This is a genomic window from Sphaerisporangium cinnabarinum, from assembly GCF_055567015.1.
In genome coordinates this window covers 1-114,520 of the sequence record NZ_JBVHRG010000008.1, presented here as the reverse complement: position 1 = coordinate 114,520, position 114,520 = coordinate 1, and the positions used below count along the sequence as shown (strand labels likewise).

The window sequence follows — 114,520 nt, the reverse complement described above, 5'->3', positions numbered from 1 at the left end:
GCCGAGCGCCCGGGGGTCGAGCGGGACGAGCGCGACGTCGGACGTGCGCGACGTCGCGAAGGGCAGGTCGCCCACGATGCCGACGCCGACGGCGGGTCCGTCGTCGGCGCCGCGGGCCCGTGCGTCCGCGGCCGACGCGGCGGGCCAGCCGTGCGCCTCGGCGAGCGCCCGGAGCACGCCGACGCCGACGAGGTTGTTGGTGGCGAGGATCGCGTCCGGCGGGTCGGACCGGGCGAGCAGGTCGACGGCCGCCCCGTGGCCGCCGTCGACGCGGAAGTTCGCGTGCACGAGCAGCCCGTCGGGGGAGAGCCCTGCCTCGGCGAGCGCCTCGCGCCACCCCTCCGCGCGCTCGACCGCCGTGCTCGTGCCGCGCGGCCCGGTGACGCACGCGACCCGGCGGAAGCCGCGGTCGACGAGCTCCACGGCGGCGCGGCGCCCGAGCGCGACGTTGTCGAACACGACCTGGTCCACGTCCTGGCCCACCCGGCGGTCGATCACGACGACGGCCCGACGGCGGGCGCGCAGGGCGGCGGTCTCGGGCGCGTCGGTGGCCGGGGCCAGGACGACGCCCGCCATGTTCTCGCGCTCGGCGACCGCGAGGTAGCGCTCCTCCTTGGCGGGGTCGTCGTCGGTGTTGCACAGGACGACGGAGTAGCCCGCCTGCTGCGCGACGTCCTCGACGCCGCGCGCGACGGCCGTGAAGAACGGGTTCTCGACGTCCGGCAGGACGAGCGCGACGACGTCGCTCGACCGGCGCCGCAAGGACCGCGCCGTGCGGTCCGGGGCGTAGCCGAGGTCCTCGACCGCCGCGCGGACGGCGGCCGCGAGCTCCGGCCGGACGGTCTTGCCGTTGAGGACCCGGGAGACGGTGGCCGTGGACACGCCGGCGTGCCGGGCGACGTCGACGATGCGGGTCATGCCCGCGAGCGTAGCCCGGCGCCCGGGTCCCTCCCGCGCGCCTGCGGCACAATGGTCCGGTCATGGGGCCGGCCGCCGGCCCCGTCGGGTGTGGGGACGAAGGGGCGAGGGTGTCGGTCGACACGGTGCGTGCGGGGTCGCTGGGGGATCGTCTCGCCCACGTCCTGAGGGTCGCCATCGTCCGGGGGGAGCTGGCGCCGGGGGAGCGGCTCGTCGAGGAGGGCGTGGCGCGGCAGTACGACGTGTCGCGCGGGCCCGTCCGCGACGCGCTGCGGGTCCTCGCGGCCGAGCACCTCGTCGAGTCCGAGCGCCGGGGGTATGTCGTGCGCGGCGTGGGTGCCGACGACGTCGACGAGCTGTACGACGTGCGCAGCGCCCTCGAGGCGGTCGCCGTGCGCGCGGCGGCGGAGCACGCCGACGAGGTCGACTGGTCCGCGAGCGAGGCGGCTCTCGCCGGGATGCGCGAGGCGGCGGACGCCGGCGACTGGTACACGTACGCCGCCCACGACCTCGCGTTCCACTCCACGCTGTACGCCGCCGTGCCGAACCGCCGCCTGCGCACGCTGTGGGAGCAGATCGAGCCCACGTTCGCGGTCATGCTCCAGGAGACGAACAAGCAGGACGTCGACCTGCACCCGTCGTGCGCCGACCACGAGCGGCTGCTCGACGCGATCCGGACGCCGCGCCTCGACGAGGCGCTGGCCTACCTCGACGAGCACCTCGCCGGCTCGCGCCGCCGCATGAAGGACGCGCTGCAGCAGCCGCGCCGCTGAGCCCGCTCCCGCACGCCCCGGTCTGCCTCGGCAGGCCGGGGCGTCGTCGTGTCGCGGGAGCGTCTTCTCGTTGACGGTTGACTGTTAACAGTAAACGGTGCCATGCTGACGGCGGCGCGAAGCAGCGCCCGCGCAGCGACGCGAGAGACCGAAGGAGACGTGCCATGACCACGGCACCGGAGATCATCACCCCGCCCGTCACGACCTACGACGCGTCGGGTGCGCTCGACCTCGGGGCGCTGCGCGTGCTGCTCGCCCACGTGGAGCCGGAGGTCGACGGGGTGTTCGCCGTGGGGACGACGGGTGAGTTCCCGGCCCTCGACGCCGCCGAGCGCGCCGCGCTCGTGCGGACCGCCGCCGACGTGCTCGGCCCGGACCGGACGATCGCGCACGTCGGTGCCGCCTCCGTGCACGAGGCGCTCGGCCACCTGCGCGCGGCCGAGGACGCCGGCGTCCGGCGCTTCGCCGCCATCACGCCCTACTACCTCACGGCGAGCGACGAGGGCGTCGTGCGCTACTACGCCACGCTGCGAGCCGCGACGGACGGCGAGCTCTACGCCTACGTCTTCCCGGACGTCGCGTGCTCGGACGTCTCGCCCGAGCTCCTCGCCGTGCTCGCCGAGCTCGGTCTCGACGGCGTCAAGACGTCCGGTGCCGCCTCGGCCCGGGTCGACGCGTACCGTTCCGCAGCACCGCGGCTCGCGCTCTGGTCGGGGAACGACGCCGACCTCCCGCACGTCGTCGCGGCCGGCGGGCGCGGGACCGTGTCCGGCGTCTCCGGCGTCGCGCCGCGCGCGTTCGCGGACCTGCGGGCGGCGCTCGCCGCGGACGACGCGGCCGCCGTCGTGCGGGCGCAGGCGGTCGTCCAGCGGCTCGTCGCCGCGCTCGGGCCCAGCATCGCCCGCCTCAAGTACGGCCTCGACGTCCAGGGGCTGCCCGGCGGGACGACGCGCATGCCGGTCGACCCGCCGTCCGACGCCGTGAAGGCGGAGATCCGCGCGGCCCTCGCCGCGGCCGGGCAGGAGCTCGCGGCCGCCTGACGCACGCTCCGACCGCTCGACCCGCGGCACCCCGGACGGGTGCCGCGGGAGGGGCCCGGGCCCTCGCCGCTGAGACCCGGAGCCCCCACACTGAGATCAGCGGAACCCCGCACCGAAGGAACAACGATGTCCGTCACCGCACCCGCGGCCCCGCTCACGAGCAGGCGGTACGCCTGGAAGGTCACGCTCTCGAGCTTCGTCGGCAACACGCTCGAGTACTACGACTTCCTCGTCTACGGCACCGCTGCCGCGATCGTCTTCCCCGCCGTGTTCTTCCCGTCCGAGAGCTCGTTCGTCGCCACGCTGTCGTCCCTCGGCACGTTCGCCGTCGGGTTCCTGGCCCGCCCGCTGGGCGGCATGTTCTTCGGCCGACGCGGCGACAAGCAGGGGCGCAAGTCCACGCTCGTCCTCACGCTCGCGATCATGGGGGCCGGGACCCTGCTCATCGGCTTCCTCCCGTCCTACGACTCGATCGGCCTCCTCGCGCCGGCCCTGCTCGTCGTGCTGCGGCTCGTCCAGGGCTTCGCCGTCGGCGGCGAGTGGGGCGGGTCGATGATCATCGTGCTCGAGTCCACCAACCCGCGGCACCGCGGCTTCTACACGTCGTGGCCGAACACCGGCGGCTTCTCCGCGCAGATCCTCATCACCCTCGTGTTCGCCTGGGTGTACACGCTCGACGACGCGCAGCTCCAGTCGTGGGGCTGGCGCGTGCCGTTCTGGCTCTCCGCCGTCGTGCTCGCCGTCGGCCTGTGGATGCGCCGCTCGCTCGAGGAGACGCCGGTCTTCACCGAAGCCGTCGCCGGGCTCGAGAAGGAGGGCCGCAACCGCTCGCTCACCGTCGAGAACCTCGAGGCCAGCCAGGCCGCCATCCGTGAGCGCCAGGAGCGCGACGTCGCCGCGGCCGCCGAGCCCGCGTCGCAGGCGCCCACGCGCGGGCCGCTCGCGAGCGTCTTCCTCGAGGACTGGCGCAACCTGCTGCGCATCGTCGGCCTGCGCTTCGCCGAGGCCCTGCCGTACTTCCTGCTCACGGTCTTCGTGCTCAGCTACGGCCCGCAGCACCTCGGGATCGAGAAGGAGAGCCTCAACACCGCGATCCTCATCATGGCGGTCCTCGCGTTCCCCGCCCACGGGATCTTCTCCTGGATCTCCGACAAGATCGGTCGCCGGCCGGTCTACTTCTTCGGGGCCCTCGTCGTGTTCGTCATGGCCTTCCCGTTCTTCGGGCTGCTCAACACGGGCAGCTTCGTGCTCATCGTGCTCGGGTACGTCCTGATGCTGAACCTCGGGCACAACGCCATCAACTCCATCCAGCCGGCCTTCTTCGCCGAGCTCTTCCCGGCGGACCGCCGCTACTCCGGCGCGGCCACCGGGCGCGAGATCGCGTCGATCGTCGCGGGCGGCCTGACGCCGTTCATCGCGACCGCGCTCGCGGGCGAGGACGGGTCGCGCTGGCAGCTCGTCGCGCTGTACGTCATGGTCGGCGCGCTCATCACGATGCTCACCGTGTGGAAGACGCCGGAGACCTTCCGCCGTGACCTCAACGTCGTCGGCGAGACCGTCCGGTGACGACGTCCGTGGAGCGCCTGCTCGTGTCGGGCGACGGCGAGGCGTGGGCCCAGTGCCACGCGTCCACCGTCGCCCGCACGGGCGGTCGCACGCTCGTGGCCTGGTTCGCCGGCACCCGGGAGGGCACGCCGGACAACGCGATCTGGCTCGTCGCCGAGGAGGACGGCGTCTGGGGCGAGCCCCAGGTCGTGCTCGGCGAGGACGACGACGTCGCGTGGTGGAACCCCGTGCTCGCCGTCGCTCCTGACGGGCGGCTCTGGCTCTTCGCCCACCGGGGCGAGCGGATCTCGCGCTGGGTGACCTGGTACTGCACGTCCACGGACCACGGCCGGACGTGGACGGCACCGCGCGAGCTCGTCCCCGGGGACACGAGCGGGGGCCGGGGGCCGGTGAAGAACCCGCCCGTCGTCACGCCGCGCGGCGCGTGGCTCGCCCCGTCCTCGGTCGAGAGCGGGGGAGCCGACCCCGCCTGGGGGGCGCGGTTCGACCGCTCCGAGGACGCCGGGGCGAGCTGGACGCTCGCGGACGTCCCGATCGACCGGTCGCGGCTGCGCGGCGCCGGGGTCATCCAGCCGGCGCTCTGGTCGGGGCGGTCGGGTCTCGTCGCGGTCTGCCGGTCGAGCGAGGGCCTCGTCTACCGGACGACGTCCGCCGACGACGGCCGCACGTGGGCTGCCGCCGCGGCCACGCGCCTGCCGAACAACAACTCGGGTCTCACGGCCGTCCGGCTGCCCAGCGGGCGGGTCGCCCTCGTGCACAACCCGGTCGGCGAGGAGTGGGGCGCGCGGTGCCCGCTGAGCGTCTCGGTCTCGGACGACGACGGGCTGACCTGGCACCGGGTGCTGGACCTCGAGGACGGGACCGAGGCGCCCGCCACGCTCCCGGGCGTCCCCGTGCCCGCGCTGCGGGAGGTCGGCCCGCCGAGCGGGTTCGCCGCCGGCGACACGGGGATCGTCACGGACGGACGCGGCGAGTACTCCTACCCGTCGGCGACGACCGACGGTGCGACGCTGCTCGTCGCCTACACCTGGCAGCGCCGGGGCATCGTCCTCGCGCGCGTGCCGCTGCGGCTCGTGGACCGGCCGGTCGCCGACGCGGTCACCGGCGCGACCGACCGGGCCGGGTCGTCGTGAGGATCGCGCGGATCCGCACCGCGCACGGCCCGCGGGCCGCCGTGCTCGACGGCGACGCCTGGGACGTGCTCGTCGCGGACGTCCCCGAGCCCGCGACGGGTCGCGACGGCCGCCCGGCGCTGCCCGCGTCGAGCGGCGTGCGGGTCCGTGCCGACGACCCCGGCCTCGACGGCGCCCTGCTCGCGCCGTGCCGCCCGCGCGTGGTCGTCGGGATGGCGCACAACAGCGGGCCCGAGGGTCGGGCGCTGCCCCCGCAGGCGTTCCTCAAGTCGGCGCGGACCGTCGTCGGGCCGGGGGCGGTCGTCCGGCACGACCGCGCGCTGGGGCGCCTGGTGGCGGAGGCGGAGGCCGCGGTCGTCGTGGGCCGTCCGTGCCACCGCCTGCGGCCCGACGACGTCCCCGGCGCGATCCTCGGCTGCACCGTCGCCGACGACCTCACGGCAGACGACCAGGTGCCGCTCGACGCGATGATGACGCGCGCGAAGAACGGCACCGGGTTCACGCCGCTCGGCCCGTGGATCGACACCGCCGCCACGCTCGACGACGCCGCGCTCGTCGTCGCGGTGGACGGGGTGGAGCGGGCGCGGTCCACGACCGCGGGGCTCTCCTACGACGTCGTCGACCAGCTCGTGTTCCTCACGCGCCACCTCGAGCTCGGGCCGGGCGACGTCGTGCTCACGGGCGCGCACCGGTCCGCCGTGCCCGTCGAGGGCGGGGTGGAGGTCGCGCTCCAGGTCGGCGGGGTCGGCACGCTGCGCCACCGCGTCGCCTGAGCCGCCGGAGGCACGCGGCGGGCGGGGCGCGGCGGCGCCGTCAGGCGACCGTGCCGTCGACGTAGGACCAGCGGTCGTCCTCCCGGGCGAACCGGCTGACCTCGTGGAGCCGGCCGCGGTCGGCCGGGTCGGTGCGCGAGCGGTGGTGCGCGACGAACTCCACGACCCCGGTCGTGTCGAACGGGCCGCCCGCCTCGGTGCGCACGACGTCGAGGCGGCGCCACTCGACGTCGTCGTCGAGGTCGAGGTCGGCGGGCCGGGTGGAGGGGTGCCAGGTCGCGCGCAGGTATTCGGCGTCGCCGACGGCGAACGCGCTGTAGCGCGAGCGCATGAGCGCCTCGGCGGTCGGTGCGTGCGGGCCCGGGGCGGCGCCGTCCGGGCCGGGGCGCAGCCCGGCGTGGTACCGGCCGCAGCACGACCCGTAGGTGTCGCCGGAGAGGCACGGGCAGCGTGCGTCGTCGTCGAGGGGGTTCCCGGTCATGCGGCCGCATCCTACGGGGGACGTGCGGGCGCGGGCCGCGCACGACGGCGCCCGCCCACCGACCGGTGAGCGGGCGCCGTCGCGCGTGCGTCAGTCCTGCGGGTCCCAGGGGCCCCAGCGGTCGCCGGGCGCCTGGTTCCGCGTCCACCACTTCGCGGTGTACGTCGTGCCCTCGTAGGTCACGCTGTCGCCCTTGACGTAGACGCGGCTCGGCTTCCACGCGCCGACCCCGGCGGAGTCGACCCCGGCGATCTCCTCCCACGGGCCCCACGCGTCGGCACCGGGCGTCTGGCCCTTCGTCCACCACTGCGCGCGCCACACGGCGCCGCCGTAGGTGACCGTGGTGCCGCCCGCGTACGCGGTGCCCTTCGACCAGGCCGGCGGCTCGGTGTACGTCGGCTGGGCCTGCGGGTTGAACTCGTCCGTCACGACCGACCTCGCGGCGTTCGTCACCGGGTCGTCGAGCAGCAGGACGTCGAGGCCCTGCTGGATGTCGTTCGAGATGATCGCGCCGTTGTACCAGTAGGCCGACCACGAGCCGCCGAGGATCAGCCGCTCCGCGGACAGCGGGCCGCGGTCGAACCACGCGATCTCGACGGGGTTCGCCGAGTCCGTGAAGTCCCACACCGAGATGCCGCCCTGGTACCAGGCCTGGACCATGATGTCGCGACCCGGGACGGGGATGAGCGAGCCGTTGTGCGCGACGCAGTTCTCCGTCGCGGCCTGCTCGCGCTCGATCTTGTAGTAGCTCTTGAACACGAGCTCGCCGCCCACGATGTCGTAGATGGCGTCCGCGCCCTTCTCGGGCCCGACGGTCGGGTTGCACGTCGGCGCCCCGCCCCCGCCGAGCTCGTCCGTGAAGACGACCTTGGTGCCGGCGTTGTTGAACGTCGCCGAGTGCCAGAACGCGAAGTTCGTCGTGTCCCGGACGACCTCGGTCACCACCGGGTGCGCGCGGTCGGAGATGTCGAGCAGGATGCCGTCGCCCATGCACGCGCCCGCCGCGAGGTCCTTCGACGGGTAGGTCGTGATGTCGTGGCAGCCCGACGTCGTGCTCGAGCCGTTCCCGCCCGGGTTGCCGCCGTCCGGGAAGAGGACGGGCGTCGAGACGAGCTCCGCCGCGGCGGGGTCGTCGAGCGGGATCTGCACGACGGAGATGAGGTCGTGCGGCGGCTGGCAGTCGGGGAACGCCGCGTTCGGGCTGTACGACGAGACGTAGACGAACAGCTCCTCGCCGTCCTGCGACGGCGCGAGCGAGTGCGTGTGGGAGCCGCACTGCGTCTCGACCGACGCCACGTACTGCGGCGAGGTCGGCTCGGAGATGTCGAAGACCTTGATGCCCTCCCACGAGTCCTTGACCGTGGCGCTCTGGGCGACGTTCTCGCACGAGTCGTTGCTGCGCGAGGAGTCGGTGCTGAGGACGAGCAGGTCGCCGTAGACCGAGATGTCGTTCTGGGACCCGGGGCAGACGACCTGCGCGACCTGCTGCGGGGCGGTCGGGTTCGCGACGTCGTACACGGTGAAGCCGCCGTAGTTCCCGGCGAACGCGTACCGGCCCTGGAACGCGAGGTCGGTGCTGTACTGGCCCTCGGGCGTGAAGTCGCCGTTCTTCGGGATGTTGGCGACGTGCGTGAGGTTGGGGCTGCCGGCCGTCTCCCCGGGTGCCAGGACGTCGGTGGCCTGGGCGAGGGGGGCGAGGCGCTGTGCGGGGAGGTCTGCGAGCGAGGCGGCGGCCTGGTCGGTGAGTGCCGCCACCGCCTCGGGGGAGCCGTCGGACGGCTCCGCGGCGGCGGTCGTGGCGACCGCGAGGGTCGAGACGGCGAGGGTCGCCGCCAGGGACGAGGCGAGCAGGACCCGGCTCCGGTGCCGGTGCGTCTGCCGGTGCGTTCTTCGATGCACGAGGGAAACACCTCCTTGGTAGGGTGCTGCAAATTCTGGCGGGCGAGTGTGATCTGGACCACTCAAACCGGGCAGTTCGCGGCGAACTTTTACACGGAGGGAACAGGGCAGGTGCAGATTTTTCCCAGCCGTAACACAGCGCCCCGCACCGTCGCGCGTGCCCTGACCTGCGGCGTCGCCGCGACCGGCCTGGCGCTCGGTGCCGCGCTCGGTCTGGCCGCGTGCACGCCCGACCCGCAGCCGACGTCGACGCCGTCGAGCGTCGTCGTGCAGCCCGGGCGGCCGGGGGAGGACGCGACGACCGTCGCCCCCGACGACTACGCGGGGGCGCCCGACGAGGGCTCGTGGAACCAGGCGGACGCCGCGTTCGTCACGGGCATGATCGAGCACCACCTCCAGGCGCTCGAGATCGCCGCGCTCGCACCCGACCGCGCCGGGTCCGACGCCGTCCGGTCGTTCGCGGAGCGGGTCACCGCCGCGCAGGGCCCCGAGGTGCACGCGCTCGCGTCGTGGCTGCAGGCCCGCGGCCTCGCCGTGCCCGAGGGCGCGCAGGACGCGGGCGGGACCGGCCCGCGCGCGCCCGACGGTGCGGGCCACGACCACGGCGACGGTACCGCCGGGATGCTCTCGGACGAGCAGCTCGCGGCGCTCGAGGCCGCGAGCGGGCCGGAGTTCGACCGCCTGTTCCTCGAGGGGATGATCCAGCACCACGAGGGCGCGCTCGCGATGGTCGACGTCGTGCTCGTCGAGGGGGAGGACCTCTTCGCGAACGAGATGGCGGCCGAGACGGCGGCCGGCCAGGGCGGCGAGATCGACCGCATGCGGGACCTCCTCGCGCAGCTCTGACCCGTCCGGCCCGGCACGCGGCACCACGCACGACGGCGGCCCGCCCCGGGGTGGGACGGGCCGCCGTCGGGCGTGCGGGACGGGTCAGCAGGAGAGGTTGTTGCCCGTCGTCGTGCCGAGGATCTGGGCGAACCGCTGGAACGCGGCGATGCGCGACTGCACCTGCGCCGGGTTCCCGCCGTTGCACTCCATCGTGCCGTTGATCGAGCGGATGGACTCGCCGAAGCCGGCGCCCGACACGATCGCCTGGTGCCCGGACATCGAGCCCGCGCCCGACTGCGTGTTCCAGAACCACAGACCGGTCTTCCACGCGACGGCGGAGCTCTGCTCGACGAGGTACGGGTTGTTGAGCAGGTCGATGCCGAGCGCGTCGCCCGCGGCCTTGTAGTTGTAGTTCCAGCTCAGCTGGATCGGGCCCTTGCCGTAGTAGGCGGACTGGCCCGCCGGGCAGCCGTACGGCTTCGAGGTGTCGCAGTAGTGCGGGTAGTTCGCGGTGTTGATCTCCTTGACGTACACGAGGCCGCCGGTCTCGTGGTTGACGTTGGCGAGGAACGCCGCGGCCTCGCGCTTGGCGACCTCGGTGCCGCCCGTCGTCGCGAAGCCCGGGTAGGCGGACAGCGCGTCGACGAGGCCCTGGTACGTGTAGAACGGGTTCCGGTGGGGGAACATCTGGTTGAACTGCGCCTCGGAGACGACGAACCCGGTCGGGTTGCCCGGGTTCCCGGGGTTGCCGGGGTTCGTGCCGCCGCCGCAGGCGCCCTGGCTGCGCCAGACGCCCCACTCGCCGGTGGTGCCGGGCGTGTCGCCCTGGGTCCACCAGCCGGCCTTCCAGTTCTGGCCGCCGTGGGAGACGACCGCGCCGCCCGTGTAGACGGCGCTCGCGCTCCAGGGGGCCGCGCACGTCGCGGCCTGCGCCTGCTGCGCCGGGCCCGCGACGGACCACGAGAGCGCTCCCGCGAGCGCGAGGACGAGGCTGAGGAGCAGGGCGAGAGGGCGGGAGATCGGCCGGGCGGCGGCCGTCGTGGGCGCCGCGGGGGAGGACGACGCCGGGGCTCGCGTGTGCATCGGTGCACCTTTCGTCGGTGGTCGGGTCGGTTCGAGCCTGACCGGGGCCCCGCGTCGTGGACAACCCCCCTACGCGGAACCCCGTACCCGTGGGAGCCCGAGGTAGAGCCCCGGTCTGCCGAGGTAGAGCCGAGGTCGGGACCGCGGCTCTACCTCGCGGGACCGGGGCTCTACCTCGCGGGACCGGGGCTCTACCTCGTGGTGGGGGACGAGCGTCGCGGGGGCGGCGGGGTTGACGTCCGGGCGGGGCGGGTGCAAGAGTGTCCGCCAACCCGGAAACGTTTCCAGGACTGTCGAGGTCGTCAGCCTGGAAACGTTTCCAGAACGACGGTCCTTCGACGACGAGGTGGACGACAGTGACGTCATCACGCGCCACGCTGATCCAGGTGGCACAACGGGCCGGGGTCTCCCTGGCCTCGACCTCCCGTGCGCTGCACGGGACGGGCGCGAGCCCTGCGATGGTCGAGCGCGTGCGCGCCGCGGCCACCGAGCTGGGCTACAGCCCGGACGCCATCGGGCGCTCGCTGCGCCTCAAGAAGACGTTCCAGGTGGCGTTCGCCGTCGCGGACATCGGCAACCCCGTCTACGTCGAGATGATGACGGCGATCCACGAGGTCCTCGCCCCGCACGGCTACCGCGTCGTCGTCATGACGACGGGGGACACCACGCGGTCCACCGTCGAGCTCGTGCGCAGCCTGTCGAGCGGCTTCGTCGACGCCATGATCCTCAGCCCGCTGCGCACCGACGACGAGCTCGTCGAGGAGATCCGCGAGGCGCCCGTGCCCGTCGTCGTCATCGGCCGCACCCTGGCCGACCGCGGCATCGACTCCGTGTCCACGGACTCCGCGGGCGGGATCGGCGAGGCGGTGCGGCACCTGCTCGGCCTCGGCCGCCGCCGGATCGCGTTCCTCAACGGGCCCCTCGACACGACCCCCGGTGAGGCGCGCCAGCGCGGCTTCGACGCCGCGACGCGCGCCGCCGACTTCGACGCCGAGCAGGTCGAGGTCGCGCCCGCCCTGGACTTCACCGTCGCCGCGGGCCTCGCGACGACGCGCGCGCTGCTCGACGCCACGGACGGCGACGCCCGGCCGGACGCGATCGTCGCGGCCAACGACCTCCTCGCCATCGGCGCCATCCGGGCCGTGCGCGAGCGCGGCCTGTCGGTCCCCGAGGACGTCGCGGTGACCGGCATGGACGACACGGAGATCGGCCGCGTGTTCCAGCCCAGCCTGACGAGCGTCTCGCTCGGCTCGACGGAGCGTGGGCGCGTCGCCGCGCAGCTCGTCGTGGACCTCGTCGACGGCGACGCGGAGCCCGGCCGGCACACCGCCGTCGGGCCGCGGCTCGTCGTGCGCGAGTCGACCGCACCCGGGGGTGGTTCCCGGTGAGCGCACCGACCCTCGCGGGCGACCCCCGCCGCGCGGCCCTCCGCCCCGACCGCGGCCCGGTGCGCCGGACCGGTGGCATGGCCCGCGCCAAGCGGCGCGAGGCGATCGCGCTCGTCATGCCGTCGCTCCTGCCGATCCTCGTGCTCAGCGTCGCGCCGCTCGTCATGGGCGTCGCGCTCGCGTTCACCGACGCGCGGCTCGTGCGCCAGCCGGACTACCAGTTCGTGGGCGTCGACAACTTCGTGCGCCTCGCGGACAACTCGTTCTTCTGGGACTCGTTCCGGATCGGCATGATCTGGGCCGTCTCGGTGACGCTGCTCCAGCTCGTCGCGGCCATGGGCCTCGCGCTCCTGCTCAACTCGGGGCTCCGGCTCCAGGGGCTGACGCGGGTCCTCGCACTCATCCCGTGGGCCATGCCGCCGGTCGTCGTGGCGATCATGTGGCAGATGATCTACTCGCCCAACGCGGGCCCGCTCAACGCGTTCCTCGGCGCGCTGGGCCTGCCGGACGACATCAACTGGCTCGCGGACTTCTCGACCGCGCTGCCCGCGGTGATCGTCGTCGGGGTGTGGGTCGGCATGCCGCAGACCACCGTGACGCTGCTCGCCGGGCTCCAGCAGATCCCGGACGAGCTCCACGAGGCCGCGGCCATGGACGGCGCGGGCGCGTGGCGCCGCTTCACCGCGGTGACGCTCCCGAGCCTGCGCCCGATCATCACCTCGATCACGTCGCTGAACTTCATCTGGAACTTCAACTCGTTCTCGCTGGTCTACGTGCTCACCGAGGGCGGCCCGGGCGGCCGGACCATGCTCCCGATGCTCTTCACGTACCTCGAGGCGTTCAAGAACCGGAACATCGGCTACGCCGCCGCGATGGGCGTCGTGCTCGTCGTCGTGGTCGTCCTCCTGCTCGCGATCTACCTGCGGTCGCAGTTCCGCTCCGAGAAGGAGAGCTGACCCGTGCGCGCACTCGTCCGCCCCGCCCAGTACGCGGCCCTGGGGTTCTACATCCTGTTCCTCGGCTTCCCGCTGCTCTGGCTGATCTCGGCCTCGCTCAAGTCCTCGGGCGAGCTCAACTCGCTCACCGTGAGCCTGATCCCGCAGGACTGGCACTGGGAGAACTACTCCCAGGCGCTGGCCCGCCAGGGCCTCGTCCGCTCGGCGTGGAACAGCGCGATCGTCGCGGTCGTCTCGACGCTGCTCGTCATCGTCATCGCGCTGCCGGCGTCGTACGTGCTCGCCCGGCTGCGGGGCAAGATCCGCGCGGCGGGCGTCGGCTGGATCCTCGTGAGCCAGGTGTTCCCGGTGATCCTCATCATCCTGCCGCTGTTCCTCATCCTGCGGACCATCGGGCTCACGGACTCGCTCGTCGGCCTGACGCTCGTCCACACCACGTACACGCTGCCGTTCGCGCTGTGGATGATGCAGGGCTACGTCAGCGCCATCCCGGTGGACCTCGAGGAGGCGGGCTCCATGGACGGCGCGAGCCGGCTCACGGTCCTGCGCACCATCGTCTTCCCGCTGCTCATGCCCGGCATCGTCGCGACCGCGATGTTCAGCTTCGTCTCCTCGTGGAACGAGTTCTTCTTCGCGCTCGTGCTGCTCCAGTCGCCCGAGAACTACACGCTGCCCATCACGCTGAAGATGTTCATCGGCGGCGAGGGCAAGGTGGCGCTCGGCCCCCTCGCCGCGGGCTCCGTGCTCGCGGCCATCCCCAGCATCGTCTTCTTCTCGATCATGCAGAAGAAGCTCACCGGCGGCCTGCTCTCCGGCGCGGTGAAGGGCTGACCGTGACCCCTTCGACCGGTCTCGCCCCCAGGCTCTCTCGACCCCACCCCCACCCGAAAGGTAGAACCATGAAGACTCGTGGTGCGTCCATCGCCGCATGCCTCACGATCACGACCCTGCTCGTCGCGTCCTGCTCCAGCGGGGGCGGCAGCGGGGACGACGGCACCGACGGCGGCACGGTGACGCTGAAGTTCCAGTCGCTGTCCGACCAGCCCGCCGCGATCGAGGCGACCGAGAAGATCGTCGCCGACTGGAACGACGCGAACCCCGACGTCCAGGTCGAGATCGTGCCCGCCGGCTGGGACGGCATCTACGACAAGCTCATCACCCAGTTCAACGGCGGCGCCGCGCCGGACATCATCCACTACGAGGCCGCGAGCATCGTGCCGTTCGCGGTCGACGGGTACCTCGCGGACCTCTCGGAGTACATGTCCGACGAGCGCCGCGAGGACATCCCCGAGGGCATCCTCGACGCGGTGACGGTCGACGACCAGGTCATCGCGTACCCGACCGAGCTGCAGTCGTACATGGTCTTCGCCAACAAGACGATGCTCGACGCGGCCGGCGTCGAGATCCCCACGGGCGAGACGATGACGTGGGACGAGCTGCGCCAGATCGCGCAGGCCACGACGAAGGACGGCGCGTACGGGCTCGGGTGGGGGCTCGCGAGCCCGACGGCCGCGTTCATGGCGATGGCCCCCGGCTTCGGCGGCGAGTACTTCGAGGGCACCGGCGCGGACGCGAGCATCACCGTCGGCGAGGGCGAGATGGCCCTGCCGGAGCTCGTCGACACGATGGCGCACACCGACAACACGGTGCTGCCGGTGACCCTCACGCAGTCCGGGTCGGAGACGCTCGCGTCGTTCTACGCGGGCGACGTCGCGATGACGATCCAGGGCTCGTTCCAGGCCGCGAACATCGCGAACGACGCGCCCGAGGGCTTCGACTGGGTCGTGCTGCCCCCGCTCGAGGGCCCCGACGGCGCCGAGCAGGCCGCGAACCCGCAGACGCTCTCGGTCAACATCGACTCCGAGCACGTCGAGGAGTCCGCGGAGTTCATCGAGTTCTTCACGCAGACGGAGAACCTCGCCGCGCTGAACGAGGCGGACGCGCTCATCCCCGCGACGACGTCGGCCCAGGAGGCCATGGCGGAGTCGCTCGGCGACGAGAACGGCTGGTCGACGATCCTCTCCTCCGGCCAGTACCTCACCTCGGCGCCCTACCTGTTCGTCGACGCGTACGCGCAGTGGAAGGACACCGTCGCGACGCCCGCGTACCAGAAGTTCCTCGCCCAGGAGATCGACGCCGACCAGCTCGCGACCGAGCTCGAGTCGGGCTGGGCCGAGATCACCAAGTAGCACTCTCGGTCGCTCGCCGCGGCTCCGCGACACCGGGTCGCGGCGAGCACCGAGCAGCAGCGGCCGGGCGGCCGCGCACGCGACCGCCCGGCCGGGAACCGCGACCCGCACGGGTCGCACCGGCGCGACGCGCCGAGACGGATCGACAGGGAGTGGATCGTGACCTGGCTGGACGACCGAGCGGTGGCAGTGATCACCGGAGCGGCGGTGGGGGACGCGCTGGGAGGCGCCACGGAGGGCTGGACGCCCGAGCAGATCGAGGAGCGCCACGGCGGCCGCGTGACGGGGATCGTGGAGCCCTGGTACCCGAACTGGCAGGACGCGCGTCCGATCGCGCCCTACCACAAGGGCGACGGGCACATCACCGACGACACCCTCATGACGCGCGCGCTCGTGGAGGTGTACGCGAAGCGCCGCGAGCACCTCGACGCGTACGCGATGGCCGAGGACCTCGTGCCCCTCATGATCGGCGAGCCGCGCTGGATCCCCGAGCTCGAGTCCACGGCCCTCCTGCTCCAGCGCGTGTTCCTCGCGGAGAAGTGGATCGTCGCGCGCCTGCACTACGGGCACGTCGACCCGCGCGAGGCCGGCGTCGGGAACGTCGTCAACTGCGGTGCCGCGATGTACGTCGCGCCCGTCGGCCTCGCGAACGCGGGCGACCCGCGCGGCGCGTACGCCGAGGCGATCGACCTCACCGGGGCGCACCAGTCGAGCTACGGCCGCGAGGCCGCGGGCGTGTTCGCGGCCATGGTCGCCGCGTCCGTCGCGCCGGGGGCCACGGTCGACGACGTCGTGCACGCCGCGCTCGACGTCGCGCACGACGGCACGGCCGCCGCGCTCCAGGCCGTCGTCGAGGCGTTCGACGGCTGGACGACGGCGCCCACCACGGACGAGGAGGAGCGCGCCCTCGCGCGGCTGATCCGCGACACGGTCGCGCCGTTCGACTCCGTCGGCCCCGCGTACCGGCAGATGTCGATGGACGCGCGACGCCCGTCGCGCACCAAGTCCATCGAGGAGCTGCCCGCGGCGCTCGGCTTCGTGCTCGGGCACCGCGGCGACTTCCGTGGCGCGGTCCTCGGCGCCGTGAACTACGGGCGCGACGCCGACTCGATCGCCGTGATGGCCGGTGCGGTGTGCGCGGGCCTCGGCGGGACCGCCGTCGTGCCGGACGAGTGGCTCGACGCGATCGAGGAGGCGAGCCGCATGGACGTCCGGGAGACCGGGCGGCTCATGGCGTCCGCCGCGCAGGACATCCTGCGGGCCGACCGCGAGCGCGCGACCGCCCGCCTGCGCGCGCTCGCCGAGCTCGGCAGCGCGCCCGTCGACGGCGCGGCCCTCGCCGCGCAGGCGGGTGAGCGGGCGTGAGGCTGACCTGGGCCCAGCCCGAGGACCTGCTCGCGCACGAGCTCGTCCAGGCCGCGGCGGAGGGCAAGGACCCCGCGGCGCTCGCGGACGTGCGCGAGCGCTGGACCGCTGCGGGCGGCGACCCCGTCCCCGCGGTGAGCGGGGCCGGCCCGGTCCCCGCGACCCCGGAGCTGCGCGCGCTCGCACGCGACCTGCTCGTGGAGCTCGACGCGCTGCCCGCGGCGCCCGCGCCGCACGAGCCCGACGACTGGGACGCGATCCTCGCCACGCTCCCGGCGGCGCCCGGCCTGCCCACCCGCCCGGGCGCCGTCGGGTCCTCCGGCGGCATCGCGGCCGGTGCGTCGACCGGGACCGCCGCCGCCGACGCCGCGTACGCGGACCGCGTGCTCGGCGCGTGGACCGGGCGCGCGGCGGGCTGCCTGCTCGGCAAGCCCGTGGAGAAGATCCCGCGCGCCGGGATCGAGGAGATCCTGCGCGCCACGGGCCGGTGGCCCCTCGACCGCTGGTTCACCGCCGTCGGGCTGCCCGACGACGTCGCCGCGCGCTGGCCGTGGAACCGGCGCAGCGCCCCGACGTCGCTCGAGGAGAACATCGACGGGATGCCCGAGGACGACGACCTCAACTACCCGATCCTCGCGCTCGCCCTGCTGGAGCGGCACGGTCGCGGCTTCACGACGGACGACGTCGCGCAGCTCTGGCTCGACGCGCTGCCCGCGGGCCGGGTGTTCACGGCCGAGCGCGCCGCGTACCGCAACATCCTCGACGCGCGGCCGGTGCCGGAGACGGCGACGCACCACAACCCGTTCCGGGAGTGGATCGGCGCGCTCATCCGCACGGACGTGCTCGGCTGGGTCTCGCCCGGCGACGTGCGCGAGGCCGCGCGCCTCGCGTGGACGGACGCGCGCCTGAGCCACACGCGCAACGGCGTGTACGGGGCGATGTGGGCGGCCGCGCTCGCGTCGGCGGCGATGGTCTGCGAGACGGTGGACGAGGTGCTCGACGCCGCGGACGCCGTCGTGCCGCCGGGCAGCCGTCTGGCCGCCGCGATCCGGCTCGGCCGCGACGCGGGCCGCGACGGCGACGCGTCCGAGGCGGGCGTGCGCGCCGGGCTCGACACGATCCACGCCGCGTACGGCGACCTGCACTGGGTGCACGTGCTCGACAACGCCGCGGTGATCGCCTACGCGCTCACCGCGGGGCGCGGCGCGGACGGCCGCGGCGACTTCGGCGCGAGCGTCGCGATCGCCGTCACCGCGGGCTGGGACACCGACTCCGCGGGGGCGACGGTCGGCGGCGTGGTGGGTGCGCTGCAGGGCGTCGACGGCATCGGTCAGCGGTGGACACGTCCGCTCGACGGCCACATCGCGACCTCGCTGCCCGGCGGCGAGCAGAGGATCGTGGACCTCGCGGCGCGGACGGTCGCGCTCGCGACGGTCCCGGTCGTGGTGGCCGGGGGAGCCGTGCAGGGTCCCACGGAGGAGGCACAGGCATGAGCAGGACGGCGGACGGGGAGCAGGGCGCCACGGTCCCGGGCGGGTCGGGACGGGTCGTGGTCGTCGGGTCGGCGAACGTCGACCTCGTCGTCGACGTGCCGCGCCACCCCGGCGGCGGCGAGACCATCCTCGGCGGCGAGCTGCGGCGCAACCCCGGCGGCAAGGGCGCGAACCAGGCGGTCGGCGCGGCGCGTGCGGGCGGTGCCGGCACGACGTTCGTCGGCGCGCTCGGGCACGACGACGCGGCCGACCTGCTGCTCGCGTCGCTCGACCGCGGCGGGGTGCGGACCGACCTCGTCGAGCGCGTGGACGCCGCGACGGGCACCGCGCTCATCACCGTCTCGCCCGACGGCGAGAACGCGATCGTCGTCGCGCCCGGCGCGAACTCGCACGTGACCGTCGGCGCGGCACAGGCGGAGCGGATCGCCGCGGCGGACGTCGTGCTCGCGCAGCTCGAGATCCCGCTCGACGTCGTGCGCGCCGCCGCCGCGGCACGCCGCCCCGGCGCGCTGCTGGTCCTCAACGCGGCGCCGTCGCGCGACCTGCCCGACGACGTCTGGGCCGCGCTCGACGTGCTCGTCGTCAACGAGCACGAGGCGGCGGACCTGGCGGGCGCCGCCGGCGACGCCGACCCGAGCGCGCTCGCGGGGCTGCTGCTGGAGCGCGTCCCGGCCGTCGTCGTGACGCTCGGCGGAGCGGGCAGCCTCGTGGCGGAGCGCCGCCCGGCCGGGCCCCTGCTCACGACCGTCCCCGCGATCGCCGTCGAGGCGGTCGACACGACCGGCGCGGGCGACACGTTCTGCGGCGTCCTCGCCGCGGCGCTCGCGCGCGGCGCGGGACTGCCCGACGCCGCGCGGCTGGCCGCCGCCGCGGGTGCGCTCGCGGTGACCCGCCCCGGGGCGCAGGACGCCGTGCCCGACGCGGCGGACGTCGTCGCGCTCGCCGAGCGCGCCGAGAACCCCGCCCGACCGACCTGAGCCCGTCCGCAGCACGTCCGACCGCGGGCCCGGCCCGCCGAGGAAAGGCACCATGACCTACACGTTCGACCCGCTCGTCCCGCGTCCGATCGACCTGCCGACCGAGGTCGCCCTCGACGGGCCGCTCACGCCCGAGCAGTCCCTCGCGCTCGACGAGGCGAAGATCTTCGTCGGCCCGGCCGACCCCGCCGACCGCCCCGCCTGGCGCGAGCGTCTCGCCGCCTGGCGCGACGACGCGCGCCGCCGCCACGGGTACACGGGCGCCGCGTACGACCGCCCGGACGCCGCGTGGGCCGCGGGGTGCTCGACGGTCGCGCAGGTCTGGCTGTGGGACGAGCTGCTGTACTCGTTCGAGGAGCACCGGTTCACGCCGGAGCGGTTCCTCGCCGACGCGCGCGAACGGTTCGGCGGCCTCGACGCCGTCGTGCTGTGGCACGCGTACCCCGTCATCGGGATCGACGACCGCAACCAGTGGGACTTCTACCGCGACGTCCCGGGGATCGTCGACCTCGTGCGGACGTTCCACGACGCGGGCCTGCACGTGTTCGTCGACTACAACCCGTGGGACGTCGGCACGCGTCGCGGCGACGACGACCTCACCGAGCTCGCGGCCGTCGTGCGCGACCTCGGCGCCGACGGCGTCTTCCTCGACACGCTGAAGAAGGCCGAGCCGGAGCTCGTGGCGCGGCTCGAGGCCGCGCGCCCGGGGATCGTCCTGGAGGGCGAGTCCAAGCTCCCGGTCGAGCGCATCGAGGACCACTCGTCGTCGTGGGCGCAGTTCTTCGCCGACTCGCCCGTGCCCGGCGTGCTGCGCGCGCACTGGTACGAGCGGCGGCACATGCAGCACCACGTGCGCCGCTGGCACCGCGACCACTCGGAGGAGCTCCAGTCCGCGTGGCTCAACGGCGTGGGCGTCATGGTGTGGGAGGTCGTGTTCGGCGTGTGGGTCGGCTGGTCGGCGCGCGACGCGGCGACGGTGACGCGCCTGGTCACGGTCCAGCGCGCCGCGCGGCCGCTGCTGCTGGACGGCGAGTGGACGCCGCTGGCCGAGCTCGCTCCCGAGGCGGAGGAGGCCGGTGTCTACGCGTCGCGCTGGGAGCTCGACGGCGTGACCCTGTGGACGCTGGTCCACCGCGGCGAGACGGACCACGACGGCCCGCTGCTCCCGGACGGCACGCCCGGGCGCGTGCCCGGCCGCGGCATCGCCGCGGTGCTGCACGTGGCCGACGGCGCGCCCGAGCCCGCGTGGCTGCCGCACCTGCGCGACGTCGTCGCCACGCTCGACGAGACCGCGCCGCACGACCCCGACGCGCGGTTCCCGCACCGGCTCGCACGGCGTCTCGCACCCGCTGCCGAGACCGTCGCGGCGCCCGGGGCGGGCGTGGTGCCCGGGGCGGGCGCCGTCGTCGTCCCCGCGGGGCCGTACGTGCTGACCGTCCGGTACCGCGCGCGCGAGACCGGGATGTACCAGGGCGCGCCGTACGTGGACGAGTGGAAGCCGCTCCCGCCGCGTCTGCACGACGCGCGGACCCTCCAGCGCGACGGCGAGCTCGCCGCCCCGGTGGCGGTGGGCCGCGACGTGACGAACGCGGAGTTCGCGGAGTTCCTCGCGGCCACGGGGTACGTGCCCGCCGTCGCGCACCGCTTCCTCGCGCACTGGGTCGACGGGCGTCCCGCGCCCGGCACGGAGGACGAGCCCGTGACCTTCGTCGACCTCGACGACGCGCGCGCGTACTGCGCGTGGCGCGGCGGGCGCCTGCCCTCCGAGGACGAGTGGCAGCTTGCGGCCGAGCAGCCCGGCTGGACGCGCGGCGAGCCCGCCGTGTGGAGCTGGACGGGCTCCGAGCACTCCGACGGCCGGACCCGGTTCGTCATGCTCAAGGGCGGCAGCGACCACCGCGCCGAGGGCTCCGACTGGTACGTCGAGGGCGGGCGCCACGCCCCCGACTACGCGGTCAAGCTCCTCGTCCCCGGCCTGGGGCTCGCGCGCGGCGCGACCGTCGGGTTCCGCTGCGCGTGGGACCTCGCCGACGACGCGACGGAGGTGACGGCATGACGGACGCACCGCGCGTCTCGCGCGACCCCGCCGCCGGCGCGCTCGCGGGCCTGCGCGTCGTCGACGCGTCGACGCTGTTCGCCGGGCCCATGGCGGCGATGCACCTCGGCGACCTGGGCGCCGACGTCGTCAAGGTCGAGCACCCCACGAAGCCCGACCCGTCGCGGACGCACGGCGCCGCGAAGGACGGCGTGAACCTGTGGTGGAAGACGCTCGGGCGCAACAAGCGCACCGTCACCGCGAACCTCGGGAGCGACGGCGGCCGTGAGGTGTTCCTCGCGCTCGTCGCCGACGCGGACGTCGTCATCGAGAACTTCCGGCCCGGCACGCTCGAGCGCTGGGGCCTCGGCTACGACGAGCTGTCCGCGCGCAACCCGCGGCTCGTGCTCGCGCGCGTGAGCGGGTTCGGGCAGGTCGGGCCGTACCGCACCCGCCCCGGGTTCGGCACGCTCGCCGAGGCGATGAGCGGGTTCGCCGCGATGACCGGCGAGCCCGACGGCCCGCCGACCCTCCCGCCGTTCGGGCTCGCCGACGGCGTCGCGTCGCTCGCGACCGCGTTCGCCGTCATGGTCGCGCTGTCGACGCGCGAGCGCACCGGGCACGGGCAGGTCGTCGACACGGCGATCATCGAGCCCATCCTCGCGATGCTCGGGCCGCAGATCACGCGCTGGGACCAGCTCCGCACCGTGCAGCCGCGCACCGGCAACCGGTCCGCGAACAACGCGCCGCGGAACACCTACCGCACGCGCGACGGGCAGTGGGTCGCCGTGTCGACGTCGGCGCAGTCCATCGCCGAGCGCGTCATGCGCCTCGTCGGACGCCCCGAGATCGTCGACGAGCCGTGGTTCGCGAGCGGCGTCGAGCGCGCGCAGCACGCCGACCTGCTCGACGAGGCCGTCGGCGGCTGGATCGCGCAGCGCACGCGCGACGAGGTCGTCGCCGCGTTCGAGGAGGCGCAGGCCGCCGTCGCGCCGATCTACGACGCCCACGACATCGTCGACGACCCGCAGTTCCGCGCGCTCGGCACGATCCACGAGATCGAGGACCCCGAGCTCGGGCCGATGCTCATGCAGGGCCCGCTGTTCCGGATGTCCGAGAACGACGGCGTCATCCGCTTCACCGGCCGCGCGCACGGCGCCGACACCGACGCGGTGCTCGGCGAGCTCGGGTTCTCGCCCGAGCGCGTCGCAGAGCTCCGGGCCGAGGGGGCGGTGTGACGGGGCGGGGCGACTGGCCGGGCGCCGCGCCTCCCCTGACGCTGCTGTACGTCCCCGCGGACCGGCCCGACCGGGTCGCGAAGGCGCTCGGGTCCGCGGCCGACGTCGTGCTCGTGGACCTCGAGGACGCCGTCGCCCCGGCGCGCAAGGACGAGGCGCGGGCGCACGCCGTCGCGCTGCTCGACGACGCGGCGGCCGCGCGCGGGGCCCAGGTGCGGATCAACCACCCCGCGACGCCGTGGCACGCCGACGACGTCGCAGCCCTCGCGGGCCTGCCGCTCGCCGTCGGGGCGCGCGCGCCCAAGGTCGAGTCCGCCGACGAGGTGCGCGCGCTCGCCGCGGCGCTGCCCGGGCGCGCGCTGCACCTGCTGGTCGAGTCGGCGCTCGGCGTCGAGCGCGCGTTCGAGCTCGCGGCGGCGTCGCCGCAGGTCGCGTCGCTCGGGCTCGGCGAGGCCGACCTCCGCTCCGACCTGCGGGTCGACGACGAGGCCGGGCTCGCGTGGGCGCGCGGCCGGGTCGTCGTCGCGGCCCGGGCGGCGGGGCTGCCGTCGCCCGCGATGTCCGCGTTCACGCACGTGCGCGACCTCGAGGGGCTCGCGGCGTCGTGCCGCGCCGGGCGGTCGCTCGGGTTCTGCGGGCGCACCGCGATCCACCCCGCGCAGCTCGACACGATCCGCGACGCGTTCCTCCCGACCCCGGACGAGGTGGACCGGGCGCGCGAGGTCGTCGAGCGCGTCGGCGACGCGGCGGCGTCGGGCACGGGCGTCGTGGCGCTCGCGGACGGCACGTTCCTCGACGTCGCGATGGTCGAGCGCGCGCGCACCGTGCTGGCGCTGGCGGACCGCCGCCCGCCCGGCTAACGCGGCCGAGGCGCGCGCCGCGCCGCGCCCGGCTAGCGAGAACGACCCTCCTCCCGGTCGAGCACGACGTTGCTGTCGTCATCGGCCCGGTCACGACAGCAACGTCGTGCTCGGCGGGACGAGGGAAGGGGGAGGGGGCAGTCATCACCGGATCTCGACGAGGAGACACCATGGACGCAGCACGACGGCCCCACCGGCGGCCCGGGACGACGGCCGCGCTGGCCGCGCTGGCGGTGAGCGCGACGATCGGCGGGGCGGCGCTCGCGCTGCCCGCGACCGCCGCGGAGCAGGGCACGGTCGAGTCGGGACGGGTCGCGGACTCCGCGGCCGGCCCGATCGACTACACGGTCTACCTGCCGGCCGGCTACGACGACGCCGCGCAGGAGTACCCGACGCTCTACCTGCTGCACGGCCGCGGCGACACGCAGGCCGCGTGGCAGCAGGTCACGGGCGACCTCGACGAGTTCATCGGGGCGGGGGAGATCCAGCCGATGGTCGTCGTCATGCCCGACGCGCCGTGGAACGACCGCGGCTCCTGGTACACGGACTCGCTGTACACCGGGGACGCGACGGGAACCGGCGCCGGCACCGCCGTCGAGACGGCGTTCACGCGCGACCTCGTCGCGCACGTCGACGCGACCTACCGCACGGTCGAGGACCGCGAGGCGCGCGCCGTCGGCGGCTACTCCATGGGGGGCGCGGGTGCGCTGCGGTTCACGCTCGCCCACCAGGACACGTTCTCCGCGGGCATCGTGCTGAGCCCCGCCGTGTACGTGCCGCAGCCGCCCGCGGACTCGTCGGCCCGCGACCACGGCGGCTACGGCGTCGGGACCGCGCCGTTCGACGCCGACCGGTACACCGCGCTGTCCTACCCGGCGGCGCTCGCGGCGCTCGACCCGGCGCTCCCGGTGCACCTGTTCGTCGCCGTCGGCGACGACGAGTGGGCCAACCCCGATCCCGCCGAGGCCACGCACGACATCGACTTCGAGTCCGCGCGCCTCTACAACCAGGCGCGCCGCGCCCCGGGCGTGACGGCCGAGCTGCGCGTGCTCGACGGCGGCCACGACTGGGACGTCTGGCGGCCCGCGTTCCGCGAGGGGGTCGTCGACGTCTCGGCGCGCCTGCGCACCACGCCCGCCGTGCCGTGGGACGCCGAGCTCCTCGGCTCCGCGGGCGACGACCGCGCGGGCGGGGTCGCGGCCCTGCCCGACGGGGGCACCGCCGTCGCACTGAACCTCGCCGGCGCGTGGGACGGGTACGAGCCCGCGGGCGGGCTCGACACGGTCGTCGTGCGACGCGACGCCGACGGCGCCGAGGTCTGGCGGCACGCGGTCGCGACGGCCGCGGACGACCGCGCGTACGGCGTCGTGCCGGGCGCGGACGGCGGCGTGCTCGTCGCCGGGTACACGAAGGGGGACCTCGACGGCGCCCACGCGGGCACGACGCGCGACGACGGGTTCGTCGCGGCCGTCACCGCCGACGGCGAGCGCGCGTGGACGCTGCAGACCGGCGACCCCGGCGCGGCCGACCGTTTCTACGCCGTCGCACCCGACGGCTCGGGCGGCGCCTACGTCGCCGGGTACACGAGCGGCGCCGTCGGCGACGCGCCGAGCGCCGGGGACAAGGACGCGCTGGTCGGGCGGGTCTCCGCGGCGGGCGAGCTGCTGTGGCTGCGCCAGGTGGGCGGGCCCGGCGAGGACAAGGCGCTCGCGGTCGCGGCCTCGCCCGACGGCGCGGTGTACGTGGGCGGGGTGTCGGGCGGCGGGATGCCCGGGGCCGAGCGCGCGGGCGCGAACGACGGCTGGGTCGCGCGCTACGCCGCGGACGGCGAGCGGGAGTGGCTGCGCGCCGTCGCGACGAGCGAGAACGACCAGGTCAACGGTCTCGTGGCGCGCTCGGACGGGTCGGTCGTCGCGGTCGGGCACACGCGCGGGGCGCTCGGCGAGGACGGCAACCTCGGGGACAACGACGTCGTCGTGCGCGCCCTCGACGTCGCGGGCGAGGTCCTGTGGACGACGCAGGTCGGGACGTCGACCGACGACCGCGGCGTGACGGGCGTGCTCGGCGCCGACGACGCGGTGCTCGTCGTCGGCACGACGTACGGCGCGCTCGGTACGGCGGTCGGCGGGGTCGACGTCGTGACGTTCCCCGTCGCGGCCGACGGCACCCCGGGCGAGGCGACGCAGACCGGGTCGCGCGAGCGCGACGGCGCGGACGAGTGGGACGACGCGAACCTGTTCGCGGCCCCCGAACCCGCCGCGGACGGTCGCGACGGCGCCGCGCTGCTCACCGGGCTCACGTACGGCGCCCCCGCGGGCACGACGAACGCGGGCGCCGCCGACGTGTTCGTCGCCCGGACGCCGTGGGAGGCCGTCGTGCCCGACGCCGGGGCCGCGGGCCCCGCGCTCGACGTCACCGCCGAGGCACGGTGCCTCGCGGGCAAGGCCTACGTCGCGGTGCGCGCGACGAGCACCGGGGACGCGCCCGTCGACGTCGAGCTCGCGACGCCGTACGGCACGCACGTCGTCCCGGACGTCGCGCCTGGCGCGTCGGCCTACCGGTCGTTCGCCGTCCGCGCCACGACCGTCCCCGCAGGCGAGGCGACCGCGACCGCGGACGGCCGCACCGCCGTCGTCCCGTACGCCGCGCTCACCTGCCCCTGACCGCTGCGGTCGACCGAGCACGACCCTGCACGCGGCCGAACACGACGTCACTGTCGTCATCAGCCTGATGACGACAGCGACGTCGTGTTCGGCGCGGGGCTCGCTGGCGGTCAGCAGGTGAGGTGGTCGCCCGTCGTGGTGCCGACGATCTCCACGTAGTGGCGGAAGAGGCGGACGCGGTTGTTCATCTGGCGGGGGTTGCCGCCCTCGCACTCGAGCGGGCCGTTGATGGAGCGGATGGTCTCGGCGAAGCCGTGCTCGCCGACGATCGCGTCGTGGCACGTCATCGAGGCCGTGCCGGGCTGGGTGTTCCAGTACCAGAGCGCGGTCTGCCACGCGACGGTCGGGTCCTGCTCGACGAGCCACGGGTCGGCGAGGAGGTCGATCCCCAGCGCCTCCCCGGCCGCCCGGTAGTTGAAGTTCCAGCTCAGCTGGAGCGGGCCGCGGCCGTAGTAGGCGTCCTGCCCGGCGGGGCACCCGTACGGTTGCGCCGGGTCGCAGTAGTGCGGGTAGTTCGCGGTGCTGACCTCGACGACGTGCTCCAGCCCGTGCGTCTCGTGGCTCACCTGTGCGAGGAACGCCGCGGCCTCGCGCCGGGCCACGCGATCGCCGCCCGACGTCGCGAACGCGGGGTACGCGACCGTCGCCGCGACGAGCCCGGCGTACGTGTAGAACGGGTTCCGCTCCGGGAACATCGCGTCGAACTGCTGCTCGGTCACCACGAACGTCGTCGGTGCGGCGGTGGTCGTCGGGTCGGTCACGGGATCCCCCTCGTCGGCGGCGGCCGCGACGCCGCGGCCGCGCCCACCCTACGGGATTCGTGAGGAGGCCTGCGTAACCGTGGGGAGGTGCACCGGACAGAGCCACCGGCCCCCCGGCCGAGACGCCCACCGAGACGCCCGGGACGCCACCGAGCACGGGGACGGCGACCGGACCGGTGCGGATCCGGTCGCCGTCCCCGTGCTCGGCGGGGTGGGGTTGGGGGTCAGGAGGTCAGCGGCATGCCGTCTCCGGGTAGGCGGCGGTCGCCTCCGTCTGCACGGCCCGCCCGTCGACGTCCTTCGTCGCGACGAGCGTGATCTCGCCCGCGTCGAGCGTCTTCGCCTTCACCGCGAGCGTCTTCTCGGCCGACTCCCCGGCGGGGACCGCCGAGAACGTGTGCTCGCCCGCGGGGGTCTGCACGTGGACGTCGATCGGGACCGTGTCCTCGTTCGTCACGGACGCCGTCAGCCAGAGCTGCTTGCCCGCGGCCTTGCACGACGGCGTCGCGGTGCCGGAGAAGCGGACCGTCGTCGAGCCCGGCTCGGCGCCGACCGTGGCCGCCGTCGCGGACTGGTCGAACGACGCGTTGCCGAACGTCGTGAACCAGCCCTGGGCGGTCGCGAGGTCGTCGGTGAAGGCGCGCGACAGGAGCAGCAGGAGCCGCGCCTTGACGGCCGTCAGGTCGCCGCCGGCGATGATGCCGTTGCCGCCCCCGTACGACGACCCCGACCCGGTGCGCGTCGTCGAGACGAACCAGACGCCCTTGTCGCGGACCGCGGCGGTGCGGGCCTGGCCCATGGCGGACGAGATGCCGCCGGCGCCCGTCCCCGCGGTGACGATGCCCTGCACGCCCGCGTTCGCGAACGCCGTCACGGCCTCGCCGCCGGCCTGCTGGTAGGACATGAGGATCTCGACCCGGGGGAGCTTCTTCGGGTCGACCTTCGCGAGGTCGAACGGCGTGAACCACTCCTCGGTGTCGCACGCGAGGACACGCGCCGGGGCGCGACCGAGCGTCACGTTGTCGCCGTCGATCCAGCCGAGCACGCCGTACTCGCGCGTCTGGAACGTGTCGGTGCGGTACGAGTTCGACTTCGTGACCTCGCGGGCCGCCTGGATCTCGTCGTTGAGCATGAGCACCGTGCCGAAGCAGAACGTCTGCTGGGACGCGGCGACCTTGATCGCGTTGTAGAGGTTCGCAGGCGCGTCCGTGCCGAACACGAGGCTCGAGTCCGGCCCGGCGCCCGACCCCCACGGGCGCATCGAGCCGGACGTGACGACGGGCTTGCGCGACCGCACGGTGAGGTCGAGCCAGTACGCGAACTCCTCCTGCGTGTCGGTGCCCGTCGTGACGACGACGGCGTCGGCGGTCTTCAGCTGCTTCTCCACCTCGAGCGTGAGCGCGTGGAACTGCTCCATCGAGTAGCCGGACGAGCCGGCGTTGCCGAACTGGACGGCGGTGACGTCGGCGACCGCGTCGAGCTCGGGCCGCAGCGTGTTCAGCATGTCCTCCATGCGGTACGTGCCGGCGCGATAGCTCGTGAACGTGTCGCGGCCGGTCGCCTTGCCGGCCATCGTGCCGCCGGTCGCGACGACGACGACCTTCGGCTTCTCCGCCGCGGCGGTCGCCGTCGCGGTCGCGTACTGCGCGGACGTGATGCCGAGCGGGTTGGCCGGTGCGGTCCCGGCCGCGAGCACCGGTGCCGCGGCACCCTCGGCGCGCGCGGCGGCGGCCGACGCCCGGGAGTCGGCGACGGTGTACGCGACCGTCGCGGCGAGGGCGGCGCACGCGAGCACGAGCGCGACGACGGCCGCGACGGCGCGGCCGGACAGGGTCAGGGTGAACGTTCTCAACAGGGGGCCTTCCGTCGGGGGAACATCTGGCCCGCCCGACGCTAGGGACTCTGTGTTGCCTGGGGATTGCCTGGGCGTAAGAAGTACGGACGTGCCGGATCCCGGCGGAGCGGTTGACCGACCGCCGCCGCGGGTCCAGCCTGGCGGGAGGGCCGGCGTCGGTCCGGCCCGGTCAGGAGCGGTCATGGACGATCGCGACGCCGCCCTCCTGCGGGCGCACGAGCACGCCGCCGCGTGGCTCGACTCCCTCGCGACGCGCCCGGTCCCGCCCCGGGCGGGCGTCGCGGACGTCGTCGCCGCGCTCGGCACCGACCTGCCCGACGGCCCGAGCACGGCCGCCGACGTCGTCGACCTGCTCGCCACGGCGTGCGGACCGGGCCTCACCGCGATGCCGTCGGGCCGCTTCTACGGCATGGTCATCGGCGGCAGCCACCCGGCGGCGCTCGCGGCCGACTGGCTCACGAGCGCGTGGGACCAGAACTCCGCGCTGCGCACCGTGACCCCGGCCCACACGGCCGTCGAGGACGTGACGAGCGCGTGGCTGCTCGAGCTGCTCGGCCTGCCCGCGTCGGGTGCGGTCGGGTTCGTCACCGGCGCCACGACCGCGAACTTCACGGCGCTCGCCGCCGCGCGCGGCGAGGTGCTGCGCCGCGTGGAGTGGGACGTGCGGCGCGACGGCCTCACGGGTGCGCCGCGCGTGCGCGTGCTCGTCGGGGCGCAGCGGCACGAGTCGGTCGACCTCGCGCTGTCCTACCTCGGGCTCGGGGCGCCCGAGGTCGTCGCCGCGGACGACCAGGGCCGCGTCTCGGTGGCCGCGCTCGAGGAGGCGCTGGCCGACCCCGCCTCCACCTCGCGAGACCGGGGCTCTACCTCGCGGGACGGGGGTTCTACCTCGCCGCCCACGATCGTCGTGCTGCAGGCGGGCAACGTGCACTCCGGGGCGTTCGACCCGTTCGGCCCGGCGGTCGAGGCCGCGCACCGGCACGGCGCGTGGGTGCACGTCGACGGCGCGTTCGGGCTCTTCGCCGCCGCGTCGCCGTCGTACCGCCACCTCGTCGCGGGGTACGAGGGCGCGGACTCGTGGGCGACCGACGCGCACAAGACGCTCAACGTCCCGTACGACTGCGGCCTCGCGATCGTCGCGGACCCGGTGCCGCTGCGCGCCGCGATGGGCATGCACGGCGACTACCTCATCCAGAGCGCGGCGGGCGACCCCCTGGACAAGGTGCCCGAGCTCTCGCGGCGCGGTCGCGCGTTTCCCGTCTGGGCCGTGCTGCGGGCGCTCGGCCGCTCGGGCGTGGCGGACCTCGTGGACGGGTTCTGCCGCCACGCGGCGACGTTCGCCGACGCGGTGCGGGCGCTCGACGGCGAGGTCCTGCACGACGTCGTGTTCACCCAGGTGTGCGCGGCGTTCGGTGACGACGCGCGCACGCAGGACGTCGTGCGGCGCGTGCTCGACGACGGGACGGCGTGGATGTCCGGCTCGCGCTGGCACGACCGCGCCGTGCTGCGCGTCTCCGTAAGCTCCTGGGCGACGACGGACGCCGACGTCGCGGTGAGCGTCGACGCGCTCGGCCGGGCGGTCGCCGCGGCCCGCGCCTGACGACCGGCCCCGGGCGTCGGTGCGACGCCCGGGGCCGGCGGTGCGTCAGCGCCCGCGGTGCCGGCCGAGGTCGATGCGCACGAGGTGGCCGTCGGGCGGCGTCGTCTCGTCCGCCGGGAGGGCGTTCGTCGTCGCGAGGAGGCCCTTGCCGTCCCACTCCAGGCCCGCGGGGAGCGGGACCTCGACGAGGGTGCTGGGTCCGCGCTTGCCGACCTGCGAGATCTTGCCGCCGAACAGCTCGGCGACGTAGACCGTGCCGTCGCCGGACACGGCGAGGTTGGTCGCGCCGAGGAACCCGGAGGAGAGCTGGCGCACCGAGCCGCGCCACGGGTCCACCGTGTAGACCGCCCCGCGCGCACCGAGGCTCGCGTCCTCGGGCCCGCCGGGGAGCGTCGTCACGTAGAGCACGCCGCGCGGCCCCACCTCGACGTCCGTGGGGACGGGCTCGAACCAGTACGTCTGCCCGACGACGCACGCGGGCCACCCGAGGCCCGCCGCCGCCTCGGCGGTGACGACCGCGGGCTGCGCGGGCAGCACGGCCACGGTCCGTACCCGGCCGCGGTCGCTCACCGACAGGATCGCGTTGGCGCCCGCGTCGGCGACGTACGTGGTGCCGTGGGACGACGTCGTCGCATAGGGGTGGGAGTCCGCGATCCCCGTGTACCGGGGCGGGACGGGCGACGCGGGGACCTGGGCGACGCACGCCGGGTCGGTGTCGCGCAGGCCGTACGTCACGCCGCCGTCGGGGTTGTTCGCCTGCTCGTACGCGAAGGTGTCCGCGAGCACGACCGGCGCGCCCGTCGGGTTGCCCCGCCGGTCGGTGCGCAGCGTCGACACCTCCGACGCGACCGGTCCCTCCTCGCCGAGCTGTGTCTCGGTGAACGTGATCCGGCGGCCGTCGTAGGAGACGCCGCCCACCTCGCCGCCGTCGGGCGACGCGTAGAGGACGGTCGGGGTGCCGTCGCGGCCGACAGCCGTGAGCAGCCCGGGGAAGTTCTGGGTGACGTAGGTGGTGCCGCGCGGTCCGACCGCGAGGCTGAGCGGCGTGACGAGGCCGGTCGCGACGTCGGTCACGGTCGGCGGGCGCGGCGACGGCTTGCCGCCGTGCGCGACGGCGGGCCCCGCGACGAGCACGAGGGCGGCCGTCGCGGCGGCGACGGCGGTGGGCAGGGCGGTGCGGAGTCTTCTCATGGGTGCTCCTGGTCCGGCGGTCCCGCGGGTGCGAGGGGAGCCGGCGCGCGCTGCTGTCGGCGCGGGCGTCGCCCCGGGGACGAGGGTGAGGTGGTCGTCGGGCCGGACGACGTGGCGCGCCGGGGGCGTGCCGTGCGACCGGCGAGGCGCCGGCCGGGAGTCTGCTGTGCGTCGGCGGTGAGCACAGACCTCCGAGTGTGCACCTGCGGGCGGCGCGGGTCCACCTTCGTCGCCCCGGGCGACGAGCACCCGGGGCGACGGCGAGACCGGTGGGTCAGCCGCGGACCGCCAGGTCCACCCACACGAGCCGGTGGTCGCTGCTCGGGAACGGGAAGACGCCCGTGAGCCGCGAGAGCGGGTCCGCCTGGACCGGCCAGAACACGCCCGCGTCCCGGACGCGCAGGTCGCGCGACGGGAGCACGTAGTCCGCGCGCAGGTTCCCGGGGGCGGTGTCGGCGAAGTCGGCGGTGTCGAGCGCCGGGTCGCCCCGGTGGGTCGCGTTCGCCCCGCCCTGGAGCGCGGCGGCCTCCACGGCACCGGCGGACCGGGGCGCGGGGTCCTGGACGCGCCGGTGGTCCAGCAGCTGGTCGATCGCGGCGTCCACGGAGTCGCCGTCGAGCGGGTCGGCGTTCTGGTCGCCGAGGACGACGAAGCTCGCGCCCGGACGCAGCCCGCCGCGTCGGCCCGCGTCGTCGTACACGTACCGCGACGCCGTGCCGGGCGTCACGTAGTCCGCCCAGAACCGGATCTCGTCGTGGTTGCGTCGGCCGTTGCGGTCCTCGGGGCCGTCGAACGTCGGGGGCGTGGGGTGCGACGCGAGGACGTGGACCGTCTCGCGGCCCACCCGGACCGGGACGTCCCAGTGCGACTTGCTCGACAGGCGCACGACCTCGAGCTCCTCGGGCGTGAACCAGTCCGCGGGCGCGGGCGTCGCGGGGTCGTCCGGGAGGAGCGCTCCCGGCATGTCCTTCCACAGGAAGTGCTGGAACGTGCGGACGCCGCGCGTGTCGATCGGGTACCGCGACAGCACGACCATGCCGTACTGCCCCTCGAACGCGCCGAAGCCGAACGCGTCGTCGCCTCCGCCGACCGTGCCGTCGTCGTTCAGGTCGAACCCGCTGGGCACGCCCGTGTTCGACGGCGCGACGTAGGCGTGGCGGTACTCGATCGGCTCGGCGCCGCCCTGAGGGACCTCGAGGTAGTTCTCGCGGAACAGGTCGACCGCGCGCTCGTCGGGCACGTAGTCGAACTCGTTGAGCAGCACGACGTCGGGCCGCGTGCGCTGGAGCACCTCGGCGATCGTCGCGGCCTGCGGGTCGTCGGGGGTCGAGAGGTCGGCCTCGAGCTCGCCCGCGGCGGCGCGGTTGAGGCTCGCGTTGTACGTCGCGACGCGGAGCGTCCCGCGGTCGTGGCCGTGGCGGTCGCCGTGCGCGACGGCGGGCGCGGCGACGGCGCCCGCGGACGCCACCGCGAGGGCCGCGGCGGCCGCGAGGGCGGGGACGAGCGCGGGGCGCGCCGGGCGTGGTCGGGTGCGGGGCGCGGTCGGGGTGGACGGTCTCGTGGACACGGTGGCTCCTCGTCGTCGGGGATGGTGGTCGTCGAGAGGTTCCCCGCCACCGTACGCAGGGGTGCCCACGCCCGGTAGGTCGGCGAGGTGTCGCGCGGGCGAACACCCGGGGTCGCGGGCGGGGTGCCGATGTGGGTGCCCGGTGGGACCGTGAGACATGGACACCTCGCCGTCCCGACCCGTCCGCACCTACCCGCACGGCGTGCCCTGCTGGGTGGACACCGAGCAGCCCGACGTCGACGCCGCCCTCGCCTTCTACGGCGCCCTCTTCGGGTGGGAGTTCGAGGACCGGCTCCCGCCCGGCGCGGGGGAGCGGTACGTCGTCGCGTCGCTCGACGGGCAGGACGTCGCGGCCGTCGCGACGGGCCGGGGCGAGCCCGGCTGGATCACCTACGTCGCGGTCGACGACGTGGACGCCTCCGCGCGCGGCGTCCCGGACCTCGGGGGCGAAATCCTCGACGGCCCGACGACGGTCGGCCCGCCGGGGCGCACGGCGACCGTCCGCGACCCGCAGGGCGCGACGTTCCGGCTGTGGCAGCCGGGCACGCGGCTCGGTGCGCAGCGCGCGAACGAGCCGGGCACGTGGAACTTCAGCGTGCTGCGCACGCCCGACGTCGCGCGGGCCCTGCACTTCTACGGCCCGCTGCTCGGCTGGGAGGTGAGCCCGGACCTCGGAGCCGGGATGGCGCGCGTCGAGGGCTACGGCGACCACCTCGCGCGGACCGTCAACCCGGAGATCGACGCGAACCAGGCGGGTGCGCCACCCGGCTTCCGGGACGTCGTGGCGGGCGTCCTGGAGGAGCCCGGCCCCGCACGCCACACCGTGACGTTCGCCGTCGCGGACCGGGACGCCGCGGCCGCGGCGGCCGAGCGGGCCGGTGCGGTGGTGCTGTCCTCGGCCGACACGGGGTGGACGCGCGAGGCGGAGATCCGTGACCCGCAGGGTGCGGTGCTCACGCTCTCGCAGTTCACGCCGCCCGAGGGCTTCTGACGGGACGGTGCCCGCCGGGTCGCGGCGCGTGCGGCATCATGACGCCGTGAACGTCGTCACGCGCAGCCCGCACGCCCAGGTCGTCGACCGTCTCCGCGCCGCGGACCTCGAGTACGGGCGCGTCGGCCCGACGGACGACCGCGGCTGGACCTTCGCCGAGGTCGACACCGAGAACGGCACGGCGACCGACGCGGCGGACGCCCCGACGTCGGCCGCGGAGGCTCTCGCGCAGGTCGACGCGCTCGTGCCGGTCCCGTGGGTCGTGCAGCTCGACGCGGGCTCGGACCTGCTGCCCGAGGGCGTGAGCGCGATCCTCGCTGCCCGTGCCGACGCCGTCGCACCGCCGGTCGTCGTCACGTGGGCCCCCGCGCAGCCCGGCTCGAGCACCGACCACACGATGCGCCTCGACGGCGACCCGGGTGCGGTGCTCGCGGCCGTCGGCGCGCTCGTCGGGCTGCGGGACGCGACGACCGCCGCGGACCGCCTGCGCGCGCTCGAGCACCCCGACGACCTTCTCGAGGCGTTCGCCGCGGTCGCCGACCTGCCTGCGACGGACTCGGCGGCGCCCGACGCCGTCGTGCAGCTCGTCCGCGCGGACGCCGCGTTCGTCCGCGCTGCCGTGCGCCGGGCGGGGACGACGTGGGTGCGCGCGACCGACGAGCGCACGGTCGTGTGGACGGCCGCGCGCCCCGAGGCACCGACGCCGGGCGTGTCGGACGACGAGGCGCAGGAGGCGTTCCGCTCGGCCCTCTCGGGCGAGTTCCGTGCACGGTCCACGATCGAGCGCGGCCTGCGCAGCGGAGAGGTCGTCGTCAGCCTGGAACGGACCGGCGGCGGCGTCGCCTGGACGCTCAGCACGCCGGGGCGCCCGTGGGTCTTCGGGAGCTGGAACGACACCTGGACGGACCTCTCGACGTCCGGCCCCGAGGGCGCGTACGAGGCCCTGGTCGAGGCGTTCGGCGCGCCGCGCGACCCGGGCCGGCTGCGCGCGCTGCTCGCCGCGTCGACCTGGCCCGGCGACCCGGTCGCCGAGCTCGCCTACCTCCTCGGGCTGCCCGCCGCGCTCGTCGAGGCCGTCGAGGACCCGGCACGGTTCCGGCACGGCGCCGAGCGCGTCCAGCCCCTCGGCCCGACGGCGCCGCTCACTGCGGCCGAGAAGGCCGCCCTCGTCGCCCGGGCGCCCCGGCGCGGCGCGGGGAGCGCGGCGTGGGACGTCGTCCTGCTGGTGCTGGGTCTCGCGCTGCTCGGCCTGGGGGCGGCGATCCTCGCGACGGACGGCGCCGTCGTCGGGTCGGACGGGCCGCCCGGGTGGGACGTCGTCCCGTGGGTCCTGGGCGGGGCCCTGGCCCTCACCGGCTGGGCGCGGATCGGGTCCGCCCGCGGGGAGCGGCGGCGCTTCCTCGCCGACGCGTGAGCGACCCGTCCCCGGTCGGCTCCGACCGGGGACGGGTCACGCGGGGCCGCTCGGTGGAGCGGCCCCGCGCGTGACGGCCCGTCAGCGGCCGTCGAGGTGGTCGACCTCCGCGAGCAGGCGCTCGCGCGTGGCCGTGTCGCGCACGAACTTCTCCACGACCTTCCGCACCGACGCCCACCGCCCGGCCTCGACGGCGTCGAGCGCCTTCGTCAGCTGGCCGGGCGGGAGGTCGAGCGCCGCGAGGCGCGAGCGCAGGCCCTCCGGCGTGACGGTCACGACGACGGTCGTCTCCGCGGTCGCCTCGCCGCCCGCGCCCCGGGCGGTCGCGGCCACCGTGTGCTCGCCGAGCGCGAGGTCCGCGGCCGGGACGACCGCCCCGTTGTCCACGGGCTCGCCGTCGAGCGTCACGACGACCTCGTCCGCGTCGGTCGTGCTCGCCGCGACGACGAGCGTGCCGCCCCGCTCGACCTCGGTGCCCTCCGCGGGGCTGACGATCGTGACCGTCGGCGCGCCGGGCGCGGGCGCCTCCTGCTCGCGCGCCTGCTTCCACCCGACGAAGGCCCCCGCGCGGTCGGTGATGATGCCGTCGACCCCGATCTCGGTGAGCCGCGCCCAGTCGGCGGCGGAGTTCACCGTGTACGGCATGACGGCGACGCCCGCCGCGTTGAGGTCGGCGACGACGCCCGGTCGCGCGAGCAGCGCGCTCGCCGACGGGTTGTACATGACTGCCCCGAGGTCCTGCGCCACGGCGACCGGGTCGGCGTCGAGCGCGCCGCGGAGCAGCCCGCGCGGGATCTGCGGGGCGTGCTCGCGCGCGGCGCGCAGCGCGTCGACGTCGAACGACTGGAGCACCACGCGGTCCTCGAGCCCGGCCTCGACGACCATGTCGACGACCCGCTCGACCTCCGCGGACGTCTCGGGCCCCTTGATCTCCAGGAGCAGGGTCGACGAGCCGGTCTCCAGCAGGTCGAGCAGCTGCGCGAACGACGGCAGCCGCTGCCCGGCGAACGCGGGGGAGAACCAGGACCCGGCGTCGAGCGCGGTGACCTGCTCGCCTGCCAGGACGGCCACGTCGCCCGTGCCGTCGGTCGTGCGGTCGACCGTCTGGTCGTGCAGCACGACGGGGACGCCGTCGGCCGTGGTGTGCACGTCGACCTCGACGTACTCGGCCCCCGTGCGCATCCCGGCCGCGACGGCCGCGAGCGTGTTCTCGGGTGCCACGGACGAGTAGCCGCGGTGCGCGACGGTGACGGGCAGCTCGCCGTCGCCGCCCACGGAGGACGCGGGCTCGATCTCCGTGACGGTCACGTCGTCGACGCTCACGGTCGCCCCGGCGGTGACGAAGCCGAGCGCGCCGTCGCGCGACCGGTCGATCCGCCCCTCCAGCACGGTCCGCCCGTCGAGCGCGTACGTGACGGCCGCGCCCTGCACCTCGACGGACAGGTGCACGTCGCGCCCGGTCGCGGCGTCGGCCGACGCGGAGCCGGTATACGGGACGTTCCACGCGTCCGCGGCGGTGCGCTGGGCGATCTCGACGCCGTTGGACGCGGTCGTCGTGCTGCGCAGCACGGCCTGCCACCACGGGGTCGTGCCGTCGGGAGCGACGTCGAGGATCGCGCCCGCCCAGCGCGACGCGTTGTCGACGCTCTCGAACCGGAGCGTCGCGTCGAGCCGGTAGTTCTCGGCGGAGCGGCCGAACACGATCCGCGCGGGCGACGAGCCGTCGGGCGCGTCGCCGACGAGGCGGCCGTCGCGCACCTGCCAGTCGCCGAGCACGGGCGTCCAGCCCTCGGGGAGGTCGTCGCCGTCGAACGACTCGGCGAGCAGCACGTCGCCGGGTGCGGCGGCGGCCGGGGCCGCGAACGGCACGGTCGCGGTCGTGGCGGTGGCGGCGACGAGTGTCGTCGCGAGCAGGGTCCCCGCCAGTGCGGCGGCGGTACCGCGCACGGCGCGGCGTCGGGTGGTCGTCATCGGGTCCTCCGAGCGTCGGGTCGGTTGCCCCGGCGACCCTAGGAACGCGGCGTTGCGTTCCGGTGGACGCCGGGCGACGCCCCGGGGACGGTCAGGTGTCGGGACGCCGCCGCCCCCACGGCATCCCCTCGAGCCTCACCCGCCCGGCCCCGTCCCGCCCGTCAGGAGCCGTGCGACGTCGGCCCCCGCCGCCCGCCGTCGACCACGGGGTTGATCCCTGCCGAGCACGGGGTTGGCGGCGTGTTCCGCCGGAGAACGACCACAACCCCGTGTTCGGCGGAGGTCTCTCCGCCGGGGGGATCGGGCGGGGCGGCGGTCAGGCGGGGAGGAGGGGGGTGGTGCGCGCCGGGGCGGGGCGGGCGGCGACGTGGCCGTGGCCGGCGACGTCGACCCCGGCCGCGAGGAGGCGGGGGACGCCGTCGGTCACCTCGACGGTCGAGACGGACGCGTTGGGCAGCGCGACGAGGCCGGAGGGCGAGAGCGTCGCGAGCCAGGCGCCGAGCGTCAGGCCGTGCCCGACGACGAGCACGTGCCGGTCACGCGTCGCGCCCGGGCGGGAGGCGTCGTCGTGCGCGGCCACGACGCGCGTGAACACCGCGCGCACGCGCGCCATGAAGTCCCGGCCCGGCTCCCCGCCGCCGACGCCCGGGTGGGTGCCCGCGAGCATGCGCGGCACGAGCTCGGCCCACGGCTCGACGGCGTCGAGGTGCGACTCCGGCCGCCGCTCGTAGGAGCCGAACGACAGCTCGCGCAGGTCGGGGTCGACCGTGAGCGGGAGGTCGGGGTGGTGCCGCAGGATCTCCATCGCGGTGAGGACCGCGCGGCCCTGCGGCGAGGAGTAGGCGGCCGCGAAGTCGTGCCGCGCGAGGTGCTGCGCCGTGACGCGCACGCCCGCGCGTCCCGTGCGGGTGAGGGGGGAGTCGCACGCCCCCTGCAGGTGGCGTCGTGCGTTGAGGTAGGTCTGCCCGTGGCGTACGAGCGTGATCGTCAGGGTCATCGTCGCTGTGCCCTCTCCGGTTCGTCCCGGTCTGCTGGTCACGGTCGACGCTAGGGGGCCCGGGTGTCGGGACGACGACCGCCGGGTGACGCCGGGGTGGCGGGTGCCGGAACGCCGTCCCTCAGGAGCGTGCGGTGACCTCGTCGGGGTGCCGGGCGTCGTCGGGCGCGGGAGCGTCGACGGCGTCGGGCGCCTCCGCCTGCTCGGGCGCGGGCTCCCCGGGGGCGGACCCCTCGGGCGCGACCGGCGCGGGCCACGGCTCGTCCGCGGTGGCCGCCTCCGCGAGCGGTCGCGTGCCCGCGTGCCGGTGCACGACCACCGCGAGCGGCGCGACGAGGACCCCGCACACCATCCCCCAGGCGAGTCCCGACTCGAGCACGGGGAGGGTGCGGCCGGCGTCGGGCAGCACGCCGCCCGCGGCGAGCGTGGAGGCGACGACGGGCACCGCCGCGGCGAGGGCCGCGCCCCCGGCGCACGCGAGCCACACCGCGAGCAGCAGCGCCGCGCGGCCCTCGACGGGTGGCAGCCGCCGCGCGGCGAGCGCCGTGAGCAGGCCGACCGCGAGCCCGACGCCGACGGGCAGCAGCAGGTGCACGGGGTCGGCGAGGAGCGCCGCGCGGTCGACGGAGATCCGGGCGGAGGGCAGCAGCACGACGTCGCGGGCGACACCCCACGGGGACTGGGGGTCCGCCGCGCCGGGGAGCGTCGTGCGCCCGACGCCCGCGGCAGCCCACAGCACGCCCGTCGCGGTGCCGGCGGCGAGCGCGGCGGGCCACGCGCGGACCCGGGTCGGCGTCCGGGTGTGGCGCGTGCCGGCGGGGTCGTCGTGGCGGTCGGTGAGGGCGCGCGCGACGGCGACCGTCACGGCCACGAGCGGCCCGTTGACGAACCCCCACCACCCGCCGAGCGCGGTCGCGACGAACCGGGTGACGGTGTCCGCGCGCCAGGCCAGCGTGACGCCCGCGAACCACGCCGCCGTCGCGGCGAGCGCGGAGGCGAGCACGGCCGCGCCCCACACGGCGAGGAACGCCGCCCCGCGGCCCTCGCCCGCGGGCAGGCGCCGCAGCACGAGGTGCGTGCCGAGCGCGACGAGCCCGCCCGCGAGGGCGGCCGTGAGCACGGTGCTGCCCGAGACCTGCTGACCGCCCGTGACGACGCCGGTCGGGTGGGGCAGGACCGTCCGCACGAGCCCGGCGGGCAGGGTGTGCCCCGCCCCGGCGAGCCAGTCCGCGGCACGGCCGGTGACGACCCAGAGCACCGCGGTGAGCGTCCCCGCGGCGACGACGGCGGGCACGGTCCTCGATGACGGCATCCTGTGAGGGTAGTGGCAACGCGGGGCCGCGAGGACCGCTCAGTTCCGGTCCCGGGCGTCGTCTCTACGCACGGGACCTGCCGCGACGCGCGGCGGGACGACGACACGGAGGACGCCATGAGCGAGACCACGACCCGCACCACGAGCCAGACCCTGGACGTGCCGGGAGCCGTCCTGGCCTACGACGTCCGGACCCCCGCGACGACGAGCGACCTGCCGCCGCTCGTCGTCATGGGCTCGCCCATGGCGGCGTCCGGGTTCGGGCAGCTCGTGGACCTCCTCGACGACCGGGTGGTCGTCACGTACGACCCGCGCGGCACCGAGCGCAGCACGCTCGCCGCCGACGGCGAGGTGTCGGTCGAGCGGCACGCGGACGACCTGCACGAGATCGTGGCCGCGCTCGGCCTCGGCCCGGTGGACGTGTTCGGGTCGAGCGGGGGCGGCGTCGTCGGGCTCTCGTGGATCGAGCGGCACCCGGGCGACGTGCGGACGTTCGTCGCGCACGAGCCGCCGATCACGCCGCTGCTGGAGGACGCCGAGACCGCGACGGCGGTGCAGGCGGACGTCGTGGAGACGTACCGGCGCGAGGGCTTCGGGCCCGCGATGGCGAAGTTCGTCGCGCTCGTCAACCACGTGGGGCCGCTGCCCGCGGACTACCTCGACCGCCCGGCGCCCGACCCGGCGATGTTCGGCTTCCCGACGGAGGACCACGGGTCGCGCGACGACCTGCTCCTCGGCCGGAACCTGGCCACCATGCCGTCGTGGGCGCCCGACGGCGACGCCCTGCGCGCGGCGGCGACCCGCATCGTCCCCGCCGTGAGCGCCCAGGGCGAGGGCACGCTCGCGTGGCGCGGCGGTGCCGCCCTCGCCGCCCTCCTGGGCGTCGAGCCGGTGACGTTCCCGGGCGACCACGGCGGCTTCGTGGTCAACGAGTGGTCGCCCGCGAACGACCCGGCCGCGTTCGCGACGACCCTGCGCGAGGCGCTCGCGGGCTGACGGCGCGTCCCGGACGCGCCCCCGCGTCTCAGCGGAGGGCGGCGAGGGCGAGGCAGCCCAGGCCGAGGACGACGTCGAAGTACAGGCACGCCTCCGCCATCGGCCGGGGGACGACCTCGCCGCGCCGGTGGTGGACGACGTCCCACGCGGCGTGGCCGGCCAGGGTCAGCCCTGCCACGACGAGACCGATGCCCGGGTCGACGGCGAGCGCCACCACAGCGAGGGACCCGTAGCCGAGGAGTGCGGCCGCCTGGGGGAGCGTCGGTCGTGCTGCGCCGCGCGCGACGCCGATCCCGAGCAGCACGAGCGCGGTGAGCCCGATGCCGGCCCACCAGGGGATGCCCGCCACCTCGCTCGCGACCACGACGAGCGAGGCGCCGAGGACGCTCACCCAGGCGACCCAGGGGCGTCCGAGCGCTGCTGCGGCCACGTAGCAGAGCGCGGCCGCGCTCACGCCGATCGCCAGGGTGGTGCGGTCGGCCACGCCGATCGCGAGCAGCAGGACGGCGACGCCGAGGCCGAGCGCGGCGGGCCAGCGGGCCACGACGGCCCGGGCGGCGCTCGTCCCGCTGCTCGTCCCCGTGCTCGTCCCCGTGCTCGTCTGGGTGCTCGTTTGGGTGCTCGTCCCCCGCGTGGTTCCGGAGCGCGGTCCGGTGGTCTGCCGGGCGGTGCGTGGAGTGCTCATGACGTCCTCGTCTCTCGTGGCGGTCGCGGTCGGGCGACCGCGCTCTCCTGGGAGGACCAGCCTCACCCTGGGCCGCGGTACTCCCCGGGGGTATCGTGGACGGTGTCTGGATCCGTGGACCGGACGTCGGGAACCCGGGGGTGACGGCTCATGGCGGAGCGGTTGGTGGCGGTCGTCGGCTACGCCGGCGCGGAGCTCCTGGACATCGCGTGCGTGACCTCGACGCTCGTCCTCGCGAACCGTGTGGGCGCTGCGCCGCCCTACCGGGTGGTGCTGCTGACCCCGGGCGGGCGACCCGTCGCGTGCGACTCGGGCCTCACGCTCGCGAGCCACGGCTCCCTCCAGCGGTGGGTCGAGCCGGTCGACACGGTCGTCGTGACCGGAGGGCTCGGCCACGAGGAGGCCGGTGCCGACCCGCTCGTCGTCGCGCACGTGCGCCGGGTGGCCGCCCTGAGCCGCAGGGTCGCGTCGGTCTGCACGGGCGCGACCGTCCTCGCGGCGACGGGTCTCCTCGACGGGCGTCGTGCCACCACGCACTGGCGCTACGCCGACCGGCTCGCGCAGGAGTACCCCGCCGTCCGCGTCGACCCGGCGCCCATCTACGTGCGCGACGACAACGTCTACACGTCGGCGGGCGTGACGAGCGCGCTCGACCTCACGCTCGCGCTGGTCGAGGAGGACAACGGTCCGGAGCTCGCCCGCAGGGTGGCCCGCGCGCTCGTGACGTACCTCCAGCGTCCGGGGAACCAGGCCCAGATGAGCGTCTTCACGGCGGCCCCTCAGGTGCGGGACGCATGCGTCCGGGCCGTGGTCGACCTCGTCGCCGCGCGGCTCGACGGAGACCTCTCGCTCCCCGCCCTCGCCGCCCACGCGGGCGTGAGCCAGCGGCAGCTCACGCGCCTGTTCGTCCGGCACCTCGGCCGCACGCCGGCGCGGTACGTCCGGCGAGCCCGGACCGAGGCGGCGGCCCATCTGCTCGCGTCGACCGACCACCCGGTCACCACCGTCGCCCGCGAGTGCGGCCTGAGGTCCGCGGAGGCGCTGCGGCAGGCGTTCGCCGCGGAGTACGGCCTCGCGCCCTCGCAGTACCGGGCCGCGCACCGGCGTGCCGGGCGCCTCGCCCCGCCAGGCGGGACCGGTCCGGGAGCCGCCGGGCTCCGCGGCGCGCAGGAGCGGCTGCCGACGTAGCGGACCTCCGCGCACGGCCCACCGGGCCCGTCGCGGGGACGTCCACCTACGAGGCGGCGAAGAGCGGGGCGCGGCCCGGCGGCTGCGCCGGCGGCGGGTCCTGGATGCCGGCGAGCAGCGGTCGCTCGAGGACCCGGTGCTCGGGCGTGAGCTCGAAGGGCTCGTCGTCGTGCACGACCCGCAGCCGCTCGCCGGACTCGAGGCGGTACGTGACGCCGTCGGCCCGGACCTCGACGCGCGCCCGGGCGTCCCCGTGGTGGACGGCGAGCGCGAGCCGCGTGAGCCGCGCCGGGAGGCGGGGCGCGAGGCGGAGCCCGTCGTCGTCGTGCCGCAGCCCCACGATCCCCGTGACGACGGCCGTCCAGGCGCCCGCGAGCGACGCGACGTGCAGCCCGCCGTCGGTCGACGCGCGCAGGTCGCACAGGTCGAGGAGCGCGCACTCGCGCGCGTAGTCGTACGCGAGCTCGACGTACCCGATCTCCGCGGCGACGACCGCCTGCACGGGCGCGGACAGGGACGAGTCGCGGACGGTGAGCGGCTCGTAGTAGTCGAAGTCGCGGCGGCGCTGCTCGGGCGTGAACTCCTCGGGTGCGGCGTGCAGGGCGAGCACGAGGTCGGCCTGCTTGACGACCTGCCGCCGGTACAGCTCGACGTAGTGCACGTGGTCGTCGAGCGGGAACCGCGCGGTGCCGCGCGACTCGAAGTCCCAGTGGGCGTGGCGCGTGAAGTCCTGCGACTGCTCCGTCACGCCGAGCTCCGCGTTGTACGGGACGACCATCCGGTCGGCCGCGCGCCGCCACCCCGCGCGCTCGTCGGCGGTGACGTCCAGCCGCGCCGCCTGCTCCGGGAACCGCTCGCACAGCTCGTCCGCCGCGCGCAGGTTCTTGCGGGCCATGAGGTTGGTGTACGTGTTGTTGTCGACGACGGCGGTGTACTCGTCGGGCCCGGTCACGCCGTCGATGCGGAAGCCGGCGGCGGTGTGGTGGCCCCGCCCGGCCCACAGCCGCGCCGTCTGCACCGCGAGGTCGACGGCGACGTCCCGGGCGAGCTCGTCGTCGTGCGTGGCGGCGACGTGCCGGACGGCGGCGAGCGCGACGGCCGAGGCGACGTGGAACGCGGCGGTGCCCGCGGGCCAGTAGCCCGACGACTCGCGTCCGCTGATGGTGCGCCACGGGAACGCGGCGCCGGGCAGGCCCAGCTCGGCGGCCCGCTCGCACGCGTGGGGGAGGGTGGCGTGCCGCCAGCGCAGGTGCGCGGCCGCGGCGTCGGGCAGCACGTGGTCCAGGACGGGGAGCACGAAGGTGTCCGAGTCCCAGAAGGCGTGGCCCGCGTAGCCGGTGCCCGTGAGGCCCTTGGCGCGCACGCCCACGCCCTCGACGCGCGCCGACGCCTGGACCACCTGGAACAGGGCGTGCCGCAGCGCCTGCTGCATCTCGTCGTCCCCGTCGAGCTCGACGTCGCCCCGCTCCCAGACCACGGCGAGGGCGTCGGCCTGCTCGCGCTCGAGCGCGTCCCAGCCCGCGTCGACGGCCGCGGCGAGCACGGAGTGCGCGTGCGCGGGGAGCGCGTCGGCGTCGGCGCCGCCCGCGTAGGCGGCGAGGACGACGACCTCCAGCCACTCGTCGGTGCGCAGGTCGACGGTGAGGACGGCGGCGCCGCCGCGGTGGTGCCAGCGCGGGCGGACGCCGTCCGCCGCGTCGACGAGGTGCGCGGTCTCGACGGCGACGCCGCGCTCCGAGCGCACGGTGCGCTGCCGCACGGACGACCCCTCGGCGTCGTGCCGGCACGAGACGGTGACCAGCCCGGGCGCCTCGCGGCCGGGGTCCTGCCCGCCGTGGGCGCAGCCGGGCACCGGGCGCAGGGTGACGGTGACGTCGCCGTGCGCGTGCACGCGCCAGCGCGACGCGACGACCTCGCGCCGGGTGAGCGGGACGAGCCGCTCGTTGTGCAGGGTGACGCTCCCGCCCGACGGCGCGGTCCAGCGCAGCTCGCGCCGCAGCACGCCCCGGCGCAGGTCGAGCACGCGCTCGTGCGCCTCGACCGTCCCGTCGGGACCGGCGGGGTCGTCGGTCCGGACGTCGACCGGCTCGCCGTCGACGGACCAGCCGACCCGCCACGCGTCGACGACCGGCACGAGGCGCTCCTCGACCTCGGGGTAGGCGTACGCGCGTTCCGCGTACGTCTGCTCGAACTCCTCGTGCACGGAGGCGACGAGGGTCGAGGGGTCGTCGTCGGGGTCCGCCTCGTCGAGCGTGCCGCGGACGCCGACGTACCCGTTGGCGAGGGACAGGAGGGACGCGGCCGTGGCCGGGTCGTCGACGTCGAGGGCCGACTCCCGGACGGACCACGCGGGGAGGTCGCGAGTCACGCGGTCACTCCACCACGACCGGCCGACGCACACCCGTCCGGGACGGGTCGGAGGCCCGTCGAGAGCCGCTCCGGGGACAAGTGTCGATCGGCCGGGGACTTTTGCTTGTTGTCGACACAACTTTCGCCTACCTGTTGACATCCATGCACTGACTGCGGTGTCATGAACCTCGTTGCCCCTGGAACCCACCAGGGGGCCGGACGTCGGCGCAGGGGAGCCCGTCGTCCGGACCGACAGCCGAGCGGTACGCACCGACGCGCACCCCGGCGGGGGCCATGGCGGCCCCGGACCTCGCCCCACGGCCGGTCTCCCACCGACCCGGGTCGAGCCCCGCACGACCGAGCACCCTCTCGACCCTCTGCGACCGCGGGACACCCCCGCACCACCCAGTCCTGCTGCCCAGAGTCCCCCCGCACCACCTCGGGGAACCTCCGCGCGCCCGAGCGCGCCGGCACGCGGGGCGGCGACCGCCGTCCCGCCGGTCCGGCGCGCCGCGGACCGCCCGGACGACCCCGTACGCCCGGAAGGAGTCCCCCATGCCCGACCCGACGACCGAGACGGCGCCGAGGCCGCTCTCGAGGCGGGCCCTGCTCGCCGGGGCCGGCGTCGTCGCTGCCAGCCCCGCCGCCGCGCTCCTGCTCGGAGCCGGCGGCAGCGTCGCCGCGGCGCCCCCCGCCGCCGCCGCGACGACCGTCACCGCAGCCACCGGCGTCCGCAAGATCACCATGTACGCCGAGCGGATCTCCGACACCCTCGTCGGGTACGGGCTCGAGCGCGGCAAGGCGACCGTCCCCGGGCCCATCCTCGAGATGTGGGAGGGCGAGACCCTCGAGATCACGCTCGTCAACACGACGGACAAGCGCCTGTCCATCCACCCGCACGGCGTCAACTACGACGTCAACAGCGACGGCAGCACGTTCAACAACTCGTTCAACGAGCCGGGCGAGACGCGGACGTACACGTGGTCGACCGTGAAGATGGCGCGCGACCGCGGCATCTGGATGCCCGGCAGCGCGGGCTACTGGCACTACCACGACCACGCGTGGGGCGAGCACGGCACGCAGGGCCTCGCGGCGGGCCTCTACGGCGCGCTCGTCGTGCGCCGGGTCGGCGACGTGCTGCCGCAGAAGCAGTTCACGATGGTCTTCAACGACATGACCATCAACAACAAGGTCGCGCCGGACACGCCGATGTTCGAGGCGAAGCTCGGCGAGCGCGTCGAGTTCATCTGCATCGGCCACGGCAACCAGCTCCACACCTTCCACCTCCACGCGCACCGCTGGGCGAACAACCGCACCGGCCTGCTCGCGGACCAGTACGACCCGAGCCAGGTCGTCGACAACCGGGACCTCAACCCGGGCGACGCGTTCGGGTTCCAGGTCGTCGCCGGGCTCGGCGTCGGCCCCGGTGCGTGGATGTACCACTGCCACGTCCAGTTCCACTCCGACGGCGGCATGGCGGGGATCTTCCTCGTGCGCAACGCCGACGGGTCGATGCCGCCGGGCGCGCAGGAGTCGATCGACCGGTTCCAGGGGCACGGCAGCCACACCACGTCGGCCCCGTCCGGGGCCGCGCCGTCCGGCACCGCCGCGACGACGAGCGCCCCGGCCACCGCCCCCGGCGGTCCGGCCGGCGGTGGCTCCGGCCCGGCCGTCGTCGACCTCACGGGCCACGCCGGCCACTGACCGCGTGGCGGTGAGGCGGGACGGGCCGCCGGCCCGTCCCGCACCAGCAGGACCGCTTCCGGTCCGTCCGGGGGCGTCGCACCGATGACGAAGGAGTTGGAGAGTGCTTTCCAGACGATCGACACCCCCCACGAGGGGGCGCTCCCGACCGGGGGCACTACGGGCCCTGACCGTCGGCCTGACGGGCGTCGCGCTCGTCGCGAGCGCCGCCGTCCTCCCGGCGGCGGCCCAGACCGGCGCCACCGCACCCACCACCGCGGTCAGCGCGGGCGGGTCGCTCGCGGCGGGGTCCGTCGCCGCCGCGCCGGCCGCCGCGGCCGCGCCCGTGCGCGTGCTCGTGTTCCACGGCGCGCCCGACGAGCAAACCGACCCCGTCGTCGAGGCGACGGCGGCGCTCACCGAGCTCGGGGCCGCCAACGGCTTCGAGGTCGAGGCGACGTCCGACCCGGAGATGATCAGCGCGGCGACGCTCGGCGAGTACCGCGGCGTCGTCATGCTCTCCGCGGAGGGCATCGAGCTGAGCGGCGAGCAGGAGGCCGCGCTCCAGGCGTACATCAACGGCGGCGGCGGCTTCCTCGGCGTGCGCGACGCTGCACGCTCGCAGGAGGCCTCGAAGTGGTTCGAGGGTCTCGTCGGCGCCCGGATCAAGGGCGCGACGATGACGGCGGAGAAGGTCGCCGAGGCGACCGGCACCGGCCGCAGCCCGGCCGCCGAGACGCCGGCCAAGGCCGTCGACGGCGACCCCGGCACCAAGTGGCTGACGTTCGCCCGCACGGGCCAGCTCACGCTGCGCATGGAGCAGCCCGTCGCGGTGGTGAAGTACGGCATCACGTCGGCGAACGACTCCGCGGGCCGCGACCCGAAGAACTGGAAGCTCCAGGGCTCGACCGACGGGCAGACGTGGGTCGACCTCGACACGCGCACCGACGAGGACTTCCCGCAGCGCTTCCAGCCGCGCACGTTCGACGTCGCGAACGAGACCGCGTACGGCTGGTACCGGCTGGACGTCACCGCGAACTCCGGCGACGCCGAGATCCAGCTCGCGGAGCTCTCGATCTTCGGCCCCGACTCCGTCGAGCAGCCCGACCCGGAGATCCCGCTCGAGGAGCGCACGGTCGACCTGGTCGACCGCCAGCACCCCGCGACGGCGGACCTCCCGCTCACGTGGGACCGCGAGGACCGGTGGCTCGACTGGGCCGACGACCCGACCGGTGACGTGCACACGGTCGCGACGCTCGAGCCCGGCCCCGACGCCGGCCCGACGACGAACCCGTTCCAGCCCGTCTCGTGGTGCCGCGACTACGACGGCGGCCGGTCGTTCTTCACCGGCATGGGCGGCACGCCCGAGAGCTGGGCGGACGCGACGTTCCGCGAGCACCTGCTCGGTGCGCTCCAGTGGACGACGGGCGTGGTGCGCGGCGACTGCCAGGCGACCATCGCGTCGAACTACAAGGCGGAGCGCCTCTCCCAGGTGAACACGGCCGGCACGCTCGACCAGAACGGCGAGCAGCACGGCCTGACGATCGCCCCCGACGGCACGGTCTTCTACATCGGCCGCGGCGCCTGCGCGACCGGCCCGATCGTCCCGTGGAGCGACCCGAACGTGGGCCTCGGCTGCGGCACGATCCACCAGTGGGACCCGGAGACGGGTGAGGCGAAGCTGCTCACGACGCTCGACGTCATGGGCAACCGCGGCAGCGGCGACGAGCTCGTGAAGAACGAGGAGGGGCTGCTCGGCATCGTGCCCGACCCCGACTTCGCGACCAACAACTGGCTCTACGTGTACTGGATGCCGCACGAGAACATCGACCGCGAGCGTCGCGTCGGCTACCGGACCGTCTCGCGGTTCACCTACGACCCCGAGACCCCGACGATCGACCAGAGCACGCGGGTCGACCTGCTCGAGTGGGAGACGCAGATCCACAGCTGCTGCCACGCGGGTGGCGGCATGGCGTTCGACAGCGAGGGCAACCTCTACGTCGGCTCGGGCGACAACAACTCGTCCGGCGGGTCGAACGGGTACTCCGGCAACAACTGGACGCAGGAGTACGCGGGGATCAGCTTCCAGGACGCGCGCCGCACGTCGGGCAACACGAACGACCTCAACGGGAAGATCCTGCGGATCCACCCCGAGGACGACGGCACGTACACGATCCCGGACGACAACCTGTTCCCGGTGGGCGAGTACCCCGCGGACAAGACGCGCCCGGAGATCTACGTCATGGGCGTGCGCAACATCTCGCGCCTCCAGATCGACCCGGACACCGACTGGCTGACCGCGGCCTGGGTGGGCCCGGACGCCGGCAGCCCGAGCCCCGAGCTCGGCCCGGCGAAGTACGAGACCGCGACGATCATCACGTCCGCGGGCAACCAGGGCTGGCCCTACTGCATGGGCAACAAGCAGCCGTACCGTGACCGGAGCAACGAGGACGCGAGCGTCCTCACCGGCTGGTACGACTGCGACAACCCGAAGAACACGTCGCCGCGCAACACGGGCCTCGTGGACCTCCCGCCGGTGCGGGACAACATGATCTGGTACTCGCCCTCGGGCGGCGGACCGGTCTTCCCGGACCGCGGCAACGGCATCCCGACGTACGAGGACGACGAGGCGACCTACACCATCCCGTGGCTGCGGGGCGGCGGCCAGGCCGTCATGTCCGGTCCGACCTACCGCCAGTCGCAGGTCGACCCCGAGTCCGACGTCGCGTGGCCGTCGTACTGGGAGGGCAAGTGGTTCATCGGTGACCAGTCGAACTCGAACAACCGCGTCGCGGTGACGGTCGACCCGGACGCCGTCGAGGAGCAGGGCGCCCCGGCGTTCATGGAGGACCTGCGCCAGATCATCCCGGGCGGCCGCGGTGACGGGCTGCTCCAGAGCTGGATGGACGCGAAGTTCGGTCCGGACGGCGCGCTGTACCTGGTCGACTACGCGGGCGGCTTCTTCAGCCTCGACCCGAACCAGAAGCTCATGCGGATCACGTACCAGGGCGGGGCCCCGACCCCGGCCCCGGCCGCGTCCGCGACGAGCATCCAGGGCGACCCGCTCACGGTGCAGTTCACGGGTGCGCGGTCCGGCGGCGTCTCCTACCTGTGGGAGTTCGGCGACGGCAAGACCTCGCGCCAGGCCAACCCGAAGCACAAGTACCCCCGCATCGGGACCTACGAGGCCAAGCTCACCGTCACGTACGCGGACGGCTCGACGGCCACCGTCACGACCGACGGCTCGCCGTCGTGCACCCTGCCCGACGAGCGCGAGACCGTGTTCTTCGGCGACGTCGACTCCACGGTCGAGAACCTCGACCTCGGCGCCTGCACGATGAACGACCTGTTCCAGGACGAGAAGGAGTGGCGCACCCACGCCCGGTTCCTGGCGCACGTCGAGTCGGTCGCGAAGAGCCTGTACGACGACAGCCGGATCGACGAGCGCGAGCGTGCTCGCCTCGTCGACGCCGCGGCGCGGTCGCAGATCGGCGTGGACCCGGGCGGGTACCGCACGATCTTCGACGGCACGCAGGAGTCGCTGTACGACTGGTTCCAGGCCCCGAGCGGCAAGTTCACGCTCGAGCCGGGCGGTTCGCTGAAGTCGAGCGGCGGTCTCGGGATGCTCTGGTACGCGGGCGAGGAGCTCGGGGACTTCTCCGTGAAGCTCCTGTACCGCGACGTCTCCGCGGGTGACCACCACGCCAACACGGGCGTGTTCACCCGGTTCCCGAACCCGAACGACCCGGGCGACGTGCCGTGCGCGGCCAACCAGTCGCCCGCGTGGGTCGCGATCTCGTGCGGTCACGAGATCCAGATCTACGACGGCCCGACGGGCGAGCCGCAGAAGACCGGCTCGGTCTACAACTTCGACCCGCTCGGCCTGAACACCGGCGGCGAGAAGCCGAAGGGCGAGTGGAACGAGTACGAGATCCGGGTGGTCGGCCAGCAGTACACGATCATCCGCAACGGCGTCGTCATCAACGAGTGGGAGAACACGCCGGGACAGCAGTCGTCCCGCGCCGGTGACCCGCCGACCGACCTGCGCCAGTTCGACAGCGGGTTCATCGGGCTCCAGAACCACGGGAACGCGGACCTCATCGAGTTCCGCGACATCCGGGTCGCGGACCTGTAGCACCGCCGGGCGGGGGCGGCCGGTCAGGCCGTCCCCGCCCGTACCCCGCAGTCCGACAGCACCCCAGAACTCCCAGAACCTTCCCCGAGACACCCCCCGAGGAGTGCACCCTCATGGAACGACGTACCAGTCCCGGTGGCGTCCGCCGCCGCGGCGCGCGGCGGTTCCTCGCCGCCACGGTCGCCGGGCTCACCGCGACGACGGTCCTCACCGTCGCCCCGGCGTCCGCGTCCCCCGCAGGGACGGCAGCGCCGTCGTCCGTCTTCTCCGTCGCCGACGCCACCGTCGCCGCGGAGCAGGTCCTCACGTGGACCGCGGACAACAGCGTGACCGACTACAAGGCCTTCCCGGCCACGGCCGAGGCGGGTCCCGCCACGATCGTGTTCGAGAACAGCATGGCGACCGGCAGCACGTTCGGCATGAGCCACACGCTCACGTTCGACACGTCGTCGCCCGGCTACAACCACGACGTGAACCTCAACATCCTCGCGAGCCCGTTCGACGCGAACGGCGGGCGGCACGAGGCGCAGGTCACCTTCACCCCGGGCAAGTACCGCTACTTCTGCGCCATCCCCGGGCACGGCGAGATGTGGGGCGAGCTCGTCGTCACCGACGGCGGCACCGGCGGCGAGGACACCACGGCCCCGTCCGTGACCGCGCTCGTCACCGGCGAGCAGGACGGCGACGGCGCCTACGTGGGCGGCGCGACCGTGACGCTCGACGCGACCGACGACGACTCCGGCGTGGCCGGGGTCGAGTACGACCTCGACGGCGCGGGCTGGCAGGCCTACACGGAGCCGTTCGTCGTCGACGCCGTCGGCGCGCACACGCTCCAGTTCCGCGCGACCGACGCCGCGGGCAACACGTCCGAGGCGCAGACCGCGAGCTTCACCGTCGTCGAGGGCGACGTCGAGGAGGACACGACCGCCCCGGTCGTCGAGCCCATGGTCATGGGGCAGCAGGACGAGGACGGCGCCTACGTCGGCACCGCCGCGTTCATGCTCCACGCCACGGACGAGGGCTCGGGCGTCGCGTCCGTCGAGTACCAGGTCGACGGCGGCGCATGGCTCCCGTACACGACCACGGTGCCGTTCACCGAGGTCGGCGAGCACACCGTGTCCTTCCGGGCGACCGACGTCGCGGGCAACGTGTCCGAGGTCGGCTCCGTGACGTTCACCGTCGTCGCCGGCGGCGGCGAGGACGACACGACCGCCCCGACCGTCACCGCCGAGGTCACCGGCACGCAGGACGGCAACGGCGCGTTCGTCGGGTCCGCCACCGCGACGCTGACCGCGACGGACGACGCGTCCGGCGTGGAGAGCGTCGAGTACGACCTCGACGGCGCCGGCTGGCAGCCGTACACCGAGCCGGTCGTCGTCGACGAGCCCGGCGAGCACACGCTCGTCTACCGGGCCACCGACGTCGCGGGCAACGTCTCCGAGGAGACCGTCACCGAGTTCGTCGTGGTGGCGGAGGCCGAGGAGGACACGACGGCCCCGATCGTCGCGACCGAGCTCAGCGGCCAGCAGGACGAGGACGGCGCCTACGTCGGCTCCGCGTCCGTGCTGCTCACCGCCACGGACGACGGCTCGGGCGTCGCGTCCGTCGAGTACGACCTCGACGGCGCGGGCTGGACCGAGTACACCGAGGCCGTCGTCGTCGACGAGCCCGGCCGCCACACGCTCGCCTACCGCGCGACCGACGTCGCGGGGAACGTCAGCGAGCCGGCGACCGTCACGTTCGACGTCGTCGCGGGCCAGGGCGGCGACACCGTCGCCCCGACCGTCGACCACCGCGTCATGGGCGGCGACAAGAACGAGGCCGGCGAGTACCTCGACAACGTGTTCGTGCGCCTCCTCGCGAAGGACGCCGACTCCGGCGTCGCGTCGGTCGAGTACCAGCTCGACGGCGGCGAGTGGACCCCGTACGCCAAGCAGATCTCCGTGCGGACCCCCGGGTCGCACACGGTGACCTACCGCGCGACGGACGTCGCGGGCAACGTGTCCGCCCCGAAGACGGTCACGTTCGTCATCGCGGGCGGCGAGGAGCCCGGCGGCGACACCGACGGCCCCGTCGTCACGGCGGGCGTCAGCGGCAGCCGCACGCGCGACGGCGACTTCGTCGCGAGCGCGCGCGTCACGCTCACGGCGGTCGACGAGGAGTCCGGCGTGGACCGCATCGAGTTCCAGGCCAACGACGGCGCGTGGCAGCGCTACGCGGCCCCGGTCGCGTTCGCGGCCGACGGCCAGCACGTCGTCCGCTACCGCGCGGTCGACGGCGTCGGGAACGTCACGAGCGGCGAGGTGACCTTCACGGTCCTCAAGCTCGTGCGCGACCGCTGCGTCGGCTCGGACATCCGCCCGACGGTGATCATCGACGGCCACGACAGCACGGTGCAGAACTACGACGACGGCACCGGCTGCACGGTCAACGACCACGTCGCCGAGAACGACGAGTACGCGACGCACCGCGAGTTCGTCGACCACGTGAGCCTCGTGACCGAGGACCTCGTCCTCGACGGCGTCCTCGACGACGCCGAGCGCGACCTCGTCATCACGGCGGCCCAGCTGTCCGACATCGGTCGCCGCTGACAGCACCCGTCCCACCAGCAGTCCGACCGGCGAAGGCCCGGACCCGCTCCCTCCAGGAGCGGGCCCGGGCCGTCGTCGTCCCCGGCCCACCCTGGGTCCGAGAGACACCCCCGGTGCGCCGAGCACGACGTTGCTGTCGCCTGGGGCGGTATCCCGACGGGAGAGTCGTTCTCGACCGCGCGCAGGGTCGTGCTCGGCCTGCCCCGCCGGGAGGGGACGCCGGGGAGGGGCGTGCCTCGCCGTCGGGCTGTGGGCAGGGCGGCCGGGCTGCCCGACGCCGCGCGGTCCGGTCAGGCCGGCGGCTCGCCGTACACCGGGCGGACGAAGGCCAGGACGATCCCGAGCCCGCCGCGCTGGGCGAGGCGCGCGCGGTCCTCCGGGTGGTCGAGCAGGTGCCGCAGGACGCGCGCGACCGCCTCGGCGTCCGTCACGACGACGGGATCGGGGTCCGGTCCGTGCGCGGGCCGACCCTGGAGCAGGTCCTCGCCCTCCGCGTGGCGCGCCCGTGCGCCGTCGTGCAGCTCGACCCGGAGCGACGGGCGCCCCTCGCCCCGGACGACGTGGACGCGCGCGACGTCGTCCCACCGCACGACGACCCGGACCACCTCCGCGCGGCCCACCGGCAGCTCGACCTCGTGCGGCCGCAGCACGACCGCGTGCTTCGACGGCCCGCGCACGTACGCCAGCAGCCCGCCGCCGAAGGCGAGGGCGACGATCCCGATCAGGGCCGCCGCGAACCCTTCGCCGTTCCGCAGGAGCCACACCGCGAACGCCACCGCGCCGCCGCACAGCGCGAGCAGGATCAGCAGCACCGCGAGGTAGTCGGCGACGGGCGTCAGGCGCTCGCGACCGCGCACGCCGCCGCGCACCGCGGTCCACACCATGCTCGGCCGGTACGGCTGCCGGGGTCGGCGGCTGCTGCTCACGGAGGACAGTCTGCCGGGTGCTCGGGTCGGCGCCGAGCACGACGTTGCTGTCGTTCTCGCGGCGAGACCGCCAGCAGACTCGTGCTCGGCGGCTTGGGAGTTCGGCGGCTCGGCGGCTTGGGCGGGTGGTCGAGCCGGTCGGTTCAGGAGCCGCCGAGGAGCATCCGCTTGGCGGCGGTGAACTCGTCGTCGGTGAGGGAGCCCGCGGCGTGCAGGCTCGCGAGCTCGGCGAGCGCCGCGGTGACGCCGTGCTGCACGGTAACTTCGGGGGTGCCCGCGCCGCGGGTCAGGCGGGTCGTCGTGTACGTGGTGGTCGTCGAGGACGACGAGCGCGTGGGCGAGCCCCACGCCGGGGCGTCCGTGTCGGTCGTCGGGTCGTCGGCGACCGGTGCGTCGGCGACGGTCGCGCCCGCGGCCCGGGCGGCGTCGTGCAGGGCGCGCGTGCGGTCGCGGCGGGCCTGCACCACGACCCGCTCCCCGGGCAGGCGCCAGACGACCACGGGGTCGCCGGGCTGCGGGACCTCCGACGGGAGCAGGTTCGTGACCGGGGCGAGGCGCGTGACCGTCGTCGTCAGCGCCCCGTGCCGCACGCGCACGGCGCAGTGCGCGACGCCGCCCGACTCCGTCCGGTCCGTGACCGACGCCGTCACGACCCCGGCCTCGCGCGTCGCGGCCAGGCGGTCGCGGTGGTACTGCGCGTAGAGCGGGGCGTCGTCGCGCGACCGGCGCAGCGACCGCGCGTAGCCCGCCCAGATCGGGCCGAGGAAGACCCACGGGAAGATCGTCCACACGACGTTCCAGAACCACGGGAAGAAGCCGTCGTGGTCCCACGCGTTGACCGTCACGAGCCAGACGAACCCGCCCGACAGCAGCGCGAGCAGCACCCCGTTGCGGACCTTCGTCCCGACGCCCGACGGCGGCTCCATGAGCCCCTCGGGCGTGCGCGGCAGGTCGTCGACGGACTCGTCGTTGCCCACCAGCCGCAGGATGGCCTTCGGGTCGGCGGTCTTGCGCGCCAGCGCGGCGGACGGCGGCAGGGGCGGTTCGTCATGAGGGGCGGACGGCGCCCCCGTGGTGTGGTCAGACATCACCCCGATCCTACGATCGCCCCGCCCCACCCTCCTCCAGCCGAGCATGGGGTTAGTGACCGTCTGGGGTCGTTCGTGGTCGGCAACCCCATGTTCGGCGGTCGCTTATCCCACGTTCGAGTCATCGGTTGGTCGTCACCGTCGTGCCTGCGGCGCGGGTCGCGGCGAGCAGTGAACGGAGGCCGAACGCCTGGACCGGGCCTAGCGCTCCCGTCCCGCGGGTCTCACCGGCCGCGGCCCGGGTCGCGCCCCACGCGAGGTAGCGGGCCGTGAGGTCGTAGGCGTCGGGGCCGTCGAGTCGCGCCCGGCGCAGCACGTCGCCCTCGGCGTCGCGCGCCACCGCGAGCACGTGCGTGCGCGACGCCGCGCGGGCCGCCTCGTCCGGACCGCCGCTCGACCCGCTGCGCGAGCGGGCGAGGCGCCGCAGGCCGTCGCCCAGCCCGGGGACGCGCAGCGCGGCCGTCGCGACCGCCGTCGCCACCGGCGCGAGCCGCGCCGCGGGGCCGGACACGCCCAGCGCCACCTCGACGTCGCGCAGCCCCGCCGCGAAGCCGGGGAGCGTGAACGGCTCGGTACCGCCCGCGGTGACACCCCGCACGCGCCGTCCGGGGCCGACATCGAACGTGACGACGCGCGCCGCGACGCGCTCGGTCCGGAGGTCGCCGTCGCGCCACGCGTACGACGGCTCGAGCGCCGTCTCCAGCGCGCTCACGCGCGTGCCGCCGCTCACGCCGCCGCCGGTGGGGAAGTAGCCGATCTCCAGGCGCGCCGCGTCGGCACCCTCGTCCTGGAGCGCGAGCGCCCCCGCGAGGTTGCCGGGCACCCAGTCGTGGCCGAACGCCGTGAGCAGCGCCGCACCCGTGCGCCGGGCGCGCGGGCCGAGCTCGTCGAACACGCGTCGGATGAACGCCGGCTCGCCCGTCGAGTCGAGGTACACCGCGCCCGCGTCGATCGCGGCCTCGACCGCCGGACCACCGTGCCGCCCGAACGGCCCGACCGTCGAGACCAGCACGTCGCCCGGCCCGACCAGCGCACGCACGGTGCGCGCGTCGTCGACGTCCGCGACCGCGGTCTCGAGCGGCGTTCGCACCCAGGTGCCCGACGGCGGGCTCCCGGCCTCGGGCGAGTCCGTGGGCTCGGCGCGGTGGCGGGGCGCTGCGGATGGTGCCGTTGCGGACGGTGCCGCCGCGGTCCGTGCCGTCGCGGCGAGGTCCGCGGCGAGCGCGTCCAGGCGGTCCTGGGACCGACCCGCGAGCACGGGCCGGGCGCCGCGGGCCACGAGCTCGTGCGCGACGAGCGTGCCCGTGTAGCCCGTCGCGCCGAGGAGCACGATGCGGCCCGTCGCCGGGGGAGGGGTCGGGGCGTCGGCCATGGGGTCTCCTTTCGCCGGAACCAGGGATCCCGCGAGACTACGGAGCAGTGCCGGGGCTCGCGCGTCGGCGGGGTCGCGGCCGCTGCCTGCCGTGCTCACCCGCGGCCCGCGTGGTGTCCTGGCGGTATGGACCGACAGCCCGACGATTCCCGGCGCGAGGACGGGTCGCCCGACGACGGCGGACGGCGCGACGGGCCCCGGCCTGGGCTCGTCGGGGTGCTGTGGTGTGTCGTCGTCATCGTGGCGGTGCTGGTGATCGGCGTCGCGATGGGACTGCTCGACGGCCGCTGACCGTACCGGCCCGCATCGCCCCCACAGCGCGCCCTCGGCGGGTTGCCGCGCGCTGGGTGAAAGGCGGCGCAGGGGTGGCACGCGTTCAGGTATCAGCTGCACCCCGCTCCGCGCTGACGTCGAGATCGACCTCAACTTCTATGACTTCGATATCGACGTCGTTTGGACTGACTTCACTATCGACGTCATCGGAGGCGGTATGGCGGTCCGCATCGAGATCACGAGTCCCGAGCTGCTCGGCTTCGCCTTGCAGCAGGGCCGGCTGCTGCGCGGGACGAGCCAGCGGCAGCTGGCCGACCAGCTCGGCATCGGGCAGAAGTGGGTCTGGGAGATGGAGAACGGCAAGCCCGGACTTCTCACGGAGCGCCTCTTCGCCATGCTCGACGCGACGGGCGTCCGGTTGTGGGCGGAGATCGACGAACCGATCGGCGACGACCTCTCCGGGGCAGGCGGGGACGACGTGGAGAAGCTCGATGGCTGACCTCCGCGTCGAGCTGTACGGCCGGCTCGTCGGTCATCTGGTGGGGACGAGCTCGCGCACGTTCGACTTCAGGACGGACCGCTTCGCCGAGCTCCTCCCGGAAGAGGCGGCGTCCTCAGCGACCTCGCCGCGCGAGCGCGGGTCAGGGAGACCGACGTCGCGACCGCCGAGGAGAAGCTCCTAGTCGACGGCGTGCAGTACGAGCCGATCCCCGCCGACCGGTCCGACGATGAGCGGTGGTACTCCCACGAGTTCTTCACCGATGATGACCTCGCCGGCTACGTTGGCGAAGGCAGGAACGTCATCGTCGACGAGCTCGGGGAGCCGAAGAGATTCGCCAAGTCGGTCTTCGAGTCACTTGTTACGGACTCGGACGTCGAGCGGGCGTTTGCGAACCAGCTCGAGAAGCAGAGTGAGGTCAAGCTCTTCGTCAAGCTGCCGTCGCGATTCCAGGTCGCCACCCCTCTCGGCAACGACAACACCGACTGGGCCGCCGTCCTCGAGCGGCAGGGCGAGGAGTCGCTACACGCCAAGACGGCGGTGAGGTGTATTTTTCAGTTCTGGCGGGAGGAATGAGGGTCGTGCGCTGCTGCGCTATGCGGTTTCGAAGCGCTCGAAGCGCCAGGCGAGCAGCTCTCGGTCAGGACGCTCCGAATAGCGACGCGGCACGCTGAGCTGTCGCCCGTGCATCTCCTGCAGCCCATGTTTGAGCATGGGACCGTCAATCTCTCGGAGGAGCTCGAGCGCGATCCGGACCTCGCCGTCAGGCGTGACGCCCAGCATGTTCTGGTCGTACGCGGCGTGATGGATCTTGCAGAGGGCGAGTCCGTTGTTCACGGTCGGCAGTCCATGTTTCTCGCTGTCCGGGACGATGTGCGCCGCGTCGAGCAGCGCCCCGTGCTTGAGCTCGCAGATCGCGCACCGGGTCTCGTAGGCGACGAGGACGCGGGTGCGGAACGCCGGCTGGTGCAGTCGCTGCTTGGCGAGCCGGAGCGCGTACTCGCGCTGCGGCGTCGTGAGATGGGCCGGGTCCGGGATGAACCGGAAGGCCTCGTCGAGAGCGATGAGGAACTGGCTGTTCTCCGGCTCGTCGTCCACGACGTACACCGGGGCGACCGGGGTGTAGATGTTCGGGACTTCCTTGCGGAACAGGATGAGCGGCATCCCGCTCGTCATCGCCTCGCGCAGCTTGCGGTTGTCGCCGCTCCACGGGTCACCGGCGCGGTACGCGTAGTGGAGGAGGCCGTCCTCGGACTCGGTGTCGTCGTACGGTCCGCTCGCCGAGCTGACGATCGACAGCGTCGAGGAGAAGCTCTGCGGGTTGCGGATGCCGCGCGAGTAGTCGATGACCGGGAGCTTGCGGCCGTCGATGTGGAAGTCGAGCAGCTCGTCCCGGTGGAGGAATCCGCCGTTCGCCTCGGCCCGGTCGTGCACCCACTGGATGATGCGTGTGCGCAGCGCGGCTTCGACGGCAGAGTCCATGCCGGCAGCTCACCAGGCGGCCCGCAAACGGGCAAGTGTCCGTCGGGTGAAGTTCGCCGAGAGTGCCCGTTTCGTCTGACGGGTTCGACAGCTCCCGCCAGCGGCTACGCGCTGTTGCCAGCCGACTGCGACACCAGCACCGCGAGCTGCACGCGGTTCGTGACGCCGAGCTTCGCGCTCGCCGCGGAGAGGTGGGTCTTGACCGTCGCTTCGCTCACGTACAGCCGCTGCGCGATCTCGGGGTTGGACAGGCCCTGCGCCACGAGTCGCGCGACGTCGAGCTCGCGCTCGGTGAGGGTCGCGACCTGCTGTGCGGCCTCCCTGCGTCCCGCCGCGCCGGGCGCGGCGGTGACCTGCGCCATGACGACGCGCGCCGCGCGGGGCGACAGCGCGCCGTCGCCGGCTGCGACGGCGCGGACGGCGGAGGCGATCTCGTCGGGTGACGCGTCCTTGGCGAGGAACCCGGACGCCCCGGCGTGGACGGCGTCGAGGATGCTGGACTCGGTGTCGAACGACGTCATGGCGATGACGCCGGGCGGGTCGGGGAGCATCCTCACGGCGCGTGTCGCCGTCACGCCGTCGACGCGGGGCATGCGCAGGTCCAGGAGCACGACGTCGGGGTGGTGCGCCTGGACGGCCGTCACGACCTGGTCGCCGTCGGCGGCCTCGGCGACGACCTCGATGTCGTCGGGCCGCAGGATGGTCCGGAGCAGCCGTCGGACCATCGGGTCGTCGTCGACCACGAGCACCTTGATCACGCCCCGACCCTAGCGGCGCGCGCCCACGGCGCGTCCGCCGCGACCGCCGCACCGCCCGTCGCCGCGACCGCCGTCAGGCCCGCGCGCCGTCCTGGTGGCGCACCCACGTCTCGCGGACCTCGGTGAGGTGGTCGAGCATCGCGGCGCGGGCGCCGTCGGCGCGGTGCGCGTCGAGGTTGTCGACGATCGCGCGGTGCGCGCGCGTGACGACGTCGATGCGGCGCGGGTCGTAGGAGAACGTGGCGATGCGCGTCTCCATGAGCCCTTCGCCGAGCACGTCGTAGAGCATGACGAAGAAGTCGTTGCCGGTCGCGACGGCGAGGCCGCGGTGGAAGGCGTAGTCGTTCTTGGACGCGGCGACGATGTCGTCGGCGTGCCCGGGGAGCTGGTCGACGAGGTCGGCGAGGCCGGTGAGCGCGGCGTCGTCGATGCGCTCGGCGGCGATGCCGGCGACGGCGACCTCGAGCGTCGCGCGGACCTCGTGGAGCTGGAGGTAGGGCACGTTGGGGCCGTGGTGGAGGAACATCTGGAGCATCTGGCCGACGTCGTCGATGCTGGTGCGCCCGACGCTCAGGCCGGAGCCGGGCGTGGCGGTGACGATGCCCTTGGCGGTGAGGGCGCGGACCGCCTCGCGCACGACGGTGCGGGAGACGCCGTAGGACTCGCAGAGCTCGCGCTCGGAGGGCAGCCGGTCGCCGGGCTGGAGCTCGCGCGCGAGGATGTCGTCGCGGATCGCGTCGGCGACCTGGTCGGACAGTCGGCGCTGTCGCACGATGCCGCTCGTCGGCAGCGTCGCATCGGGCTCGGGCACCGTTCCTCCTCGGGGTGACGACCGCGCCATTCTGCCTCACGGGGGCCACGACCTGCCCGGACGCGGTCCCTGCTCGCGGTCGTGAGACGGGGTTGGCTCAACTGGTATGACAGGATACAGTCACTCAACCTGCTGAGCCGAGCGTCCGACGTCGGGCACCGGTGCCGGCAGGTCTCCCCTCACCCGCACGCAGAGCAACGCGGCTTCCCAGTCGCGGGGAAAGAGCTGTTCCACGATGCGCGCCATCAGATTCGAGACGTCCGGGACCGCCCACGTGGTCGACATCCCGCGCCCGGTCCCCGGCCCCGGCGAGGTCCTGCTCGCCGTCACCTCCACGGGGGTGTGCGGCTCCGACCTGGCCGCCCTCCGAGGCACCCACCCGTTCCGCGTCCCGCCGCTGATCTCCGGCCACGAGGCCGGTGGCCGCGTCGCCGAGGTCGGCCCGGACGTCGCCGACGTGGTCGTCGGCGACCGCGTCGTCGTCGACCCGCAGCGCCCGTGCGGCACGTGCGACCTGTGCACGACGGGCGGCTACCACCTGTGCGCGAGGAAGCAGATGCTCGGCGTCGCCGAGTGGGACGGCTCGTTCGCCGAGCACGTCGTCGTGCCCGCGTACACGCTGGTCCCCGCGCCCGACGGCGTCGCGGACGAGCACCTCGCTCTCGCCGAGCCGGTCGCGGTCGCGGCCCACGCCGTCGCGCAGCTGGGGGAGCGGCGCCGCGAGCGCGCGCTCGTGCTGGGCGGCGGCACGATCGGCGCGCTCGTCGCGCGCGTGCTCGCCGACGGCGGCAGCACGGTGGTCGACGTCGTCGAGCCGCGCGAGCACGTCCACGAGGTGCTGCGCGCGGTCGGTGCGACGGGCGTCCACCTGCCCGACGCCGCGCTCGAGCCCGGCTCGTACGACGCCGTCTTCGTCGCCGCGGGCGTGCCCGCGCTCGTCGAGCGCGCGTTCGAGGCCGTCGCGCCCGGCGGTGCGATCGTCCAGGTCGCGGTGTTCAACCAGCCCGTGCCGGTCCCGGTGGGGCAGCTCCAGGTGCGCGAGATCGCCCTGCTCGGCACGGCCATGTACACGAAGGACGACTTCCGCACCGCGCTCGACGTCCTTGCGCGCCACCCGGAGCTCGCGGACGTGCTCGTGTCCCGCACGACCTCCCTGGAGGAGGGCGCCGCGATCACGACGACCATGGCCGCCGAGGGGCCGGGCGACATCGTCAAGCTGGTGATGGTCCCGTGAGCGCGGCCCGCGCCGTCCGCGGCGTCCTGTCCGGCGCCGAGCGCGCGCTGTTCGTCGTCTCGGGCGTCGCGATCACGCTCGTGAGCGCCGTCCTCGTGCTCCAGGTCTTCATGCGGTACGTGCTCAACAGCCCGACCGTGTGGTCCGAGGAGTTCGCGACGCTCGCGTTCGTCTGGTGCGTCATGACGGCGATCCCCGTCGCGGTGCGCCGCAGCGAGCACATCGCGGTGACGCTGCTCCTCGACCGCCTGCGCGGGAAGGTTCGCCGCGCGTTCGTCGCGCTCGGCTACGCGCTCTCCGCGGGCCTGTTCGGCCTCGTCGCCGTCTACGCGGCGATGATGCTCCCGACGGGCGCGCGCCAGCTCATGACCGGCCTGACCATCGCGACGGGCACGGACATCACGCTGCTCGCCATGTACGTCGTCGTGCCGATCGGCATGGGCTTCTCCTGCGTCTACGCGGTCGAGAAGCTCGTCGAGGCGCTGCGCGGCGACTTCGACACCCCCGACGACGCCGTGGAGGCGAACATCGCCGAGGCGGAGCAGCTCGTCGCGCCCACCTCCCAGGACAAGGACGTCTGACCCATGCCCCTCATCCTCGGAGGGCTCCTCCTCCTCATCCTCGTCATCGGCGCCCCGGTGGGCGTCGCCGTCGGCCTCGCGTCGTTCGCGAGCCTCGCCGCCGAGGGCGTGCCGCCCGAGGTCGGCGCCCAGCGGTTCGTCGCCGGGATGCGCTCCTTCCCGCTCCTCGCGATCCCGCTCTTCGTGCTCGCCGGCTCGCTCATGAACGCGGGTGGCGTGACCCAGCGCCTCATCGACTTCGCCTACGCGATCGTCGGCCGGATCCGCGGCGGGCTCTCGGCCGTCAACGTGCTCACGAACATCACGTTCGGCGGCATGTCCGGCTCGGCGGTCGCGGACGCGTCGTCGGTCGGCCGCCTCCTCATCCCCCAGATGCTGCGCCGCGGCTACGCGCCCGGCGACGCGGCGTCGGTCACCGCGACGGCGTCGATCGTCGCGCTCGTGCTCCCGCCGAGCATCACGATGATCATCTACGGCGTCGCCGCCGAGGTCTCGATCAGCGCGCTGTTCTTCCACGGCCTCTACATCGGCCTCGGGTTCGGCCTCGTGTACCTGGTCACGGGCTGGCTCGTCGCCCGCAAGAAGGGCTACCCGGCCGAGCGGGGCGTGGGTGCGCGCGAGCTCGTGCGCACCGCCGCCAAGGCGCTCCCGGCCCTGCTCATCCCCGTCGTCGTGCTGGGCGGCATCCGGCTCGGCGTCTTCACCGCGACGGAGGGCGGCGCGGTCGCGGTCCTCATCGCCGTGATCCTCGGGGTCGTCGTCTACCGCGAGCTGTCCTGGCAGCGGGTCGTCAAGGCGATGCGCGAGACGACGATGCTCGTCGCCGCGATCATGCTCATCATCGCCATGGCACAGGCCTACTCGTGGGCGCTCGTGACCGGCGGCACGCCGCAGATCGTCGCCGACGCCGTGCTCGGGCTCACGGACAACGTGCTGCTCATCCTCTTCGTCGCCAACGTGATCCTGCTGCTCATCGGCACGGTCGTCGAGGGCAACGCGGCGATCATCATCTTCACGCCGATCCTCCTGCCGATCGTCACGGCCGCGGGCGTCGACCCGGTCCACTTCGGGCTCATCGTCGTCATCAACCTCGCGATCGGGCTCATCACGCCGCCCGTCGGGATCAACCTGCTCATCACGAGCCGGATCGCCGGGATCTCGGCGGAACGGGCGCTGCGCGACATGCTCCCGTGGCTCGGCGTCTCGGTCGCCCTGCTGTTCCTCGTCACGTACGTCCCCGTCCTCACCGGCATGTACTAGCCGGCGCGACGGTCGACACCCGCCACCGGCACCAGCACCCCGGCGGGCGAGGGCGTCCCGCGCCCTCGCCCGCCCCGCACACGAAGGAGCTTCCCGTGGGGAAGAGAACCACCGCGCCGCACCGTCGCGTCGCCGCCCTGGTCGTCGCGAGCGCGCTCGCCCTCGGCGGCTGCACGGCCACGACGACCGGCCCCGAGCCCGACCTGCTGCTCCGCCTCGGCCACTCGTACGGCGCCGGGAGCCTGCAGGACCGCGCCGCCAACCGGCTGTCCGAGCAGGTCGCCGACGCCTCCGACGGCCGCGTGACGATCGAGGTCTACCCCGCCTCCCAGCTCGGGAGCTGGGAGGACATGCAGGAGGGTCTGGAGTTCGGGGCCGTGGACATCGTCGTCGAGTCCGTCGGCTCGCTCGAGCGCTACACGGACCTCGCCGCGATCGAGGGCGTGCCGTTCCTCTACGAGGACGAGGACCAGTTCCTCGAGGTCTGGGACGGCCCGCTCGGCGACGAGATCATCGAGGCCATCCGGGAGGACTCCGGGTTCCTGCTGCTCGGCCAGATGTACCGCGGCGGCCGCGTGCTCAACACGCAGCGTCCCGTCACCGAGCTCGCCGACGCGCGCGGCCTCAAGCTGCGCGTCCCGACCCAGCAGACCTACCTCGACACGTGGCACGCGCTCGGCGCGAGCCCCATGCCGCTCGCGCTCAGCGAGGTGTTCCCCGCGATCGAGCAGGGCGCGGTCGAGGGCCAGGAGAACCCGATCGACGTCGTGCGCTTCAACTCGTTCTACGAGGTCGCGCCGCACGTCACGCTCACCGAGCACGTGTTCGGCAACTTCCACTTCCAGGTCTGGGCCGACGCCTACGAGGGCTGGCCCGACGACCTCCGCGCGATCGTCGACGCCGAGATCGACGACGTCTCCTCCTGGTACCGCGAGACGTCGATCGCCGAGCGGCAGGAGAACGTCGACTTCCTGGTCGAGCGCGGCGTCGAGCTGCACGAGATCGACCGCGCCGAGTGGGCCGAGGCCTCGTCCGAGGTGCTCGACCACGTCGACCCCCAGGTCGTGGAGTGGGCCGAGCGCATCCGCTCGGGCGACGCGTGACGCCGTACCGCGGCCCCGAGCCGCCCCGGCGCGTCGACCGTGCCGCCCGCGACGACCGACGACCCGACCGACGACCCGGCCGACGACCCGACCGACCAGAGGAGACACCGATGCGCGGCGCGATCGCCGACGACTTCACCGGGGCCACCGACCTCGCCGGCAACTGGAGGGCCCGCGGTCTGCGGACCGCCGTCGTGCTGGGCGTCCCGGGGCCGGACGAGCTCGCGGACCTCGCCGACCACGACGCCGTCGTGGTCGCGCTGAAGATCCGCTCCGCGCCTGCCCCCCAGGCGGTGGAGCAGGCGCGCGCGGCCTACCGCGCGCTCGCCGCGCTCGGCGTCACGCAGGTCTACGACAAGTACTGCTCGACGTTCGACTCCACGCCCGAGGGCAACATCGGGCCCGTCGCGGACGCGCTCATGGAGGAGACCGGCGCGCGCAGCGCCGTCGTCGTCCCGGGCTTCCCCGACGCGGGCCGCACCGTCTTCCGCGGCCACCTGTTCGTGGGGGACGACCCGCTCGACCGCAGCCCCATGAAGGACCACCCGCTCAACCCCATGTGGGACTCGCGCGTCGCGAACCTGCTCGCGGCGCAGACCGCGCACCCGGTCGCCGAGGTGCCGGTCGGCGTCGTGCGGGCCGGCGAGCAGGCGCTGCGGGGCGCGATCGTCGCGGCCGAGGCGGGCGGCGCGCGGTACGTCGTCGTCGACAGCATCGACAACGACGACCTCGCGGTCGTCGCCCGCGCGACGTCCGACGCCCCGCTCGTCACGGGCGGCTCCGGGCTGGCCCTCGGCCTCGACCCGACGGGCGCGACGCTCGGCGACATCACCGCCGTCCCGGGCCGACGCGCGGTGCTCGCGGGCAGCGCGTCGCGCGCCACCCAGGCGCAGGTCCGGGGGGCCATGCCGCACCTGCCGCACCAGAAGGTCGACGTCGCGGCGGCGCTCGCGGACCCGGACGCGGAGGTCGAGCGCCTCCTCGCCTGGGCGCGCGAGCGCTGGGCCGAGCAGCCCGACCGACCGGTGCTCGTGTACTCCGTGGGCGAGCCGGACGACGTCGCGCGCGGGCGTGCGGTGACCGCCGACGCGTCGGCCGTGGTCGAGCGGCTGTTCTCCGCGCTCGCGCCACGCCTCGCGGAGGCGGGCGCGACGCAGCTCGTCGTGGCGGGCGGCGAGACGTCGGGCAGCGTCGTCCAGGGGCTCGGGGTGCACGTGCTCGAGGTCGGGCAGCTCCTGAGCCCGGGTGTGTCCTGGCTGCGCGGTCGCCGCCGCGGGGCTGACGACGTCAACCTCGTCCTCAAGTCGGGCAACTTCGGCACCGAGGACCTGTTCGTCACCGCGTGGGAGGAGCTCGCATGAGCGACCTGGTCGAGGAGCTGCTCGCCGCCGGGCGCGGTCTCTCCGCGAGCGGGATGTCGCCCGGGACGTCGGGCAACGTGTCCGTGCGCGTCGGCGACGAGGTGCGCATGAGCGCGAGCGGCACGTCCCTCGCGACCCTCACCGCCGAGCAGATGGCCCGCACGACGCTCGACGGCACCCCCGTCACCGAGGGCGACGGCCCGACGCCGCGGCCCACCAAGGAGTGGCCGCTGCACCTCGCGATGTACGCGCGCGACCCGGAGTACCGCTGCGTCGTGCACCTCCACTCGCCGAGCGCCGTCGCGGCGTCGTGCCTCGCTCCGTGGCGCGAGCACACGGCGTTCGCGCCGGTCACGCCGTACGTCGTCATGCGCGTGGGCAACGTGCCGCTCGTGCGGTACGCCGCGCCGGGCGACCCGGCGCAGGCCGAGCGCGTGCGGGGGAGCGCGCTGCGCTTCCACGGCGCCCTGCTCCAGAACCACGGGTCGATCGCGGCCGGGCGCACGGTCGCGGAGGCCGTCGACCGGGCGATCGAGATCGAGGAGGCGGCGCGCGTCCGGCTGCTGCTGGGGGACCGGCTCGACACGCGGCACCTCACCGACGACGAGGTGCGCGAGCTCGTCGAGGCGTACGGGCAGCCCTGGGGCTGACGTCCGGGCGAGGATGGTCCGGTGCCGACCGACCCGCCGTACGCGCGCCCGACCGCCGACGACCTCGCCGCCGCGCGCGGCCGTGAGATCGAGGACTGGCTGCGGCCTGACCTCGACGTGCTGTTCTGCGGGATCAATCCCGGGCTGTACTCGGCGGCGGTCGGGCTGCCCTTCGCGAACCCGGGGACGCGGTTCTGGAAGGCGATGCACGAGGCGGGCTTCACCGACCGGGTGCTCGGGCCGTGGGAGCGCGACGCGTTCCTCGACGCCGGGCTCGGCATGACGAACGTCGTGCGGCGGGCGACCGCGCGGGCGGACGAGCTGTCGCCGGAGGAGATCGTGGCGGGCGGGCGCCGTCTGGTAGAGACGGCGGAGACGTACCGGCCGCGGTGGGTCGCGGTCCTCGGTCTCGGCGCGTACCGCACGGCGTTCGCGGAGCGCCGTGCCGCGGCGGGGCCGCAGGAGCGGCGCCTCGGTCCGGCGCGGGTGTGGCTGCTCCCGAACCCGAGCGGCCTCAACGCTCACGACACGGTCGCGACGCTCGGCGCGGCGTACGCGGAGCTGCGTGTCGCTGCGGGGCTGCCGGACCGCCGTCGGGCGTGAGCACCGCCTCCTGCGTGCCACCGGCCCGCGAGGACTTTGTTGACTCTTGCGAGAAGTTGTTGACTTGTGTGAAGCCGCCCGGGAGACTCGAATCCCCGAGGTCGACGCCGTCCCGGGTTCTTGCCCCCTCACCGTCGAGGAGACACCCCATGAAGCTCTCCCTGTCCCGGGCGCGCACGCGTGCCACCGCTGTCACGGGTGCGCTGGTCGCGCTCGGGCTGGTGGTCTCGGGCGCCGCCGCCGCGACTGCCGCCCCGTCAGCGGCGACCGCCGCACCCACTGCAGCCTCCGCCGCCGTCGCCCCGACGATCTCCCCGGTCGTCGACGCCAACTTCCCCGACCCGGACATCCTGCTCGTCGACGGCGTCTACCACGCCTACGCGACGAACGACCAGGGCCGGAACGTGCAGCACCGCACCTCGACGGACCTGGTCACGTGGAGCGCCCCGAACGACGTCGCCCCCGACCTGGGCGCCTGGGTCAGCGAGGCGTGCACCTTCTCGCCGGGCGGCGCCACCGACCGCTGCGTCTGGGCGCCCGAGGTCGCCGCGGTCGAGGGCGGGTACGCTCTCTACTACACGGCGCGTGACGCGACGTCGCCGCGCCAGTGCATCGGCCTCTCGCTCTCCGACTCGCCCGAGGGGCCGTTCGAGCCCGTCGGCGCCGACCCGTTCGTCTGCCCCAACGGCGAGGACGGCACCGAGGACCTCGGAGGCGCGATCGACGCCGGGACGTTCGTCGACGGCGACCAGCTCTACCTGCTGTGGAAGGCCGACGGGAACTGCTGCACCGGCAAGACGGCGATCATCTTCGCCCAGCCGCTGTCGCCCGACGGCACCACCCTCACCGGGCCGGCCACCGAGCTGATCCGCGTCGACACGGCGTACGAGGGCCGCGTCGTCGAGGCGCCGACGGTCGTCGAGCGCGACGGCACCTACTACCTCTTCTACTCCGCGAACGACTTCTACGGCGGTGCCTACCGCACGTCGTACGCGACGGCGCCGAGCCTGGCCGGCCCGTGGACCAAGGCGACGACGGAGCTCATGACGAGCGACCGCTTCCAGGGCGACGTGCGCGGCCCGGGCGGCCAGGACGTCGTCACCGCGCCGGACGGCTCGGACGCGATCGTCTTCCACGGCTGGAACGCGACGTTCACGTACCGCGCCATGTACGTCGCGGACCTCGAGTGGTCGGCCGACGGCGTCCCGTCCGTCCCGCAGGCGTCCGACCGCTACCAGGCCGAGGACGGCGTCGTGACGAACGCGCGCGTCGTGGCCGACGGCGGGGCGTCGGGCGGGGCGAAGGTCGGCGGCCTGGACTTCGCGGACTCCTCCGTGACGGTCGAGGTGCACGCCGACGCGGCGGGGCCGGCGCTGCTCGGCATCCGGTTCGCGAACGGCTCGCAGGACGGCTCGACGCGCGTCCCCTCCACCGGGACGCTCGCCGTGAACGGCGAGGTGACGGAGACCGTCGTCTTCCCGCACACCACGTGGGGCAACTGGCAGACGTCGGAGCACCTCGTCGACCTCGTCGCCGGCACCAACACGATCACGCTGACGCGCGCGACGTTCTTCACCGAGCTCGACGCGTTCGACGTCTACCCCGCGACGCGCGACCCGCGCCCGTCGGCGCCGCCCGTCATCCCGTCCGACGCGACGCGGTACGAGTTCGAGGACGGCGTCATCACGCGCGGCTCCGTCGGGAGCGCGGGCGGGGCGTCGGGCGGGCAGAAGGTCGGCGGGCTCGACTTCCTCGACAGCTCGGTCGCCCTCCAGGTGCACGCCGACGAGGCCGGGTCGTACACGCTCGGCGTGCGGTTCGCGAACGGCTCGGAGCGCGGCGGGTACACGCTGCCGTCGTCGAGCACCGTCACGGTCAACGGCGCCGACGCGGGCGTCGTCACCTTCCCGCACACCACGTGGGGCAACTGGCAGTCCGTCACGCACCAGGTCGAGCTCCAGCAGGGGTGGAACACCGTCACCCTGACCAAGCTCACCTGGTACACCGAGCTCGACGCGCTCGACGTCTTCCCGGCCGAGGCGCTGCCCGTCGACCCGCAGGTCACCGTCACCGCGCAGCCCCGCTGCCTCGGCGGCACGCCCTATCTCGCCGTCCGCGCGACGAACGACGGCGACGAGACCGTCTCCGTCGCCCTCACCACCCCGCACGGCGAGCGGGTGTTCGCCCAGGTGGACCCGGGCAAGAGCGCGTACCAGTCGTTCAAGGTGCGCGGCGGAGTGCTCGCGGCGGGCGAGGCGCTCGTCGCGGTCACCGACGTCGCGGGCACGACGATGGAGGTGACGGCCGCGTACGAGGCGCTCACCTGCGCGTAGTCGCCTCCTGACCCGCAGACCGCGGTGCCGCCCGGCCGATGGGCGGCACCGCGGTCGTCCGTCCGGGCCGGGAGTCGCGCTCGTCCGCCCGGGCCCGCTTCTTGGAGGATCGGGTCGTGCCGCGGTCAGGCCCGGGGCCGGTCCCACGGCAGGTGGGCCCGGACGACGAACCCGCCGTCCTCGATCCCCGCCGAGAACGTCCCGGCGAGCGCCTCGCAGCGCTCGCGCATCCCGACGATCCCGGTGCCGCTGCCCGGGACGCCCAGGGCGTCCGCGGTGAGCGCGTTACGGACCGTGAGGTCGACGCCGTCGCCGGGCCGGGCGCGCACGTCGACGTCCGCGCGGGCGCCCGGGGCGTGCTTCATCACGTTCGTCAGCGCCTCCTGCACCACCCGGTACACCGCGCGCGTGAGCGCCGGCGGCGCGGAGTCCGCGTCCGTGACGAACACGGTCGCGGCGAGGTCGACGCCCGACGAGCGCGCCTCGTCGAGCAGCGTGGCGAGGTCGCCGAGCGCCGGCGCAGAGCCCGTGTACTGCTCCGCGCCGTCGCGCAGCGACGTGATGAGCGCCCGCATCTCCTCCAGCGCACGGTGGGCGGACGAGCGCATGGTCCGGGCGGCGTCGGCCACCTCCGGGTCCTCGGTCGTCACCTCGAGCGCCGACGCCTGCAACGACATGACCGACAGGTTGTGCGCGACGGTGTCGTGCATCTCGCGCGCGATGAGCTCGCGCTCGTCCTGCCGCGACAGCTCGGTGCGCAGGTGGTCGGTCTGGCTGCGCAGGTCCTCCGCGTGCGCGCGCAACGTCTCGGCGCGCCGGGTCTCCACGGCGGCGGTCTGCTGGGCGACGTGCGCCTGCCCCGCGTAGCGGCGCACCAGACCCGCGCCGAACGACGCTGCCACCGCCAGAACACCGATGATCACGTAGCCGGCCGCCCCGAGGTACGACCTGCTCCCGTCCTCGAGGGACGTCGCGGCGAAGATCACGGCGTCGCCGTCGCGGGCGGCGTCGCGCCACAGCGACGCGGTGACGGCGAGGACGGTCGCGGCGACGCACCCGGCGACGACCCGACGCCGTTGCTCGCGGGCGAGCACGAAGGGCAACGCGAGCAGGGGAGCCAGGGCGCCGACGGGTGTGAGGATCCCGGCCGCTGCCGTGGCGAGGCACACGACGAGCGGGTAGCGCGCGCGCCAGACCACCGCCGCGCACACCCCGGAGAGCACGAACAGGCAGAAGAAGAAGAAGGCGAGCTGTGCACCGGTGATGGCGTCGCCGTGCCGCATCGAGGAGAACGTGGTGCTGATCATCCCGACGGCGAACGTGGCAGCGACCGCGCCCACGGTTCCGACGACCGACCAGGCTCGCAGTGCCCGCCCGGGGCGGGGGGACGGCGCCGGGTGCACGCCGTAGTGCGGCTGCGGCGGGGCGGGGCCGAGAGGGGCGTTGGCGACGAGCGGGCCGGTCGGCGCCGTCGGTCGGGCGGACCCGGGATACCCGGGTGGCGGGGCACCCGGGTGGCCGGGCGCCGGGTAGCCCGGTGGAGGCGCGGCGCCCGGCGGCACCGCGGGGCCGCCCGGCTGCTGCGGCGGGGGGTACATGCGGCGAGCATACGCACGGGCGCCGACGCCCGGCCTCCGCCGACCGGCTCGCGCGACCGGCCCGGATCTCCTCCGGTCGGCCGGCCCGGACGAGCCGGTCGGGCGATCCGGCAGAGGGCGCCGCGCGGCCACGATCGACCTCGAACGCAGCGACCACGACGCACCGAGGAGACCACGATGTCCGCACCGCACGAGGGCCAGCGCCCCGACCAGCCGGGCGCGTACCCGGCCCAGCCCGGCCCGACGCCGCCCCCGGGCCATCCCTACACGTCGCCCCTGGGTCCGGGCACCCCCGGGGCAGCCGGCCCGACGCCGCACGGAGCCCGACCCGGTCAGGCGGGCTGGGCCGGTCAGCCCGGCTCTCCGGGGCAGCCGGGGCGGCCGGCTGCGGCCGCGTTCGCGGGGCAGGCGCCGGGCGTCCCGCCGCGCAAGAGCTGGTTCGCGCGGCACAAGGTCCTCACGGGCCTCGGGGTGGTCGTCATCCTCGCCGTGATCGGGGCCGCTCTCGGCGGCGGGGGAGGGGACGAGCCCGAGGCGCCTGCCCCGGTCGCGGGGTCGAGCGCGCCGCAGGACCCCGCCGAGCCTGCCCCCGAGGCGCCGGCCGAGGAGCCCGCTCCGGAACCCGCGGCGGCCGGGGTCGGCACCCCGGTGCGCGACGGCAAGTTCGAGTTCACGGTGACGTCCGTGGAGACGGGGGTCCCCACCGTCGGGGACGAGTTCCTCAACGCGCAGGCACAGGGCCAGTTCGTGCTCGTGCACGTCACGGTGACGAACATCGGCGACCAGGCGCAGATGTTCGACGGCAGCAGCCAGAAGCTCGTCGACACCGCCGGGCGCGAGCACTCCGCCGACACCAGCGCGGCGATCTACCTCGGCGACGCGAACTCGTTCCTCACCGACATCAACCCGGGCAACAGCGTCGAGGGCACCGTGGTGTTCGACGTCCCCGCCGACGCCGTCCCCCAGAGCGTCACGCTCCACGACTCCTTCTTCTCGGGCGGGGTCGAGGTGTCCCTCGGGTGAGCGTCGGGGCGCGCCTTCCCGCACCGTCGCGACGCGCCGGAGCCACGGGCGGGCACGGTCCCGTGCGTGCTGCACCGCCGCGCACCCTCGCACCCGGACGCCGGGGCCGGGGTGCGCGGCGGTGCGCGTCATCCGCCCGGGAGGTCGTCGGTGACGAGACGCGACCGGGCCTCGTAGACCCGGAGCGGGTCGGCCGTGCTCGACGTCGTCGCGGTGCCGCTGACGTCGGTCCAGTCCGGGGTGCCGGTGATCCGGAACTGACCGGACCATGTCGTGGTCAGCGTGATCTCCACCCGGTCCGCCGGCTGCTCGTAGGTGTGCGCGACCGTGTGGTGCGGGTACGCGGCGCCCGGGTCGGTCGTCGTCACCGGGCCGCTCCCGTCGCCGTAGTCCCAGGTGAACGACCGTGGGGTCGCCCGGATCTGGACCGGGATGCCCAGCAGCGTCGTGTCGAGCACCTGCTCGCCGGGCTCGGTGAAGGTGATCGTCGGCACGTTGACAACCGTCCAGCCGTCCGGCGGCTGCACGACGACGGGTGATGGTGCGAGCGTCAGGGTGGCGAGCGCTCGTGCTGCTTCGTCAGCGAGGTCAGCAGGCGTCACGCACGACTGGTCGGCCACGGGTGCGCCTGCTGCCGACCATTCGCCAGGCGTGCCGTCCGCGGCGACCTCACGGGTCTGGCGGTACAACGCGCCCAGGTAGTAGGAGTTCGCGTCGCACTCGAGCCCTTCGGTGACGAGCCGCTCCCATTCGGCGCAGCGGCCCGAGAGGTCGGACGTGGGGTCGTCGAGGCCACTGAATAGTGCGCACGTCGTCTGCGCCGCGCGAAAGTACTCTTCTGTCGCTGGCGTGCCAGGGCGTCCCGTTTCGTGGTCGCGTCCGCCTCGAGTTTGGACCTCCGCTTCTACGGATACGTTCTGACCCTCGATGTCCCCAGTGGTGCTCCAGTCGCCTGGGGGGAGCGCGAGCGCCAGACCACTCGTTGCGACCACGCCTAGAGTCTGGAGGGACGGCACTAGGCACCATCCTCAGGGAGCGGCGCAATCTCAACAATCACCCAATTGCCATCCGACTTCCCAACTTCTATCCGAACCGCCATGGAGGTCGCCGGCTCGCTGGCGACCTCCGATCCATCAGCACCGGTGACCTCTAAGGCATCCTGGGAGAGCGCCCCGTCCAGCGGAAAGACACCAGTCTGTGGATCTCTCACATACTTGTAAGGGTCGTCCACGTTCAGCGTGATGCGACCGCCCTCATAGGCGCTTCCGGATTCTCGGAGCCAATTGACCTTGTCTAGGGAAGCCGCGCAGTACCCGCACTCCGCGTGTGACATAGCTTCCCACTCGGCGCTGACCTGACTCGACATCATGTCCGAGTAGAGCCCGAGAAAGTACTCCGCCGCCGCAGCAGCACCCTCGGCGTCGTCGCGCTCCATGGCCGCGGGCCGTTCGGGCTTCGGAGGCCCGGTCGTGGTCGGCTCGGGCTCGCGCGGCTCCGTGACGGACGGCTCGGCCGACGTCTCGACCGGCGGTGACGGTGCGGGGTCACCCCCGCCGGTGCACCCGGCGACCAGGCACCCGGCTGTCACGACGACGCCCAGGGCGAGCGCTCGCCGTCGGGCACTGCTCCTCGACCGGAGCGCTCGGGCGCTCACCGTTCCTGCCGGTCGTTCCTCGACCGGCGCATGACGCGTACGACTCACCAGACCCCCTGCCCGCGAACCGGGCGGCGCGGCCCGGACCGGGCGGCACCGCGCGAACGCCACGAACCTAGCGAAACGCCGCGCGACGCGGAACCGTCCGTCCCGCCCTGTGGACGACGCGTCACGAGGTGTCCACCGCGTGACCGCTCCACAGGCGTGGGTGGCGCGGCGGGCACGGCTCGGTGAACGTTGCCCGACCGGCGTCCCCGCACCTGCACATTCACGGACAAAACCGGCGCCGTCCCTTCCTATGCTCCGAGTGGCCGCCCACCCGCAGGACGGGTGCCGCGCCGGCCGTGACCTGCACCCTCGGACGAGCGGACCTGTGCTGTGACCACCGTTCTCACCCCGGAGTCTCCGGGCTCCTCGGGCGCGCCGGGAGGCGCGTCCCCGGGCGCGACCTCCCCGGCCGCCGGCCCGGGCACCACCCGCCCCGGACCGCCTGCCGGCCCGACGTCGTCGGGCACCGACCGCGAGTCCCAGACGCTGCACCGCAGCCGCCTGGGTGCGCGCCGCCGTCGGCGGAACCTGCTGTGGGCGCTCCTGCTCGCGGGCCCGAACGTCCTGCTGCTGCTGGTGTTCGTCTACCGGCCGCTGCTGCAGAGCTTCTACCTCTCGACGCTCCAGTGGAACCTCGGGTCGCCGGTCGCGCGGCCGGTCGGGCTGGGCAACTACGTCGAGTGGTTCACCGCCCCGACGACGGGCCGCATCGTCACGACGACGCTCGCGTTCACGCTCGCCACGGTCGGCGGCGCGATGGTCCTCGGCCTGGGGCTGGCGCTGCTGCTCAACCGCAGGCTGCGCGGCCGCGGCGTCGCCCGGACCGTCGCGTTCGCGCCGTACGTGCTGTCGGGCTTCGCGGTCGGGATCCTGTGGCTGTTCATGTTCGACCCGCGGTACGGGCTGGTCCAGGAGCTGCTCGGCTGGGTCGGTGTCGCGTCGCCGCAGTGGTACACGCAGCGCCCGTGGCCGCTCGTGATGATCGTCGTCGTCTACCTGTGGAAGAACCTCGGGTACGTCGCCCTCATCTACCTGGCGGGACTCCAGTCGGTGCCGCAGGACCTCAAGGACGCGGCCGCGCTCGACGGCGCGTCGTCGGCGCGGACGCTGCGCTCGATCATCCTGCCGCTCCTCACCCCGACGACGTTCTTCCTCGTCGTGACGATGCTCCTCGCGTCGCTCCAGTCCTTCGACATCATCAAGGCGATGACGCAGGGCGGCCCGCTCGGCTCGACGACGACGCTCATGTACTCGATCTACGAGGAGAGCTTCGTCAACGGGCGCGCCGGGTACGCGTCGGCGGTCGCCACGGTCCTGTTCCTCGTGCTGCTCGCGGTGACCGCGGTGCAGATGCGGTTCGTCCAGCGGAAGGTCCACTACGCATGAGCGCCGTCGCGCCCGCCCGTCCCGAGACGGCGCCCGCCACGCCCGCCGCCCTCGCGTCCCGCCCGCCGCGCGCTCCCCGTGCCCGACGCCGGGCCCTCCAGCCGGGCGGGTACCTCGCCCTGGTGCTCGCGACCGTCGTGCTCGGTGCGCCCCTGGTGTGGATGGTGCTCGCGAGCATGAAGACGCCCGCCGAGCTGTACACCGTCCCGCTGCAGTGGCTCCCGGGCAGCGTGAACCTCGACAACTACGCGCAGGCCGCGGACTCGATCCCGCTCGGGCGCCTGCTGCTCAACAGCGTCGGGATCACGATCGTGGGCGCGGGTCTCAAGGTCGCGCTGGGTCTCACGTGCGCGTACGCGCTCGTGTTCCTCGACTTCCCGTTCAAGAAGGTCGTGTTCGGGCTCGTCATCGCGACGCTCATGATCCCGCCGCAGATCACGATCATCCCCAACTACACGCTCGTCGCGAGCCTCGGGTGGCTCAACACGTACCAGGGCATCCTCGTGCCGGGCCTCGCGAGCGCGTTCGGGACGTTCCTGTTCCGCCAGCACTTCCTCACGCTGCCGCGCTCGATCCTCGAGGCCGCCGAGCTCGACGGCGCGGGGCACTGGCGCAAGCTGTGGCGGTTCGTCGTGCCGATGAGCACGCCGACGCTCGCGGCCGTCGCGCTCGTGTCGGTCGTGACGGAGTGGAACGACTACCTGTGGCCGTTCCTCGTCATCGACCGGCCCGACAAGATGACCCTCCCCGTCGGCCTCACGCTGCTGCAGAACACCGACGGCATGACGAACTGGGGCGTCCTGCTCGCCGCGACCGTGGTCGTGACGCTGCCGATCCTCGTCGTCTTCCTCGTCCTGCAGCGCCGCCTCGTCGCGGGCCTCACCGCAGGTGCCGTCACCGGCTGACCGGCGCGCACCCGCCCGACACCAGACTCCCCGGCCCGCCCGCAGCGGTCCGGGTTCCCCGAAGCGCACCGAGACCCGGTGCACGACCTGAAGGAGCACCTGTGTCCCACCGCACCGCACCCGGCGCGCGCCGCCGTCGGGCCCGCGCCGCCGCCACCGCCCTCACGGCGGTCACCGCCCTCGCGCTCACCGCGTGCGCCGGCCCGAGCGTCGCCGGGGCCGACGGCGCCGGCACCGCGGGCGACGACGCGACGGCCGAGGCCGTCGACTGGTCGGCCGTCGAGCCCGCGTCCGAGATCACCTGGTGGAGCAACCACCCCGGCACGTCGCAGGAGATCGAGCAGGAGCTCATCGACCGGTTCGAGGAGGAGTCCGGCATCACGGTCAACCTCGTGACCGCCGGCGCCAACTACGACGAGGTCGCGCAGCGCTTCCAGGCCGCGTCGCAGACCGACGAGCTGCCCGACGTCGTCATCGCGTCCGACGTCTGGTGGTTCCGCTACCACCTCAACGACCAGATCCTGCCGCTCGACGACGTGCTCGAGTTCGTCGAGGCCGACGCGGACGACTTCCAGCCCGCGCTCTACGCGGACTACGAGTACGACGACCAGCACTGGGCCGTGCCCTACGCGCGCTCGACGCCGCTCTTCTACTACAACAAGGACCTGTGGACGGCGGCCGGCCTGCCCGACCGCGGCCCCGAGACGTGGGAGGAGCTCGAGCAGTGGGACGCGTCCCTCAAGCCGCTCGTGCCGTCCGGCGGCTCGACGCTCGGCCTGTCCACGGGCCCGTCGTGGGGCGCGTGGTGGTTCGAGAACATGATCTGGGGCCAGGGCGGCGCGTACTCCGACGGGTTCGACCTCACGCTCGACTCGGAGGAGTCGGTCGCGGGCGGCCAGTTCCTGCACGACCTCTTCCACGAGAAGGGCGTCGCGACGCTCTCCGCGGACGACGCGATGGTCGACTTCTCGTCGGGTCTCATCGCCTCGACCATCGGCTCGACGGGCTCGCTCAAGGGCGCGCTCGACGCGGCGTCGTTCGAGGTGGGCACGGCCTACCTGCCCGACGGCCCCGACGGCGGCGGCACCCCGACGGGCGGGACGGGTCTCGCCATCCCGGCGTCGAAGTCGCCCGAGCAGCAGCTCGCCGCGGCGATGTTCCTCGCGTTCCTCACGAACACCGAGAACACCGCGTACTTCTCGCAGAACACGGGCTACATGCCGGTGCGGACGTCGGCCGTCGAGTCCGACACCATGAAGGCCATCTACGAGGCGACGCCGCAGTTCCGCACGGCCGTCGACCAGCTCGCCGACAAGGCGCGCCCGCAGGACGACGCGCGCGTCTTCATCCCGGGCGCCGACGCGCTGCTCAACGAGGCGATCGAGCAGATCGTCATCGAGGGCGCCGACCCGGCGGCCGCGTTCGAGTCCGTCGCGCCGCGCATCGAGACCGCGTACACCGAGAACGTGGAGCCGTACCTGTGACGGCGACCGCCCTCGCGCCCACGGACGCCGCGCCGGGACGGGCCGCGCCCCCGCGCGTCATCGCGCACCGCGGCAACAGCTCGGTCGCCCCGCAGAACACGCTCGCCGCGTTCGAGGCGGCGTGGCGGGCCGGTGCGCACAGCATCGAGATCGACGTGCAGCTCACGGCCGACGGCGAGCCCGTCGTCATCCACGACGACACCGTGGACGCGACGACGTCGGGCAGCGGGACGGTCGCACGGCTCGACCGCGCGGCGATCCGGGCGCTCGACGCCGGGTCGTGGTTCTCCCCGGCGTTCGGCGGCCAGCGCGTGCCGACGTTCGCCGAGGTCGTCGACCTCCTCGTGCGGCGACCGGGGATGGACCTGCTGCTCGAGCTCAAGGGGTCGTGGACCGTCGAGCAGGTGCGGCGCGTCACGGGGCCGATCCGCTTCGCGGGCATCGCCGACCGGGTCGTGGCGCAGAGCTTCTGGCCCGAGACGGTCGCGGCGCTGCGCGAGGCCGACCCGGGCCTGCGCCGTGGGCTGCTCGTCGTGGCGCTCGACGACGTGCTCGCGCGGTGCGCCGAGCTCGACGTGGTCACGTGCAACCCGATGGGCGCGCTCCTCCTCGAGGACCCGGGGCTCGTGCAGCGCCTGCACGACGCCGGTCTGGAGGTCGCGGTCTGGACGCTCGACGAGCCCGCGCACTGGGCCGCCGCCGTCGACCTCGAGGTGGACGCGATCATCACCGACCGTCCCGACCGGCTCGCGGGCTGGCTCGCGGCCCGCGGGGTCTGAGGGCCGGTCCGGTCGCACCGGGGTCGTGTGCCGAGACGCTCGTCGTCCGGCGCGCGGCCCCGGTCTCGCGTCTCGTCCCGTCCGCCTCCGGGGGATCAGCGCACGACGATCGTCGTGACGACGTCGGTCACGCTCGGCCAGGTCGGGGTCGACCCGAACCCGAACCGGACCGGCGGGACGACGTCGCGCAGGCCGCCGAGCGAGCCGCCGTCCCACCGCGTCCGCGCGGCGAGGAGCGCGTGGACGTCCGTCGCGCCGTAGTGCTCGGTGCGCCCCGGCCCCGCGCTGCCCCGCGTCCGGACGCCGCGCAGCAGCACGCGCGCGACGGGGTCGGTGAGCACGGTCGCGTGCCGCGACGTCGCGACGCGGCGGGGCACCGCGCGCAGCACGTGCCCCAGGAACGTCCGCGGCCCGACGGCGAGCCGCGCCTCGAGCGGGCCGGCCACCACGTGCCAGCCCGGCAGGCGGCCGCGGCCCGGTGGTGCGCCCGCCGCGTGAGTCGGCTCGTCCGTGACGGCGACCGGCACCAGGACGACCCGGTCGAAGCGGTAGGTCGACGCGACGAGCTCCGCGACCGGGCGCGACGGCGCGAGGAGGATGCGCTCGCCGTCGGGCCGCTCGACCATGACGTCGGCGAACGCGCCGAACGGCGACGCGTCCCAGCGCCCGACGACGACCCGCGTCCCGGACGCCGTGCCCCAGCCCGCGATGCGGCCGCGGAACCGCAGGACGCTCGACATCCCGGCAGCGTAGGCCGCGCCCGGCGGGCACGCCCCCGTTCGGCGCGCGAGCCGTCGCGCGGGGCGGGACGCTCGGGGGAGGCGGCGACCGCCGTCGGGCAGCAGGAGGTGACCCGTGCCGAAGACGACGCGCGACGGCGACGCGAAGCAGTCCGAGATCCCCAGCACGCTGCAGCGCTCGGACGAGAAGGCGCAGCGCACGTTCGCGAAGGCCTACGACGCCGCGATGGAGCAGTACGGCTCCGAGGAGCGCGCGCGGCGCGTGGCGTTCGCCGCGCTCAAGCACACGCACGAGAAGATCGGCGACCACTGGGAGCCGAAGGACGAGCCCGGCCCGTCCGACGAGCGCGCCGAAGAGGGCGGGCTCGACGCGAGCGCCGAGACCGCGGGCGGCGTCGACGCGAACGCGACCAAGGAGCACCTGCTCGACGTCGCGCGCCGGCTCGACGTCGACGGTCGCTCGACCATGACCAAGGACGAGCTCGTCGAGGCGATCCAGCGCGCCAACGACCGCGCGACCCGCCGCGCCCGCGGCGACTGACCCGCTGACCCCGCGACCCCACCTCTACCTCGCGCGACCGGGCCTCTACCTCGCCGAGGTAGAGCCCTGGTCCCGCGAGGTAGAGCCCTGGTCCCGCGAGGTAGAGCCGTGGTCCTCGGGCGGTCGGCTCGTCGGCGTCAGGCGGGCCGGCGGCGGTGGGGGACCCGCACGCGGTCGAGGTCCTGCGCGACGGTGAGCTCGCCGTCGAACACCTCGCGGGCCTCGCGCCAGAACTCCGTCGGGTCCGGGTAGCGCTGCGAGAAGTGCGTGAGCACGAGCGAGCGGACGCCCGCCTCGGCCGCGACCGTCGCTGCCTGCCGGGCCGTGAGGTGGCCCCAGCGCTCCGCCTGCTCGCGGTCGCGGTCGAGGAAGGTCGACTCGATGACGAGCAGGTCGACGCCGTCCGCGAGCCGGTGCACGGCGTCGCACAGGCGTGTGTCCATGACGAACGCGAACGACTGGCCGGGCCGGGGGCCGCTCACGTCGTCGAGGGTGACGGTCCGGCCGTCGGGCGTCGTGACGCGGCCCGCGCGCTGCAGCTCGCCCACGACCGGCCCCGCGAGCCCGTGGCGGGCGAGGAGCGCAGGGTCGAGCGACCGGCCGTCGGGCTCGTCGAGACGGTAGCCCATGGCCTCGATCGTGTGGTCGAGGCGCTCGGCGCGGAGCGTGAAGCCCGGCTCGGGGCGGCCGGGGACGGGCGGGACCACGCCGTCCGTCGTGAGCGGCTGGAGCTCCAGGTGCCCGCGGCGGTAGTGGGCGCTCGCGTCGAGCAGGTGGTTCACCCACCGCTGGCCCGACGCCGGGTAGGTCACCCCGATCGGGTGCCGCACCCCGTCGCCGCTGATGCGCTGGGAGACGCCCGCGAGCCCGAGGCTGTGGTCGCCGTGCAGGTGGGTGATCGCGATGCGCGTGAGATCGGTCGCCGACACCCCGGCGAACGTCATCTGCCGCTGGGTGCCCTCGCCGGGGTCGAAGAGGATCGCCTCGTCGTCCCAGAGCAGCACGTACCCGTTGTGGTTGCGCGTGCGGGTCGGGACCATGCTGGCCGTCCCCAGGACGACGAGCTCGCGGCGGGACATGCGTCCAGCGTGCCACGCGCCGCCCGCTCCCGGGCTCGTAGGGTGGCAGGAGACCCCGCACCCGAGAACCGGAGAACCATGCGCCTGCTCCTCGTCCGTCACGGACAGACCCCCTCCAACGTCGCCGGCCTGCTCGACACCGCCCTGCCCGGCCCGGGCCTCACCGCCCTCGGGGCACGCCAGGCGGCGGCGATCCCGGACGCGCTCTCGGACCGCGTGGTCGACGGCGTCGCGGTGTCCACGCTCGTGCGCACGCACCTCACGGCGGCGCCGCTCGTCGAGCGCCACGGTCTGGAGCCGCTCGAGCTCGACGGCCTGCGCGAGGTCGACGCGGGCGACCTGGAGATGTCCGCCGACCACGACGACCACGCCCTCTACCTCGAGACGGTCTTCGCGTGGGGCCGCGGCGAGCCCGACCGGCGGGTGCCCGGCGGCCCCGACGGCACCGAGTTCCTCGACCGGTACGACGACGCCCTCGCCGCCGTCGCGCGGGCCGGGTGGGAGACCGCCGTCGTCGTGTCGCACGGTGCGGCGATCCGCGCGTGGGCGTGCGCGCGCGCCGCGGGCGTCGACGTCGACCGGCTCGCGTGGACCCCGCTCGCGAACACCGGGCTCGTCGAGGTCGAGGGGGACCCGGCGTCGGGCTGGCGGTTCGTCGGGCTGAGCGACGGGCCGCTGGGCGGCGCGTTCCTCGACGACCTCGTCGCGGAGGACCCGACGGGCGAGTCCGTCGACGAGGAGGAGCGCCGCGCCGCGGCGGACGACTGACCGCTACCACCCGATGCATCGCACGGACCTGGCGGTCGTCACGTTCGTGACATACGCTCGACGGATGGCCGACGCACCGCTGCCCGCGCCGAACGAGCGCGCGCTCGAGTCCGACATCGTCACGGACCTGCGCGAGCAGATGACGTACGGGTCGTACCTGCACCTCGACACGCTGCTCGCCGCGCAGGAGCCCGTGAGCGACCCGGAGCACCACGACGAGATGCTGTTCATCGTGCAGCACCAGACGACGGAGCTCTGGCTCAAGCTCGTGCTGCACGAGCTCCTGTCCGCGCGCGACCTGCTCGCCGCCGACGAGCTGGGCGCCGCGCTCAAGCGCGTCGCGCGCGTCAAGCACGTGCAGCGCACGCTCACCGAGCAGTGGTCCGTGCTCGCGACCCTCACGCCGAGCGAGTACGCGCAGTTCCGCGGGTTCCTCGGGCACGCGTCCGGCTTCCAGTCGTGGCAGTACCGCGCGGTCGAGTTCCTGCTGGGGAACAAGAACGCGCGCATGCTCGACGTGTTCGACGCCGAGCCCGACGCGCGCGCCGAGCTCGCCCGCCTGCTCGCCGAGCCGAGCGTCTACGACGAGTTCCTGCGCCACCTCGCGCGGCACGGCCACGACGTCCCGCAGCGCGTCCTGGACCGCGACGTCACGGTCGCGCACACGCTCGACGACGACCTGGTCGAGGTCTTCCGGCGCATCTACGACGACCCGGAGACGTACTGGTCCGCGTACGAGACGTGCGAGGAGCTCGTCGACCTCGAGGACAACTTCCAGCTCTGGCGGTTCCGCCACATGAAGACGGTGCTGCGCATCATCGGGACCAAGCGCGGAACGGGCGGGTCGAGCGGCGTCGGCTTCCTCCAGCGCGCCCTCGACCTCACGTTCTTCCCCGAGCTGTTCGCCGTCCGCACCGAGATCGGGCGGTCGTGAGCCTCGGCCGGGCGGGCGACGGCGGCACCTGGCTCCCGCCGCTCGCGGACGCGCACGTGCACCTCGGCCTCGTCGACCCCGTCGCGGTGCGACGCGGCGGGATCGCGGTCGTGCACGACCTCGGGTGGGTACCCGACGCCGCGCGCACGTGGCCCGGGCGTCCCGGCTTCCCGGCGGTCGCGTTCGCGGGCGCGTTCCTCACCGCCTCCGGCGGCTACCCGGCGGACCGGTCGTGGGCACCTGCCGGGTCCGTCGAGGAGGTCGGCTCGCCCGAGGCGGCGGTCGCCGCCGTCGACCGCCAGGTCGCCGCGGGCGCGTCGTTCCTCAAGGTCGCCCTGCACGCCGACGCCGGCCCCGTGCCCGACGACGCCACGCTCGCCGCGCTCGTCGGCCACGCCCACGCGCGGGGCCGGGACGTCGTCGCGCACGTGGAGGGGCGCGGGATGGCGGCCCGCGCGTTCGAGGCGGGCGTCGACCGGCTGGCGCACGCCCCGTACAGCGAGCGCCTGCCCGATAACCTCCTGGCGGCGATGGCCCGCGCCCGCCCCGCCGAGCACGCCCTTCCACCCGGTCGAGCACGGGGTTACGGGCGAGATGAGCCGGATGGCGACCGTAACCTCGTGCTCGGCGGGGCGAGGGTGAGCCGGGTGAGCTGGGTGAGCACGCTCGACGTGCACGGGTGGGGGAGCCCGACGGCCGAGCAGGACGTCGCGATCGACAACGTCCGACGGTTCGTCGCGCTCGGCGGGTCGGTCGTCTATGGCACCGACCTCGGCAACGGTCCCCTCCCGCCCGGCGTCAACGCTCGCGAGCTGCGGGCGCTCGCGGAGGCCGGCCTCGATCCGCACGCGCTCCTCGGCGCGATCGCCCACGACGGCGCCGTGCCCGACCCCGACGGGGCCGCGACCTGGGTCCCCGGCGACCCGCCCGACCTCGACGACCCCGACGACGTGGCCGCGTGGTTGGCGCGCGCCGTCGTCGTGGCGCGACCCGAGCCCTACGGTGCGCCGCGCGCACCCCGCACCCCGGAGGACCGGCGATGACCGACACGACCGACGCCACGACCGCCCGCACCGACCACGCCGCGCGGTCGGCCGCGCTCGACGCGGCGGACCCGCTCGCGCGGTTCCGTGACGCGTTCGTCGACTCCGAGGAGGTCACCGCCTACCTCGACGGGAACTCGCTCGGCCGGCCGACGCGCGCGTCGGCCGAGCGGCTCGCGCGGTTCGCGACCGACGTCTGGGGCGCGCGGCTCATCCGCGGCTGGGACGAGGAGTGGTACGAGCTGCCGCTGACGCTGGGCGACCGGATCGGCGCGGTGACGCTCGGCGCGGCGGCCGGCCAGACGTTCGTCGGGGACTCGACGACGGTGATCCTCTACAAGCTCGTGCGCGCCGCGCTCTCGGCGCCGCAGGTCGCGGGCCGCGACGAGATCGTGCTCGACGCCGGGAACTTCCCGACGGACCGGTACGTGCTGGAGGGCGTCGCGCGCGAGCACGGCGCGACGCTGCGGTGGATCACGCCCGAGCACGACGGCGGCGTGACCCCGGCGCAGGTGGCGGGGGTCCTCTCCGACCGCACCGCGCTCGTGCTGCTGAGCCACGTCGCGTACCGGTCGGGGTACGTGAGCGACGCCGCCGCGATCACGGCGCTCGCGCACGACGCCGGCGCGCTCGTCCTGTGGGACCTGTGCCACTCCGCGGGTGCCGTCCCGGTCGAGCTCGACGCGTGGGGCGTCGACCTCGCGGCGGGCTGCACGTACAAGTACCTCGACGGTGGTCCGGGCGCGCCCGCGTTCGGCTACGTGCGCGCCGACCTGCAGGGCGCGCTCACCCAGCCGATCCAGGGCTGGATGGGGAGCGCGGCGCCGTTCGAGATGGGCCCCGCGTATGCGCCGCACGACGGCGTCCGGCGCTTCCTCTCGGGGACGCCCGCGATCGTCGGGATGCTCGCGATGCAGGACATGCTCGACCTCGTCGACGCGGCCGGGATGCTGGCGGTCCGCGCGAAGTCCGTCGCGCTCACCGAGCACGCGACGGCCCTCGTGGACGACCTGCTGCTCCCGCTCGGCGCCCGGTACGCGTCGCCGCGGGACCCCGAGCGTCGGGGGAGCCACGTGACCGTCGACCACGACGCGTTCGAGGCGACGCTCCCGCTCCTGTGGGAGCGCGGCGTGATCCCCGACTTCCGCCGCCCGAACGGCCTGCGCCTCGGCCTGTCCCCGCTCTCGACGAGCTTCGACGAGGTGCGCGTCGGCGTCGAGGCGGTGCGCGACGCCCTGGCGGAGATCCTCGACGGCCGACCGAGCGGGCCGACCGCGCCGGGTGCGGCCGGGCCCGCGTGATCCTCGACGACCTCGACTCCCGGCCGGGGAGCACGACGTCGTTGCTGCGCACCGTCGTCGGGCTGTACGTCCGGGACCTGGGGGGTGCGGTCGCGGTGGCGGACCTGGTCGTGCTGCTCGGCGCGCTCGGCGTCCCGCCCGCGGGGGCGCGCAGCGCGGTCTCGCGCGTCAAGACCAAGGGCCTGCTCGTCCCCGAGACGCTCGACGACGGCCGCGCCGGCTACCGGCTCGCGCCCGACGCCGGGCCGATGCTCGCGCGCGGCGACCGGCGCATCTTCGGCTACCGGCAGCAGGGCGACGACGACCCGTGGTGCCTCGTGTCGTACTCGTTGCCCGAGGAGCGGCGCGACGCGCGGCACCAGCTGCGCCGTCACCTCGCGTGGATCGGCGCCGGGAGCGTCGCGGACGGGCTGTGGATCACGCCCGGTCACCTCGTGGACGAGGTCGAGGAGATCCTCGTGGCGCTGGACGTCCGGGACGCCGCGACGGTGTTCCTCGCGGGGCCGCCGCGCGTCGCGGGGTCGTTCGCGGACGCGGCGGCGCGGTGGTGGGACCTCGACCGGGTCGCGGCGCTGCACCGCGCGTTCCTCGCCCGGCACGACGACGCGGGGGCCGACGGCGCCCCGTCCGCGCGAGCGGACGAGCCGCGCGACGCGTTCGCGCGGTGGGTGCGGGCCGTGGACGACTGGCGGCCGATCCCGTACGCCGACCCCGGGCTGCCGTCAGCCGCGCTGCCCGCAGACTGGCCCGGGACGGCGAGCGTCGCGCTCTTCGGCCGGCTCGGGCACGGGCTCGCGGACGCCGCGTCGCACCACGTCCGGGTCGTCGTCGGGCACCGAGGGGAGCACAGTGAGGGGATGAGCGACGTGACGCACGACCTTCCGGCCGCGGTGCGGACCCTCGTCGAGGCGACGAACGCAGGCGACACCGCCCGGTTCCTGACCGCGTTCACCGAGGACGCCGTCCTCGACGACTGGGGCCGCCGCTTCCGCGGCCGCGCCGAGCTCGCGAGCTGGGACCGGACGGACAACATCGGCAAGCGCTCGCACTTCGACGTCTCCGGGCTGCGGCCGGGGGCCGCACCCGACGAGGTGCTGCTCGACCTCACGGTCTCGGGGGACGGGTACAACGGGCCGGGCACGTTCACCGTCCGCCTGCGCGACGGGCTGATCGCGAGCCTCGTCATCTCCTGACCTGGGGCCGTGCGCACGCGCAGCCTCTCGGGGATGGTCGGCAGCCCGACATGACCGACAGGTCCGGCCGCTCGTGCGCACGCTGAGGTGGGGTCGATCACACCGGCACGACTTCACCCGCTACGCGTTCTGGACGCTCGTCCAGTCCGGCCTACGGTGAGAGGGACGGGCCGGTCCCGGTCCGTCGGGACCGACCCCTACCCCACCCGATGGAGCTGTCCGCTCGATGCTGCCCTCACGTCTGTTGCCGCAGTCAACCACTCGTTCCGGCCGGCGCCGCACCGCTGCCGCAGCCGTCGTCGCGCTGGCCGGCGCCGCGCTCGTGCTGCCCGCGTCGGGCGCCGTCGCCGCCGACGCACCGGTGAACCCGTTCGACCTGGCCGGGGGGTTCAGCGTCTACGCCCGCGAGGACGCCCACCTCGGCAACCACGAGACGGAGGGCTCGGTCGCGGTCGGCGGCGAGCTGTCCGTCCGTGCCGACGGGGGCATGTACGCGATCCTCCACCAGGCGGCCGGGACTGCCGACTACACGATCCCCACCGTCGACGGCGACCCCACCCGTCTCCTCGTGGGCGGCTACGCACCGACGTCGGGGACGGTCCAGATCACGAACGGCGGTGCGCCCGCGGACCGGGGTGCAGCGCTCCAGGGCTACCTCAAGGTCGTGGGTGACGACCCGGCGTTCGGCACGTACCAGCGCGCCGACTGGGTGCGGTACCGCACGTCGCTCGACGACTCGCCCGCCGTCGACGCCACGAACCAGAAGTGGCCCGACGGCGCCGCGACGGTGGCGACGGAGCGCGGCTCCGTGGCGGCGTACGTCGAGACGGGTGCCACGGGGGCCGCCGAGGTCCGCCGGTGCCTCGCCGACCTCGTGCCGAGCGGTGCAGCGCACGTGCTCTCCGTGACGGAGGACGTCGGCGACCGCGTCGTCCTCTCCGCGCTCGAGGCCGGGCGGCCGAACGTCGTCGACTACGCGGCGATCGCGGACGCGTACACCGTGCAGTTCGCCGACGGCGTGCTCCCGTCGGCCGACGCCCCGCTGATCGTCTCCGTCCCGGCCGGGACGACCGACCTCCAGGGCTCCGTGTTCGGCGAGGCCGGCAAGGCGGCCTCGTTCGTGATGTGGGACCTGTCGCGGCTCGACGGCCCGGTCACGCTCGGTGCCGGCGGGGCGCGCCTGGACGGGTCGGTGTACGCGCCGACCGCCGACCTCACCGTCGAGGCGTCCCCGCTCGACGGGCAGGTCGTGGCACGCGACCTCACCCTGCTCGGCGGGGAGGCGCACGCCTACCTGTTCGCCGGGTCGATCCCGTGCGGCACCGTGCCCGCCGAGAGCGGCAGCCTCACCGTGACCAAGCGGGTGGTGGGCGACGCCGCGTCGGCCGTCCCCGCGGGCACCGCGTTCACCGTCGCGTACGCCGTCGACGGGGCGGCCGGCGAGCTGACGGTCCCGGTGGGCGGCTCGGCGACGCTCGACGACCTTCCCGTCGGGGCGGAGGTCGTGCTCGGGGAGCCCGGCTTCCCCGCGGTCGAGGGTGTGGAGTGGGGCGAGCCGACCTGGCAGGTCGACGGGGGCGCGGTCGAGCCGGGCGACGACGGGACGGTGCGGCTGGAGGTCGCCGCGGACGTCGCCGTGACGCTGACCAACACGGCCGACCGGCCGCTCGAGCCCACGCCCGCGCCGACTCCGACGACTCCGACGACCCCGACCGTGCCCACGGACCCGACCGTGCCCACGACGCCCGACGTGCCGGGCACGCCCGACGCGCCGGGAGCACCGGCCGACGGTGGCACGGGTGGTCTCGCGACGACCGGCGTGCAGGCCGCCGGTGTCGCGATCGCCGCGCTCCTGCTCGTCGCGCTCGGCACGGGCGTCCTCGTCCTCCGGCGGCGCCGGGGCGCCTGAGCCGCCTTCTCCTCGTCGCAGGCCTCGACGCCGCGTCCCCTCCGGGGGGCGCGGCGTCCTGCGTCTGCCGGGCCGGGCGGAGGACGGCCATCCGGCCGCCGCCGCGCGTTCATCCCGACGACGCACGGCCGCCATCCCCGCTGCCTACGGTGACAGCGCTTCCCACCACGGGTCCGACGCCGCCACGGTGGTCCGACGGTCGTCGCCGCGCGGACCCCTGACCTGCGAAGGAACCCATGAACCCGCACGCCTCCCGGCCGCCCGGCGCGCTCGCGCGCGCGGCGGCGTCGGCGCTCGCCGTCTCGCTCGTCGGCACGGCGCTCGTCGCCGCGACCGCGACCTCGACGGCCGCCGCCGACGAGTCCCTGCTCTCGACGTCCGGCACGACCTGGCGCTACCTCGACGACAGCACGAACCCGGCTGGATCCGCCGCGGACCAGCGCGTGTGGACGACGACCGCGTTCGACGACTCCGCGTGGAAGTCCGCGACGGGCGCGTTCGGCGCGAAGCGCGGCGCCGCGACGGGCATCGGCGCCGCCTTCCCGATCACGACGCTCCTCACCCAGTACATCGAGGGCACGACGACGGACGTCCCCACGTTCTTCTTCCGCACCGACGTGGAGCTCACCGCGGCGGACCTCGACGGCGTCCCGGCGTTCGAGGGCGAGATCGTCTACGACGACGCCGCGATCGTCTACGTGAACGGCGAGGAGGTCGTGCGCCTGGGTGACGACGACCGGAAGATCACCGAGAACCTCCAGTACCACGGCAACGGTCGCACGGACCCGGTGACGGGCACGTTCGTCGTCCCGGCCGACGCGTTCGAGCCCGGCGAGAACACGATCTCCGTCGCGCTCTACCAGGACGCGCCGACGAGCTCGGACATCTACCTCGACGTCCGCTCGCTCGTCCCGACGCACGGCGAGGTGCGCGACGTCGCCCTGAACGTCGGCGCGGACGAGACGCAGGCCAACGTCGCGTGGTTCTCGACGCTGCCCGGCGCGGGCGAGGTCCAGTGGGCCCGGGTCGACGAGACGGGCGGCGAGGTCGACTGGCGGACGGCCGCGACGTCGTCGTCCCGGAGCGGCGCGGCCGCGGACGGCGCGACGTACCACCACGCCACGATCACCGGGCTCGAGGAGGACACGGCGTACGCGTACCGCGTGGGCAGCGCGGCGACCGGCTGGTCCGCGCCGTCGACGTTCACGACGGGGACGTTCGGGGACGAGTTCTCCGCGCTGTTCGTCGGCGACGCGCAGATCGGTGCGAGCGGCAACGCCGCGAACGACGCGGCACGCTGGGCCGCCAACCTCGACACCATGACCGAGCGACACCCGGACACGGCGTTCCTCATCTCCGCGGGCGACCAGGTGGAGAACGCGGGCAGCAGCCAGCAGTACGCGGGCTTCCTCGCGCCGCGCCAGATGCGCGAGCTGCGCTTCGCCGTCCAGGACGGCAACCACGACACCGCGTCGGCGCTCTTCGACCAGCACTACGCGATGCCGAACCTCTCGGCCGAGCAGCGCCGCGACTACTGGTACGCGTACAACAACGTGCTCGTCGTCGCGATCGACTCGAACGACTCGTCCGCGACGCAGATCGCGGGGCACGAGGCGTTCCTGCGCGACGTGGTCGGCACGCACGGCGACGAGTACGACTGGGTCGTCGTGACGTTCCACCACTCGCTCTACAGCCAGGCGTTCCACTCGCGCGACACGGACGTGGTGCGCATGCGCGAGGCGCTCTCGCCCGTCTTCAGCGACCTCGGCGTCGACCTCGTCCTCGCGGGCCACGACCACATCTACACCCGCTCGTACCTCATGGAGGGCGCGACGCCGGTCGTCCCGGCCGCGGCGCCGGCCGAGGGCGACGTGCTCACCCCGGAGGAGGACCAGGTCCTCTACCTCACGGGCAACTCGTCGTCGGGCTCGAAGTTCTACGACTTCGACGGCGCCAAGCCGTGGACGGCGCGCTGGGAGCAGTCGCGCGAGGCCAGCTACTCCGACCTCGACGTCACGCCCACGTCGCTCACCGTCACCACGTACGCGACCGGGTCGCAGCGCGTGGTCGACCGGGTGACGCTCCAGCGCGAGGACGAGGCGGGCCCCGCGCTCGCCGTCGAGACCAGCGCCCGCTGCCTCGCGGGCACGGCGTACGTCGCGGTCCGCGCGACGAACACCGGTGACTTCCCGGCCGACGTCACCCTCGCGACGCCGTTCGGCACGCGCACGGTCGCGGCGGTCGCGCCCGGCAAGGCCGCGTACCAGTCGTTCTCGACGCGGGCGGTCGCGGCCGACGCCGGGTCCGTCACCGTCACGGGCACCCTGACCGACGGCGGCGCCTCCTCCGCCCAGGACGTCGCCTTCCCGGCGGTCTCCTGCGGCTGAGGCCGCTCGTCCTTCCGGTGGCGCGAACGCGCTGCCGGCTCAGGCGGGGTCGTCGAGCGGCTGCACGACGACCCCGCCGAACCGCGCCTCCTGCGCGCGGAGCGCGACGCCGTCGATCCAGACCCTCCCCGCGAGCACGTCGGCCGACGCGGGCGATCCGTCCGGGCGCTGCGCGGTGTACCCGCCCGTGATGGTCGCGTTCGCCAGCACGACGGGACGGCCCTCCTCGTCGGTGACGTCCTGCGCGCACCACCCGCACACGTGCCGCGGGTAGCGCGGGTTCTCGCGGAGCAGCGTCCCGCACAGCGGGCAGTGCTGCACGGGGCGCGCGTCGCCGTCGGGCAGGACGAGCGCCTCGGAGCGCACGAGGCCGTCCTGGGCGGTGCGGCGCGCCAGCGCCGTGAGCACGCGGCGGCCGATCCCGGGCCAGCCGTGGACGGCGGTCGCCCACTCGTCGGGCACCGCGCGGGCGCCGTAGCGCGCGCCGAGCAGGCTCCCGGCGATCGCGGCGACGGTGTCGGTGTCGCCGCCGACGGCGACCGCGGCCTGGAGCGCCGCCGCCAGGTGGTCCCGGCCCGCGGACCGCGAGCGCTCGGGCGGGGACGTCGTCGCGATCGCGCGCCACGCCGCCTGGAGCGCGGTCACCGTGAAACCGTTCTGCCGGAGGTCGGCCTCGGGCCGGGCGGACTCCGCGTCCGCGACCCACGCCGACCAGCGCGCCGCGGCCTCCGGGTCGAGCAGGTCGAGGCCGGCCCGCACGTCGAGCCGCTGCTCCGTCACCGCGACGCGCACCGCCTCGGACCACAGCACGCACGACTCGGCGGCGAGCGGGTCGGTGTGCGTGATCCCCGCGACGGCGCGCGCCGCGCGGGCGGTCGCGTCCCGGTCGCCGAGCGCGACGAGCCCGACGACGCCCGTCCGCATGAGCGCGCCGTTCCCCGCCGTGCGGCCGGTCGCCGCGTGCAGCGCCGCGGACGCCTCGCGCAGCCGTGCGGCGGCGGGACCCCGGCGGGCGGCGGCGTCGCGCAGGACCGCGGCCGTCTGCGTCCCGACGTCGGACGCGCCCCCGGTGCGCCACGCCTCGAACGCGGCGGCGACGTCGTCGAGCGGCGTCGCCCCGAACGCGTCGGGCACGGGGGAGAGGACGTCGTGCGCCGCCGTCACGCGCGCGACGCACACCGACATCTGCGTGTCGTCGCTCCACTCGCCCGGCGCGTACGGTCCGAGCCCGCCCCCGCGCATGACCGCGACCTCGTCCCGGTGCCCGGGCCCGGGCGGCTGCGCGAACTCGTACGGCACACCGAGCGCGTCGCCCGCCGCCTGCGCGAGCAGCACGCCCGACGCGCGGTCGAGCAGGCCGTGGTCGAGCGGGTCGAGGGGTGCCGGGCGGGGAACGGGCGTCGTCGTCACGTCGCGATCGTGCCACGATGACCGCATGACGACGCCCGACGACCTCGCCGCCCTCGTCGCCTCCGTCGAGGCGGACGAGCGCGACCTCGTGCTCCGCACGTTCACGCACGACGACGCGTGGCGGCTCGGCTGCCTCCTCGTCGAGCTCGCCGACGAGCGCGACCTGCCCGTGACGATCGACGTCCGCAAGGGGCCGCAGCAGGTGTTCCACGCCGCGCGCGCGGGCACGACACCCGACAACGACACCTGGGTCGAGCGCAAGGTGCGCGTCGTCGAGCGGTTCGGGGCGTCGTCGTACCTCGTGGGCCTGCGGGCCCGGGCGACGGGGACGTCGTTCAACGAGAAGCACGACCTCCCGCTCCAGGAGTACGCCGCGCACGGCGGCGCGTTCCCCGTCCGCGTGGAGGGCGTCGGGATCGTCGGCGTCGTCACCGTGTCCGGGCTCGCCCAGGGCGACGACCACGCGCTCGTCACCGAGGCCCTGCGGTCGTTCCTCGGCCGCGCGGGCGCGGCCGAGGGCTGACCACCTACTCGCAGGCCACGCCGTCGTCGTCGCGGTCGAGCTTGGGGGCGTAGCCCGGCTCGCCGCGGAGCAGCGGGGCCGCGCCGGCGGCCCGCACCGCGTCGCAGTTCTGGTAGTACGTGGACGTGCTGCCGCCGGTGTCGGCGACGCCCGCAGGTGCGCTGGGACGGGTCTGCTGGGCCGAGCGGGCCGCCGCGGCGGTCGCCTCCGCCTGTGCGACAGCGGCCTCACGACCCTCGACGTCGGTCACCCGGGTCGCCAGCTCGGCCTCGACGGTCGCGACCGCGCCCTCGCGCGCCGTGACCTCGGCCTCCGACGACTGGAGCGCCGTCGCCCGCTCGTCCAGCTCGGCCTGGGTCGCCTGCGCGGCGGCGGTCTGCTCCTCGAGCGCGGTCCGCTCGGCGTCCAGCTCGGCACGCTCGCCCTCGACCTCGTCCTGCTCGTCGGCCGCCTGCGCGACGAGGGTCCTCGCCTCGTCCAGCGCCCGGCCGGAGCTGCCCTGCCCGACCAGGAGCCCGACGACGAACAGGGCGACGCCCGCCGCGGTCAGCAGGGCTGCCCGGCGCCCGCGTCGAGGCCGCGTGGCCCCGGCCGGCGGCGCGGCGGTCTCCTCGACCCAGAACGTCCATCCCTCCGGCGCGGACGGCCAGGCAGGGTCCGGGGCCCAGCCCGGCTCGGGGCGCCAGTCTCCGGGGGCCACGGGCCAGCCGGGAGGGGCGTTGAATCTCAGGGCCATGCGTCGTCCTCGTCTCGCGGTCACCGCGTCGACGTCGACGGGCACGACCGAAGCCCCGGGGGGCGTGACGTGAACGCTAACGTGGTGTCAGCCGCCTCGGGGAGGGCCTGACGGGGTGAAAGGGACGTCAGTCCCAGCGGATCGGGACGTCCTCGAACGTCGGCCACGTCGGGACGACGTTCACGTACAGCGACTCGAGCGACGCGTCGAGCGGGCGCGGCAGGTACACCTCGTAGCCCACCGTGCGTCCGACGCTCGTCCGCGCGAACAGCGGCTCGGTCTCGAGCTCGCGTGCCCCGCTGCCGCGGACCGGTGCGTACGAGACCAGCGCGCGGGGGTCGACGGCCGACGGGTGCAGCTCTCCTGCACCCGTCATGGCGTACACGCTGATGCGTTCCTCGTCACCGTCCACAGGGCCGAGCGGCGTGAGCTGGAGGCGCAGGCGCATGAGAGATCCGCGGACCACGATCGGCTCGATGCCGACGCGGACCTCCTCCTGGCGGCCGTCCTCGTTCGGGACGACGACCGTCTTCTCGACGACGGGCTCGGTGTCCGTCACGGGCTCCACGCGCGGGCGGTCGCCCGGCACGAGCTCCGCGGTGACGGGATCGAGCTCGTGCTCCTCGACCTCGAGGCCGCGCTCGCCCGGGGTCGTCCCGGAGTAGCGGAGCTCGACACGGCGGTTCCGGGCACGGTCGTCCGCGACGTCGTCACCGCCCTCCTCGACCTTGAGGCGCGTCTCCCCGTACCCCTGCGCCTCGAACGTGACGTCGGGTCGTACCGTCGCGGCAGCGTCGACGACGGCCTGCGCGCGCCGCTGCGAGAGGTCCATGTTGTCCGCCTCCTCGCCCACCGAGTCGGTGTGCCCGGCGACGCTCGCCGTCACACCGTCGGGCAGCTCGGCGGCGATCTCCTGCACGCGCTCGACGGCGGCCTGGGAGAGCTCGGCCGAGCCGACGTCGAACAGGACGTCGGTCTCGAGCGTGACGACGACCTCGTCCGCCTCGACCTCGACGTACTCGAGCGACGTGACGGCACCGGCGAGCTCGAACGTCGTCGCGACCCCCGGGTCGAACCGGGTCGTCGCACGGTCGAGGTCCTCCCGGGCGGGCGCGCCACCGAGGTCGTCGAGGGTGAGCGGGTCGACGCCCGGGTCGAAGCCCTGCTCGTCCTCGCTCGCCGCGGCCGGGGTGCCGGACAGCAGGCCCAGCACGAGCGCGACCGCCAGGGCACCGGCCACCGTCGCGTGACGGCGCCTCACTCCTCGCTCTCCCAGGTCACGGGCACGTCCTCGAAGGCGGGCCAGGCGTCGTGGAGACGGACGTCCACGGTGCGGGGCTCTCCCTCCGGGCGGGGGAACCATGCCTGGTAGAGCAGCGGCCTGCCGTTGACGGTGTCCGCGGTGACGGGGTCCGTCGACAGCTTCTGCCCGGACGCGGAGACGACGTCGTACTGCGTCAGCGCACCGACGTCGACGATCCGCGGGTTGTGGTCCTTGCCGAGCATGTCGTACACCGAGTACGTCTCGGCGGAGTCGTCGCCCGCGAAGTGCGGGGTCATGAGGACGCGGAGCTCCACCGTCGAGCCGTCCGCGACGAGGGACACGAGGCCGAGCGTGACCTCGTCCTCCGCCGACCCCGGGACCGGCAGGCGCGTCTCGAGGATCGGCTCGTACTCGGCGGCACCCACCACGACAGGAGTCGGCCCGTCCTCGGCCTCTCCCGTGCACGCGCCCAGGCTGAGGGCGGCGGTGAGGCCGAGGGCGCCGACGAGGGCGCGGCGTCGCAGCGTCGACCACCGCGTGCGAGGCAGGGTCGAGCGCGGTCTCCGGAGGCTCGTCATGGCACGGAGGTTAGCCGAACACGCGGCTCCCGTCGGCCACCGGGCACGGGGAGAGGTCCCCATCCGGAGGTCGGACGGGGCCGGCACCACGAGGGTGCCGGCCCCGCCGTCCGACCGCGCAGGGGCGTGCGCGGCCGGGTAGGAGGGCCGGCGCGACGCCGGGCGTCGCGCCGGCGGTGCGGCGTCAGGCCGCGCGGGTGACCTCGATGCGCTGAGGAGCGCGGCCGGCGAACACGCCGGCGACGGTCACGGTGAGCACGCCCGCGTCGTAGGACGCGCGGACGGCGTCGGCCTCCGCCGTCTTCGGCAGGGTGACGGTGCGGCGGAACTCGCCGAACCGGACCTCGCGGACGCGGCGCCCGGCCGGGGCGACCTCGGCCGCCTCGTCGGCGCTCGCCTCTGCCTGCTCGCCCTCGGCCTGCTCGGCGTCGTCGGACTCCTCGTCCGACGGCCGGGCCACCGGAGCCTCGACGACGCGCTGGTCACGCCGCTCGCCGCGGACGACGAGCCGGCGACCCTCGAGCTCGACGGTGACGTCGCGCTCCGGGTCGACGCCCGGCAGGTCGAAGCGGGCGACGAGGTCGTCTCCCTCGCGGTACACGTCGGCGGCGGGCGCGAAGCCCGTCGGGGCGACGCCCGCGCCGGACGGGCGCGTCCAGAGCTGGCGCACGAGCCGCTCGGTGGGGAGCGGACGGAACGGCGCCACGGTGTAGGTGCTGATCATGGTGGTCCTCCAGGTCGGTCGTGCCACGGGGGCCGTGGCGTCTGACCTGTGCAACCTTGAGCGTGCCCCGCTCAGTCCCGAGTTCGCGCACGACGAACGGGCTCAGCCGCGGCGCGCCGCCCGGCGGGCCTTGCGCGCGGACGCGGCGCGCTCCTCGGCGGCGTCCAGCCGCTCGTCGACCGCGTCGAGAGCCTCCCGCGCGGCGGACTCCGCGTCCCGCGCGTCGCTCAGGCGGGCGCGCAGCGCCTCGCGCTCGTCGGCGAGCCGTGCGAGCTCGTCCTCGACGCGCGCGAGCTCGTCCTCCACCTGCCCGACGGCGTCCCCCGCCTCGCGCGCGCGGGCGTCGGCGTCGTCGCGCTCGGCCTCCAGCCGGTCGACCTCGGCCGCGCTCTCCTCGACCTCGCGCTCGGCAGCCTCCTGGGCGTCCTCCTCGGCATCCTCCGGGGGCTCCGCACCGCCGGTCGTCCCGCCGTCGTCCGTGACTGCGCCCGTGCGCGCGCGCAGCGCGACGACGTCGGCCGGCTCGCCGCCCTCGTCGACGATCCCGAACCCGACGTGCTGGAGCGCCTGCGACAACCGGCCCGTCCGGACGAGCGCGCCAGCGTCCGGGTCCATGACCGCCGCCGTGAGGGTTTCCGCGAGGCGGTCGAGCGCCGTCCCGGACACCGCACGGCCCGCGATCTCGCCCGCGTCGCGCACCTCCCCGACGACGCGCTCCACCCGCTCGCGCCGCAGGCGGTCGAGCGTGCGCAGGCGCGTGCGGTCGCGGTCGGCCGTCGCGTCGCGCAGCTCGTCCCCGAGGCTCACGAGCGCGGCGACGTCGTCCGGGCGCTCGCGCGCCACCTGGTTCACGACCCATGCCGCCACCGTCGGCTTCGTGAGCCGGCCGACGCGCTCCGCACCGACCGCGTCGCCCGACGCCTTGATCCGCTTGGCGGCGGCCGTGCGCGCGACGACGAACTGCTCGAGCGGCAGGGCGAAGAGGTCGTCGACGAGCGCGTCGACGTCGGCCGCCTCGTCGCCGGGCTCCTCGGCCGCGGCGCCCGTCATGCTGCGCGTGCTCATGACGCCCAGCGTCGCACCCCGGTCTCGGGCGTGCGCCCGTTCGCGCCCTCGTGCGCGGCCAGCAGGCGCGCGAACGCCGCCTCGGTGACGACGGGGACGCCGTAGCGGCGCGCGGTGCGGGCCTTCGTCGAGAGGGAGTCGGGGTCGGCGGCGACGAGGAGCCGCGTGCGGCGTGTGACGTACGGCCAGGGGGAGAGGCCCGCGGCGCGGACGTCGCGCTCCCAGGCCTCGCGCGTCCGCGACATCGAGCCGGTCAGCACGACCTCGTCGCCCGCGGCCAGCACGAACGCGGGCCGGAGCGGGACCGCTCCATCAGCGCCCGCGACCGTCTCGACCAGGCGCGTCCCGAGCGCCGCCTCGACGGCTCCCACGACGTCGTCGGCGTCGAGGCCGAGCTGTCCGGCGACCTCGTGCAGCGCCGGGTCGTCGCGCAGCGCGGCGCCCTCGTCCCGGTCGCCCGTGGCGGTCGTCCCGTCGAGCGCGTCGAGCTCGGCCCGGGCCAGCGCGGCCAGGTAGTCGCGGTGCAGGGTCTCGACCGTCGCGCGGTCGAGCCCGGCGTGCCGGGCCTCCGCGAGCAGCGCGGCCCGCTCGGCGTGCGAGACGTAGCGGTCGAGGAGCGCCTCGTCGAGCAGGCGCAGGTACGTGCTCACGTCGCGCCGCGGGTCCGTTCCCGGGGCGCCGGGCGCGTCCGGAGCCGCAGGCGCGTCGGCGAGCGCCGCGAGCCAGTGCCCGCGGGCGCGGCTCGCGCCGCGCAGCAACGGCTCCGCGCCGGGCAGGACGGCGGGCAGCGACCAGCGCACGCCGTCGGCCGCGGCCCGTGCGACGGCCCAGCACTCGTCGTCGGCCGCGACGTCGAGGTAGTACCCGAGCAGCCCCGCGGTGGCGCGCGCGTCGCCCAGGGCGGAGTGGACGCCGTCGTGCACGACGCCCACGGCCGCGCAGCACGCGGCCAGTGCTCGCGAGCCCGTGAGATAACGGCTCGCGAGCTGCTGCGTGCACAGGCACGCGACGGGGTCGATGGCCGCGGCGATCCCGGCACGCCCGATCTCGGCGCGCAGGAAGCGCGTGTCGAACGCCGCGTTGTGGGCCACCAGCACGCGCCCGGCGAGCAGGCGCAGGAGCGCGGGCGCGACGCGGTCGAACGTCGGCGCGAGCGCGACGTCCGCCGCGGCGATGCCGTGCACGTGCTGCGGCCCGAGGTCGCGCTCGGGGTTGACCAGGGTGGACCACTCGTCCTCGACGCGACCGGCGTCGTCCACGAGGACGACCGCGACCTCGGCGACGCGGTCGCCGAGGCGGGGCGAGAACCCCGTGGTCTCGAGGTCGACGACGGCGAATCCGGGCACGGGCACAGTCTGCCCGACGTCGCCCACGACCTGCTCCGGCGCCGCGGCCGTTACGGTCGTGTGAACTCCTCACGCTCGTGCCGCCCGGGGGTTCCGCGCGCGGCCCGGGAGGCATACGCTCGCGAGCACACGAGCCTCCGCAGCGTCGCGTCTCGTGTGCGACTCGGCCGCACCCCGACACGACCGGGGGTGGTCCGCGGGGGCCACTGTCGAGGAGGATGCGTGAGACCACGAACGATCGTCCCGTCCGCAGCGGTAGCGGGCCTCGTGCTCGCGGCGCTGACCGCAGTTCCCGTCGGCGCCGAGCCTCTCGGCGCCGCGTCCGGCACGGCCGCCGGCAGCCTGCGGGCCGCCGCGGCACCGCCCCCGCTCGAGGACCTCGTCACCGGCGACGCGGTCATGCAGCGGCTCCAGGACTTCCAGGACATCGCGGACGCCAACGGCGGCAACCGCGCGCTGGAGACGCCCGGCTACGAGGCGAGCGCCGTCTACGTCGAGGACGCCCTGCGGGCCGCGGGCTACGAGCCCGAGCGCCAGTACTTCACGTTCGAGGACCTGGAGACCGACGAGCTGTCCCTCACGGCGGCCGGCGTCGAGGTGACGTCGGACGTCTACCCGGCCGAGTTCGCGCCCGACACCCCGGACGACGGCGTCACCGGCCCGATCGTGCAGCCCGCCGACGCGCTCGTCCAGGGCTGCACCGCCGACACGTGGGACGGGGTCGCCGTGAGCGGCGCGGTCGCGCTGATCAGCCGCGGCTCGTGCCCGTTCGCCGACAAGGCGCTGTACGCGGCGCAGGCCGGTGCGGCGGCCGTGATCCTGTACAACAACACCGACGGCGCGCTGAGCCCGACCCTCGGCGCCGAGAACGACGCGTGGGTCCCGACGGTGGGCATCACGCAGGCCGCGGGCCAGCAGATCCTCGCCGCGATCGCGGGCGGCGCGGAGCCGGTCGCGACCTACGACCTGCAGACCCACGTCGAGGAGTTCGAGACGTTCAACGTGCTCGCCCAGACCCCGGGCGGGCGCGACCACAACGTCGTCATGGTCGGCGCGCACCTCGACGGCGTCGAGGACGGCCCGGGCATCAACGACAACGGCTCCGGCTCCGCCGCGATCCTCGAGGTCGCGGTCCAGCTCGCGGCCGCGACCGACGGCGGCCAGGACGTCGAGAACGCGGTCCGGTTCGCGTGGTGGGGCGCCGAGGAGGTCGGCCTGCGCGGCTCGACCCACTACGTGAGCGACCTCGCCGCGAACGACCCGGCGGCGCTCGACGACATCGCGACGTACCTCAACTTCGACATGGTCGGCTCGCCGAACTACATCATCGGCGTGTACGACGCGAACGAGTCGACCTACCCGGCCCCGGTCGAGGTCCCGCCGGGCTCGGCCGAGACGGAGGCGGTGTTCACCGACTACTTCGACGGCATCGACCAGCCGTGGGTCGACACCGAGTTCTCGGGCCGCTCCGACTACCAGGCGTTCATCGAGAACGGGGTCCCGGCGTCGGGCCTGTTCACCGGCGCGGACGGCTCGAAGACGGCCGAGGAGGTCGCGATGTTCGGCGGCACCGAGGGCATCTTCTACGACCCGAACTACCACTCGCCGGCGGACACGATCGACAACGTCGACGCGACCGCGCTCGACATCATGTCGCGCGCCATCGGGCACGCCGTCGCCGCGCTGTCCGAGGACACGTTCGCGATCAACGGCGTGGGCAACCCGCGCATCGACGCCGTCGAGGCACAGGCGCGGTGCCTCAACGGCACGGCGTACGTCGCCGTGCGCGGCGCCAACGGTGAGGACGCCCCCGCGGACGTCCGGCTCATCACGCCGTTCGGCGAGAAGAAGTTCAGCGCCCTCGCGCCGGACAAGAACGCGTACCAGTCGTTCAGCACGCGCGCGTCGTCCGTCGCGGCGGGTACCGCGACGGTCGCGGCCTACCAGTGGCGCGGCGGCGACCCGGTGTACCAGCGGTACGACGTGTCGTACGACGCGATCGACTGCGGCTGACGCGCGGCACGCTGCGGCCGGCGCCCTGACCGGCCGGTGCACCCACGGGGCCGGGACCGTCTTCCTGCGAGGGCGGTCCCGGCCCCGTCGTGCGCGGTGCGCGGGCGGTCGGTCAGCGCTCGAGCGCCTCGAGCACCGGGGTGTCGCCCGCGGTGAAGCGGATGAACCGGCCCACGGTCGAGGGCGTGCGCAGCGCCTGGGCGACCACCATCGCGACGTCCGCGCGCGAGACGCGGGAGGCCGCGCCGTCGGGCACGTCGTCCGCGCCGTCGAGGCCGTCCGGGCCGTCGCCGACGACGCGGATCGCCCCGGTCGGGTCGTCGTCGGTGAGCGTGCCCGGCCCGAGGACGGTCCAGTCGAGGTCGGTGCCGCGCAGGTGGTCGTCGGCGGCGAGCTTGGCGTCGGCGTAGGCGAAGAAGCTCGAGTCGGGGTCGACGCCGTGGTCGGGCACCGACCCGATCCACGACACCATGACGTAGCGCGGCACCCCGGCCGCGACGGCGGCATCCATGGTGCGGCCGGCGGCGTCGCGGTCGACGGCGTACGTCCGCTCGGGGTCCCCGCCGCCGGCGCCGGCCGACCACACGACGGCGTCGAACCCGTCGAGCGCGGCGGCGATCTCCTCGGTCGAGGCGTGCTCGACGTCGAGCAGGAGCGGCTCGCCGCCCAGGCGGCGGACGAGCGGGAGCTGTTCCTCGGCGCGCACGATCCCCGTCACGGTCGCGTCGTGGTCGACGAGGATCGGGACGAGCAGCCGGCCCACCTTGCCGTGGGCACCGACGAGGGCGATCTTCATGCGGCGGACTCCTGTCTGTGGAGGGTGAGAGTCCACCGTCCTCCGCCGTCGTCCGCGCCGCCACCCGAAGCAGGTCAGGAGCGCGTCACGGGCACTGCTTCGCGTTCGGGGCGGCGTCGAGCGTCACGGTCTGCGACGCGCGCACGAGGTCCCCGCCCTCCGGGTCCTGCGCGCACACCGTCCAGCCGTTGGCCGCGCCGGGCAGGGCGCCGGACCGCGCGTCGCGCGCGTCCACGACGACGACCGTCACCGCGCCGCGCTGCTCCAGGTCGGCACGCGCCTGCTTGAGCCGCGTCTCGACGAGGTTGGGCATGGAGAACGCCGGCTCGATCTCGACCGAGACCTCGACCCCGTCCGAGCTGCCCGGCTCACCGGGGCCGCCCGTCGGCTCCCCGGTCGGGTCCGGCGTCGGCTCCACGGTCGGCTCGGAGGTGGGGGTCGTCGTCGGCTGCGACGTGGGCGACGGCGACGGGCTCCCCGGGCCGCCCGGCAGCCCGTCCACGCGGCACCCAGCGAGCGCGGTCACGGCCACGACGGCGAGCACGACCGCTCGTGCGCGCCGCGGTGCTCGCACGGCCCGCGGCCGCGCGCCGTCGCGCGTGCCGTCGTCGTGCTTCCTGCTGTGCGTCCGGCCCGTCGTCGACGACGGAGCCGGGATACGTGCTACCACCACACTGCCCCCGGTTGCCCCCTGAAACTGCTTGCGCACTCGAGGGTACGCGACGGGCGCACGGTGCGCGGCCCGAGAGCCGGCACGCGACCGGAGACCTCGCGAGCCAGCCGTCGCCCGGCGCGGGGCGCTGTCGCCGTCTCAGGGGCGCCCGGGGCCGGTGCGCTTCGGCGGGCGCACGGTCGGCACGTCGCCGACGATCGGGATCGGCCGCCGGTGGAACGGGAAGCCGTAGCGCGTGACCAGGCCCGCGAGCGTCGTCAGGCGGTTGCGCGGCCCGATGAGGCCCATGATGTGGACGAACAGCCACGCGAGCCACGCGACGCCGCGCGTGAGCCGCAGCCTCCCGACGACCTCGGCGATGGCCGCGCGTCGGCCGATGACCGCCATGGTGCCCTTGTCGAAGTACCGCAGGGACGTTGTCGGGCGCCCGGCGAGCAGCGCCTCGATGTTGCGCGCGACCTGCTCGCCCGCCTGGATCGCGGGCTGCGCGAGCTGCGGCAGCCCGGCGGGCGAGATCGCGATGTCGCCCGCCGCGAACACGCCCGGCAGGCCCTCGACCTGGAGGTCGTCGCCGACGACGACGCGCCCGCCCTCGCCGCGCGGCAGTCCCCAGTCGTCGACCTCCTCGTGCGGGTGGACGCCCGCCGACCACACCGTGAGGTCGGAGCGGATGCGCGTGCCGTCGGTGAGGACGACGGCGTCGGGCAGCACCTCGGCGACCCCGGCGCCCAGGTGCAGGCCGACGCCGCGGCGGCGCAGCTCCTCCGCCGCGTACCGGCGCAGCTTCGGGTGGAACGACTTGAGCACCTCGCCGCCGCGCTGGACGATCTTCACCTCGAACGCGTCGCCGTGGATCTCCGGGTATGCGGGTCGCAGGCCCGCGGTGCGGAGCTCCGCGAGCGCCCCGGCGACCTCGACGCCCGTCGCGCCGCCGCCGACGACGACGACCCGCAGGCCCTCGTCCTTGCCGGGGTTCGCCGCCGCCTTCTCGAGGCGGATGAAGAGCGTGTCCCGGATCTTCATGGCCTGGGACCGCGAGTACATGGGGAACGAGTTCTCCTTGGCACCGGGGGTGCCGAAGAAGTTGGCCGTGACGCCGTTGGCGACGACGAGGTAGTCGTAGTCGACCCACTCGTCGTTGAGGAGGCGGATGCGGCGCGTCTCGTGGTCGATGCCGACGAGGTGCTCGTGCACGACCCGCACGTTCTTCTGCTTGAGCCGCAGCCCGCGCAGGAAGTAGGTGACGTCGCCCGGGTTCAGGCCGCCCGTCGCGACCTGGTAGAGCAGCGGCTGGAACGTGTTGTAGACGCGACGGTCCACGAGCGTCACGCGCACGGGCGCCTTCGCGAGCCCCTTGACGACGGCGAGCCCGGCGAACCCGGCGCCGACCACCACGACGTGCGGCAAGGGGGCGGCGGCTGCCGGTACGGGGGCAGCGGTGACGGGCTCGGGCACGTGGCCTCCTCGGGGCGACGGGGTGGGAGAGCGCCGGTGCCCGCCCGACTGCGTCGCGGACGTCGCCGACGACGTGTGCCAGGTTACGGCGAACCCCGCCCCCACGCCGAACAGGCGCCCGGCCCCCGAGGGAGAGCCCTGGTCCCGCGAGGTAGAGCCGTGGTCGCTCGAGGTAGAGGCGTGGTCGCGACCATGCCTCTACCTCGGCGGACCGGGGCTCTACCTCGCGCGTTCGGCGTGTGGGTGTGCGTCGTAGTCAGGAGCGGTGGTGCTCGACGTCGTCGCGGCCCAGGAGGTCCTCGCGGACCACGCGGCGCAGCACCTTGCCGATCTGCGAGCGCGGCAGCTCCGGCACGACGGCGAGCGTGCGGGGGAGGGCGTAGCGAGCGAGGCGCTTCTCGCCCCACTCGCGCACGGCGGCGAGATCGACGCGCGGGGGCGAGGCGGCGTCGTCCGCGTCGTCGAGCACGACGACGGCGGCGACGTGCTCGTCGGAGCCGGAACCCGGCACGCCCACGACGGCGACGTCCCGCACGCCGGGCATCCCGCGCAGGTGCTCCTCGACCTGCGACGGGTAGACCTTGAACCCGCCCGTGACGATCATCTCCTTGATGCGGTCGACGAGCGTGACGAGGCCGGCGTCGGGGCCGTCCAGGGCCACGCGCACGACGTCGCCCGTGCGGAGCCACCCGTCGTCGAGCAGCTGGTGGGCGGTCTCCTCGGGGCGGTTCCAGTAGCCGCGGAACACCTGCGGGCCGCGCACGAGCAGCTCGCCGCGCACGGTGCGCACGCCGTCGTCGGACGCCTCCGACGGCTCGGCGTCGCGCAGGTCGCCCGCGTCGAGCGCGTCGGCGTCGACGACGCGGATCTCGGTGCTGGGGAACGGGAGCCCGAGGGTGCCGGGGCGGCGGTCGTCGGAGCACGGGTTGCCGAGCGAGACCGGTGACGTCTCGGTCATGCCGTAGCCCTCGATGAGCAGGCCGCCCGTCGCGTCCTCCCAGCGCTGCGCCGTCTCGGCCGTGATGGGCATCGCGCCGGCGAACGCCAGGCGGATCGAGGTGAGGTCGGAGCCCGCGCCCGCGGCGTCGGCCGCGGCGGTGACGATCCGGTCGAACATGGGCGCGACGCCCGGCAGGAACGTCGCGGGCCTCCGTGCCTGGGCGGCGACGAACGCCTGCGGGTCGAACTTGGGGAACGCGACGAGGGTCGCGCCGATGCGTGCGGGGAGCGTGAGGCAGAACGTCAGGCCGAACGCGTGGAAGAACGGCAGCACGCCGTAGACCGTCTCGGCACCCTCCTCGAACGAGGCCCACGCCTGGCCCTGGACGACGTTGGCGACGAGGTTGCGGTGCGTGAGGACCGCGCCCTTCGGGGTGCCGGTCGTGCCGCCGGTGTACTGCAGCAGGGCGACGTCGTCGGCGGCGGGGTGGGGCAGCGCCGGGGGGAGGGCCCGCGCCCGCCGGACGAGGTCGTGCCAGTCGGGCACGCCGGCGGGGAGCGGCGTGCGCAGCGCGTCGCGCTGCGCCCGGGCCCGGGCGACGGGCAGACGCAGGGCGAGGCGGCTGCCGCGCGGCAGGTCGCGCGCGATGTCGAGCCCGACGACGCGGCGCAGCCCGGGCACGTGGGTGCGGGCCTCGAGCACGGCCGGGACCGTCTTGGTCCACACGACCGCGACGCTCGCGCCGGAGTCGGCGAGCTGGTGGGCGAGCTCGTCGGCCGTGTACGTCGGGTTGTGCTCGACCACGACGGCGCCCAGCCGCTCGACCGCGTAGAACGCGACGACGTGCGACGTCGCGTTGGGCAGCACGAGCGCGACACGGTCGCCGCGCCGGACGCCGAGGTCGTGCAGGGCGCTCGCGGCGCGCTCGACCTGCGCCACGAGCTGTGCGTACGTGGTGGTAGCGCCGAAGAAGTCGACCGCGACGCGGTCCGGCCAGCGCTCGGCCGCGCGGTAGAGAGCGGCCGTGACCGGCTCGTCCGGCACCACGACGTCCGTCGGGACGCCGGGTGCGTAGCGGTCGGTCCACGGCCTCGTCGCCAGAGTGTTCACTACGCCACCGTAACCTACGGTTGCGTAGGTTGTGTGCGGCAGGGGTGCCGAGCCGGGGAGAGCGTCGTGGCGCGAGACGTCAGCCCGCGAGGACGCGGTCGAGCGCCGCGCCCCACGGGTCCCCAGTGCGCCTTGCCGCACGGGCACGGGGACGGGGAGCAGCAGGCGCGGCGCGAGCACGGCAGCCACCGCCGTTCCTTGAGCTGGAGCTCCGGCGTCGGATCCATGCGCTGCACCCGCACGGCCAGGTCGGCCGTCGCTCAGGCGGGGTGCCAGCGCGCGCCCCAGCGGCAGGTCAGGCGTCCGCCCGACGTCGCCGCGTGGGCGCGCACGCCCGCCTCCACGGCGTCCGCGACGCCGTGCGCGGCCGCGTCCGTGTCGGCGAGGAAGCGCACGGTGACGCGCGCCTCGCCGCGGACGACGCCGACGTCATACGCCTCGACGGTCGTGAGGGCGCGCGCCGCGGCGGCGGCCGCGGGCAGCACGGCCTCGGGGTCGGCGCCCGGGTGCAGGAGGCCCACGGCCAGGGTCACGCGGTACGACGGCACGGCTCAGGCCGCGCCCGGCCGGGGCGCCGCGTCGCTGAGGACCGCCACGAGGAAGTCGGCGTCCGGGGTCCAGGGGCGCAGGTCCCACGTGGCCAGGGCGAGGTCGAGGTGCAGCCCGGCCTCCGTGGCGTCGGCGAGGAACTGCTCGGGCGGGTACCCGCGACCGGTGCCGAAGCCCACGACGGCGCGCCCGCCGGGCGCGAGGTGGGCGCGGAAGCGGCGCAGCACCTCCACCTCGGTGCCCGGCGCGAGGAACGTCACGACGTTGCCCGCGCACACGACGAGGTCGAACGGCTCGGTGACGCCCTCCGTGGGCAGGTCGAGCTCCGCGAGGTCGCCCACGAGCCAGTCGGGTCCCGGGTGGTCGGTCCGCGCCGCGTCGATCAGGACGGGATCGACGTCGACACCCACGACGGCGTGCCCGCACGCGAACAGCTCGGCGCCCACGCGGCCCGGCCCGCAGCCCGCGTCGAGGACCCGGGAGCCGCGCGGCAGCATGGCGTCGACCAGGCGGGCCTCGCCCGCGAGGTCGGCGCCCCGGGCGGCCATGGCCCGGAAGCGTTCGACGTACCAGGTCGAGTGCGAGGGGTCGGCGGCGGTCTTCTGCTCCCAGCGCGAGGGACGGGTGGCGCTCATGCCGCCGACGCTACCCGGGCGTGGGAGAGTCGGTCCCGTGACCTTGGTCCCCACCACCCTCGGCGTCGACCTCGGGACGAGCGGGCTCAAGCTCGTCCTCCTCGGCCGTGACGGGTCGGTCGTGGCGGAGTCCGAGGCGGCGTACGACGTCGAGCACCCGCGTCCCGGCCGATCCGAGTCGGCCCCGACAGCCTGGACGACGGCGCTCGGCACCGCGCTCGACGACCTCGCCGCCCGCGCGGCCGGGCTCGGGGACGTCGCGGTGCGCGCGGTCGGCGTCGCGGGCCAGATGCACGCCGCGGTGCTCGTGGACGCGGCGGGGGACGCCGTCGTGCCCGCCGTCCTGTGGACGGACGCGCGCGCGACCGACCGGCTCGACCGCTGGCGCGCGCTGCCCGACGCCGTGCGCGCGCCGCTCGCCAACCCCCTCGTGCCGGGGATGACGGGGCCCGTGCTCGACTGGTTCGCCGCGCACGACCCCGGGGCGCTCGACCGCGCGGCGCACGTGCTGCTGCCGAAGGACGTCGTGCGTGCGTGGCTCGTCGACGACGCCGCCCTCCCCGTCGCGACGACCGACCGGTCCGACGCCGCGGGCACGCTCCTGTGGGACGTGCCCGCGGACGCGTGGGCGGCCGACGTCGTCGCGCACCTCGAGCTGCCAGCCCGGCTCCTGCCGGGCGTGGCCCCGTCGGACGCCGTCGCCGGGACCACCGCCCGGGTCGCGCGCTGGTTCCCGGCGAGCGGGACCGCGGTGCCCGTCGTCGTGGGCGGCGGGGACACCCCGGCCGCGCGGCTCGCCGTCGGGGCGCCCGGGCTGCACGTCAACCTCGGCACGGGCGCCCAGGTCATGGCGGCCCTCGACCAGCCGCAGCCCGCGCTCGACCCGGTCGTGCACACCTTCGCGGACACCGGGTCCGGCGCGGCCGCGCGCTGGTACCGCCTCGCGGCCCTGCAGAACGCCGGTCTCGCGCTCGGCTGGGCGCTGCGCGTGCTCGGGCTGGGCTGGTCCGACGGCCTCGCGCTCGCGCGGACCGTGCCCGACGGCGCGGGCGGCGTGACGTTCCTGCCGTTCCTCACCGGGGAGCGCGGCGGGGTCGCCGGTCCCGGCGCGCGCGGCGCGTGGACCGGCCTGCGCGAGGGCACGGGACGGCCCGAGCTCGTGCGCGCCGCCGTCGAGGGGATGGTGTTCGCGGTCGCGGCGGCGGTCGACCTGCTCGAGACGGCGCCCGGCGCGGTCGTCGTGACGGGCGGCGGGTCGCGCGACCCGCTCGTGCGCCGCCTCCTCGCCGACGCGCTCGGCCGGCCCGTCCACCGCGTCGGGCTCCGCAGCGCGACCGCGGTCGGGGCGGCGCTGCTCGCCGCGCGGGGCACGGGCGAACCGGTCGAGCCGGTGGTCGCCACGGACGAGCCGGAGCTGCCGGGCCCGGACCGGGCGGACGTCGTCGAGCACCTCGCGCGCTGGCGGGAGGCCGCGGCGGCTCTCGGGTGACGCACGCGGGGCCGACCCTGCGAGAATCGGGGGATGTCCACCGCACCAGCCGTGACGACCGGGACCGCGCCCGTCACGGACCTCGCCTCCAGCGCCCCGACGGGCGAGATCCTCGCGGTGTGCCGCGTGCACGCCCTCCTGCCGGACGCGGGGCCCGTCGGCGCCACGGCGATCGACAAGCGGCCCGTCACGGGACCGGTGAAGGTGCGGCGGCTCGGCCTCTACGCGGACCTGCAGGCCGACCGCGCGAACCACGGCGGCGAGGAGCAGGCGGTGTACGCGTACGGGCAGGACGACGCGGACTGGTGGGCCGGCGAGCTCGGCCGCGACGTCCCGCCCGGCCTGTTCGGCGAGAACCTGCGCGTGGAGGGCATCCCGGTCACGGCGGCCGTCGTCGGCGAGCGCTGGGCCGTGGGCACCGCCCTCCTCGAGGTCACCCAGCCGCGCACGCCGTGCTCGACGTTCGCGCGCCGCCTCGGCGAGGACCGGTGGGTCAAGCGGTTCACCGTCGCGAACCGCACCGGTGCGTACCTGCGCGTCGTGCAGCACGGCGAGCTGCGCGCGGGCGACGCGGTGACGGTCTGCTACCGCCCCGAGCACGGGGTGACGCTCGCCGACTGGTTCGGCGCCTGGAACGGGCGCGGCGCGGACCGCGAGCGCGCGGCCGGGCTCGCGCGCCGCCTCCTCGCCGCCCACCTCGAGGGCGACGTGACGCTCACGGACGAGCTGCGCGCCCGCGCCGAGATCGCGGCCGGACGCCGGATCGAGGACTGAGCGTCAGCGCTCCGCGCGGGGGATGCGCGGGCCGCGACGACCGCGGGGCGGTTCGTTCGGCGGCCACTCGCCGTCGTCGGAGCCGTCGTCGGCGGTGAAGAGCAGGTCGTGCAGGCGCACCTGCACGTTCTCGACGTCCGGCACGTCGTGGAGGTTCAGCCCGGGCTTGTCGGTCGCGTCGGAGATGACGAGGGTGCCGCAGCCGAAGATGCGGTCGATCGGGCCCTTCTCGTAATTGACGTCGTTGATCCGGTAGAGCGGGATGTCGCGGCCGGTGCGCGTGATGATGCCCGAGCGCATGGCGATGCGCTTGTTGGTCACCGTGTACTCGGTGGTGCGCCAGCGCAGCCACGGCACGAACACCCAGACCACCGCCGCGACCAGCGCGACGCCCGCCACGACCCACCGGACCACGTCGTTCGGGACCAGCAGGACCGTGACCACGACGGCGGCGACCAGCACGACCAGCAGCACGAACGGCCAGAACAGCGCCTTGGCGTGCTCCTTGAGCTCCATGACGACGTGCTCGCCCTCGGTGAGGTGCTTCTCGCTCAGTCCCATGGGCAGCATCGTGCCACCCGCACTACCCCTGCGCGGCCAGGTTCCAGCCCTCGACCGTGCGCAGCCCGTGCCCGTAGCCGAGGAGGCAGATCGCCGCGGTGCCGAGCTCGAACCGCGCGCCCAGGGACGGGTCGAGCCCCAGCCAGACCGTCGCGAGGACGCGCAGCAGGTGGCCGTGCGCGAACAGGACGACGTCGCCGCCGTCCTGGAGCGTCGGCTCGACGCGCCCGAGCACCCGGGCGGCCCGCGCGGCGACCTGGTCGAGCTCCTCGCCGCGGTGCCCGTCGGGCGCCGCGAGGACGTTCACGCCGTCGCGGAACAGCAGCCACTCGCGCCCGAGGTGCTCGCCGACCGCGCCCGAGGTGCGGCCCTCGACGGGCCCGTAGTCCCACTCGGCGAGGTCGTCGTCGGCCTCGGCCGCCGGGAAGCCTGCCAGGTCGGCGGTCCGGCGCGCCCGCTCCCGCGGGCTCGTGAGCACGATGGCGGGCCGCCGTCCCCGCCGGTCGGCCCACCCCTGGAGCCACACGCCCGCCGCGACGGCCTGCTGCTCGCCGGCGACGGTGAGCGGGACGTCCGAGCGGCCCGTGTGACGGCCGGTCGCGCTCCACTCCGTCTCGCCGTGGCGGACGAGCACGAGCTGCGGGTCGGGGGAGGGGGCGGTCGCGGTCACGGGTCGGCCTTCCTGCGTCGGGGTTCCTCAGCAGGATGGCCCCGGCGGGCGGACGACGCGCGGCGACGGACCGGGTCGGCCGGTGCCGGAGGGCCCGGCCGACGGGGGACGGCGGGGGTCAGCCGGGGATGCCGTCGAGGCCGTTGACCGCGAGGAAGACGACGAGCGCGCCGAGCAGGACGACGGCGAAGCCGGTCGCGACGAGCAGGACGGTACGGGGGCGGACGCGCACGAGGACTCCGGGCCTGGGGGACGGTCGGTCCTCCTCATTCTCGCGCAGCGTCGCGGCGGTGCGGTCCGCGGGTACGGCCCGCCCGGGTGGCCCGGGGTGCGGCCGCGGGGGTGCGGCCGCGTTGACACGCCCTGCGGGGCCCGGCAGGGTGGCCGGACGCGTGGTCGGGACGGCCGCGCGGACGACGACGTCGGCGACCGCGCCGCGGCGGGACGCCGACGGTGCCGGTCCGGGGGAGGAACCGCGATGGTGCACGAGACGGCGGACGGACAGACCGCGTACGGCAGCCCGGAGTTCGACTGGTCGATCCTCTCGGTGCCGACGGCGCTCGCCGTCGTGCGGGGGCAGCTCGGCTCCTCGTGGCTCGAGCTGAGCGACCGGCTCGCGACGCTGACGCAGGCGGAGCTCGAGTGGGAGCCGGGCCCGGACGCGCTGCGGGTCGTGCGGCGGGGCGCCGAGCGCGCGCCGCGCACGCTCGGCGCGGGCGAGTGGGTGATGGAGTGGCCGGAAGGCCCGGACTCGCCGCAGCCGCGCACGGTCGCGTGGCTCGTCGCGCACCTCACCGAGGCGTTCTTCGAGCGGTGGGAGTGGACGTTCGGGCCGCACGAGCGGCGCCGGGACGCGGTGACCTTCTCCGGGGAGGTGGGCCCCGCCGTCGCCGGGCTGCGGCGCGAGGTCGACCGCTGGCGCGCGGGCGTCGACGGCCTGCCCGACGACGGGGCGTTCGCGGTCGGGCTCAGCCAGGCGACGGAGATCGACGCGCAGGCGCCGTTCGCCCACCTCGTCGCGCACATGAACCGCGAGCTCGTGCACCACGGGGCCGAGATCATGGTGCTCCAGGACCTGCACCGCGCGGCGCACGGCACCGACTGACCGGGCTGCGGGAATCGCGCGGGCGTCCAGATGGTTGAAGCGTCACATGACCACGAACAGCCCGGCCCCGACGGACGCGGCGGCCCCCACGGTGAAGATCGACATCTGGTCCGACGTCGCGTGCCCCTGGTGCTACGTCGGCAAGCGGCGTCTGGAGACGGCGCTCGGCCGGCTCGCGGAGGCCGGTGACGGTCCCCAGGTCGACATCGAGTACCACTCGTTCGAGCTCGCTCCCGACACGCCCGTCGACTTCGACGGCACGGAGGTCGACTTCCTCGCCGGGCACAAGGGCATGCCGCGCGCCCAGGTCGAGCAGATGCTCGGGCAGATGACGCAGCTCGCCGCGGCCGAGGGGCTGCGCTACGACTTCGATGCGCTCCAGCACACGAAGACGCTCACGGCCCACGAGCTGCTGCACCACGCGAAGGCGCACGGCAAGCAGGTCGAGATGAAGGAGCGGCTGCTCAAGGCGTACTTCGAGGAGGGCCGCCACGTCGGCCGGGTCGAGGAGCTCGCGGACCTCGCGGCGGAGGTCGGGCTCGACCGCGCCGAGGTCGTCGCGGCGCTCGAGGACGGGCGCTGGGCAGACGACGTGCAGGCCGACATCGACCAGGCGCGCGCCTACGGGATCAACGGCGTGCCGTTCTTCGTGGTCGACGGCCGGTACGGCGTCTCGGGCGCGCAGGACCCCGCGGTGTTCGTCCAGGTGCTGCAGCAGGCGGTCGCGGAGCGCGACGCGGCCTGAGCCGCGGCGTCCTGCAGGACGTCGGGACGCGCCGCGGGAGCGACGCATCTCACACCGTGTGCGGTGGAACTGCGACTCGGTATCACCCAGACTTGACGCAGCCCGCACCGACGCCGGCCCACACGTGCACCGGCGCCCGTGAATCCCACGAGGAGGCCTCAGATGACGGACACCACCACGAACCTCTACCACTCGATCGCGAACCCGCGCCGCACGACGCTCATGACCGTGAGCGCCGCAGACGCCGCCGCCCCGCACCGTGAGCCCGCGCCGGGCCTCACGCTCGTGGGCGCCGACGACGCCGCGGTGTGCGTCGACGGGTCGTGCGCGCTCCCCGAGTAGCCCGTGAGTGCCGGAAAGAGTCGCCGGAACGCCTCGTTCCGGCGACTCTTTCATGCACTCAGCGAGGGGCGGGGGCCGGTCAGTTGCGGCGGTGGTCCTGGATCGACAGGCGTGGGCCGCGCCGCGGGGCCTGCGCCCGGCCCGAGACCTCGAGCAGACGCACGACGCGGTAGCGGTGCGGGGCGTACGGGGCCAGCAGCTCGAGCATGCGCTCGTCGTCGACGCGCTCGCCCACGAGCGCCCACCCCACCGCCTTCGCCAGGTGGTAGTCGCCCACGGACACGGCGTCCGGGTCGCCCAGCGCCCGTTGCGCGACCTCGGCCGCGGTCCACACGCCCACGCCGGGCACGGCCTGCAGCCGGGCGTGCGCGGCCGGCGCGCCCTGGGCGTCGCGCAGCCGGTCGCACTCCTCCAGGCGCCGCGCGACCCGCGCCGCCGCGACGACCGTCCGCGCGCGGCCCGGGTCGACGTTCGCGCGGTGCCAGTCCCAGGTCGGGACGCGCGCCCAGGTGGCCGCGTCCGGCACGACGAGCATGCCGGCGTCGCCCGCGGGACCCGGGGCGCGCTCGCCGTGCCGCCGCAGGAGCCAGCCCCACGAGCGCCACGCCGCGACGGACTGCACGCGCTGCTCGAGGATCGCCGGCACGAGCGCCTCCAGCACGCGGCCCGTGCGCGGGATCCGCAGTCCCGGGCTGCGGCGGTGGGCGTCGCGCAGCACGGCGGGCGGGGCGAAGCCCGCGTCGTCGTCGTCCTCGCCGAGCAGGCGGGGCAGGCCGTCGAGCACCTCCGCGGCGCCCGGCCCCCACGCGTGCCCGACGACGTCGCACGGCCCGGTCTGCACCAGCCGGTACGCCGCGGGCCCGCTCTCCGCGCGGGTCGTGCGCCACACGTCGCCGGAGGGCGTGCGGCGGAACGTCGGGTCGTAGGGGCCGCGCGCGAGCCGGTCGAGCGTGAGGTGCAGGTCGAGCGGCCGGCCCGACCGGAAGCGACGCGCGAGCGGTGCGCCGGGTTGCGTCGTCGGGCGGGGCTGGGTCGGCGGGCCGGGTGGCGTCGTCGGGCGGGGCTGCGTCGTCGGGCCGGGCTGCGTCGTCGGGCCGGGCTGCGTCGTCGGGCCGGGCTGCGCGAGGTCGCCGACCACGCGCTCGGCGGGCACGCGGCCCGTGCTCGGCAGGATGGTCACCCGTCCATCGTCGCACCCGCCGCCGACGCCCGGCCCCGCCGCTGACCACCACCCCTCCGCCGAGCACAACGTTGCTGGCGGTATGGGCCCTCTGGCGACAGCAGGGTCGTGCTCGACCCGGGGCAGGGTCGTGCTCGGCGAGCCGGGTCGGTCGAACCGAGCCGGATCAGTCGAACAGGGTGTCCATGTCCCACGCCGGCTCGGGGGCGGCCTGCCGGGGCGCGGGTGCACCGCGGTCGGCCGCGGCCGGTGCGGGCACGCGGCCCGGCGACCGGGTCGGGTCGCCGAGCTCGGGCACGAGCGTGCCGTCGAGGTCCCCGCGGCCCGCGGCCCAGTCCTGGGCGGCGAGGCCCGCGAGCTGGTCCGCGCGCTCGTTGAACGGGTCGCCCACGTGGCCCCGCACCCAGCGGAACCGCACGGGCCCCGCGCGCTCGGCGATGACCCGGTCGATCGCCTGGACGAGCTCGAGGTTCTTCACGGGCTGGCCGCCCGCCGTCCGCCACCCCTTGCGCTTCCAGGCGACGACCCACTCGGACGCGCACTTGATGGCGTACTGCGAGTCGGACTCGATGAGCAGCGGCTCCGCGCCCGGGTGCGCGCGGACCGCCTGGAGCAGCGCGGTGAGCTCGGCGACCTGGTTGGTCCCGCTCACGGCGCCGCCGGAGTCGAACGTGCCGTCGTGGTTGATCCACGCCCACCCGATGGCGCCGCCCGGGTTGCTCAGGCACGAGCCGTCGGTGCTGACAGTGATCACAGCGCTCCTCGATCACGGACGACCCCGCCCGCCGGCTGCGGCGCGGGGAGGCGAATGCGTCGGCGCCATTGTCCCCCGCCCGGGAGGGTCGTGGTGCACGCGTCCGACGGCGCCCGTCCCGACGCCGTCGCTCGGGGTCGCCTCAGGGGAGAACCGGGGGGATACCCCATGGTGCGGCGGGGCGGCGCCGTCGAGGCTGGGACGCATGGTCGCGTGGGTCGTGGAGCTGTGGGGACAGGTCGAGTCGTGGCTGCTCGCGCTCGTGGACTCGGCGTGGGCGCTCCCCGTGCTCTTCGCGACGACCGCCGGTGACGGGTTCTTCCCGCCGATCCCGGGCGAGACGGTGATCGTCATGCTCGCCGTCGCGGCCCAGTCGGGCGGCGGCGTCGCCTGGGGGCTCGTGCTCGCGGTCGCCGCGCTCGGCGCCTGGTGCGGTGACCAGCTCGCCTACGCCCTGGGCCGCGCGCTCGGCACCCGCGCCCTGCCCGCGCTACGGGGCACGCGCGGGCGGCGCGCCGTCGAGTGGGCCACACGGTCCCTCGACCGGCGCGGCGCGTCCGTCGTGCTCGGGGCGCGGTTCGTCCCCGTCGGGCGCACCGCCGTCAACGTGACCGCCGGTGCGGTCGGATTCTCGCGGCGCCGGTTCATGGCGCTGTCCGCCGTCGCCTCCGTGACGTGGGCGACGTACTCCGTCGTCATCGGGACGCTCGCCGCCGCCTGGGTCGGCGACAGCCCGCTGCTCGCCGTCGTGGTGGGCGTCGTGGGGGGCATCCTGCTCGGCGTCCTCGTCGACACCGCCGTCCGGTTCCGTGCGGCACGACGCGAGCGGGCCCTGGCCCCGGTGCCCGGCCTGGCGCCGGTCGCGGCAGCCGCCGCGGTGACGGGCACCGCGCCCGAGGAGACCGACCCCGCCCTCGTCCCGTGCCCCGGCGCCGCGAGCTAGGTGTACTGACCAGGAGCGTTATTGACGTAGCGAGAGACCTCCGTGTCGAGTGGGAGCTGTCTAGGAACCCGGCTCGTGCCAACGGAGGTC

At 74.9% G+C, this 114,520-nt stretch carries 98 protein-coding genes (1 of these 98 cut by a window edge); 57 read left to right on the top strand and 41 right to left on the bottom strand.

Annotated elements, in window-relative coordinates:
- Positions 1-918: the 5' portion of a substrate-binding domain-containing protein gene (locus tag ACZ4MO_RS12955; protein WP_175009695.1), read on the bottom strand. Its footprint begins 90 nt before the window's first position; only the first 918 of its 1,008 coding nucleotides appear in the window; the start codon lies at positions 916-918; its stop codon lies off the left edge, out of view.
- A gap of 110 nt (positions 919-1,028) precedes the next feature.
- Between ACZ4MO_RS12955 and ACZ4MO_RS12950 the strand changes: the two genes are divergently transcribed.
- The 5 genes from ACZ4MO_RS12950 to ACZ4MO_RS12930 all read left to right on the top strand — a co-directional run bounded on the left by ACZ4MO_RS12950 (position 1,029) and on the right by ACZ4MO_RS12930 (position 6,203).
- Complete coding sequence (locus tag ACZ4MO_RS12950; protein ID WP_255437344.1) at positions 1,029-1,691, top strand: GntR family transcriptional regulator; 663 nt, start codon at positions 1,029-1,031, stop codon at positions 1,689-1,691.
- Between the two features lie 164 nt (positions 1,692-1,855).
- On the top strand, positions 1,856-2,731 hold the full coding sequence (locus tag ACZ4MO_RS12945; protein ID WP_175009693.1) for a dihydrodipicolinate synthase family protein: 876 nt from the start codon (positions 1,856-1,858) through the stop codon (positions 2,729-2,731).
- A 126-nt stretch (positions 2,732-2,857) separates the two neighbouring features.
- Positions 2,858-4,297, top strand: coding sequence for an MFS transporter (locus ACZ4MO_RS12940; protein WP_499279039.1), 1,440 nt, complete (start codon positions 2,858-2,860; stop codon positions 4,295-4,297).
- Positions 4,294-5,430 carry an exo-alpha-sialidase gene (locus ACZ4MO_RS12935; protein WP_175009691.1) on the top strand — a complete coding sequence of 379 codons (1,137 nt, stop codon included), beginning with the start codon at positions 4,294-4,296 and terminating at the stop codon, positions 5,428-5,430. The genes ACZ4MO_RS12940 and ACZ4MO_RS12935 overlap by 4 nt, the downstream gene beginning before the upstream one ends.
- Positions 5,427-6,203: a fumarylacetoacetate hydrolase family protein gene (locus ACZ4MO_RS12930; RefSeq protein WP_175009690.1), complete on the top strand. Its 777-nt coding sequence runs from the start codon at positions 5,427-5,429 to the stop codon at positions 6,201-6,203. The genes ACZ4MO_RS12935 and ACZ4MO_RS12930 overlap by 4 nt, the downstream gene beginning before the upstream one ends.
- A 40-nt stretch (positions 6,204-6,243) precedes the next feature.
- On the opposite strand, the gene ACZ4MO_RS12925 is transcribed toward ACZ4MO_RS12930, so the two are convergent.
- Positions 6,244-6,684 carry a YchJ family metal-binding protein gene (locus tag ACZ4MO_RS12925; protein WP_175009689.1) on the bottom strand — a complete coding sequence of 147 codons (441 nt, stop codon included), beginning with the start codon at positions 6,682-6,684 and terminating at the stop codon, positions 6,244-6,246.
- Between the two features lie 90 nt (positions 6,685-6,774).
- On the bottom strand, positions 6,775-8,583 hold the full coding sequence (locus tag ACZ4MO_RS12920; protein WP_175009688.1) for a carbohydrate-binding protein: 1,809 nt from the start codon (positions 8,581-8,583) through the stop codon (positions 6,775-6,777).
- Positions 8,584-8,631: 48 nt separating this feature from the next.
- Here ACZ4MO_RS12920 and ACZ4MO_RS12915 point away from each other — a divergent pair, with 48 nt between their 5' ends.
- Positions 8,632-9,429 (top strand): DUF305 domain-containing protein, encoded by a 798-nt coding sequence (locus ACZ4MO_RS12915; protein WP_499279037.1) that lies wholly within the window; start codon positions 8,632-8,634, stop codon positions 9,427-9,429.
- Between the two features lie 84 nt (positions 9,430-9,513).
- Here ACZ4MO_RS12915 and ACZ4MO_RS12910 read toward each other — a convergent pair whose 3' ends face one another.
- The gene (locus ACZ4MO_RS12910) at positions 9,514-10,494 is read right to left on the bottom strand and encodes a glycoside hydrolase family 19 protein (RefSeq protein ID WP_175009686.1); all 981 of its coding nucleotides are present in this window, start codon (positions 10,492-10,494) and stop codon (positions 9,514-9,516) included.
- Between the two features lie 356 nt (positions 10,495-10,850).
- Here ACZ4MO_RS12910 and ACZ4MO_RS12905 point away from each other — a divergent pair, with 356 nt between their 5' ends.
- The 11 genes from ACZ4MO_RS12905 to ACZ4MO_RS12855 all read left to right on the top strand — a co-directional run bounded on the left by ACZ4MO_RS12905 (position 10,851) and on the right by ACZ4MO_RS12855 (position 25,658).
- On the top strand, positions 10,851-11,882 hold the full coding sequence (locus tag ACZ4MO_RS12905; protein WP_499279036.1) for a LacI family DNA-binding transcriptional regulator: 1,032 nt from the start codon (positions 10,851-10,853) through the stop codon (positions 11,880-11,882).
- Positions 11,879-12,838: a carbohydrate ABC transporter permease gene (locus tag ACZ4MO_RS12900; RefSeq protein ID WP_206158315.1), complete on the top strand. Its 960-nt coding sequence runs from the start codon at positions 11,879-11,881 to the stop codon at positions 12,836-12,838. The genes ACZ4MO_RS12905 and ACZ4MO_RS12900 overlap by 4 nt, the downstream gene beginning before the upstream one ends.
- 3 nt (positions 12,839-12,841) lie before the next feature.
- Entirely contained in the window at positions 12,842-13,669 is an 828-nt protein-coding gene (locus ACZ4MO_RS12895; RefSeq protein WP_021481799.1) for a carbohydrate ABC transporter permease, read from the top strand.
- A 68-nt stretch (positions 13,670-13,737) separates the two neighbouring features.
- On the top strand, positions 13,738-15,027 hold the full coding sequence (locus ACZ4MO_RS12890; RefSeq protein WP_175009685.1) for an extracellular solute-binding protein: 1,290 nt from the start codon (positions 13,738-13,740) through the stop codon (positions 15,025-15,027).
- Between the two features lie 159 nt (positions 15,028-15,186).
- Entirely contained in the window at positions 15,187-16,392 is a 1,206-nt protein-coding gene (locus tag ACZ4MO_RS12885; RefSeq protein ID WP_175009684.1) for an ADP-ribosylglycohydrolase family protein, read from the top strand.
- Complete coding sequence (locus ACZ4MO_RS12880) at positions 16,389-17,885, top strand: ADP-ribosylglycohydrolase family protein (RefSeq protein ID WP_175009683.1); 1,497 nt, start codon at positions 16,389-16,391, stop codon at positions 17,883-17,885. Before ACZ4MO_RS12885 ends, ACZ4MO_RS12880 begins: the two co-directional genes overlap by 4 nt.
- Entirely contained in the window at positions 17,882-18,862 is a 981-nt protein-coding gene (locus ACZ4MO_RS12875; protein ID WP_175009682.1) for a PfkB family carbohydrate kinase, read from the top strand. The genes ACZ4MO_RS12880 and ACZ4MO_RS12875 overlap by 4 nt, the downstream gene beginning before the upstream one ends.
- A 52-nt stretch (positions 18,863-18,914) precedes the next feature.
- Positions 18,915-20,918: an SUMF1/EgtB/PvdO family nonheme iron enzyme gene (locus ACZ4MO_RS12870; RefSeq protein WP_175009681.1), complete on the top strand. Its 2,004-nt coding sequence runs from the start codon at positions 18,915-18,917 to the stop codon at positions 20,916-20,918.
- Positions 20,915-22,135 (top strand): CoA transferase, encoded by a 1,221-nt coding sequence (locus ACZ4MO_RS12865; protein WP_175009680.1) that lies wholly within the window; start codon positions 20,915-20,917, stop codon positions 22,133-22,135. The genes ACZ4MO_RS12870 and ACZ4MO_RS12865 overlap by 4 nt, the downstream gene beginning before the upstream one ends.
- Entirely contained in the window at positions 22,132-22,995 is an 864-nt protein-coding gene (locus ACZ4MO_RS12860; protein WP_175009679.1) for an aldolase/citrate lyase family protein, read from the top strand. Before ACZ4MO_RS12865 ends, ACZ4MO_RS12860 begins: the two co-directional genes overlap by 4 nt.
- 170 nt (positions 22,996-23,165) lie before the next feature.
- Positions 23,166-25,658, top strand: coding sequence for an alpha/beta hydrolase-fold protein (locus ACZ4MO_RS12855; RefSeq protein ID WP_175009678.1), 2,493 nt, complete (start codon positions 23,166-23,168; stop codon positions 25,656-25,658).
- Positions 25,659-25,768: 110 nt separating this feature from the next.
- On the opposite strand, the gene ACZ4MO_RS12850 is transcribed toward ACZ4MO_RS12855, so the two are convergent.
- Both ACZ4MO_RS12850 and ACZ4MO_RS12845 read right to left on the bottom strand, forming a co-directional pair.
- Positions 25,769-26,419: a chitinase gene (locus ACZ4MO_RS12850; protein ID WP_255437343.1), complete on the bottom strand. Its 651-nt coding sequence runs from the start codon at positions 26,417-26,419 to the stop codon at positions 25,769-25,771.
- 232 nt (positions 26,420-26,651) lie between these two features.
- Positions 26,652-28,271 (bottom strand): asparaginase, encoded by a 1,620-nt coding sequence (locus ACZ4MO_RS12845; RefSeq protein WP_255437342.1) that lies wholly within the window; start codon positions 28,269-28,271, stop codon positions 26,652-26,654.
- A 184-nt stretch (positions 28,272-28,455) separates the two neighbouring features.
- Here ACZ4MO_RS12845 and ACZ4MO_RS12840 point away from each other — a divergent pair, with 184 nt between their 5' ends.
- On the top strand, positions 28,456-29,874 hold the full coding sequence (locus tag ACZ4MO_RS12840; protein ID WP_175009676.1) for a pyridoxal-dependent decarboxylase: 1,419 nt from the start codon (positions 28,456-28,458) through the stop codon (positions 29,872-29,874).
- 45 nt (positions 29,875-29,919) lie between these two features.
- On the opposite strand, the gene ACZ4MO_RS12835 is transcribed toward ACZ4MO_RS12840, so the two are convergent.
- The gene (locus tag ACZ4MO_RS12835) at positions 29,920-31,065 is read right to left on the bottom strand and encodes a ScyD/ScyE family protein (RefSeq protein ID WP_175009675.1); all 1,146 of its coding nucleotides are present in this window, start codon (positions 31,063-31,065) and stop codon (positions 29,920-29,922) included.
- 274 nt (positions 31,066-31,339) lie between these two features.
- Positions 31,340-32,632, bottom strand: a complete 1,293-nt coding sequence (locus ACZ4MO_RS12830) for an endonuclease/exonuclease/phosphatase family protein (protein WP_255437341.1) — start codon at positions 32,630-32,632, stop codon at positions 31,340-31,342.
- 157 nt (positions 32,633-32,789) lie between these two features.
- Here ACZ4MO_RS12830 and ACZ4MO_RS12825 point away from each other — a divergent pair, with 157 nt between their 5' ends.
- Together ACZ4MO_RS12825 and ACZ4MO_RS12820 are read left to right on the top strand one after the other, a co-directional pair.
- The gene (locus tag ACZ4MO_RS12825) at positions 32,790-33,623 is read left to right on the top strand and encodes a VOC family protein (RefSeq protein WP_175009673.1); all 834 of its coding nucleotides are present in this window, start codon (positions 32,790-32,792) and stop codon (positions 33,621-33,623) included.
- A 46-nt stretch (positions 33,624-33,669) separates the two neighbouring features.
- On the top strand, positions 33,670-35,037 hold the full coding sequence (locus ACZ4MO_RS12820; protein WP_186810481.1) for a hypothetical protein: 1,368 nt from the start codon (positions 33,670-33,672) through the stop codon (positions 35,035-35,037).
- A gap of 81 nt (positions 35,038-35,118) precedes the next feature.
- On the opposite strand, the gene ACZ4MO_RS12815 is transcribed toward ACZ4MO_RS12820, so the two are convergent.
- The 3 genes from ACZ4MO_RS12815 to ACZ4MO_RS12805 form a co-directional block, all read right to left on the bottom strand.
- Positions 35,119-37,008: a glycerophosphodiester phosphodiesterase family protein gene (locus tag ACZ4MO_RS12815; protein WP_175009672.1), complete on the bottom strand. Its 1,890-nt coding sequence runs from the start codon at positions 37,006-37,008 to the stop codon at positions 35,119-35,121.
- Between the two features lie 316 nt (positions 37,009-37,324).
- Positions 37,325-38,005 (bottom strand): histidine phosphatase family protein, encoded by a 681-nt coding sequence (locus ACZ4MO_RS12810; RefSeq protein ID WP_175009671.1) that lies wholly within the window; start codon positions 38,003-38,005, stop codon positions 37,325-37,327.
- 121 nt (positions 38,006-38,126) lie between these two features.
- On the bottom strand, positions 38,127-39,317 hold the full coding sequence (locus tag ACZ4MO_RS12805) for a hypothetical protein (protein ID WP_175009670.1): 1,191 nt from the start codon (positions 39,315-39,317) through the stop codon (positions 38,127-38,129).
- Positions 39,318-39,434: 117 nt separating this feature from the next.
- Here ACZ4MO_RS12805 and ACZ4MO_RS12800 point away from each other — a divergent pair, with 117 nt between their 5' ends.
- Complete coding sequence (locus ACZ4MO_RS12800; protein WP_175009669.1) at positions 39,435-40,313, top strand: alpha/beta fold hydrolase; 879 nt, start codon at positions 39,435-39,437, stop codon at positions 40,311-40,313.
- 28 nt (positions 40,314-40,341) lie between these two features.
- On the opposite strand, the gene ACZ4MO_RS12795 is transcribed toward ACZ4MO_RS12800, so the two are convergent.
- The gene (locus ACZ4MO_RS12795; protein ID WP_222592418.1) at positions 40,342-40,998 is read right to left on the bottom strand and encodes a hypothetical protein; all 657 of its coding nucleotides are present in this window, start codon (positions 40,996-40,998) and stop codon (positions 40,342-40,344) included.
- A 150-nt stretch (positions 40,999-41,148) separates the two neighbouring features.
- Here ACZ4MO_RS12795 and ACZ4MO_RS12790 point away from each other — a divergent pair, with 150 nt between their 5' ends.
- Positions 41,149-42,186 (top strand): GlxA family transcriptional regulator, encoded by a 1,038-nt coding sequence (locus ACZ4MO_RS12790; RefSeq protein ID WP_081599760.1) that lies wholly within the window; start codon positions 41,149-41,151, stop codon positions 42,184-42,186.
- Positions 42,187-42,232: 46 nt separating this feature from the next.
- Here ACZ4MO_RS12790 and ACZ4MO_RS12785 read toward each other — a convergent pair whose 3' ends face one another.
- Positions 42,233-44,554 carry a glycosyl hydrolase family 65 domain-containing protein gene (locus tag ACZ4MO_RS12785; protein WP_186810480.1) on the bottom strand — a complete coding sequence of 774 codons (2,322 nt, stop codon included), beginning with the start codon at positions 44,552-44,554 and terminating at the stop codon, positions 42,233-42,235.
- Positions 44,555-45,090: 536 nt separating this feature from the next.
- On the opposite strand from ACZ4MO_RS12785, the gene ACZ4MO_RS12780 reads away from it, so the two are divergent.
- The 3 genes from ACZ4MO_RS12780 (at position 45,091) to ACZ4MO_RS12770 (ending at position 52,944) form a co-directional block, all read left to right on the top strand.
- Positions 45,091-46,239, top strand: coding sequence for a multicopper oxidase domain-containing protein (locus ACZ4MO_RS12780; protein WP_175009667.1), 1,149 nt, complete (start codon positions 45,091-45,093; stop codon positions 46,237-46,239).
- A gap of 103 nt (positions 46,240-46,342) precedes the next feature.
- Positions 46,343-50,353 (top strand): ThuA domain-containing protein, encoded by a 4,011-nt coding sequence (locus tag ACZ4MO_RS12775; RefSeq protein ID WP_255437340.1) that lies wholly within the window; start codon positions 46,343-46,345, stop codon positions 50,351-50,353.
- Between the two features lie 113 nt (positions 50,354-50,466).
- Positions 50,467-52,944 (top strand): OmpL47-type beta-barrel domain-containing protein, encoded by a 2,478-nt coding sequence (locus ACZ4MO_RS12770; protein ID WP_175009666.1) that lies wholly within the window; start codon positions 50,467-50,469, stop codon positions 52,942-52,944.
- Between the two features lie 290 nt (positions 52,945-53,234).
- Here ACZ4MO_RS12770 and ACZ4MO_RS12765 read toward each other — a convergent pair whose 3' ends face one another.
- The 3 genes from ACZ4MO_RS12765 to ACZ4MO_RS12755 form a co-directional block, all read right to left on the bottom strand.
- Positions 53,235-53,870 carry a glycosyltransferase family protein gene (locus ACZ4MO_RS12765; RefSeq protein ID WP_175009665.1) on the bottom strand — a complete coding sequence of 212 codons (636 nt, stop codon included), beginning with the start codon at positions 53,868-53,870 and terminating at the stop codon, positions 53,235-53,237.
- A gap of 143 nt (positions 53,871-54,013) precedes the next feature.
- Positions 54,014-54,958, bottom strand: coding sequence for an SHOCT domain-containing protein (locus ACZ4MO_RS12760; protein ID WP_175009664.1), 945 nt, complete (start codon positions 54,956-54,958; stop codon positions 54,014-54,016).
- 121 nt (positions 54,959-55,079) lie between these two features.
- Complete coding sequence (locus tag ACZ4MO_RS12755) at positions 55,080-56,330, bottom strand: saccharopine dehydrogenase family protein (RefSeq protein WP_186810479.1); 1,251 nt, start codon at positions 56,328-56,330, stop codon at positions 55,080-55,082.
- A gap of 126 nt (positions 56,331-56,456) precedes the next feature.
- On the opposite strand from ACZ4MO_RS12755, the gene ACZ4MO_RS12750 reads away from it, so the two are divergent.
- The 3 genes from ACZ4MO_RS12750 to ACZ4MO_RS12740 all read left to right on the top strand — a co-directional run bounded on the left by ACZ4MO_RS12750 (position 56,457) and on the right by ACZ4MO_RS12740 (position 57,678).
- Entirely contained in the window at positions 56,457-56,621 is a 165-nt protein-coding gene (locus tag ACZ4MO_RS12750; protein ID WP_186810478.1) for a hypothetical protein, read from the top strand.
- A 199-nt stretch (positions 56,622-56,820) separates the two neighbouring features.
- Positions 56,821-57,102: a helix-turn-helix domain-containing protein gene (locus ACZ4MO_RS12745; protein ID WP_175009663.1), complete on the top strand. Its 282-nt coding sequence runs from the start codon at positions 56,821-56,823 to the stop codon at positions 57,100-57,102.
- A 192-nt stretch (positions 57,103-57,294) separates the two neighbouring features.
- The gene (locus ACZ4MO_RS12740; protein WP_175009662.1) at positions 57,295-57,678 is read left to right on the top strand and encodes a restriction endonuclease; all 384 of its coding nucleotides are present in this window, start codon (positions 57,295-57,297) and stop codon (positions 57,676-57,678) included.
- Positions 57,679-57,696: 18 nt separating this feature from the next.
- On the opposite strand, the gene ACZ4MO_RS12735 is transcribed toward ACZ4MO_RS12740, so the two are convergent.
- The 3 genes from ACZ4MO_RS12735 to ACZ4MO_RS12725 form a co-directional block, all read right to left on the bottom strand.
- Positions 57,697-58,584, bottom strand: coding sequence for an HNH endonuclease (locus ACZ4MO_RS12735; RefSeq protein WP_175009661.1), 888 nt, complete (start codon positions 58,582-58,584; stop codon positions 57,697-57,699).
- A gap of 104 nt (positions 58,585-58,688) precedes the next feature.
- Positions 58,689-59,342, bottom strand: a complete 654-nt coding sequence (locus ACZ4MO_RS12730; RefSeq protein WP_186810477.1) for a response regulator — start codon at positions 59,340-59,342, stop codon at positions 58,689-58,691.
- 73 nt (positions 59,343-59,415) lie between these two features.
- Positions 59,416-60,153, bottom strand: a complete 738-nt coding sequence (locus tag ACZ4MO_RS12725; RefSeq protein ID WP_186810476.1) for a GntR family transcriptional regulator — start codon at positions 60,151-60,153, stop codon at positions 59,416-59,418.
- Between the two features lie 235 nt (positions 60,154-60,388).
- Between ACZ4MO_RS12725 and ACZ4MO_RS12720 the strand changes: the two genes are divergently transcribed.
- From ACZ4MO_RS12720 to ACZ4MO_RS12685, 8 genes are all read left to right on the top strand, one after another.
- A complete protein-coding gene (locus ACZ4MO_RS12720; RefSeq protein WP_175009659.1) occupies positions 60,389-61,387 on the top strand; it encodes an alcohol dehydrogenase catalytic domain-containing protein in 999 nt (332 codons plus the stop codon).
- The gene (locus tag ACZ4MO_RS12715; RefSeq protein ID WP_074803496.1) at positions 61,384-61,968 is read left to right on the top strand and encodes a TRAP transporter small permease; all 585 of its coding nucleotides are present in this window, start codon (positions 61,384-61,386) and stop codon (positions 61,966-61,968) included. Before ACZ4MO_RS12720 ends, ACZ4MO_RS12715 begins: the two co-directional genes overlap by 4 nt.
- Positions 61,969-61,971: 3 nt before the next feature.
- Positions 61,972-63,228: a TRAP transporter large permease gene (locus tag ACZ4MO_RS12710; protein WP_021482371.1), complete on the top strand. Its 1,257-nt coding sequence runs from the start codon at positions 61,972-61,974 to the stop codon at positions 63,226-63,228.
- Positions 63,229-63,323: 95 nt separating this feature from the next.
- Positions 63,324-64,331, top strand: coding sequence for a DctP family TRAP transporter solute-binding subunit (locus ACZ4MO_RS12705; RefSeq protein ID WP_186810475.1), 1,008 nt, complete (start codon positions 63,324-63,326; stop codon positions 64,329-64,331).
- 110 nt (positions 64,332-64,441) lie between these two features.
- Positions 64,442-65,692 carry a 3-oxo-tetronate kinase gene (otnK, locus tag ACZ4MO_RS12700; protein WP_175009657.1) on the top strand — a complete coding sequence of 417 codons (1,251 nt, stop codon included), beginning with the start codon at positions 64,442-64,444 and terminating at the stop codon, positions 65,690-65,692.
- On the top strand, positions 65,689-66,342 hold the full coding sequence (locus ACZ4MO_RS12695; protein ID WP_175009656.1) for a class II aldolase/adducin family protein: 654 nt from the start codon (positions 65,689-65,691) through the stop codon (positions 66,340-66,342). The genes otnK and ACZ4MO_RS12695 overlap by 4 nt, the downstream gene beginning before the upstream one ends.
- A 21-nt stretch (positions 66,343-66,363) precedes the next feature.
- Positions 66,364-66,945, top strand: a complete 582-nt coding sequence (gene mug / locus ACZ4MO_RS12690; protein WP_175009655.1) for a G/U mismatch-specific DNA glycosylase — start codon at positions 66,364-66,366, stop codon at positions 66,943-66,945.
- A gap of 149 nt (positions 66,946-67,094) precedes the next feature.
- Complete coding sequence (locus ACZ4MO_RS12685; RefSeq protein WP_175009654.1) at positions 67,095-69,278, top strand: family 43 glycosylhydrolase; 2,184 nt, start codon at positions 67,095-67,097, stop codon at positions 69,276-69,278.
- A gap of 125 nt (positions 69,279-69,403) precedes the next feature.
- On the opposite strand, the gene ACZ4MO_RS12680 is transcribed toward ACZ4MO_RS12685, so the two are convergent.
- Entirely contained in the window at positions 69,404-70,585 is a 1,182-nt protein-coding gene (locus tag ACZ4MO_RS12680; protein WP_499279015.1) for a sensor histidine kinase, read from the bottom strand.
- Between the two features lie 468 nt (positions 70,586-71,053).
- On the opposite strand from ACZ4MO_RS12680, the gene ACZ4MO_RS12675 reads away from it, so the two are divergent.
- Entirely contained in the window at positions 71,054-71,899 is an 846-nt protein-coding gene (locus ACZ4MO_RS12675) for a DUF4352 domain-containing protein (RefSeq protein ID WP_499279013.1), read from the top strand.
- A 128-nt stretch (positions 71,900-72,027) separates the two neighbouring features.
- Here ACZ4MO_RS12675 and ACZ4MO_RS12670 read toward each other — a convergent pair whose 3' ends face one another.
- Complete coding sequence (locus ACZ4MO_RS12670) at positions 72,028-72,501, bottom strand: zinc transporter (protein ID WP_186810520.1); 474 nt, start codon at positions 72,499-72,501, stop codon at positions 72,028-72,030.
- A gap of 413 nt (positions 72,502-72,914) precedes the next feature.
- Complete coding sequence (locus ACZ4MO_RS12665; RefSeq protein ID WP_499279068.1) at positions 72,915-73,487, bottom strand: DUF6318 family protein; 573 nt, start codon at positions 73,485-73,487, stop codon at positions 72,915-72,917.
- A 444-nt stretch (positions 73,488-73,931) separates the two neighbouring features.
- Between ACZ4MO_RS12665 and ACZ4MO_RS12660 the strand changes: the two genes are divergently transcribed.
- The 4 genes from ACZ4MO_RS12660 (at position 73,932) to ACZ4MO_RS12645 (ending at position 78,155) form a co-directional block, all read left to right on the top strand.
- A complete protein-coding gene (locus ACZ4MO_RS12660) occupies positions 73,932-74,987 on the top strand; it encodes a carbohydrate ABC transporter permease (RefSeq protein WP_499279012.1) in 1,056 nt (351 codons plus the stop codon).
- Positions 74,984-75,892 (top strand): ABC transporter permease subunit, encoded by a 909-nt coding sequence (locus ACZ4MO_RS12655; RefSeq protein WP_175010123.1) that lies wholly within the window; start codon positions 74,984-74,986, stop codon positions 75,890-75,892. The genes ACZ4MO_RS12660 and ACZ4MO_RS12655 overlap by 4 nt, the downstream gene beginning before the upstream one ends.
- A gap of 101 nt (positions 75,893-75,993) precedes the next feature.
- Entirely contained in the window at positions 75,994-77,376 is a 1,383-nt protein-coding gene (locus ACZ4MO_RS12650; protein ID WP_175010122.1) for an extracellular solute-binding protein, read from the top strand.
- Positions 77,373-78,155 carry a glycerophosphodiester phosphodiesterase family protein gene (locus ACZ4MO_RS12645; RefSeq protein ID WP_175010121.1) on the top strand — a complete coding sequence of 261 codons (783 nt, stop codon included), beginning with the start codon at positions 77,373-77,375 and terminating at the stop codon, positions 78,153-78,155. The genes ACZ4MO_RS12650 and ACZ4MO_RS12645 overlap by 4 nt, the downstream gene beginning before the upstream one ends.
- Positions 78,156-78,250: 95 nt before the next feature.
- Here ACZ4MO_RS12645 and ACZ4MO_RS12640 read toward each other — a convergent pair whose 3' ends face one another.
- Positions 78,251-78,895 (bottom strand): hypothetical protein, encoded by a 645-nt coding sequence (locus tag ACZ4MO_RS12640; RefSeq protein ID WP_175010120.1) that lies wholly within the window; start codon positions 78,893-78,895, stop codon positions 78,251-78,253.
- A gap of 115 nt (positions 78,896-79,010) precedes the next feature.
- Here ACZ4MO_RS12640 and ACZ4MO_RS12635 point away from each other — a divergent pair, with 115 nt between their 5' ends.
- Complete coding sequence (locus tag ACZ4MO_RS12635) at positions 79,011-79,436, top strand: ChaB family protein (RefSeq protein WP_175010119.1); 426 nt, start codon at positions 79,011-79,013, stop codon at positions 79,434-79,436.
- Between the two features lie 137 nt (positions 79,437-79,573).
- On the opposite strand, the gene ACZ4MO_RS12630 is transcribed toward ACZ4MO_RS12635, so the two are convergent.
- Positions 79,574-80,515 carry a ribonuclease Z gene (locus ACZ4MO_RS12630; RefSeq protein ID WP_175010118.1) on the bottom strand — a complete coding sequence of 314 codons (942 nt, stop codon included), beginning with the start codon at positions 80,513-80,515 and terminating at the stop codon, positions 79,574-79,576.
- Positions 80,516-80,593: 78 nt separating this feature from the next.
- On the opposite strand from ACZ4MO_RS12630, the gene ACZ4MO_RS12625 reads away from it, so the two are divergent.
- The 7 genes from ACZ4MO_RS12625 (at position 80,594) to ACZ4MO_RS12595 (ending at position 90,050) form a co-directional block, all read left to right on the top strand.
- Complete coding sequence (locus ACZ4MO_RS12625; RefSeq protein WP_175010117.1) at positions 80,594-81,283, top strand: histidine phosphatase family protein; 690 nt, start codon at positions 80,594-80,596, stop codon at positions 81,281-81,283.
- Between the two features lie 64 nt (positions 81,284-81,347).
- A complete protein-coding gene (locus ACZ4MO_RS12620) occupies positions 81,348-82,217 on the top strand; it encodes a tryptophan 2,3-dioxygenase (protein ID WP_076404398.1) in 870 nt (289 codons plus the stop codon).
- Positions 82,214-83,260 carry an amidohydrolase gene (locus ACZ4MO_RS12615; protein WP_175010116.1) on the top strand — a complete coding sequence of 349 codons (1,047 nt, stop codon included), beginning with the start codon at positions 82,214-82,216 and terminating at the stop codon, positions 83,258-83,260. The genes ACZ4MO_RS12620 and ACZ4MO_RS12615 overlap by 4 nt, the downstream gene beginning before the upstream one ends.
- Entirely contained in the window at positions 83,257-84,561 is a 1,305-nt protein-coding gene (locus ACZ4MO_RS12610) for an aminotransferase class V-fold PLP-dependent enzyme (RefSeq protein ID WP_175010115.1), read from the top strand. The genes ACZ4MO_RS12615 and ACZ4MO_RS12610 overlap by 4 nt, the downstream gene beginning before the upstream one ends.
- Positions 84,558-85,754 carry a PaaX family transcriptional regulator C-terminal domain-containing protein gene (locus ACZ4MO_RS12605; RefSeq protein ID WP_175010114.1) on the top strand — a complete coding sequence of 399 codons (1,197 nt, stop codon included), beginning with the start codon at positions 84,558-84,560 and terminating at the stop codon, positions 85,752-85,754. Before ACZ4MO_RS12610 ends, ACZ4MO_RS12605 begins: the two co-directional genes overlap by 4 nt.
- Before the next feature lie 226 nt (positions 85,755-85,980).
- Positions 85,981-87,663 carry a collagen-binding domain-containing protein gene (locus tag ACZ4MO_RS12600; RefSeq protein WP_175010113.1) on the top strand — a complete coding sequence of 561 codons (1,683 nt, stop codon included), beginning with the start codon at positions 85,981-85,983 and terminating at the stop codon, positions 87,661-87,663.
- A gap of 236 nt (positions 87,664-87,899) precedes the next feature.
- Positions 87,900-90,050, top strand: a complete 2,151-nt coding sequence (locus ACZ4MO_RS12595; RefSeq protein WP_499279010.1) for a purple acid phosphatase family protein — start codon at positions 87,900-87,902, stop codon at positions 90,048-90,050.
- Between the two features lie 39 nt (positions 90,051-90,089).
- Here ACZ4MO_RS12595 and ACZ4MO_RS12590 read toward each other — a convergent pair whose 3' ends face one another.
- Complete coding sequence (locus ACZ4MO_RS12590) at positions 90,090-91,460, bottom strand: ADP-ribosylglycohydrolase family protein (RefSeq protein WP_255437406.1); 1,371 nt, start codon at positions 91,458-91,460, stop codon at positions 90,090-90,092.
- Positions 91,461-91,485: 25 nt separating this feature from the next.
- On the opposite strand from ACZ4MO_RS12590, the gene ACZ4MO_RS12585 reads away from it, so the two are divergent.
- Positions 91,486-91,983 (top strand): heme-degrading domain-containing protein, encoded by a 498-nt coding sequence (locus tag ACZ4MO_RS12585; protein WP_074803454.1) that lies wholly within the window; start codon positions 91,486-91,488, stop codon positions 91,981-91,983.
- Positions 91,984-91,987: 4 nt separating this feature from the next.
- On the opposite strand, the gene ACZ4MO_RS12580 is transcribed toward ACZ4MO_RS12585, so the two are convergent.
- The 6 genes from ACZ4MO_RS12580 to ACZ4MO_RS12555 all read right to left on the bottom strand — a co-directional run bounded on the left by ACZ4MO_RS12580 (position 91,988) and on the right by ACZ4MO_RS12555 (position 97,696).
- Positions 91,988-92,719, bottom strand: coding sequence for an excalibur calcium-binding domain-containing protein (locus ACZ4MO_RS12580; protein WP_255437405.1), 732 nt, complete (start codon positions 92,717-92,719; stop codon positions 91,988-91,990).
- A gap of 127 nt (positions 92,720-92,846) precedes the next feature.
- A complete protein-coding gene (locus ACZ4MO_RS12575) occupies positions 92,847-93,980 on the bottom strand; it encodes an OmpA family protein (RefSeq protein WP_186810519.1) in 1,134 nt (377 codons plus the stop codon).
- Entirely contained in the window at positions 93,977-94,561 is a 585-nt protein-coding gene (locus ACZ4MO_RS12570) for a hypothetical protein (RefSeq protein WP_061267845.1), read from the bottom strand. Before ACZ4MO_RS12570 ends, ACZ4MO_RS12575 begins: the two co-directional genes overlap by 4 nt.
- Positions 94,562-94,745: 184 nt before the next feature.
- Positions 94,746-95,285: an Hsp20 family protein gene (locus ACZ4MO_RS12565; protein WP_175010109.1), complete on the bottom strand. Its 540-nt coding sequence runs from the start codon at positions 95,283-95,285 to the stop codon at positions 94,746-94,748.
- 102 nt (positions 95,286-95,387) lie between these two features.
- Positions 95,388-96,350, bottom strand: a complete 963-nt coding sequence (locus tag ACZ4MO_RS12560; RefSeq protein WP_255437404.1) for a hypothetical protein — start codon at positions 96,348-96,350, stop codon at positions 95,388-95,390.
- Complete coding sequence (locus tag ACZ4MO_RS12555; RefSeq protein ID WP_186810518.1) at positions 96,347-97,696, bottom strand: exonuclease domain-containing protein; 1,350 nt, start codon at positions 97,694-97,696, stop codon at positions 96,347-96,349. The genes ACZ4MO_RS12560 and ACZ4MO_RS12555 overlap by 4 nt, the downstream gene beginning before the upstream one ends.
- A 222-nt stretch (positions 97,697-97,918) precedes the next feature.
- Here ACZ4MO_RS12555 and ACZ4MO_RS12550 point away from each other — a divergent pair, with 222 nt between their 5' ends.
- Positions 97,919-99,709, top strand: a complete 1,791-nt coding sequence (locus ACZ4MO_RS12550) for a M28 family peptidase (protein ID WP_175010107.1) — start codon at positions 97,919-97,921, stop codon at positions 99,707-99,709.
- A gap of 112 nt (positions 99,710-99,821) precedes the next feature.
- Here ACZ4MO_RS12550 and ACZ4MO_RS12545 read toward each other — a convergent pair whose 3' ends face one another.
- From ACZ4MO_RS12545 to ACZ4MO_RS12520, 6 genes are all read right to left on the bottom strand, one after another.
- On the bottom strand, positions 99,822-100,505 hold the full coding sequence (locus ACZ4MO_RS12545; RefSeq protein ID WP_114553396.1) for an SDR family oxidoreductase: 684 nt from the start codon (positions 100,503-100,505) through the stop codon (positions 99,822-99,824).
- Between the two features lie 85 nt (positions 100,506-100,590).
- Positions 100,591-101,049: a PASTA domain-containing protein gene (locus tag ACZ4MO_RS12540; RefSeq protein ID WP_175010106.1), complete on the bottom strand. Its 459-nt coding sequence runs from the start codon at positions 101,047-101,049 to the stop codon at positions 100,591-100,593.
- 267 nt (positions 101,050-101,316) lie between these two features.
- Complete coding sequence (locus tag ACZ4MO_RS12535; protein WP_255437403.1) at positions 101,317-102,633, bottom strand: NAD(P)/FAD-dependent oxidoreductase; 1,317 nt, start codon at positions 102,631-102,633, stop codon at positions 101,317-101,319.
- Between the two features lie 256 nt (positions 102,634-102,889).
- On the bottom strand, positions 102,890-104,683 hold the full coding sequence (locus tag ACZ4MO_RS12530; RefSeq protein WP_175010105.1) for an AMP-binding protein: 1,794 nt from the start codon (positions 104,681-104,683) through the stop codon (positions 102,890-102,892).
- A gap of 260 nt (positions 104,684-104,943) precedes the next feature.
- Positions 104,944-105,216: a hypothetical protein gene (locus ACZ4MO_RS12525; RefSeq protein ID WP_499279008.1), complete on the bottom strand. Its 273-nt coding sequence runs from the start codon at positions 105,214-105,216 to the stop codon at positions 104,944-104,946.
- Positions 105,217-105,234: 18 nt separating this feature from the next.
- Entirely contained in the window at positions 105,235-105,867 is a 633-nt protein-coding gene (locus ACZ4MO_RS12520) for a methyltransferase domain-containing protein (RefSeq protein WP_175010103.1), read from the bottom strand.
- A gap of 37 nt (positions 105,868-105,904) precedes the next feature.
- On the opposite strand from ACZ4MO_RS12520, the gene ACZ4MO_RS12515 reads away from it, so the two are divergent.
- On the top strand, positions 105,905-107,356 hold the full coding sequence (locus tag ACZ4MO_RS12515) for an FGGY family carbohydrate kinase (RefSeq protein WP_222592437.1): 1,452 nt from the start codon (positions 105,905-105,907) through the stop codon (positions 107,354-107,356).
- A gap of 33 nt (positions 107,357-107,389) precedes the next feature.
- Positions 107,390-108,130, top strand: a complete 741-nt coding sequence (locus ACZ4MO_RS12510) for an MOSC domain-containing protein (protein ID WP_499279007.1) — start codon at positions 107,390-107,392, stop codon at positions 108,128-108,130.
- A gap of 3 nt (positions 108,131-108,133) precedes the next feature.
- On the opposite strand, the gene ACZ4MO_RS12505 is transcribed toward ACZ4MO_RS12510, so the two are convergent.
- Both ACZ4MO_RS12505 and ACZ4MO_RS12500 read right to left on the bottom strand, forming a co-directional pair.
- Positions 108,134-108,691, bottom strand: coding sequence for a PH domain-containing protein (locus ACZ4MO_RS12505; RefSeq protein ID WP_108047013.1), 558 nt, complete (start codon positions 108,689-108,691; stop codon positions 108,134-108,136).
- A gap of 22 nt (positions 108,692-108,713) precedes the next feature.
- Positions 108,714-109,361, bottom strand: a complete 648-nt coding sequence (locus ACZ4MO_RS12500) for a histidine phosphatase family protein (protein WP_175010100.1) — start codon at positions 109,359-109,361, stop codon at positions 108,714-108,716.
- Between the two features lie 478 nt (positions 109,362-109,839).
- Between ACZ4MO_RS12500 and ACZ4MO_RS12495 the strand changes: the two genes are divergently transcribed.
- From ACZ4MO_RS12495 to ACZ4MO_RS12485, 3 genes are all read left to right on the top strand, one after another.
- Entirely contained in the window at positions 109,840-110,466 is a 627-nt protein-coding gene (locus ACZ4MO_RS12495) for a DinB family protein (protein ID WP_175010099.1), read from the top strand.
- A 46-nt stretch (positions 110,467-110,512) separates the two neighbouring features.
- Positions 110,513-111,211: a DsbA family oxidoreductase gene (locus ACZ4MO_RS12490; protein WP_074803424.1), complete on the top strand. Its 699-nt coding sequence runs from the start codon at positions 110,513-110,515 to the stop codon at positions 111,209-111,211.
- Between the two features lie 162 nt (positions 111,212-111,373).
- The gene (locus tag ACZ4MO_RS12485) at positions 111,374-111,553 is read left to right on the top strand and encodes a hypothetical protein (RefSeq protein ID WP_021483013.1); all 180 of its coding nucleotides are present in this window, start codon (positions 111,374-111,376) and stop codon (positions 111,551-111,553) included.
- 79 nt (positions 111,554-111,632) lie between these two features.
- Here ACZ4MO_RS12485 and ACZ4MO_RS12480 read toward each other — a convergent pair whose 3' ends face one another.
- Complete coding sequence (locus tag ACZ4MO_RS12480) at positions 111,633-112,733, bottom strand: DNA-3-methyladenine glycosylase family protein (protein ID WP_255437402.1); 1,101 nt, start codon at positions 112,731-112,733, stop codon at positions 111,633-111,635.
- A 166-nt stretch (positions 112,734-112,899) separates the two neighbouring features.
- A complete protein-coding gene (locus ACZ4MO_RS12475) occupies positions 112,900-113,487 on the bottom strand; it encodes a ribonuclease H family protein (RefSeq protein ID WP_076404413.1) in 588 nt (195 codons plus the stop codon).
- Positions 113,488-113,692: 205 nt separating this feature from the next.
- Between ACZ4MO_RS12475 and ACZ4MO_RS12470 the strand changes: the two genes are divergently transcribed.
- On the top strand, positions 113,693-114,430 hold the full coding sequence (locus ACZ4MO_RS12470) for a VTT domain-containing protein (protein ID WP_175010098.1): 738 nt from the start codon (positions 113,693-113,695) through the stop codon (positions 114,428-114,430).
- Positions 114,431-114,520: the final 90 nt, after the last annotated feature.

Excerpts from the sequence above, each read along its gene's own strand:
- ACZ4MO_RS12945 (WP_175009693.1), top strand. The coding sequence starts at position 1,856 with ATGACCACGGCACCGGAGATCATCACCCCGCCCGTCACGACCTACGAC.
- ACZ4MO_RS12940 (WP_499279039.1), top strand. The coding sequence starts at position 2,858 with ATGTCCGTCACCGCACCCGCGGCCCCGCTCACGAGCAGGCGGTACGCC.
- ACZ4MO_RS12925 (WP_175009689.1), bottom strand. The coding sequence starts at position 6,684 with ATGACCGGGAACCCCCTCGACGACGACGCACGCTGCCCGTGCCTCTCC.
- ACZ4MO_RS12910 (WP_175009686.1), bottom strand. The coding sequence starts at position 10,494 with ATGCACACGCGAGCCCCGGCGTCGTCCTCCCCCGCGGCGCCCACGACG.
- ACZ4MO_RS12890 (WP_175009685.1), top strand. The coding sequence starts at position 13,738 with ATGAAGACTCGTGGTGCGTCCATCGCCGCATGCCTCACGATCACGACC.
- ACZ4MO_RS12875 (WP_175009682.1), top strand. The coding sequence starts at position 17,882 with ATGAGCAGGACGGCGGACGGGGAGCAGGGCGCCACGGTCCCGGGCGGG.
- ACZ4MO_RS12870 (WP_175009681.1), top strand. The coding sequence starts at position 18,915 with ATGACCTACACGTTCGACCCGCTCGTCCCGCGTCCGATCGACCTGCCG.
- ACZ4MO_RS12865 (WP_175009680.1), top strand. The coding sequence starts at position 20,915 with ATGACGGACGCACCGCGCGTCTCGCGCGACCCCGCCGCCGGCGCGCTC.
- ACZ4MO_RS12855 (WP_175009678.1), top strand. The coding sequence starts at position 23,166 with ATGGACGCAGCACGACGGCCCCACCGGCGGCCCGGGACGACGGCCGCG.
- ACZ4MO_RS12840 (WP_175009676.1), top strand. The coding sequence starts at position 28,456 with ATGGACGATCGCGACGCCGCCCTCCTGCGGGCGCACGAGCACGCCGCC.
- ACZ4MO_RS12835 (WP_175009675.1), bottom strand. The coding sequence starts at position 31,065 with ATGAGAAGACTCCGCACCGCCCTGCCCACCGCCGTCGCCGCCGCGACG.
- ACZ4MO_RS12825 (WP_175009673.1), top strand. The coding sequence starts at position 32,790 with ATGGACACCTCGCCGTCCCGACCCGTCCGCACCTACCCGCACGGCGTG.
- ACZ4MO_RS12815 (WP_175009672.1), bottom strand. The coding sequence starts at position 37,008 with ATGACGACCACCCGACGCCGCGCCGTGCGCGGTACCGCCGCCGCACTG.
- ACZ4MO_RS12810 (WP_175009671.1), bottom strand. The coding sequence starts at position 38,005 with ATGACCCTGACGATCACGCTCGTACGCCACGGGCAGACCTACCTCAAC.
- ACZ4MO_RS12805 (WP_175009670.1), bottom strand. The coding sequence starts at position 39,317 with ATGCCGTCATCGAGGACCGTGCCCGCCGTCGTCGCCGCGGGGACGCTC.
- ACZ4MO_RS12800 (WP_175009669.1), top strand. The coding sequence starts at position 39,435 with ATGAGCGAGACCACGACCCGCACCACGAGCCAGACCCTGGACGTGCCG.
- ACZ4MO_RS12795 (WP_222592418.1), bottom strand. The coding sequence starts at position 40,998 with ATGAGCACTCCACGCACCGCCCGGCAGACCACCGGACCGCGCTCCGGA.
- ACZ4MO_RS12790 (WP_081599760.1), top strand. The coding sequence starts at position 41,149 with ATGGCGGAGCGGTTGGTGGCGGTCGTCGGCTACGCCGGCGCGGAGCTC.
- ACZ4MO_RS12780 (WP_175009667.1), top strand. The coding sequence starts at position 45,091 with ATGCCCGACCCGACGACCGAGACGGCGCCGAGGCCGCTCTCGAGGCGG.
- ACZ4MO_RS12770 (WP_175009666.1), top strand. The coding sequence starts at position 50,467 with ATGGAACGACGTACCAGTCCCGGTGGCGTCCGCCGCCGCGGCGCGCGG.
- ACZ4MO_RS12760 (WP_175009664.1), bottom strand. The coding sequence starts at position 54,958 with ATGTCTGACCACACCACGGGGGCGCCGTCCGCCCCTCATGACGAACCG.
- ACZ4MO_RS12755 (WP_186810479.1), bottom strand. The coding sequence starts at position 56,330 with ATGGCCGACGCCCCGACCCCTCCCCCGGCGACGGGCCGCATCGTGCTC.
- ACZ4MO_RS12750 (WP_186810478.1), top strand. The coding sequence starts at position 56,457 with ATGGACCGACAGCCCGACGATTCCCGGCGCGAGGACGGGTCGCCCGAC.
- ACZ4MO_RS12745 (WP_175009663.1), top strand. The coding sequence starts at position 56,821 with ATGGCGGTCCGCATCGAGATCACGAGTCCCGAGCTGCTCGGCTTCGCC.
- ACZ4MO_RS12735 (WP_175009661.1), bottom strand. The coding sequence starts at position 58,584 with ATGGACTCTGCCGTCGAAGCCGCGCTGCGCACACGCATCATCCAGTGG.
- ACZ4MO_RS12720 (WP_175009659.1), top strand. The coding sequence starts at position 60,389 with ATGCGCGCCATCAGATTCGAGACGTCCGGGACCGCCCACGTGGTCGAC.
- ACZ4MO_RS12710 (WP_021482371.1), top strand. The coding sequence starts at position 61,972 with ATGCCCCTCATCCTCGGAGGGCTCCTCCTCCTCATCCTCGTCATCGGC.
- otnK (WP_175009657.1), top strand. The coding sequence starts at position 64,442 with ATGCGCGGCGCGATCGCCGACGACTTCACCGGGGCCACCGACCTCGCC.
- ACZ4MO_RS12695 (WP_175009656.1), top strand. The coding sequence starts at position 65,689 with ATGAGCGACCTGGTCGAGGAGCTGCTCGCCGCCGGGCGCGGTCTCTCC.
- ACZ4MO_RS12685 (WP_175009654.1), top strand. The coding sequence starts at position 67,095 with ATGAAGCTCTCCCTGTCCCGGGCGCGCACGCGTGCCACCGCTGTCACG.
- ACZ4MO_RS12680 (WP_499279015.1), bottom strand. The coding sequence starts at position 70,585 with ATGATCAGCACCACGTTCTCCTCGATGCGGCACGGCGACGCCATCACC.
- ACZ4MO_RS12675 (WP_499279013.1), top strand. The coding sequence starts at position 71,054 with ATGTCCGCACCGCACGAGGGCCAGCGCCCCGACCAGCCGGGCGCGTAC.
- ACZ4MO_RS12655 (WP_175010123.1), top strand. The coding sequence starts at position 74,984 with ATGAGCGCCGTCGCGCCCGCCCGTCCCGAGACGGCGCCCGCCACGCCC.
- ACZ4MO_RS12640 (WP_175010120.1), bottom strand. The coding sequence starts at position 78,895 with ATGTCGAGCGTCCTGCGGTTCCGCGGCCGCATCGCGGGCTGGGGCACG.
- ACZ4MO_RS12630 (WP_175010118.1), bottom strand. The coding sequence starts at position 80,515 with ATGTCCCGCCGCGAGCTCGTCGTCCTGGGGACGGCCAGCATGGTCCCG.
- ACZ4MO_RS12625 (WP_175010117.1), top strand. The coding sequence starts at position 80,594 with ATGCGCCTGCTCCTCGTCCGTCACGGACAGACCCCCTCCAACGTCGCC.
- ACZ4MO_RS12620 (WP_076404398.1), top strand. The coding sequence starts at position 81,348 with ATGGCCGACGCACCGCTGCCCGCGCCGAACGAGCGCGCGCTCGAGTCC.
- ACZ4MO_RS12610 (WP_175010115.1), top strand. The coding sequence starts at position 83,257 with ATGACCGACACGACCGACGCCACGACCGCCCGCACCGACCACGCCGCG.
- ACZ4MO_RS12600 (WP_175010113.1), top strand. The coding sequence starts at position 85,981 with ATGCTGCCCTCACGTCTGTTGCCGCAGTCAACCACTCGTTCCGGCCGG.
- ACZ4MO_RS12595 (WP_499279010.1), top strand. The coding sequence starts at position 87,900 with ATGAACCCGCACGCCTCCCGGCCGCCCGGCGCGCTCGCGCGCGCGGCG.
- ACZ4MO_RS12585 (WP_074803454.1), top strand. The coding sequence starts at position 91,486 with ATGACGACGCCCGACGACCTCGCCGCCCTCGTCGCCTCCGTCGAGGCG.
- ACZ4MO_RS12580 (WP_255437405.1), bottom strand. The coding sequence starts at position 92,719 with ATGGCCCTGAGATTCAACGCCCCTCCCGGCTGGCCCGTGGCCCCCGGA.
- ACZ4MO_RS12570 (WP_061267845.1), bottom strand. The coding sequence starts at position 94,561 with ATGACGAGCCTCCGGAGACCGCGCTCGACCCTGCCTCGCACGCGGTGG.
- ACZ4MO_RS12565 (WP_175010109.1), bottom strand. The coding sequence starts at position 95,285 with ATGATCAGCACCTACACCGTGGCGCCGTTCCGTCCGCTCCCCACCGAG.
- ACZ4MO_RS12560 (WP_255437404.1), bottom strand. The coding sequence starts at position 96,350 with ATGAGCACGCGCAGCATGACGGGCGCCGCGGCCGAGGAGCCCGGCGAC.
- ACZ4MO_RS12545 (WP_114553396.1), bottom strand. The coding sequence starts at position 100,505 with ATGAAGATCGCCCTCGTCGGTGCCCACGGCAAGGTGGGCCGGCTGCTC.
- ACZ4MO_RS12520 (WP_175010103.1), bottom strand. The coding sequence starts at position 105,867 with ATGAGCGCCACCCGTCCCTCGCGCTGGGAGCAGAAGACCGCCGCCGAC.
- ACZ4MO_RS12510 (WP_499279007.1), top strand. The coding sequence starts at position 107,390 with ATGTCCACCGCACCAGCCGTGACGACCGGGACCGCGCCCGTCACGGAC.
- ACZ4MO_RS12505 (WP_108047013.1), bottom strand. The coding sequence starts at position 108,691 with ATGGGACTGAGCGAGAAGCACCTCACCGAGGGCGAGCACGTCGTCATG.
- ACZ4MO_RS12495 (WP_175010099.1), top strand. The coding sequence starts at position 109,840 with ATGGTGCACGAGACGGCGGACGGACAGACCGCGTACGGCAGCCCGGAG.
- ACZ4MO_RS12490 (WP_074803424.1), top strand. The coding sequence starts at position 110,513 with ATGACCACGAACAGCCCGGCCCCGACGGACGCGGCGGCCCCCACGGTG.
- ACZ4MO_RS12485 (WP_021483013.1), top strand. The coding sequence starts at position 111,374 with ATGACGGACACCACCACGAACCTCTACCACTCGATCGCGAACCCGCGC.
- ACZ4MO_RS12470 (WP_175010098.1), top strand. The coding sequence starts at position 113,693 with ATGGTCGCGTGGGTCGTGGAGCTGTGGGGACAGGTCGAGTCGTGGCTG.